Source organism: Luteibacter sp. RCC_6_2 (genome assembly GCF_041360655.1).
Classification (GTDB): Bacteria; Pseudomonadota; Gammaproteobacteria; order Xanthomonadales; family Rhodanobacteraceae; genus Luteibacter.
The window spans coordinates 1-114,455 of record NZ_JBFUPQ010000012.1 but is presented as its reverse complement, the minus strand read 5'-3'; the positions used below and the strand labels follow the sequence as shown (position 1 = coordinate 114,455).

Here is a 114,455-nt window from a genome sequence, read left to right as displayed (position 1 = left end):
CTACTCCGGCGACGGCGGCTGGTGGGATCTCGACCAGCGCCTCGGCGCCGTGTTCACCCAGCGCGGTATTCCCGTCGCGGGGGTGAGCACGTTCAAGTATTTCTGGCGCTACCGTTCACCGGAAGAGTCCGCGCACGACCTGGATGGCCTTCTGGATCGCTACACCCGTCAGTGGAACAAGCATCGCGTGCTGCTGATCGGATATTCGTTCGGCGCCGACGTGCTGCCGACGATCGTCGGCAAGCTGCGTCAGGACAACCGCGACAAGCTCAGCCAGCTCGTCCTGCTCTCGGCCAGCCGTGACGTGAACTTCGAGATCGAACTCGAGGGCTACATGCAGCAGGGCTGGTGGACCACGCACACGCACAACTTCCTGCAATGGCTGAATCCGGTGGTGCACACCGATGCCATTCCGCCCATCGCGGTCCTTGGCGGACGCCCGCCCATGGCCTGCTACTACGGCGCCGAGGACGCGGACGACAGCGGCTGCACCGATCGCCGTCTGCCGGCCTTCGTCACCGTGTACAAGAAGCCCGGCTCGCACCACTTCGACGAAGACTACGAAAAACTCGCCACCGAACTGATCCAGCGCATGCCCGGACATCGTCCGGACGTCTCGACGCAGCCTTAACGGAAATTCCGGCCCCGGCCGCGTGAAGGCGTGTCACGAAACATTCACGGCCGCGCCACCAGAAATTTCCTCTTTTCCGCTCAATCTGACGGTCCGGGCGGAAAGAAAAGCAGGAGACGGCCATGCATCGAGAGCCAGGAAAACGCGACTACGGATCCTCCGACTGTGCGGCCTTGCGGAGTCTCGCCAGCCGTGGCGTGAGCGTGCCCCAAAGCGCCCCCAAGCCGCCCCCGCGGTCATCCCGCACGGAACGGCCACGCCACGAACAACGGCGCGACGCCCGAGTCCCAGCCTGAACGTAAGGGTTCACTGAGACCTGCCGAGGCAAATAGGCACTAATTTTAAGAATCCTCCTATATCCGTCGTCGGTCGACCTACGTAACCATTAGGTCCGTGCCCAGCCCGGCTGTCGGGCAGGGCGAACGAATCGCCGATGACCGATCCGACGGCAGGATGCCGTCCGTCCCTAGCGCCAGGATCGATCCCCCCCTTCATCGGCGGTAACGCCGCGCCGGCTTTGCCGGGCCGCGTTCGGGTGGCCACGGCCACCAGACCAAGGGACGGTCGCCATGGCCCTCCGCGTGAGCGTGAGGGCCATGTTTTTTTCGCAGCGAAGAATGTCTTCTATGCCATCCAATCGTAGATCGACGATTTCTGTGACGTCGCTACAACGAGCTCTCCCGAGGGTGCCTTCCGATAGGTATCCGGCGATACGATGAGATCCACGACCTTGATGGCCGCCAGCTCGTAACGATTTGCACGGTAATAGTCACCCGTGTCTCCCAGGCCACAATCGGCGTCCCTCACCGTCCTGAGCAAGGACATGAACTTCACATCGCGGTCAACCGTCCCGGCAAGGCCGGGGATCGCATCTTTGAGAGGCAGCCCTTCTGTATACAGCGGGACGTATCCCAGGTGGTTACGATCACCGAAGGCTGCGACCACGGCATCGTTGAACTCGGCGGCAAGTTTGGGCAGCTGCCGGTGAGCATTCAGGCGCGATTCCAGCCATTCGATCTCGCCCGGTGTCAGGCTATCCGCGTCGACCACCCTCAGCCTTCCGTCATCGAGCCGCACGTCGAAGTCCCACGCCAAGATGGACGGCTGCTCCACGACGGAACTAGCGAGTAATGGAACCAGCGCTTCGGCAAAGGCCTTGAAGGTAAGCCCCACCATCATTTGCTCGGCGGCCGTTTGGCAAAGAAAATTCATTATCCGTTCCCCACCGTCAGGTACGATGGGTTCGCCTTCGGCCACTCCTTGGGTGAGCGTCGACGTCGTCGACTCATTAACGGCGGGTTCCTTCGAGTTATCGTTCCGGGAGAGTCGAAAAAGATCCGTTGCGTTTGAAGAAACGGCGAGCGGCGTCATGGGTGGTAGCCTCGGTAAACCTCTTTACATACATGTTGGAATGAACCCCACAAACGGCTGCTGCGCGTGTTAACACCCGGTATCGACGCGACAACCCTCGATTCAGGGTTGTAGGAAATATCCCAGTACTCAGGACGATTGGATGGCGTATGGACTCTTAACGGACCGCGAATGCCACCCCTGCATGGGCCGATGTTCAACGTGGCGCGCGCCACACTCTTCGCGTCCGTCACCGTCTCGATCGATGCCAGTAGCCATTTTCGAGGGACATCTACGTCGGATGCATCGAACGCCACACGTTGCCCCGGCCCGACAGGCGTCACACCATCACCTTCGAACACTGTCGCCTCGACCTCCAGTGTCCTTGCGGCATTCGCACCGCCGGGAGCTGTCGACACGAGACCCGGTGCGAGGCGGCTGATCGCTTCATTGCTGTGAACGCGCGATACGACGGCGATAGGTTCGGGATCGCGAGTGCGCAGGCTATAACGCGCGCCTGATGTGGCTTTGTCCGTACCGCGGACGCCAATGAAGATCGGGCGGGACGAATCGACGCGAATCGGCCTGCCTGGCTGCAAGGAGTGTTGCTGATTCGCGCCGTCGATGAGTTCGGCTACCACGCCTGGCGCGGCGTCCCACTCAACCAGGGCCTGCGTTTGGCCGGCACGAAGGGCGATGAGATAATGATCGACGTCCGCGCCGCTATCGAGGTTCGCCTCGATGTGTTGGTTGCCCCGCAGCACCGTGGTCTTGGCTATGGAGTCATTCGGCTCATGGCTGTCGCTCCCCCACGCCATGGTGGCCTGCACCTGGAACAGTGACGCCACGCCCGAACTGGGGCGGCCGACGAGGATCAGCCATCTCGTGGACTGCGCTCCAGTGGCCTGTACGATACGAGCCGCGTCGATCGAAATGTCCGATGCTGCCGCATGCATCGTCCCGTCGGCGCCCACTCGAACGAGGCTGATCTCGTGCGTTTCATTCGCGCTGAAGCCAGCAAGGTTGATGTCGAGCTTGGTCGGTCGCGCGCTGGACGGCGTGACGAGTTGGAAGCAAGCGAGCTTGCTGGATGCGTCCAGCGAGCCATCGTAGACCGGGCCGATGTCCATCGGGTCGCAGCCATCCACCGGTGGCGCGATGTTTTCCGCAGATGGGGTGTCGCTCTTCGCTGGCGGCGGAACGAGCGCCGTGGCGATGGCGAAAATGATAGCGATACGTTGCATGACCGGCTCCTGTTTGTCGTCGGACAAACGTAGAGCGGCTCGCTGGCATGTTCTGTCAGGGTAGGGCCTTCGGCGCCGTGGCGATAATCAGGTGCAACCGCACCGGGAGCACCGGGCTCCACGTCAGCCGCCGCCAAAGCGCCAGTCAGCGGCCGGCGGCGGCCTTTTCCCGCACTTCGGCGAACGACCATTCGCGTTTCAGTTCGCCGTTTTCCCACACCGTCTGCATGACTTCTTCCCAACCGGGCTCGATCGCGTCGACCGGAAGCGACACGGCATCGCCGGGTAGCGGCACGGTGCGGTAGCTGCCGTATTCGCGATGACGCAGCAGGGTCATCCGTCCCCGCTTGGACAGTTTGCCCTGGTCGGTGACCGGGTCCTTCCACACATCGCGCCATGTACCCTCGATGCGCGCCGCCGAGCATTTCAACGCGAACTTCTGTGTGTCGCGGGTGAGTTTCTGCAAGAGCGCGCCCCCCATGCCGAAGGCGAGATTGTCGGCGGCGTAGCCGGCGGCCGTGATGCGTTCGAGGATGGCGCGGATGCTCTCCGGATTCACTCCGTCGCCCTGGATGACGCGGACATGGTTGAGCACGCGATAGCCCTTGCCGTTCACGGTGCTGCCGAAGGCTTCGTTCAACAGGCTCACGCAACGATGCACGACTTCCACTGGATCGCCGGAGTCCGGCCGCACGACCACGGTGGCACCCGAGGCGATGACCTCATCGCGCAGGGTCTTGCCCCAATGCTCGATGATGGCGTGGTAGATGTCGTAGCTGTCCGAGACCACGGCCACCAGCGAGCCGGGGCGCGCGAAGCGGCGGAGCATGTTTCGATACGCGTCGACCTCGTGTTCGCGGCCCCAGCTGGTGATCGTGCTGTGCTCGGCGGCGGGAATCGAATAGCCGGCCATCGCCTCACCGTAATACGTGCGCGCGGCGAGCACGCCCGAGACGGTGTCGGTGCCGAGGAAGTTGACCAGATGGGCCATGCCGCCGAGGCCCGCCGATTCCGCGCTCGATACGCCACGCGCGCCGAAGTCGTGCAGCTTGAAGGGAATCTGGCCCGCCGGGTCGTCGGAGGTGCGTTCGAGGTAGTGCAGGATCGTCCGACGGGCCTGCCAGCTCGTCGTCGCGACCGTCACCGGGTACCAGAGGCGCAGCAGCAGCGTTTCCAGGTACGACGGCAGCCAGAAGGCCTTCGGGTCGGTGGATTCGATCGTGACCAGCACCTGGTGCGTCGGCACCACGCTGCCTTCGCAAACGGCGCGCACGCGCACCGGCAGGCGACCGCCGTGCGTGTCGACGATGTAGCGCCAGCCTTCGTCGTTGAAGGGTTCGCCGTGGGCGGCGAAGAAGTCGCGGGCCTCGTCGACGTCGGCATGCGTGACCGGCCGGCCGAGGCGCGCCTTCAGGACGGCCTGGAGGCCGAAGAACACCGTGCTTTCATAGGTTCCGCCGCGCGATTCCACGTAGAAGAACGTGGCGTCGGTGCCCGGCGGGTACTGCAGCCAATGACTGGCCTTGTAGCTGTCGGTGTCGAGGATGGGATTGTCGAGATAGGGTGTGCCGTGGGTCGTCATGACCCACAGCATACCCCTCGCTTCGTCAGGCGGCGGTGTCGACGAGCACCAGTTCCGCATCGCTGGTGGCGGTGATGCGCAGCGCCGTTTCATCGCGGATCGCGGCGCCATCGCCCTTGTCCAGCGTGATGCCGTTGATCTCGACCGAGCCGGCCGCCGGGACCATATAGGCGTAGCGGCCCGGAGCGAGCGCGTATTCCACGGTCTCGCCCGCTTTCACGCTGGCGCCCAGCACGCGGGCGTCGGTGCGGATCGGCAGCGCGTCTTCATCGCCCGCGATGCCGCTGGCCAGGGTCACGAAACGGCCCGAACGTTCGCCCTTCGGGAACGGACGCGTACCCCATGCCGGCGCCTCGCGCTTGCCGTCCGGAATGATCCAGATCTGGAAGATCCGCGTGGCGTCGGGCTCGGCGTTGTACTCGGCGTGGCGAATGCCGGTACCGGCGCTCATCACCTGCACGTCGCCCGCTTCGGTGCGGCCCTTGTTGCCCAGGCTGTCCTCATGAGTGATGGCGCCTTCGCGAACATAGGTGATGATTTCCATGTCCGAGTGCGGGTGCGCCGGGAAGCCCGTGCCGGCGGCGATGGTGTCGTCGTTCCAGACTCGCAGCGCGCCCCAGCCCATGCGCTTGGGGTCGTGGTACGAGGCGAACGAGAAGTGGTGCTTGGCTTCGAGCCAGCCGTGGTTGGCACCGCCAAGACTGGTGAAGCGGCGGACGTCGATCATGTCGTGCTCCCCCGGGAATACCGGACTGGATGAGTGGATGGGTGTATTTTCCTCCGACCCGTCCGCCGTGGAGCATCGCTTTCCGGAACGGATTGTTTCCCCGGAAGCGCCTTGCAGGGTTGCAAACGAAACCCCTGCGCCCATGTGGGACGGATCGGCGGTGCCACGCCGCCTCCCCCTTGCGAGGTATTCCCGAATGATCCCGTTCTCGGTGCTCGACCTTTCCCCCGTTCCCCGTGGATCGACGCCCGGCGAGTCGCTGCGCAACTCACGCGACCTTGCCCGCCATGCGGAGGCCCTGGGCTTCCACCGCTACTGGCTCGCCGAGCACCACAACATGACGGGCATCGCCAGCGCGGCGACGTCGGTGGTCATCGGGTACATCGCCGAGGGCACGAGCACGATTCGCGTCGGCTCCGGCGGCATCATGTTGCCCAACCACGCACCCCTGGTGATCGCCGAGCAGTTCGGCACCCTGGCTTCGCTGTATCCGGGCCGCATCGACCTGGGCCTGGGACGGGCGCCGGGCACCGACCAGGGCACGGCCCGCGCGCTGCGCCGTTCGCTCGGCCCCAGCGACGACCGCTTCCCGGACGACGTGCAGGAACTGCAATTCTTCCTCGGGCCGCAACAGCCGGGCCAGACGGTGCGCGCGGTGCCTGGCATGGATACCAACGTGCCGATCTGGTTGCTCGGCTCCAGTCTGTTCAGCGCGCGGCTGGCGGCGGAACTGGGCCTGCCGTTCGCCTTCGCCTCGCACTTCGCGCCGGACCTGATGATGAAGGCGCTGGAGGTGTATCGCACGATGTTCAAGCCGTCCGACGTGCTGGATAAGCCCTACGCCATGCTCGGCATCAACGTGGTCGCCGCCGACACCGACGAGGAAGCGCGCCGCCTGTTCACTTCGCAACAGCAGGCGTTCTGGAACCTGCGCCGTGGGGCACCGGGCCAGTTGCCGCCGCCGGTGAATTCGATGGAAGGCGTGTGGACGCCGATGGAGAAGGCGCAGGTGGACCATGCGTTGTCATGCGCGGTGGTCGGTTCGCCGGAAACGGTGCGCGAAGGCCTCGCAGCCTTCATCGAGCGCACCGGTGCCGACGAGTTGATCATCACGGCGCAGATCTTCGACCATGAGGCGCGCAAGCGTTCCTACGCGATCGTCGCGGAGCAGCACGCGGAGCTGGCCCGCCGTACGGCGGCGGCCTGAGCCAGCTTCCGTGAGGGTCGTCCTCGATACCAACGTGTGCCTGGACGCCTTCGTCTTCGATGATCCGCGCGCGGCGCGGCTTGTCGCGGCGTTGGCGGCCGGAGACGTCGAGGCCGTGACGCGAGCCGACTGCCGGGACGAGTGGCTCGCGGTGCTGCGTTACCCGGTGTTGAAACTGGACGAGGCGGGTATCGCGGCGGCTGTCGCCCGGTTCGACGCCTCGGTGACCCTGCTGGCACTCGAAGCGCCGGCCATGCCCTTGCCACGCTGCCGCGATCCCGACGACCAGAAATTTCTCGAACTGGCCGCCGCCGCGGGCGCGGCGGTGGTGTTCTCGCGCGATGCCGAGGTCTTGCGCCTCGGCCGTCGCACGAGGCGCGACGGCCTTTTCGAAATCGCGAAGCCCGAGGATTGGAGCTTCAGTCCATCGGCACCAGCGCGATGAAGTTGCGCAAGCTGTAGTAGCGCTCGTGCTGCGGCCAGTCCACCGATGCGATGGCCTTGTGGCCTGCCGCCCAGGGCTCGTTGTCGAGTAGCACCTCGACCTGGGTCTTGCCGTCGCCGACGTTGCCGTAGAACACGCGTATCCAATGCACGTCGGCCGTGAGCGGGGCCGTGGCGATAGCCGCTTCCAGCGCCGAAAGACCATCCTCCGGAATCTCCATCGGTGCGTCCTTCTCGCCGCGCAGCGTGAAGTTGCCGATGTAGAGGGTGAACCGGTGCACGCCGGCGACCAGTTCGCGGGTAGCGAGCTTCTCCGCGTTCACCCTGTGCCAGCAGGCCGCGAGCACGACGTGGAAATCGTTACGTGCGAAACCGTCCAGCGCGTCGCGGCATCCCGTCTTGCCACCGCCGATGCCGCCGAAGCTTTCCTCGATGGTGCGCTCCTCGTCGAGCACGACGTCGATGTCGAGGCGGCCCATCCCGTCGCCGGCACCCTCGTGCCAGATGCCGCGAATGGCGGGAAAATCCTCGCCTTCGGTGAGCAGCCAGTCTTCGTCGGCTTCGAGTTCGACGCCATGCTCGGCGAAAAGGTCGATCAGGTGGTTCTGGATGAGACGGTCCATGGTTCGTCCGGTCTGGGGATGGGGCGATTATGCGCTGTCGATCAGCTTATCGAGTGCGACCGCCGCCGCGGGGTTCCGTTCCTTCGCGGCCGAGATGAAGTAGACGAAGACATCCCGCGCGGCCGCCTGGGACGCGGCCGGTCCCACATGCGGCAGGTCGGCCGGATCTTCGCCCGCTGCCCAGGTCGCCGCGCGCCCAGCCCAGGCCGCGAGGTCCTTCGCCCGGTAGCCGTTCGTTTCGCTCGATACGCTGCGCATCAATCGTGCATAGACGAAGGGGCCGGTCAGGTCGGCGAAAGAGGGATATTTCGGAGAGTCGGTGAACACCGTCGCCACGCCACGTTCGCGCGCGAGCTCCAGCCAGCGCTCATCCATGAAGCTGTCGTGGCGCACTTCCACGGCGTGGCGAAGGGTCGCGCCGGCATGCTTTTCGGGCAGCAGGTCGAGGAAGCCGGCGATATCGTCGGCGTCGAACTTCCGCGTGGGCAGGAACTGCCAGAGCAAGGGTCCGAGCCGGTCACCCAAGGCCACCGCGCCGTCGAGGAACTGGCCGATACGCTCGCCGGTGGAGGACAGGGACCTCGCCTGCACGATGTGCCGCGGGGCCTTCACCGAGAAGATGAATCCGTCCGGCGTGTCGGCCGCCCACTTTTCATAAGTGGCGGCCTCCGGCGAGCGGTAATACGTGCCGTTGATCTCGATGGCGCGGACCTGGCGGCTGGCGTATTCGAGCTCGCGCTTCTGCACGAGTCCCTGCGGATAGAACACGCCGCGCCAGGGCGGAAAGGTCCAACCTCCCATGCCGGTACGGATGTCTCCCCGCGCGGGGGGTTTGCCTGGAGCGCGTTGGGTGGCCATGGGAACGATGCTCGCAAGGGTGAGGTGGAGGGTTCGTCTTTACATGCGGCGCGCCGCGGCATTGCGCGATACTCGCCGTTTCCGAGTTTCCCGCGAGCCGATCATGCCGTCCATCCGCATCATGACAGTCGACGACCATCCCCTCCTGCGCGAAGGCATCGCCGCCGTGATCGAGGGGCAGGAGGGGTTGGAGTTGGTGGCCGAGGCGAGTTCGGGCGAGGAAGCCATCGAGCGTTATCGCACGCACCGCCCGGACCTCACCCTGATGGACCTGCAGATGCCCGGCATGGGCGGGATCGCCGCCATCGAGGCGATCCGCGCCGAATTTCCCGAGGCCCGCATCCTCGTGCTCACGACCTACCGTGGCGACGTACAGGCGCTGCGCGCGTTCCGCGCCGGGGCTCAGGGCTACCTGCTGAAGAGCGAGCTGCGCAAGGACATGCTGGTCACCATCCGCCAGATCATGGAAGGCAAGCGCCGCGTCCCCGAGGAAATCGCCCAGGAAATGGCCGGCCATGCGGATGACGACGAACTCACGCCGCGCGAAACCCAGGTGCTCACCCATGTCGCCCGGGGCGAGGCAAACCGCGACGTCGCCACGGCCCTCGGTATCGCCGAGGAAACGGTGAAGGCGCACATGAAGAGCATCCTGGCCAAGTTGCAGGCGAACGACCGCACGCATGCGGTGGCCATCGCCCTGCGCCGGGGCATCATCGAGCTCTGAGTCAGGAAAGGGCCGTGGGTTGCTCGAAGGGCAGCGGCGTCGCACCCGTCGCCACGACAGCCCGGTCGGCCCGATCGCCGGCCTCTCCCTCGCCGTCGACCACCACGAGGATGCGGCCGGCCTCGATCTCGCCCTCGAACTTCTGCCGGACCGGGTCGGGCGAGGACGCGCCCATCAGCGCGTTGGTCCATGCGCCGACCAGGGCCCCGGCCGCGCCCACGGCCACGGCACCGGCCAGGGTCACGCCCAGGGGAGGGATCGCCATGCCGACCAGACCCGCCACCAGGCCGGTCGCCCCGCCTTCGGCAAGGCCGCGAACGGCGGCCGGCTTGAAGTCGGTGTGCTCGTCCTTGCGATTCTCCGGGATTTCCTCCAGTTCGATATCCGAGCGCGCGATCAACGAAAGGTCCTCGTCGGCGACACCCGATGCGCGCGCGGCTTGCATGGCCGAGCGGGCGTGGTCGAGGTCGGCGGTGCTGTAGACGCGGCGGGTTTTCATCGCGGGTCCTCGGCGGTGGGCTCGGGACATGGTTCCGCCGGGCGGGTCGAACCGGTGTGACGGAGGGGTCAAGCCCGTACGTGCGCGTGACGCTTGCGGTATTCGGCCGGGGTGACCCCGACCCGGCGCATGAAGGCGCGGCGCAAGCCGTTGACGTCGGCATAGCCACAGCGCGCGGCCACCCGCTTCGGGCTTTCATGACCATGCTCCAGCAGGCGGCGTGCCGCCTCCACCCGCATCGACTCGACGAAGGCGGCCGGCGTCATGCCCACTTCATGCTGGAAGATGCGCGCGAAATGCCGGGCGCTCATGCCGACGCGCGCCGCCATGGAGGCCACCGAATGGTCTTCGGCGGGGTGGGCCACCACGTAGCGTTGCAATTCCTGCAGGGCGCCGCGTCCCGCAGGCGCCGCGTCGCCATGTCGGCTGAATTGCATCTGCCCGCCGGGCCGCCGGTAGAACACGACCAGCTCGGCCGCCACCGCCATGGCGATGTCGCGCCCGAGGTCTTCCTCGACCAGGGCCACCGCGAGATCCATGCCGGCCGTTACACCGGCCGCCGTGCATACCGGGCCGTCGCGAACGACGAAGGCATCCGCTTCGACCTCCAGCGATGGATGCCGCTCGGCCAGCAAGGCCGCCACGCGCCAGTGCGTGGTCACGCGGCGGCCGTCGAGCAAGCCGGTACGGGCGAACAGCAACGCGCCGCTGCAGATCGAGCCATAGCGGCGCGCCCTTTCGCTGTGTCGCCGCATCCACGCCACCGCCGTCAGGTCCACGGCGGCGCGCGGCAGGTCGGGCGAGCCGGCGACCAGCAAGGTGTCGAGGTGAACGATGTCGTCGAGCACGCTGTGGTCGGGCAGGAAGTGCAGCCCGGACGAGGCGGCAACGGCCAGCGGCGCCATGCCGACGGTGATCACCCGGTATACCTCGCGGCCCGCCTGGCGGTTGGCTTCCGCGAAGACGTCCGCCGGGCCCGCGACGTCCAGCATCTGCACGCCGGCCGGAGCGAGGATGGCGATGGTCAGGGGCGGCGGCTGCATGGCGCGCAATATGGCTGTAATTGATATATCGAGTCAAATCATGACAGGGCCGGCGCGCGGTGCAATGGTCTCCCATCCCACGAGGCTTCCCCGCCATGACCACCATCGCCGGCATCGCCATTCCCGACAGCGCCCTGGCTCGCGAGATCACCGAACTGGTCCGCGACACCGAAACCGACCTGCTCTACCACCACTCGCGCCGCGTATTCCTGTTCGGGGCCTTGGCAGGCAAGGCCAAGGGTCTCGCCTACGACCCGGAACTGCTCTACGCCGCCGCGATGTTCCACGACATGGGCCTCATGCCCGGCCATGCGAGCAAGACCGAACGCTTCGAGGTGGATGGCGCCAACGCCGCGCGGGCGTTCCTGACCGGCAAGGGCATCGCGCGGGACCAGATCGACCTGGTCTGGGCTTCGATCGCCCTGCACACCACCCCGGGCATCCCGCAGCACATGAAGCCCGAGATCGCCCTGCTGACGGCCGGCGTGGAAATGGACGTGCTCGGGCTCGGTTTCGACAGCGTCCAGGGCGCCGATCGCGAGAAGGTCGTTGAAGTCCATCCCCGGGGGCCGTCCTTCAAGACGGGCATCGTGGATGCCTTCTACAACGGCATCCGCGCCAAGCCGGAGACCACCTTCGGCAACGTCAAGGCCGATGTCATGGCGTACAAGGAGCCCGGGTTCCAGCGCACCGATTTCGTCCAGTGCATCCTGCATAACCACTGGCCCAGCTGAGCGCGGATTGCTCTGATAATCATTCGCACTTACGATGGCGGCCTTTCGCTCATAGCAAGGCCGCCTCATGCGTTTCCGCCCCACCACCCTCGCCCTGGCGCTCGCGGGCGCCTTTGCCGCGCATCCGGCGGCAGGCCAGGATGTCCCGCCGCCCGCGCCGTCCACCGACCTGGAAGGCGTCAAGGTGGTCGGCAACTGGTTGGGGGAAGCGGCCAGCAACACGGTGGCGAACCATCCGGGCGCTCGCACGGTGGTGCGCCGCGAGGAACTGCGCGAAGCGGGTGCCGTGAACCTGCGTGACGCCCTGCGCCGCATTCCCGGCGTGCAGGTGCAGGAAAGCAACGGCACGGGCGGCAGCGATGTCTCGCTCAACGTGGGCGTGCGGGGACTCACCTCGCGCCTTTCACCCCGCTCCACCATCCTGCTCGACGGGGTGCCCATCGCCGTGGCGCCCTACGGCCAGCCCCAGGTGTCCATGGCGCCGGTCGGTCTCGGCAACCTGCAGGCGGTCGACGTGGTCCGCGGCGGCGGGTCGGTGCGTTATGGGCCGCAGAACGTGGGCGGCATCATCAACTTCGTGACGCGCGACATCCCGCAGGCCTTCGGCGGCAGCGCCGGCGTGCAGATGCAGGGCGGGGAGCACGGTGGCATCCGCACCAACACCAACGCCTTCGTGGGCGGCACGATGGACAACGGGCTCGGGCTCGCCCTGCTCTACAACGGCCTGCACGGCCCGGGCTTCCGCGAGCACGAGGACAACGAGAGCATCGACGACGTGATGCTCAAGGCGAAATACGCCTTCTCCCCCGAGGACACGCTCACCGGCAGCATCCATCACTACGACGGCCAGGCCGGCATGCCCGGCGGCCTGAACCAGGCCGACTACGACGCCGACCCGTTCCAGTCCCGCCGTCCGTTCGACGATTTCCACGGCCGCCGCACGGACTACGTGCTGAAGTACAGTCACGTCGACGACCGCCGCAGTTTCGAAGTGCAGACGTACTACTCGGACAGCTTCCGCGGCAGCCACATCGAGACGATCACGCAGAACGCGAACGGCAGCTACACGCACCAGCTCATCGCCTATCCGCGCAATTACCACGTGTTCTCCATCGAGCCGCGCTATTCGCAGCTGTTCGACTGGGGCCAGGTCACCCATGAGATCGGCGTCGGCTATCGCTATACCAGCGAGGCGATGCACGAGCGCACGCTGCGCAACAACCGCTACGTCTCCAACTTGCCCTATACCCCGTACGACAGCTTCCCCTACGGCGGACCTTATGTGCTGTCCGGCAACAACACCGGCAGCAACGAAGCGCATGCACTGTATGTCGACGACACCATCAACGCGGGAAACTGGACGATCACCCCGGGTATCCGCTATGAGCGCATCGACAGCGAATGGCAAGCGCATCCGAGTGCGACGGTGGTCGTCAGGGGTCCGACCGGGCGAACGAAGGACTACTCCAAGCCGCTGCCATCGCTCAACGTCATCTACCACTTGAGCGACGCGTTGAAACTCTACGCGAACGCGGAAACCTCGTTCGGTTCGCTGCAGTACTTCCAGATCGGGCAGAAGGATTCGAACAATCAGTTCGCGGCCGGGTTGAAACCCGAGACGGCGCGCACGTACGAGATCGGCACGCGCTACGACACGAAGGCGTGGGGCGGGGAGATTTCCTTGTTCCGCATCAACTTCGATCACGAGTTGCAACTGGTAGGCAAGTTGCCCAATGTGCCGGACTCGTACGAAGGATGGACCAGCCTCGGCGCCACGACGCACAAGGGTATCGAGTCCGCCGCGCATGTCGACCTGGGTGCTTTCAGCGATGCGCTGGACGGCCTCACGCTATGGGGTACGGCCACGTACACCCACGCGTTCTACAAACACGGCTCGTTCGAAGGCCGCGACTTGCCGTTCTACTCACGGCGCACGGCCAACCTCGGCTTGCGCTATGGCATCGCGCAGTGGACGTTCAACCTCGACGCGTTCGCGCAGTCGAAGCAGCATTCGCCGGGTTCGCCTAGCTTCGATCCCGCGAACCCCACGGAATACATCACCGAGCCCTCGCCCGAAGGTGACCTCGGTGACATCCCCGGCTGGACGACCTGGAACGCCCGCGCCGAATACGCGTTCGGTCCGTCGGCATCGAACCTTCGCCTCGGCGTCGGTGTGAAGAACCTCACGGACAAGCGTTACTTCACGCGCTCGACCGACAACAACGATGGTATCTACGTCGGGCTGCCGCGCACGTACTTCGTACAGGCGTCGGTGGACTTCTGACATGACGCCGTCGCCACGCCGCTTCCGCTCCGCGTTGAAGACCCTGCACCTCTGGCTGGGGCTCAGCCTGGGCCTGTTGCTGGCGCTGGTGACGCTGTCGGGCAGCGTGCTGTTGTTCGAGCAGCCGCTGTTCGCCGCGGGACATCCCGAACTGGCATCGCGTCCCTTGCCGGATCTTGCGACACAAGGCAGATCCTTGCAGGCGATCCTTTCATCGTCAGAGGGCAAGGGATTGCGCGGGCTGTCATTGCCCGATGCGGAACTGCCGGTATGGGAAGCGCAGGAACGCGGCGGCAACCGCAGTTACTTCGATGCGAGCACGGGCGAACTGCTGCTGCGCCGGAGCAAATCCGGCGACGGGCTGCTTATCCTGCTCGACTGGCATACGCATCTGTTGACCGGCGAAGTGGGCGAGACGGTGCTCGGCGTCGTCGCCTGCACGGGATTGTTCATGCTGTTTTCCGGCGTGTGGCTTTACTGGCCCGGACGCCGGCGCGCGCTGAAGCACCTGAAGCCCCATGCGAATCCGCCGGTGTTGCGCTGGGCGAGTTTCCATCGTTTCGTCGGCGTCTCCGGCTTGCCCCTGCTGATCGTGATGATCGGTACGGGAACGACGATGGCCTACCGTGGCGCCGTGCGTAGCGGCCTTACCGCGGCATTCGGCGAGCCCGCACCGGCGAAGCCACCCAGGCTGTTGCCCACTCGGACACCGATCGATTGGGCGGCCGTGCTCCAGGCTGCACAGGCCGCGGCGCCGGAAGCGCAACTCACGCGCCTGACCCTTCCTTCCAAGGACAATGGCGGCGTGGTGCTGCGTATCCGCCGTCCCGGCGAGTGGAACCTGGCCGGACGCAGCTCGTTGTGGATGGACCCTGGCACGGCAGCGGTGATCGGCGGCGTGGATGCGACGAAACTCGGGCCGGGCGGACGCCTCGCCGATGCGCTGTTTCCGATCCATTCGGCCGCCGTGGGCGGCATGGCCTGGCGCGTGGTCGCCTGCTTCACCGGGCTGCTTCCGACGTTCCTGCTGGTAACCGGATTCCTCTTCTGGCGCGCACGCAAACGCCGGAGACCCCCTTCCCCCTGAAACGCTCCACCCCATGGAAGCCCCTCAGTCCTGTGGGAGCCGCTTCAGCGGCGAAAGCTGCGCACACGCCCGCGGTTCGCCCCGATATCGACCCGCTGTCGCCCGGTGATCCCCTTTATCCTGCCTCCCGTCTTCCAAGGGGAACTCCACATGCGCCGCATTCCGCTCGCCCTCACCGCTCTCGCCGCCTGCACCGCCTTGCCCGCCATCGCGGCGGACAACGGAGACTGGACCACACCCGTGGCGCCGCACAAGATCTACGGCAACACCTATTACGTCGGCACGAAGGGCCTCTCGGCCATCCTGGTCACGTCGCCCCAGGGTCATGTGCTGATCGACGTGCCGATGTCCGACAACGTCCCGCTCATCGAGGCGAACATACGCAAGCTCGGTTTCCGCGTGGAGGACGTCAAGCTCGTGCTCAACTCACATGCTCACTTCGACCACGCCGGCGGTATCGCGCAGTTCGCGAAGGACAGTGGGGCGACGGTGCGCGCCACGGCCGCCGGTGCGAACGAGATGAAGCTCGGCGGTGACGACGCCACCGATCCTCAGCACGGCGAGGCACCGTTGTACGCGAAGGTGGATGCCGTCGGTGATGTCGCCGATGGCACCGTGGTCCGCATGGGCAAGCTCGCGTTGACCGCACACATCACACCCGGACACACGCCTGGTGGTACCGCATGGACATGGACATCGTGCGAGGGCACGGCCTGCAAGACGATCGCCTATGTCGACAGCCTGTTCGCCTTCTCCGCCGATGGCTATCGCTACAGCGACCATCCTTCTTACGTGGCGGAGTATCGCAAGACCTTCGATCGCGTCGCGGCGTTGCCCTGCGACATGCTGGTCACGCCGCATCCTTCGCAGGGCGAAGGGAAGACGTGCGCGGCGTACGCGGAGGCCGGTCGTAAACGACTGGACGAGAAAGTCGCCGGGGAAGCCAGGCGATAAGCCTGTAATCCCGCAGGATCACCTCCTGCAAAAGACCACCAAGCTGCAGAAGACTACCAAGCTGCAAAAGCTCTCAAGGTGGGAGCTTTCAAGATGGGAGCCGACCCTGTCGGCGATGGGTGCTAGCCTCAACCCGGCCCGCTGCCGCGGGATCGCCGACAAGGTCGGCTCCCACAGGGTCGATTCATAAGTGATCTGCTCAATGCTGTTGTGGGAGCCGCTTCAGCGGCGATGGGTGCTTGCCATAACCTGGCCCGCTGCCGCGGGATCGCCGACAAGGTCGGCTCCCACCAGCATTCGCTGCTACAGGGGCTTTACCAGCATGGCGGCGATGCGCGCGTCTTTCTCGGCCCAGAGCTGGTTCACCCAGGCCTGGAAGCGTTCGCGGAACGCGTCGTCGTTTTCGTAGTCGCCACGCAGCGAAGGGAGGATCGGCAGGCGGCGAACGTGGATGCGGATCTCGCGGATCCGGCCGGCGATCATGTCCATCATCGTGCTCGGGCCGCCGGGATACACGATGGTGACGTCGAGCACCTGGCGGATCGCGTCGCCCATGGCGTCGATCACGAAGGCCACGCCGCCGGCCTTCGGGCGCAGGAGGTGGGTGTACGGCGATTTCTGCGCGTCGTGCTTGGCCGGGGTGAACCGGGTGCCTTCGGTGAAGTTCATGATCGACACCGGCAGGTGCCGGAATTTCTCGCAGGCGCGGCGGGTGGCTTCGCGGTCCTTGCCACGCAACTCCGGCCGCGCTTCGAGCTGCTGCCGCGAATGGCGTTTCATGAACGGGAAATCGAGGGCCCACCACGCCGGTCCGAGCAAGGGCACCCAGATGAGTTCGCTCTTCAGGAAAAAGCGCATGAACGGAATCCGGCGGTTGAAGATCTTCTGCAACGCGGGAATGTCGACCCAGCTCTGGTGGTTGCACACCACCAGATAATTCTCACGCTGGCCGAGGTCCTCGATCCCCTCCACCTGCCACCGCGTGCGCGTGAATGCGCCGAATAGCCAGCCATTGAACCCCAGCCAGCTTTCCGCGATCCATACCAGTACGGCACCGATGGAGCGGCGCAGTGATGCGATGGGAACCACCAGGCGCAGTCCCGTCACGACGAGCAGCGGCAGCACGTGGCACACCGTGCTGACGAACAGCAGGATGCAGGCGAGGGGGACGCGCAGGAAGACAGGCAGGTTGGCGAACATGGAAGGGCAGATGGCGAAGGAATGCCGAGTCTACAGGGCGCGGCGGGTCAGGTACCCAGCTTCTCGTTCACCGAGGCCAGGTCCTGGCGAACCTTGTCTATCCCGTCCCACGGGTCTTTCTTCAATCGCGCAAGACGCTTCGGCACGCTGCGAAGGTCGAACGCGTTGCCGGATTTGACCTTGCCCAATTCCTCCCAGCGCAAGGGCACCGCCACCGGCGCCCCCGGGCGGGAGCGTAGGGAATACGAGGCCACCGCCGTGGCGCCTCGCCCGTTGCGCAGGTAGTCCACGTAGATCTTCCCGCGCCGGAAGCGCTTGGTGGCGGTCGCCACGAATTCCAACGGATGCAGCGCCGCCATCGCTTCCGCGAAGCCACGGGCGAATGTCTTCACGGTGTCCCAATCGGCACCGGGATTGAGCGGTACGACCACATGCAACCCCTTGCCGCCGGTGGTGCGCAAGAAGGAAACCAGTCCGAGTTCGTCGAGGAATCCCCGCACCATGCGAGCCGCCGCGACCACCCGCCGCCAGTCCACGTCTTCGCCGGGATCGAGGTCGAACACCACGCGGTCGGCCAGGTCCGGCGAGTCCACGTGGGAACCCCATGGATGGAATTCCACCGCACCGAACTGGACGAGTTCGATCATGCCCGCCTCGTCACGCGGATACAGGTACACCGCCTGCGCCCCCGTCTCTTCTTTCAGTTTCGCCGTGCCCACGTGCTCCAGTCCGGCCATCACGTGCTTCTGGAAGAAGCAGGGAGAACCGATGCCACCCGGGCACCGGATGGTCGAAGTCGGCCGGTCGGCGATCGCGGGAAGCATCCATGGCATGACGGCCCGGTAGTAATCCACCACGTCCTGTTTGGTGATTCCATCGTCGGGGAAGACCACGCGATCGGGGTGGGTGATGACGATCGTATCCTCGGTCTTTGTCTTCGTTGTTCCCTTCGTTCCCTTCGTTCCCTTCGTCGCGAGCGCCGGTGCGGCGCGGTCGGAATCACGCAGGTCCGCCGGCGACTTGTCGACGCGCAATGCCTTCAGGCTAGGCTGGCGCAGCAGGTTCTGGTTGCCTATGCCACGGTAGTAGACCTCCGCGACCGCCGTCGGCGGCACCCAGAGCGCGCCACGCAGGGCGGGATCGATCTGCGCGATCTTCACCGTCGGTTTTTTCGTTCCGCCCTTCGCCAGCGTCTTGCCGAGCATGCGCAGCATCTCGTCCGTGAAGCCCGTGCCGACGCGACCGACATAGGTCCAGCCGCCTTGGGCATCCGGACGGGCCAGCAGCAGCGATCCAAAGACCAGGCGGGAACCTTTCGCCGGCGTGTAGCCAACCACGGCGAACTCATCGCTTTCGAGTCGCTTGATCTTCTGCCAGTCGTCGCCGCGCCCGGCGTGATAACCGCCGTCCGCGCGCTTGGAGATGATGCCCTCCAGCTTCTGTTCCATCGCCATGGCGAATACGTCGTCGCCGTGGCCGACGTTGTGCCCGCTATAGGCGAGGTGCGCGGGTGCATGCGCGAGCAGGCGCTCCAGCAGTGCCTTGCGCTCGGATAGCGGCACGCGCGTGAGGTCGTAGCCCTCCAGGTAGGGCAGGTCGAACAGCATGTACACCAGCGGTGCCTGCGCTTCGCCCGACAAGGTGCGTTGCAGGGCGTTGAAATCGCTGCGCCCCTGCGCATCGAGCGCGATCAATTCGCCGTCCAGCCGCAGGCTGTCCAGCCCGAGGCCCTCGATGGCTCCGACGATTTCCGGAAGGCGGTCGTTCCAGGGCAGGGCGTTGCGCGACCAGAGCATCGCCTTGCCCTTGGCCATGCCCGCGAGGATGCGGTAACCGTCCCACTTCACCTCGTGCAACCAGCCGTCGCCCTGTGGCGGTGACTCGCGAAGACGGGCGAGCTGCGGCGCGAAGAAGTCGTTGCTAGCGCGTGCCTTGCGGGCTCCATCCAGCGCGGCCGCCGCCTTGGCAAGGGTGGCGGCTGACACCTTGCGCGTCTTTGGCGGCGCCTTTTTACGCGAGGTGGATTTCTTCGCCGCGGCGCGCAAGCCGGGTGTCGTCGCCGCGCGGCGCGTGCTCTCGCGCATCTTCTCATCCAGCAGGTCGTCCGCTTCCACGTCGCCTGCGTAGGCATCGTCCGCCTTGATCAGGAACCACGCGGGCTGCCGCTCCTTCTTCGCGCCGCGCACGAGATGCCATTCGCCCTTGAGGCGCTTTCCGAACAATTCGAAGGTGAGATGACCTTTGCGGATCTGCGCTTCGGCATCGCCTCGCGTGGCCCAGACGCCGCGATCGAACAGGTCGACGTGTCCCTTGCCGTAACCTTCCTCGATGTCGCCTTCGAAGTCGGCATAGGACACGGGATGGTCTTCCACTTCCACCGCCAGCCGCTTCACCTTGGGGTCGTAGCTGGGCCCCTTGGGCACCGCCCAGCTACGCAGCACGTCGCCCACCTGGAGGCGGAAATCGAAGTGCCGGCGCGAGGCGTGGTGCAGCTGCACGACGAAGATGGCCCGATCGCCCCCGGGCGCGGAATCGTCCGGCGCGGGTTCGCGGGTCTTCGCGAAGTTTCGCTTGCGGCGGTAGTCTTGCAGGCTCATGCGCCGATGGTTGGCGAGGCAGGGTGAACGCGCCGTGCAATGCGGCCGCGCGCTGTCATCGCACTTTCAGATTCGTCGTATGGGATGCGTGCCCGCCGGTGGGCAGACTTCCAAGACATATGTCCCCAGGGAAGCCGCTTCATGTCCTTGCCATCCACACACCGGTTCATTCTCGTTGCCACCGTCCTCCTGCTCGCGGCGGGCCAGTCACAGGCGGGATGCCTGGGCCATCCGTCGCAGGGTACGCCGCAACCGCTTTCCTTCGGCACCGTCGAGGCGGCGGTGGATGCGGCGCCGCGCACCGTGCTCGCGGAACGTGTCACCACTGGTTGGGATTCACCCGGTTTCAAATGCATCAAGCCGACGCGTACCGGCAGCCTGGGCGTTTTCACTACCCCCAGCGCGCTGGGGGACGGAATCTACGACACCAATGTGCCTGGCGTGGGTATCCGTATCCAGTTCCACCACAGCGGCCAGGGTGACTTCGTCGTGCCGTATAGCTCACCCAGCCGATGGAGTTTCGACGGCAAGCTGAGCAACGCGCGATTCACCGTGCAACTCATCAAGACGGGGCCGATCCTCGAAGGTGGTTCCCTGACGAGGGGCACCCTGGCCCGGGCCGGTTACGACGGCCAAGCCCAGGTATGGACCGACCTGCTCGATGCGCGCGTGGAACCGCAGCGGCCCACCTGTGCTTTCGCCTCGCGCCGACTGGTCTTCCCGATAGGCAACGTCGAAGGTGGCACGCTCGCCGTGGCCGGAAGCAGTCATTGGGCCACGCAGCAGCTGGTCGCCACGGGATGCACGAACGCCACCCAGATACTCCTGACCTTTGCCGGCGCGGCCGACGAGGCTGATGCCACCCTGTTCAAGCTCACCGGTAGCGGTGCCGCGACGGGCGTCGCCGTGGAAATCCGTAGCGACGATCCCGATACCCAGGCCATTCCCAACAGCGCCGCTCCGCTCATTCTGAGCGCGGTACAAGAAGGCCGGAATTACGGCTTCCGGGCCCGCTACCGCACGACCGGAAAGCCCCTCGCCCCTGGCTCCGCGAATGCGAGTGTCACGGTAAACGTCGCCTATCGTTGAAGGTCGCCATCGACGGAGGCGCTGACCGTCGCCTGCCTGCGACTCAGGCCGAGCGCCGCCACCAGGGCCGAGAGTACCGACAAGGCCGCCGAAAAGAGCATCACCGCGCGGAAGCCCGCGATGAAGGATTCTCCGATGGCGTGTCGCGCGTCGGCATTCGCCACTTGAATGCCGGCCAGCTTCGCGCGCTGCGCCACGATGCCATGCACGGTGTCGCCGTCAAGGTTCAACGTCGCCAACCGGGTATCCAGCGTGGCGTTGAACACCTCGGTCAGCACCACGCCGAACACCGCGATGGCGAGTAACCCGGCGGTGCGCGATATCGCATTGTTGATGCCCGAAGCGGTACCGGCCAACGAGGGATCGAGGGCATTCATCACCGTGGTGGTGAGAGGAGCGACGACGATGCTCATGCCCAACCCGAGCACGCAGCTGGCCGGAAAGAACGTCGTCCAATAGCTTCCGCCAACACCGGGCAATGCGTACAGGACGAAGCCGGCGGCGGTCACGAGCGGTCCCACCATCAACGGCAGCCGGGCGCCGACGTGGTCGACCAGCTGTCCCGTCCAACGAGACAGGGTGAACATGATCACGATCATGGGCAGCAAGGAGGCCCCCGCGCCGGTCGCGCCGTAGCCTTGCACCTGGATCATGTTCAGGGGGACGAAGAACAGGCTTCCACCCAGCGCGGCGTATAGCAGCAGGGTCAGTGCGTTGGCCGCCGAAAAGTCGCGGTTGCGGAACAGGTTCAGCGGCAACATCGGCGTGGTTGCGCGGCGTTCCACCAGGATGAAGGCGACGAGTGCCGCCACGCCTACGCAGGCGGCGCCGGCGACCGACGGGGCGGACCATCCGCGCAGCGGCCCTTCGATCAACGCGAAAACGACGCCCGCCAATCCCAAGGTCGCAAGGACGGCGCCACTGACGTCGAGCTGGCCACTGGCCAGGCCGCCACGGCTCTCGGGCACCCGCCACCAGCAGATCGCCACGAGTGCCACGCCGAGCGGCAGGTTGATCAGGAAGGCCCAGTGCCAGGACACATGCTCGACCAGGTATCCGCCAAGCACCGGCCCGGCCGCCGCCGTGATACCGCTGAAGGCGGACCAGGTGCCGATGGCGGCGCCTCGCCGCTCCTTGGGAAACGCACTGCTGATGAGCGCGAGGCTGCCGGGTACGAGGAGGGCGGCGCCAAGACCCTGGATGGCGCGCCCGCCGATAAGGGCGGCTATGTCCGGTGCCGCGGCACAAACCAGTGAGGCCAGTGTGAATATCGTCGTACCGATCATGAACACGCGACGGCGTCCGAAGCGGTCGCCCAGTACACCACCGACCAGCAGCAAGGCGGACAAGAGCAGGGCGTAGGCTTCCATCACCCATTGCGCGTCCGCCGTGGTGGCGTCCAGGGCTTTCTGGATGGCGGGCAAGGCGACATTGACGATCGTGCCGTCGACGAAGGCCATGCCGGAGCCGACGATGGCGGCGACGAGGGTCCAGCGGCGTGCGGCATCGCCGCAATCGACGGCATCGCCGCTGGCCGCGCGGTCGCCGGGGTAGGGGCCGGGAAGGGTCATGGCGGGCAGCCTAGCGCGTTGGCGGGGGTGATGCCTTGCATGGCACGACCCGCGCGTTGTCGATTTGGTGTATCCCCGTTCGACGAACGAGGGAAAGCCCACCGAACGCAGGAGAATCCCATGTCCCGTCGTTTCCAGCGCATCACGCCCTTCCTCTGGTTCGACACCGAGGCCGAGGAAGCCGCCAACTACTACGTCTCGATCTTCCCCAACTCGCGGATCGTCGGCACGACACGTTATTCCAAGGAAGCGTCGGCGGTGTCAGGCCGGCCGGAGGGCTCGGTGATGACGGTCGCCTTCGAACTGGACGGCCAATCCATCACCGCGCTCAACGGCGGGCCGACGTTCAAGTTCAACGAGGCGGTTTCCCTCGTCGTCCACTGTCACGACCAGGCCGAGATCGATCGTTTCTGGGAAAAGCTATCGGCGGGGGGCGACCCACGCGCCCAGGCCGGCGGCTGGCTGAAGGACAAGTACGGCTTGTCGTGGCAGGTTATCCCGGAAAATATCGAGGAGCTGGTGCAGAACCCCGGCTCCGTCGCTGCCCTGATGCACATGACCCGGCTCGACATCGCCGCGATGAAGGCGGCGGCGACCTGATCGTCGTGCATGCCCGGTGGTGTGACGCGGTCGCGTTGACATGAGCCGTCCACGCGGCGAGAGTCGAACGTCACGCCAGCCGGGGAGTGGGTCCATTGAATCGACGAGAGTTCGCGAAGGCATTGGCCGCCGCCGGCGCCTTCAGCAGTGGCCTCTGGCCCGCGGTAAGGACGATGGCGGCGACGCCTTCACCCGTGGCGAGGGATCACGTGGCAGTGGACCCGGACCGCCTCCTGGCGCTGCAACAGGCCTTCCTCGATCTCCGCTTCGGCATGTTCATCCACTTGAACCTCGCCACGTTCGAGGAACGGGAGTGGGGCGATCCCACGCTGTCTCCGAAGCTGTTCGATCCGAAGCACCTCGACACCGACCAATGGGCGCGCGCCGCGAAGTCCGCCCATATGGGCTACGCCTGCCTCACCACCAAGCATCATGACGGCTTCTGCCTGTGGCCGACCCGGACCGGCAGCGCCAACGTCATGCAGTCCTCGTACCCGCACGATGTCGTGCGCCGCTACGTCGATTCGTTTCGCAAGGCGGGACTCAAGGTCTGCCTGTATTTCTCCATCCTCGACCTGCGCCAGGACATCCGCGCGCGCACGGTCACGCCGGAGAAGATCGCGCTGATCAAGGCGCAGATCACCGAATTGCTGACGAACTACGGCCCGCTCACCGCGTTGATCCTCGATGGCTGGAACGCATCCTGGTCACGCATCTCGTACGCCGAGTTGCCGTATCGCGAGATCTACGACCTGGTGAAATCGCTGCAGCCGGATTGCCTTCTCACCGATCACAACGCGGGCAGCTATCCGGGCACGGCGCTCTACTACACCGACATCAAGCAGTACGAGCAACACGCGGGGCAGAAGATCCCGTCGGACAGTCCCGTGCCCTCGCAATCGGGTACGACCCTGCAGAGCGACTGGTTCTGGAAGAAGGCCTATCCCACCTCGGAACTCGCGTCGGCGAAGACCATCGTCGAGGAATGGCTGAAGCCGTTCAATAACAACCATTGCAACCTCATCCTCAACGTGGCGCCGAACCGTGACGGCCGCTTCGACGACAACGCCGTGGCGCGGCTGGCCGAGATCGGCGCGCTATGGAAGAACGGCGGCCCCGCACCGAAGATCGGGCGTTCGGTCACGATCACCACGCCGGATCTCGCCGCCGGAAAACCGGCATGGGCCAGTGCGAGCGACGAGGCCGTGGGCCCGGACCAGGCGTTCGACGACAATTTCCGCACCTACTGGCTCGCCGATCGCGGCAAGAACGAGGGCTGGATCGAAGTGCGTTTCGATGCGCCGGTGTCGTTCAACACCTTGTCCATCGTGGAACCGCTTCACGACGAGGACTATGGCGATACGAGCCGCATCGCGTCGTACAAGGTGGAAGTCGAGCGCGACGGCGCGTGGGTGGAAGTGGTTTCCGGTACCACGCCCGCGCACTACCAGTTCCACGAGGTGGCTCGTACGACGGCGAGGCGCGTCAGGCTCAGCGCCGCCGGAAGGCAGCCCGGCATCACGGAGTTTGGTTTGTACGATGAACCGAGAGCGGCCGGCTGATGCCGGATCGCGGTCGGAAGCCCGTGCTTCACGCCTTTAAAACCAAGGACTTGCCACCATATCGGTGCATCTGAGCCAACGCGCCTGGAGGTGACCCATGGCAACCGGATGGGCGGGCGATACCGCCGTGCAGGACCAGATCGACGCCACCGTTGACGACGCGGTGAAGCGCGCCCGCAGCCGCCTTGCGAAAGGGCCGAGCCTGGAGCGCTGCGAGGAGTGCGACAAGCCGATCCCCGAGGCGCGCCGCCTGGCCGTGCCGGGCGTGCGCCTGTGCGTGGTGTGCCAGGAAGCGGCCGACCGCGAAGACGCGGCGTTCACCGGCTACAACCGCCGTGGGAGCAAGGACAGCCAGCTTCGGTGAGCGCGCGGGTTCACGACGCCTGGCGCACCACTTTCAGCGTCTTGTACAAGGTCGCGCGAGACAGGCCCAGTAGCTGGGTGATGTAGGCCGCGGCGTTGCGCACGTCGAACAAGCCCCGGGATTCCAGCGTGGCGACGACCGCCTCCCGCTCGGCGAGGCTCATCGCCGCGAGCGTGGTGCCCCGATCGACGAGGAACTGGCCCACGACGTCGTTGATCTCTTCGCGCCAATCGCCGCGAAACAGCGCCGAAGGCCGCTCGCTGGTGTCGGCGAAGCGAAGGAAATCCCTCGAAACCGATTGCAGGGCCTCGAACATGCTCACGTCCAGATTGATGCAGAGCAGCCCCACGGGCTTGCGCCTGCCGTCGCGCAGGACGGCGGTCACCGATTTCAGCGACCGGCCGTCGCCGTTCGTCTTCGCATAGGGACCGATGACGGGCTGGTCCAGCGTTATCACGTCGTCGATATCCGTCAACGAGGCATCGCCTGGTTCGCGGCGGGACAGGCGATTGGCGATGTGACGGATGCGGCCGGACGCGAGGTCATGGATCACCACTTCCGCATGTGGGCGTAGCAGGGCGGCGATCGCATCGGCCACCGGGACGAAAGAGGAAAGGTGATCGGTCATGCGCGACATGATCCCCGCGCCGATACACCAAGTCCAGCCTGGACGTTTTGTGTTGTCAGCCGGGGTAATCGAGGCTCGGATACCACGTCGGCTTGCGTCCTTCCGGCGTGCAGTCGATCACCGTCCACAAGGGCATGAGGTCGGGCGCGCCGCGCGGGTCTTCGCCGGGGTCGGCTGTCTCGAAACCCATCTCGCCCGCCCAGAAATGACGGATCACGCCGTCGCGCTTGGTATAGACGTTGAAGGCGGGCTCGTCGCCACCTTCCTTGCCGATCGCGTGGTAGTCGCGGCTGAACTCGCCGTTGGCATCCGAATAGAGCTTCAGGTGCCGCCAGCCGCGTTCGCGCGCGAAGGCCTGCATGCGTTCGTACGGCGATCGCGCGATGACCGCCAGGGCGACGTTCTGCTCCATGTCGCGTGCCTCGCCGTCCCAGGCGCTGAGCAGGGAGGTGCACATCGGGCAAGGGCGCTCGCGTTGCGGCCCGAACATCCAGCTGTACGTCACCAGGGTCGACTTGTCGCCGAACAGCGCGGCGAAGTCGACCGGGCCGTGTTGTCCGATGAAGCGGTAGTTGCCGCGCACTTCGCCACCGGGGGGCAGGGCACGCCGTTGCACGGCCACCCGTTCGATATGCCGGCGCAGCTCGATTTCCTCGGCGAGCAGGGCATTGCGTGCCGCGCGGTATTCGGTGCTTTCATTGGGCATGCGGAACGTATTTCGCGCGGCCAGGTCGGCGGCGGGGGCGAGGGTTTGGTCGGTCATGTCGATCTCCTTCGGTCAATCGCGGTCGGGTGCGCCCAGCGGAAAGAACGGACGGTAGACGCGGGCCTCGTCGACGGCGCGGGCAAACGAGGGGCGGGCGAGCAGTCGTCGGCGGTACGCATGCACGTGCGCGAATCGCGGATCGATCGCGTGGGTCCAGTCGGCATAGAAAAGGAACGGGGCGGCCCCGCAGTCGGCCAGGCTGAAGCGTTCGCCGGCGGCCCATTCGCGGCCGGCCATGTGACGGTCGAGCCAGGCGTAGGCGGTGTCGAGCATCTCGCGCGCCTCGGCCACGCCGTGCGTATCGTGCTTGCCCTCCGGGCGCAGCGCGTCGAACACGATCCTCTGCTGCGGCGTCGACACGTAGTTGTCGAAAAAGCGATCCATGCCGCGGACCTCGAGCGCCGCCTTGCGATCCTCGGGAAGCATCGGCGCCGGGCCAGGGTGATGGAGGTCCAGGTATTCGATGATGGTGCTGGCTTCGGTGACGGTTCGCTGGCCATCGACCAGGACCGGGAACCGCTTCAGCGGCCAAAGATCGGCGAACTCCGCATAAATCTCGGGATGCTCCGGTGACAGGAGCTTCCACTCGAACGGCGTGCCGTTTTCGTAGAGGGCCACCAGGGCTTTCTGGCAGTAGGACGAGAACGGGTGGGCATAGAGCTTCAGGGTCATCGGTGCACCTGGGTCCGTGGGAGGCTTTCCCTTTCGTCGAACGACGGGGGGCGGTTTCGACATGACTTGGTATCCTGTCGCAAAGCCAAGGGAGCAGGGATGAGGATCGCCATCGCGGGCTACGGAACGGCGGGGCAGGCCAGCACCATGGCTCGCTCGTGGTCATCGGTGACGCCGCCCATGCGATGAGCCCACAGCTCGGCCAGGGCGTGAACATGGCGCTGCTCGACGCCGCCGCGCTTGCGGATGCGCTGGCTTCGCACAGCGACGACCTCGCGGTGGCGCTGGACGCCTATCGTCGTAAGCGCCACGCCCACGTTCGCGCATACCAGCGCATGAGCCGTTGGCTGACGCCGTTGTTCCAATCCGACCGCACCACCCTGGGTTGGTGCCGCGACGCGCTGTTCGGACCTGCCAGACGGTTCCCGGGAGCACGCGGGCCGATGCTTCGCATCCTCACCGGAGAACTGCGCCATCGGGTGCAGGACGGCGTCGGCCAAATCGCGAACGATCCGTACTCGCCCGGATATACCGGCACCGATTAACCTCGTGCCATCTGGATCAGGAGCCGCCCATGAAACGCTTGCTCGCCGGCCTCGCGCTGTCCCTCTCGCTCGCATCGTCGGCCATGGCCAGCGTACCCATCTGGGGCGCGAAGCAGTCGAGTCCGGCCGATACGCCACCCTCGGCCTTGAAGCCCGGTGAATGGATATGGGGTGGACGAGGCGCATCCCCCGGACCGATGGCGGTGATCGTGAGCCTGACCGAGCAGAAAGCCTATGCGTACCGCAACGGCATCCTCATCGGCGTGTCCACGGTGAGCACGGGCAAGAAGGGTCATGAAACCCCGACGGGCGTGTTCACGATCCTGCAGAAGGACAAGGACCACCACTCCAAGAAGTACGACAACGCACCCATGCCGTACCAGCAGCGCCTGACCTGGGATGGCGTGGCCTTGCACGCGGGCGGCCTTCCTGGTTACCCGGAATCGCATGGTTGCGTGCACTTGCCGACCGAGTTCGCGAAGCTGCTCTTCGATGCGACGAACATGGGCATGACCGTGGTGGTGGCCGAGGAAGGCACGGCACCGGTGACCGTGGTGCACCCCACCGCCGTCATTCCCATCGATCCCCGCAATGGCGCCGACCTGAACCTCGAGCCGCTGGCCAATGGGCAACTGTATCGATGGACACCGGAAGCCTCGCCGGCCGGGCCGATTTCCATGGTGTTGAGCGTGGCCGATGGCCGGGTCATCGTGTTCCGCAACGGCATCGAGATCGGCCGCAGCCAGGTACAGGTACGCGATCCCCTGGCCGGCACGCATGCCTTCATCGTCGCTTCCGGCTACATGCCCGACGCGCCGCAGCGATCGGGCCTGCGCATGCCGAACTGGATCACCATCGGCATTCCCGGCCATGGCGACGAAGCGGGCAAGGTGGTGGACGAGGCGCTCGTGGATCGCGTGGCCGTGCCACGTGAGTTCATGGAAAAAGTGCTGCCCCTGCTATCGCCGGGCTCGGTGCTTCTTGCGACCGATGAGAGCATCCAGCCCGCGGGCACGGGGCCGAAGGTGCAGGTGATCGACTCGAATCCGCCCGGCGTCTGACGCGGGTGCTCAGCGGTCGAACCCGTGATCCCCGATCGCCTCGGCGAGATAGGTGACGAACGAGGCGATGCGCGCGGAGATGGCCGTGTTGCGGTAATACACCGCGTTGATCGGCTGGCGAAGCTCGGCGATGTGCCTGGACAACACGGGCACCAAGGTGCCGGCTTCGCGATCGCCGCGCGTCATGAAGTCGGAAAGGCAGACGATACCGTTGCCTTCGAGCGCGAGCTGGCGCAGCGTTTCCCCACTGGACGAGCCGATGGTGGGCTTGATGCGCACGCGCTGCCCGCCCTCGTCCAGCAGGGGCCACTCGTTGAGCGACTCGGGCTCGGTGAAACCGAGCAACGCATGCTTGCGCAGGTCCGATACCTTGCGCGGCCGGCCGTGCTTCGCGAGGTAAGCCGGGCTGGCGAGACAACGCACCTGGCTCGTGCCGATCGGACGGGCGTGTAGAGTGGAATCCTTCAACCGTCCGATGCGCAGGGCCACGTCGGTACGACGTTCCAGCAAGTCGATATAACCCTCGCTGGTGTGCAGTTCCAGTTCCACGTCGGGAAAACGTTCGCGATAACCCGCTATCAGCGGCACCACCACATGCAGCATGAAGGGCGAGGCCGCATCGATGCGAAGGCGTCCGGCCGGGCGGCCTTGCCGCGCCGCCATCTGTTCTTCCGCGTTCTCCACCGCCGCGACGATGTCGCGGGCGCGTTCCAGGAAAGCCTCGCCTTCATCGGTAAGTTCGAGGCGCCGCGTGGTGCGACGGAGCAAGGTGGTCTTGAGCTTCTGTTCCAGTCTCGCCAGCGACCGGCTCGCGGCGGAAACGGTCTGCTCGAGCTGCTGCGCGGCGGCCGTGATGGAGCCGGTGTCGACCACCACGATGAAGTTCTGGATCTCGTCGAGGGTGATGTTCATCGTTGCGCCTGTCGCAAATACCTACGCTTATACACCGCTTTTCGAGAAAATAATAAAGCACGTCAACGTCGCACGGCGCCGCAAGGAAATGCGAATGAACGAACGCACTACGAACAGGAATTTTCCTGATGCAGGCGCTCTGATTTCCTGTGCTAGCGTCGATGTGGGGAGCGGTGCTTTGTCGTTGAAACGGAGTTCGCCCGGGGGGAAAAGAACGGAATGACAAGGGGCCGAGCTGCCAGCGTCCGGTGACGATGTCACCGGAACCATATATCCCAATCGGGATTCGGCTCAGCTTACGGGAGAGACGTTTCATGCAGATGAAGAAATCCTCGCTATGCGTGGCGATGAGTGCGGTGCTAGGTGCGTTCGTGTGTGTACCGGCGATGGCCGCGGGCGCGGCGACGACCTGGACGGCCACGGCCACGCGCGCGCACGAACTCGCGACGACAGCGACGGCCGCCGACCTGGCGGATGCCGCTACGCCGGTCCATATCGAAGTGGTGTTGAAGGTGCAGAACCGCGCGACACTCGATGACTTCATCGCATCGGCGCATAACCCGTCCAGCCCGATGTTCCACGCGACACTGCAACCGGCGGACGCGGTCGCCATGTTCTCGCCGAGCGACGACCAGGTGCAGGCCGTGGTCGCGCATCTCAGCAAGGCCGGCTTCACCAACATCAGCGTTTCCTCCAACAAGCTGGTCGTTTCGGCGGATGGCAACGCGGCTGCCGCGCAATCCGCTTTCGCCACGCGCCTGGTCAAGGCACATGACGCGGAAGGCCGCGCCGCCTACGCCAATATCGACGACGCCAAGGTACCCGCAGCGCTCGGTGACTCGGTGCTCGCCGTGGTCGGTTTGCAGACGGTCAACCACGCGCACACGATGATCAAGCCCGCCGACCGGATCGGTACCAAGGCCACTACCGGTGTCACCGGCCACAATCCCACCACGTTCCCGACCATCTACAACGTCGGCAGCACACCGACGGCGGCGACGGTCACCGTGGGCATCATCAGCGACGGCAACATGACCCAGCCGCTGAAGGACCTGACCAGCTTCACCACCGCCAATGGATTGCCCGCCGTGAACACCCAGGTGGTCGTGGTCGGGACGGCGGGCACCGACACCAGCGGTACGCCTGAATGGGATCTCGACAGCCAGGACATCGTGGGCATGTCGGGTGGCGTGGGCAAGCTCATCTTCTATGCGGCGAACTCGCTGAGTAACAGCGCATTGACGGCCGCGTATAACAAGGCGGTGAGCGACAACCAGGCCAGCGTCATCAACGTGTCGCTGGGCGAATGCGAAACCAGCGCTTACAACGACGGCTCGATGGCCGCGGACGACCAGATCTTCGCGCTGGGCGTCTCGCAGGGGCAGACTTTCTCCGTCTCCACGGGTGACTCCGGTTCCAACGAGTGCACCAAGTCGCCGCGTGGCACGACGCCGAGCTATCCCGCGAGCTCGCCCTACGTGGTGGCCGTCAGTGGCACGACGTTGAGCACCGGCACCGGAAGCAGCTGGGCGGGTGAGACCTTATGGGCCGATGCCGGTGGCAGTCCGAGCACCGTCGAGCCGAAGCCGAGCTGGCAGACGAAGGGCACCGGCACCACGCGTGACGTCGCCGACGTGGCGTTCGATGCGGACCCGAACTCCGGTTCGATCATCATCGTCAACGGCAGCAACGCACAGTACGGCGGTACCAGCCTCTCCGCACCGTTGTTCGCCGCCACCTGGGCACGCATGCTCGCGGGCCATTCCACGCTCGGCTTCGCCGGTCCGCACCTGTACCAGGTGCCCACCAGCGTCTACCACGACATCACCTCCGGCAGTAACGGTGGCGAGACGGCCGCCGCGGGTTGGGATTACGCGAGCGGCTTCGGCAGCACGATCGTGAGCAACCTCTACAGCAACCTGTAACCCCAGCGATAAGAAGAAAGCTTGGTGGGAGCCGACCCTGTCGGCGATAGGCGCTTGCCTCAACCTGGCCCGCTACCGCGGGATCGCCGACAAGGTCGGCTCCCACAAGGGCTCGAGGCAAGGATCTATCGCCGACAGGGTCGGCTCCCACCAGAACTTTCCCCCCCTGCGCGACTTTATGCGCAGGAATTTACGCTGAATTTACGCGGGCCTCTCCGCGCCTTACACCGAAGATATCCGCACGTTTCGATAATTCCGCAGCTCTCCTCACCTGGGTGAACCTGTGGAAATCCTCTACGTCCTCCTGATCGTCGTACTGACCGCGGCGACCATCGGCTTCCTCATGATCTGCGACCGGCTCGGTCGCCGCTGAGGGTGCCGACATGAATGCTTCCTACCTCATCGCCGGCGTGATAGCCGTCGCCCTCGCGGGCTACCTGGTCGTGGCGCTGCTCAAGCCGGAGTGGTTCGAATGAGCGCGAACGACTGGATCCAGATCGCCGTCTATCTCGCCGTGTTGCTTCTCCTGGTCAAGCCGATCGGCTCGTACATGGCCCTCGTCTTCGCGGACGGACCCAACAAGGTGACGCGTTTCGGTGCACGTATCGAACGGCTCGTCTATCGCGTGGCCGGCGTGGAGCCGGGCGAGGAGATGGGCTGGAAGAAGTACGCGCTCGCCATGTTGCTGTTCAACGTGCTGGGCATGGTCGCGGTCTATGTTCTCCAGCGGGTGCAGCAGTGGTTGCCGCTGAACCCCGAGCATTTCGCGGCGGTTTCACCGGACTCCGCGATGAACACGGCCGTCAGCTTTGCCAGCAACACGAACTGGCAGGGGTATGGCGGCGAATCGACCATGAGTTACCTCACCCAGGCGGTGGGCCTGGCGGTGCAGAACTTCCTTTCGGCCGCGACCGGCATCGCCGTGCTCGTTGCCGTCATCCGGGGGTTCTCGCGCCGGGGCGTGAAGGTGCTCGGTAACTTCTGGGTCGACCTGACCCGGACCACCCTCTACATCCTGCTTCCCCTGTCGCTGGTCATCAGCCTGCTACTCGTTTCGCAGGGCGTCGTCCAGAACGTGCACCCGTACGAACATGCGACGACGGTGCAGGCCACCGCGTATGACGAACCGGTGAAGGATACCGACGGCAACCCCGTGATCGATGCGGCCGGCAAGCCGGTGGTCAGGCATGTTTCCACGCAGGAGCAGGTGCTTCCGATGGGACCGGCCGCCTCGCAGGTCGCCATCAAGATGCTGGGCACCAACGGCGGCGGCTTCTTCAACGCCAACTCGGCACATCCCTACGAGAATCCGACGCCGTTCTCCAACTTCATCGAGATGCTGGCGATCTTCCTGATTCCCGCCGGGCTCTGTTACACCTTCGGCGTGATGGTCGGCGACCGCCGCCAGGGCTGGGCCATCCTCGCGACGATGCTGGTGATCTTCGTGCCCTTGACCTTCGGCCTGGTGGCGGCCGAGCAGGCGGGTAACCCGGCGCTGCACGGGCTGGCTATCGATGCGCATGCCTCGGCGACGCAAAGTGGCGGCAACATGGAGGGCAAGGAGACCCGCTTCGGTATCGTCTCGTCCGGATTGTTCGCCGCGATCACCACGGCCGCATCGTGCGGTGCGGTCAATGCCATGCACGACTCGCTGACCCCGCTGGGCGGCCTCGTGCCGATGTGGCTGATGCAATTGGGCGAGGTCATTTTCGGCGGCGTGGGTTCCGGCTTGTACGGCATGCTGGCCTTCGCCGTCGTCGCGGTCTTCATCGCGGGCCTGATGGTCGGCCGCACACCGGAATACCTGGGCAAGAAGATCGAGGCGCACGAGATGAAGATGGCCAGCCTGGCCGTGCTTCTGCCTTGCGCGCTGGTGGTGATCTGTACCGCCATCGCCGTGATGACGCCTGCCGGTGTCGCCGGCGTCGCCAACCCGGGTGCGCATGGATTCAGCGAGATCCTCTACGCGGTGAGTTCCGCCTCGAACAACAACGGCAGCGCCTTCGGCGGCCTCTCGGCGAACACGCCGTTCTGGAACGTGCTGCTGGCCATCTGCATGTACTTCGCACGTTACCCGTTGGCGATCGCCATGCTGGCGATGGCCGGATCGCTGGCGGCGAAGCGTCACGTGCCTGAATCCGCCGGCACCTTGCCGACGCATACGCCGTTGTTCGTGGTGCTGCTCGCGAGCGTCGTCATCGTCGTCGGCGCACTCACCTTCCTTCCGGCGCTCGCCCTCGGGCCGATCGCCGAGCAATTGATGTCCGCCACGGGGCACTGATCCATGAATCATCCAACCACGACACGGCGCGGTCTCGATCGCGCCCTGGTGACGCGCGCCTTGGGCGACGCCTTCATCAAGCTCTCGCCGCGCCTGCAGTTCCGCAACCCGGTGATGTTCGTCGTCTTCGTCTGCAGTGTCCTGACCACGCTCCTGTGGGTGCAGGCTCTGGCGGGGCATGGCGAAGCACCTACCGGATTCATCTTCTGGGTGAGCCTGTGGCTCTGGTTCACGCTGCTCTTCGCGAACTTCGCCGAAGCATTGGCCGAAGGTCGCGGCAAGGCCCAGGCCGATGCACTGCGCGGATCGCGCCGTGACGTGGCCGCGAAGAAGCTGGCCAGGGCCGAACGTGACGCGCCGATCGTCTTCACGCCGTCGAGCGAACTGCGCACCGGTCATTTCGTCCTCGTGGAAGCGGGCGACATCGTGCCCGGCGACGGCGAGATCGTGGTGGGCGCGGCGAGCGTCGACGAAAGCGCGATCACCGGAGAGTCCGCGCCGGTGATCCGTGAATCGGGTGGCGACCGCAGCGCCGTGACCGGTGGCACCCGGGTGCTGTCCGACTGGGTCGTCATGCGGATCACCAGCAATCCGGGCGAGAGCTTTCTCGATCGCATGATCTCGATGGTGGAAGGCGCCTCGCGGCGCAAGACACCGAACGAGATCGCGCTGACGATCCTGCTGGCCAAGTTCACCCTGATCTTCCTGCTCGCCTGCGCCACCCTGCTGCCGTACTCCATCTACAGCGTGCAGGCGGCGGGCATCGGCCACCCCATCACGCTGACCGTGCTGATCGCCCTGCTGGTGTGCCTGATCCCGACCACCATCGGTGCGTTGCTCTCGGCGATCGGCATCGCCGGCATGGACCGGATGATCCGTGCCAACGTCATCGCGACCTCCGGGCGCGCCGTGGAAGCGGCAGGCGACGTGGATGTGCTCCTGCTCGACAAGACCGGCACGATCACGCTCGGCAATCGCCAGGCGGTGGCTTTCCACGCCGCGCCTGGCATCGAGGAGCGCGAGTTGGCGGAAGCCGCCGAACTGGCCTCACATGCCGACGAGACCCCGGAAGGGCGCAGCATCGTGACGCTGGCCGCGAAGCGCATCGGTGGACGGGAGCGCCGCGCCGTCGATGCACGCGCCGAGTTCGTGCCCTTCACGGCGCAAACCAGGATGAGCGGCGTCGACGTCGGCACCCGGCATATCCGCAAGGGCGCGATGGATGCCGTCGAGCGCTACCTGGAATCGCAGGACAGCCACCTGCCGCCGCTGGTCAAGCGCATGGCCGAGGACGTCGCCCGTCGCGGCGCGACCCCGCTCATCGTCGTCGATGGGTCGCTCACTCTCGGTGTCGTGGAACTCAAGGACATCGTCAAGGACGGCATCAAGGAGCGCTTCGCCGAAATGCGCAAGATGGGTATCCGCACGGTGATGATCACCGGCGACAACCCTCTCACCGCCGCGGCGATCGCGGCCGAAGCAGGCGTCGACGACTTCCTGGCCGAAGCCACGCCCGAGGCGAAGTTGAAGTACATCCGCGACATGCAGGCAGAGAACCGCCTGGTGGCGATGTGCGGCGACGGCACCAACGATGCGCCTGCGCTGGCCCAGGCCGACGTCGCCGTGGCGATGAACAGCGGCACGCAAGCGGCGAAGGAAGCCGGCAACATGGTCGACCTGGATTCGAACCCGACCAAGTTGATCGAGATCGTGGGCATCGGCAAGCAGATGCTGATCACGCGTGGCTCGTTGACGACGTTCTCCATCGCGAACGATATCGCCAAGTATTTCGCGATCATCCCGGCGGCTTTCGCCACGACCTATCCGGCGTTGAACGCGCTCAACGTGATGCACCTGGCCACGCCGCAGAGCGCGATCCTGTCGGCGGTCATCTTCAATGCGCTGATCATCATCTTCCTCATTCCGCTTGCCTTGAAAGGTGTCGCTTACCGCGCGCTGGGTGCCGGCGCGCTTCTGCGCCGCAACCTGCTGGTCTACGGGCTGGGCGGCATCGTGGTTCCGTTCATCGGCATCAAGTTGATCGACATGTTGCTGGTCCTGTTCGGACTGGCCTGAACCGAGGTCACCCATGCATTCCGTAAAGCTCACCGTTCTCATCGAAGACACCGACGACATCGACATGGAAGTCCGTGTCGTGGTGCCCCACGCCGAGCACGTCGCAAGCAACGTCACGCCGCTACCGCCGCGCGCGGTGGCTGCCGCACATCCTCCCATCGAAGACGACTACGCCCTTGGCGGCTACGCCGGCATCTGATTCGTTACGTCATATCTAGAGCATTCCAATGAAGATCGTTTCCTCGGCCGCTTCGGCGGTTCTCTCCTTCCTCAGCCTGGGTTCGGTCGCACAGGCCCAGGACGCCTCGCCGGTGACCGGCAACGTGGCGATGGTTTCTGATTACATGTTCCGTGGTTTGACCCAGACCTGGGGCCACCCCGCCATCCAGGGCGGCGCCGATTACACGAACCCGAACGGATTCGCCGCCGGTACGTGGGCGTCCAGCATCAGCGACAAGAGCTATCCGGGCGGTTCCATGGAACTGGATCTGTACGCCAGCTTCGGTCGCCCCATCGACGCCGACTGGTCTTGGCGGGTCGGCGTGTACGGCTATATGTATCCAGGTGCGGACCTCGACGAGGCCGGCCTGCGCTCGCGGTCCTTCAACACGCTCGAAGCCAACGCCGCGCTGACGTGGCGCCAGTTCACCCTGAAATACAACCGGTCGCTGACGGACTATTTCGCCGCCGACAAGGAGCAGGGCTACGACGGCGATACGCGGGGGACGGGGTACCTCCAACTGGACGGCACGTTTCCGCTGTCCGACGCGTGGTCGTTGGCGCTGCACGCGGGACATACCCACTACACCGCGAAGCTGGCCACGCCACTCTCCAATGGAGCGCGTGATGCGAGTTATAGCGATTACTCGGCGACGATCAAATACCAGTTCGCCGCACACTGGTCGGTGAGCGGTGGCGTGACCCACGCCACGGACGACGCGTTCTATCACCGTGTGTCCAACTTCGTGAACGCCAGCGACACACGCAACGTCGGCGGGACACGTGGCTTCGTCATGTTCCAGGGCACGTTCTAAGAGGGCAGGGTCATGAAAAAACTCATCAGGCAGTGCGTCGTACTCTTCATCGCCATGACGGTACTTACCGGCATCCTGTATCCGCTGGCGGCCACCGGCCTGGCCCAAGCGATGTTCCACGCGAAGGCCAATGGAAGCCTGGTCGAGAAGGATGGCAAGACGATCGGCTCCACGTTGATCGGCCAGGCGTTCTCCGAGCCCAGGTATTTCTGGGGTCGCCCCTCGGCCACGACGCCCAATCCGAACAACGGCGCCTCGTCGTCCGGCTCCAACCAGGGCCCGACCAACCCCGCCCTCACCGATGCGGTGAAGCAGCGAATCGACGCGCTGAAGCAGGTCGACCCATCGAACGACGCCTCCGTTCCCGTCGACCTGGTCACCGCATCAGGCAGCGGCCTCGACCCCGAGATCAGCCCCGCCGCCGCCGAATACCAGGTCGCCCGTGTGGCCCGCATGCGGAATGTGGACCCAGCGAAGGTCCGCGAACTGGTGGCCGCCAACACGCAAGGCCGCCAGTTCGGCGTACTCGGCGAACCGCGCGTCAACGTGCTGGCATTGAACCTGGCCGTGGATCGCATAGCACCCGCCAAGTGATCGCCCAAGGATCGGATTATGGATAATCTGCACGAACACACCGGGTCCAGCCATCATGACGGTCGCCGCTCTCATCATCGACATGCAGGTGGATTTCTTCGCCCATCCGCGGCTGGCCAGCCGCAGGGCTGAACTGGTAAGCCGGACAAACTCATTAGTGGCTATCACGCGTGCGGCAGGTTGTCCCGTTATTTGGATTCGACAGGAGTTCTCGCCAGATCTGAGTGATGCTTCGCTGGAAGTACGAAGGAACCAGACGAAGGTAGTCATTCGTGGAACGCCGGGCGCTGCGATTTTGCCGGAACTAGACCAGAGGGATATCGATTACCTCATCTTGAAGAATCGATATAGCGCCTTTTTCCGGACGCCTCTTGACGAACTTCTCGAACGTCTCGAGTGCGACCAACTGGTCATCGCTGGCGTGAACACACACGCCTGTATCCGAACGACGGTGGTCGACGCATATCAACGCGACCTTGATGTCATCCTTGCCAAGGATTGCATCGATTCACTTGACGCCGAGCATCATGAGAACGCGTGGCGATATATGGATGGGAAACTCGGAAGAGGAATGGATAACCAACAGCTGCAATCGTGGCTGGAGGGTCCGCGCCACAGGTTCTAGGCCGTCGCAGAAGCTCATTCCATGCTTTCCAACAAGCCCCCGTCACGAGCCGGAAGGGAGTCGTTGGGCGTCACCCTGGGAGCGATTCCGCAGGGAGGCGTAGGCCGGACGAGGACTTAGCGACCAGGGTGGCGACCAACGACTCCCATGCCTCGAGCCCAAGCCACCACGATGGCGAAGCCGAGCCGTAACCCTACGTCATCACCAACTGACGCGGGCAAATTCCGACTGTTGCCACCACGCCTGAAAGCCCACCCCGCCAATATGCGCATCGCCATGCGGCACCAGGGTCAGCTCATCGAGGGTGGCGCCGAAGTAAGGCGCCTGCACGTTGGCGACCACATCGCACGGCGCCTCGATATCGACGACGAACCGCTGGATGAGTTGCGACATGCGATCGCGCTCGGGACCCGCCACCTCGATCGAACCATTGAGCGGCGCGCCAACCGCGAGGTCAGCCATCAACGCCGCGACCTCGTCGGACGCGACAGGCTGGATATAAGCGGGCGGCAGGTGGACCGTCTGGTCGCGCACGGCCGACGTGACGATAGCGACCAGGAATTCATAGAACTGGGTCGCGTGCACGATCGTGAAGGGAATGCCGGATTCCCTGATCAGGCGATCCTGCAACGCCTTGCCGCGCAGGTAGTCGCTGCCGAGGGCCGCCAACCGGTGCGTGCCGACAATCGATAGCGAAAGATGGTGTTTTACCCCGGCCCGGGCTTCGGCTTCGAGCAGATGGATGGCGGCCGCCTCGAAGAACTCGAACGCGGCCACGTCGTCGAAGGTGGGCGAGTTACTGACATCGATCACGACCTCGGCACCGGCGAGGCACTGATCGAGGCCGGTACCTGTGATCACGTCCACGCCGGTGGCACGCGACGCGGCCGTCACGTCATGGCCCTGCGCTCGCAGACGATCCACGATGTTCCGGCCGACGAGACCCCGCCCACCGATGACGACGATATTCATACGAGCCTCTCATCGGCGCCACCAAGCCAGAAGGCGACGTTCCGGACGTACTGGTGGGTGGAGCGTAAGGCTTCCGGGAAACGGATCATTCCGTCACCGGGTGCTTCCGATACGAACGAAGGGCTACCGGCGGAGGTATCCCAGTTGTAGTCCGCGAAATGATGGAACGTCGACTGCGCGATGGCCCGGCCACCCTGGTCGGAACGCTCGAACGCTACCGCCAGGTTGAATTCCCTTTCCGTGGCCTGGCTGCGCCCTCGCAGGATCACCCGGCTGGTCTCGTCCCCTGCAGGAGCACCGACCGCACCCTCGTGAGGGTGTGAGGGCAGGTAGCGGATGAAACCTTCCTCCGACTGCGGATCGCGCAGGACGGGATGCACGTCGCCGACGGGCTGCACATGCTGGTAATCGCCGTTCGCCCCGGAGTGATAGTTCGGCCACGAGATATAGGTGGTGGCGCGGTCGTCGACGCAGCACCGGCTCGGGTCCGGGTCGGGGTTACGTGTATGGAAGTGGTGCGCCGCACCTACCCCGCCGAGCGTGCATATCGAACTGCCGAGGTCCATGTGGTCCCGGGTCACCATCATGCCGCCACCGCGCCGGCGGAACTGGCTTATCCCGTCGCAATCCTCGTCGGTAAGACCATCACCGGTATCGACGGCGAAGAGCCATAACTGATGGACGTCCGACTCGTGGAGTCGCGAAAGGACGGAGTCGGCCTTTCCGAGTGGGTCGCGGTTGCGGGCGGTGACGCGGAAGGCCGGCCGCCCGTCGTCGTCACGAAGGTTCTCCAGGAACGCCTTCAGGTGACTGAAACGCGAGATGTTCCAGTCGTCGGGGTCCCCTTCGATGGTGGTCTGCAACAGTAGGTTCTGCATGGCGGTTTTCTCTGGTAAAGGCTGCCTGCCTGCTCGATCCGTGGCCTGGGCGGCGTTTGACTGCCCGATCCTAGCGTGCTTTCGGTCGACGTATTGGTGTTTCGAGTGAAACACCGTGACGTGGGCAACGCGCGGCGGGGCAATGCATTTGTATCCATTTGTATCCGCGCGCCTTGAGATACACATCGTTTCAAATCGTCCATTCCTGGACACCATCGGAACGGAACGGCCTTCATAGACTGCCCACACGTCGAGGCAAGCAAGCCGGGCGTCCGCAATCCAGAAAAGCCCACAGGAGAACGACGATGTCAGCCGCACACGCACACATGTTCCGGAAACCTTCCTTCACCCAGCGCGCGCTCGCTGTCGCCCTGGGCTTCGCCATGCTTGCGCCGACACTCTACGCGCAGCCTGCCGCCGCTTTCGATCAAGCGGCGGATGCCACGGCCAAGACAACCAAGGTCGACGAGAGCATCCGCCCGTTCCACGTCCATGTTCCGCAGGAGCAACTCGACGACCTGCGCCGCCGCATCGCGGAAACGCGCTGGCCGGACAAGGAGCTGGTGAAGGACGATTCCCAGGGCATCCAACTGGCTCGCGTCCAGGAACTGGTCCGCTATTGGGGCACGGGTTACGACTGGCGCAAGGCCGAGGCCCAGCTCAACGCCCTACCGCAGTTCGTCACCACGATCGATGGCGTCGACATCCAGTTCATCCACGTCCGCTCCCGCCACCCCAACGCGCTTCCCGTCATCCTGACCCACGGTTGGCCGGGCTCGCCCTTCGAGTTCATCAAGACCATCGGCCCATTGACCGACCCCACGGCCTACGGTGGCCGCGCGGAGGACGCTTTCGACGTGGTCATCCCAGCCATCCCCGGCTACGGCTTCTCCGGCAAGCCGACGGCCCTGGGCTGGGGCCCCGACCGCACGGCACGCGCCTGGGACGTGCTGATGAAGCGGCTGGGCTACACGCATTACGTGTCGCAGGGTGGTGACCATGGTTCGGTGATCTCGGACGCGCTGGCCCGCCAGGCGCCGAAAGGATTGCTCGCCATTCACCTGAACATGCCCGCGACCGTACCGGGAGACCTCGCCAAGGCCATCAACAGCGGCGACCCGGCACCGGCGGGCCTGGCCCCCGACGAGAAAGAGGCCTACCAGTCGCTGAGCACGTTCTTTGGCCGCAACGCTGCCTACGGCGCGATGATGGTCACGCGTCCGCAGACCATCGGCTATTCGCTCTCCGATTCGCCGGCCGGATTGGCCGCATGGATGTACGAAAAGTTCGCGCAGTGGAGCGATAGCGACGGCGTGCCCGAACGTGTGCTGAGCAGGGACGAGATGCTCAACGACATCACGCTGTACTGGCTCACGAACACCGGTGCGTCGTCGTCGCGCTTCTACTGGGAAAACAACAACAACAACTTCAGTTCCGTTACGCAGCGGACTACCGAAATCAAGGTACCCGTCGCCATCACGGTCTTCCCGCATGAAATCTACCGCGCGCCGAAGAGCTGGAGCGAGAAGGCCTATCCGAGCCTGTATTACTACAACCAGGTGAGCAAGGGCGGGCACTTTGCGGCATGGGAACAACCGCAGATCTTCGCCGAAGAACTGCGTGCCGCGTTCAAATCGGTTCGCTGAGAAACGATCGTCCGTGTGAACCGGCGGGAGCGACCGTGCTCCCGCCTTTCGCCGTGCTGCCTTTCATGACAGGGCGACGTCGCCCACGAGCGCATAGTTGTGCATGGGCCGCGTCGTTCCATCGCTGGCCACGTAGGTATCGATATCGCCGGCGCTGTCGCGGATATTGCTCCGCGGACCACCGAGCCGGCCCGCTATCGGCGCAGGTTCGGCAGGATCGCCCCAGCCCAGGCTGATCATGCTTGCGGTTGGCGGAAGGTCGGCCTTGAGACGCAGCTGCAAGGTATTCCCGGCGATCACGCGCACTGACTCGATCAGGTTGTCGTCGCTTCCGCTGGCCGGCACGATGGCCCCACCGGCATCGCGCACGTCCAGGCCGTCGTTGCGTGTCGCCGTGACCCAGCTCGTATCCAGCGTCAGTATCCCAGCAGGAACGTTGAACACCACGAAGATCGTGCGCGCGTTCACGACGATGGCCTGGACCATGTCCAGCGATGGATTGCGCAGCGCAACGCCTGCCGTTCGATCCTGTATCAGCTGGTAAAGGGCGCGCGCGAAGTACCGGCCTTGCCAACGGTGGCTTTCATTGGTCAGGTGCAGCATCGGCTGGCCGAGCGCCGATTCATCCGCATAGTCGAAGAGGTATTGCGGATTGGTCATTCGCAGATAGGGGCTGGCAAGGCATGCATCGCGCTGTGCGAGCGCGATGAATGGATTGCAGAAGGCCATGCTGGCAGTGCCGTAGCTGTTATGGCTGGATACCTGCGCCACCAGCCATAACGGACGCCAGCCTTGCTCGGGCAAGTCGACCTGGCAAAGCTTCAACCAGTGGCAGCGTTCCAGCGCGATGAGCTTGCTCCTGTAACTCTCGCGTGTCTCGGTAAGCCCGGTGGAATCGGCTTCACCCTGTTGCCATGTCGTGGCCAACCAACCAATGCTTCCGCCTTCGACCTGCGCTTCGGCGCGCATCAACGACAACATCGCCTTGAGGCGTAGCTGGCTGTCGTTCCATCCTTGGTAGCCACCGAGGTTCGCGTCATCGAGGAAGCTCGCGAAGTAGCCGATGGGCCGGCCTCCCTCGCCGCTGGTAAAGGCGCTGTAGCGGCTGTATTGCGCGGCGAACGGAATAGCGCCCAGGCTGGCGGTGTATTCCACCAATCCGTCGGCGCACGCATTGGTGCCGACCTCACCGCCGGTTCCGTGACCACCGTCGTATTCCACAAGGGGGATCAGGCTGGTCATCGCAGCCGGATCGATGCCGGGACGCACGCCGCCGTTGAAACCGACGTTCGCATACGCCTGTTGCAGGGTGAGCGCGGGATTTCCGCCGGTGCCCATGGCGTTCGACTGGCCGTGGAACATGATCAATTCGCGGCGTGCGCGCACGATCGTTTCGACGGGTGGCACGCTCTGCGCGGCGGCGGGCTCGGCGAACAGACTGGACAAGCCCAGCGTGCCGCCGACGCTGGCGAGACCGAGCCCTCCGGCGGCGGCGATACCACGACGGAGGAATTCGCGTCGCTGCCAGTCAGGTTCGGATCGTGCACACCCATTTGACCAGGAGTGTTTCATCGCGGCGGCCCGCCACGGGCGGGGATGATGAGTTGGCTACGAATGATGCGAGCGTCGGCGTGATGGCTTCGCCAGTTCAGGATGAGCGGCAATGCACAAATGTTTGTGAGCTATGCTCCCACTTGATGCCCTGGGGAGGGCACGGAGCTTGCAAAAGTCATGAACGCGACGACCGGTTCGAGGGCCTCTGTCCAGCTTGGGGTATTGTTGCTGGGTGTTTTGGCGGCGGCACCGGCATTTGCCGAACCGCCGCCTTGGCTGTCACCGATGGATGCTCTTTCAGCCAGTTCCGCCGTGGCCCGTCAGGTGCCCGGCGTAAGAGACGTGATCGTCAGTCCGCAAGGCTACGATGCGAGCATCGGGCAATGGATCACACTGGTCAGGCCCGGCGATGGTGAAGGTTTCATCGTGACCATCGATGAAAACACAGGCGAGGTGTGCGCGCGTTACGAGCACCGTGATGGATGTGCCGCGACCGGTAACGTGAGCGAGGAGGTGCTCAAGGCCAAGACGATCGCCAAGGCTCGTGAAGAGGCGGGGCGACACCCGCCGACCGATCTGCCATCGCTATGGATCGCCGTCCTCAGCGACCTGGTGCCGAAGGTTCCAGGCCCTTCTACGCCGAAAAGCCGATGGTATGTCACGGTCAATGCGGGTGACGGAAAGACGGTCGACCCGCCCGCGGCCGTCTTGTCGCGTTTCCACCCCGATGGGATCGATGTGCTTCCCGGAAGCAAGGCACCGAAACCCGCTGGTGCGGCGGACACACCCAACGGTCCCATGCATTACCACATCGATGTTCCACTGCGGCGGCCGGATGGAAATTACGATGTGACCTATGTGTACTACTGCGGAAGGCTTTGCGCCGGATCAACCACATTGGTGATGTCTCGCGACGCGGCTGGCTGGCATATCGTTTCGCGATTGACTAATTGGGTGTCCTGATAATCGATCGAGCGACGATAATGGCGGGAGGCGAAGTTAGCCTTCAGCCTGCGGAATGACGCAAGAGCTTCTTCAAGCCGCCGTCGACGATGTCCGCGAACACCTTCGGGTCGCCGTACGCACGCGCGGTAAGCATCGCGCCATAAACCATCGACATGAACGATTCCGCTTCCAGGCGGGCCGAGCCGCGCAGTTCGAAAAGGCCGAGTTGCGCTCCCTTGGTCAATACGGTTTCCAGCCAATTCGACAAGTCGCGGAAATGCGCGCGCACGTTATCGGCCAGGTCGGGGGGGAGGGTCGGCAGTTCGCTGGCGAGCATGCCGGCGACGCAGAACGGAGCGGACGCGTCGGCGATACACCGCTCCCAATACCCGGTGTAGAAGCGGAGTTGTTCTTCGGGGTCGAAGACGCCGTCATCGAGCGTCCGTGTCTGCGCGACGATCAAGGCGCGGGATTCCTCCACCACCGCCCGGGCGAGATCGGCCTTGGCCGGAAAGTGGTGGTGGATGCTCGCCTTTCGTACCTGCACCTGCTGGGCGACATCGGCGTAGCTGAAGCCGTTATAGCCGCGCGTCTGGATGAGGTAACGTGCTGAATCGATGAGTTTTTGTTGGGTGCTCATGACGTTATTCTACCATGTGGTAGGTAGCTGCCGGGGCATCCTCGAGGGGGAAAGCTAATAAACAAAGATTCATCTGGATGAAGTTGACGCCTTGCCTACCTACTAGTAGGGTGTGTCGACTTTCCAAGGACTTATCCCATGAATTCCCTCCGATCCTTCTACTACCTGCGCGCGGGCGTCGCCTTCGCCTGGGTGGCCGCGGTACTCCTGTCAGCGCCTGCACCCATAGCTCTCGCAGCGGTGTTGCTGGTCGTCTATCCCGCCTGGGACGCACTCGCCAACATCCTCGATGCCCGCCGAAGCGGTGGCTTGCAGGCCAATCCCGGCCAGAAATTCAACGCTCTCGTCAGCGTGATCACGGCCGTGGTCATGGCCGTCGCGTTCGTCTTGCGGGGAAACGCGGGCGGTGTGCTGGTATTCGGCGCATGGGCACTGCTGGCCGGGCTCTTCCAGCTGGCCGTCGGCATCCACCGCCGCAAACTCGGCGGCCAGGTGTTCATGATGATCAGCGGCGGTCAGTCCGCGCTCGCCGGTGTCATCTTCATCATCCAGTCGTTCGGCGCGGCGCCGGGTCTCGCGCAGCTCGCGCCGTACGCAGGCTTCGGCGGCCTTTATTTCCTTCTTTCCGCCTTGTGGTTGACCTTCCGGAAACCCCGTCCGTCACCTTCCATGTCCTAAGGTCCGACAGAAGGAACGATGCCGATCGTGCTCATCCATCGTTCCGCCAGCGACGGCCATCCGGTGATGGGGTCGGCCGTCTTTCGCAAACCGAAAGCGTGGCCTCCCTTCGCATATAGATGCATCTCTACCGGGACGTTCGCCTGCTGGAGTGCGAGGTAGTAGGTAAGCGACTCGCGGATATCGTCGGTGGGATCGTTCTCCGCCTGGATGATGAGCGTGGGCGGGGCATGCGGGTCGATCTTTACGCCAGGATCGAGTGTCAATCCCGGGTTCTTCCAGAGATGGCCGGGATAAAGCGCGATGGCGAAATCGGGTCTCGCGCTTTGAAGGTCGGCCGCATCGACAGGTCGATAGCTGCGCCGTGCATGATTGCTGACGTCGGCGACTATGCGACCGCCGGCGGAGAAGCCGATGACGCCGATCTTGTGTGGATCGATGCCGAGGGCGCTGGCTTGTTGGCGCAGCAGGCTGATCGCCCGTTGCGCATCCTGCAAGGCCATCGGTTCCGCGGGGTCGCGCCTGCAATTGCATTCGTCGTTCCAGTAGGGGCCCGAGCCGGGAACCCGATACTTGAGGACGACACAGGTGATGCCCTTGGGCGTGAGCCAGTCGCAGACTTCGGTGCCTTCGAGATCGATCGCCAATATCCGATAGCCGCCCCCGGGAAACACGACCACGGCGGCTCCCGTGTTCTTGCCGCTCGGACGATAGATCGTCATGGTTGGAACCGATACATGCTGGACCACCGTGACCGGAAGACCAGCGATCTTCCCTCGTCCTGTTCCGAACACTTCCTTGCCGGGCAAGGCGGGTGCGGCGATGGAAAGTCCCTTTGGCCAGAGCGGCGTCTGCACCGCCGGAGCCGCGGGTTGCCAGGGCCGGTCCTGCCGGTTGAGCAGCGGCTCGCTCCCCGTCGTCGCCATCGCGGCGCCGACAGTGAGCGATAGCGCGATGACAAAGCCGATCCATGCCGTCGTCTTCATGAGTGGGTCCCCCCGGTGCGAGATGCGAGCCAGAGCCGCTACCTTCACCGCGCCGTCTGTCTTTCTTGTGGCGGAGCGAAAGCCGAAACGGGGCACGCGAAGATCCGCCCATGCCCATCGGCGATGCGGGGCCCCAGCATCGAGACCGGTTTAACCGGCCGTATCGAACGCGGAAAACCGCGCTGGCAAGTCCTGCTCCCGAAAGCAGTCCACGATGTGATCGATGAACAGTCTCGTCTTCTGCGGCAGCAGGCGTTGCGCCGGGTAGTAAAGCGACAGGTGACCACCTTCGACCCACCAGTCTGGCAACACGCGCACGATCCGTCCTCGCTCCATCCAGGGCAGGGCGGATTGCACGGCAAGCAGTGCGACGCCCATGCCGAGTGCGGCAGCGTGACCGGCGGCGTCGGGATCGTCGAAAAGGATGCGGCGATCCAGCTCCACGGCCGCTTCCTCTCCATGCCGGTTGGAAAGCACCCAATCCCTCACGCGGCCGGTTTGCGGTGAACGAATGAGGATGCCTTCGCGGCCGGCGAGATCCGCAGGCGTGGCGATCGCGGGACCGTTCGCAAGGAACTCCGGCGACGCCACCAGGATGCGATGAGCCGGTGCGAGCGCACGGGCGACGACGCCCGGCCGCATGTCGAAGCCTCCACCGATGGCGACGTCGAATCCTTCGGCGATGAGGTCGACCGGACGGTTGTCGAAACGCCAGTCGGGCCTCACGGCGGGAAAGGCTTTCAGGAACGAGGCGAGCATCGGGACGATGTATTCCCTGCCGAAGGCATAGGGAAGCGCGACCCTCAGCGATCCGGCGGGGCCGGTCGTGCGTGCCTGTGCGTTGGCCATGGCGCCCTGGAGTTGATCCAGGCTGCCCTGGACTTCCAGCCGGAAGGCCTCGCCCGCTTCCGTGAGCGAGAGTCGTCGGGTGGTTCGCTGAAACAGGCGGACCCCCAATTCCACCTCCAGGCGTGCCACATTCTTGCCCACCGCGGCGGGCGTGAGTCCGAGCACGCGCGCGGCGGCGGCGAAATTGCCCAGTTCGGCGCTGCGTATGAAGCAAGCGATGCCATTGAGGGTATCCATGGCGCGACTCTAAACCAGATGGATCGAATGAAACTACCACTAGGTCGCTAGTGGTTTAGGCTTCGAGAGCCTAGATTTGCTCGGGAATCGAACACCACCTACCGGAGCCACATCATGAACGACCTTAATTCCATCCAGGGCAAGAGCGCCCTCGTGCTCGGCGGTTCGCGTGGCATCGGTGCCGCGATAGCCCGTCGGCTGGCCGCCGGCGGCGCCTCCGTCGCCATCACCTATGTGCAGGGTGCTTCTGCCGCCAACGCCGTCGTCGACGAGATCGCCAAGGCTGGCGGCCGTGCCGTAGCGATCCAGGCGGATAGCGCCAACGACGCCGCGATCGAGGAAGCGGTGAACAAGACGAAGGCGTCTTTCGGCGGATTCGACATCCTCGTCAACAGCGCCGGCGTACTCGCCATCGCGCCGATCGAGGAGTTCACGACAGAAGACCTCGATCGCACGATCGCAGTGAACATCCGTGCAGCCGTGATCGCGAGCCGTGCCGCAGCCCGCGTCATGGGCAAGGGTGGCCGCATCATCCACATCGGCAGCACCAACGCGCAGCGCATGCCGTTCGCTGGTGGTGCCGTGTACGCGATGAGCAAATCGGCGCTGCAAGGCCTGACGCAGGGCCTGGCGCGCGATCTCGGTCCGAAGGGGATCACCGTGAATGTCGTGGAACCGGGTCCCATCGATACCGATATGAATCCGGCGGACGGTCCGATGGCGGCTGGACTTATCCCGATGCTCGCGGTCGGGCGCTATGGCCATCCCGATGAGGTCGCCAGTCTTGTCGCGTACCTTGCTGGACCCGAGGCGGCCAACATCACGGGTGCGCGCATGTTGATCGACGGTGGTTTCGCTGCGTAAGCGCGCCACAGGACGCATTCGCCGTGTGCGGCGAGGAGAGCTGACGGGTGGGAAGCGGGCTGGCCCGCGAGTCCTCAATCTTTTTGCTGGCGATGGAGGCTTTGCAGTGATCGGGCGAGGCTTTCCAGCGCTCGCTTAGAGGCGACGCAGCGCCTCGTTCGCTCGTCCCAGGATGACGGATCGCGGGCCAGCCCGCTTCCCACCCGGGTGAGGAAGGCTGGGTGTAACAACTCTGCTAGCGCGCTTCCAGTACTTCCGTGAGGAACCAAAAGAAGGGCCGCGCCCTGCGCGCGGCCCTTCTTTTTGCTTACTTACTCTCGGGAACGATATTGGCCAGTTTGCCCTTCTTGTCGAACTGGCAGGTGAAGTTCTTCTTGCCATCCATGCCCGCGTCGGCGGTACCGGCGATCGTGTAGCCGGCGTCGGCGGCCTGGATCGGCTGCAGTTGGATGTAATCGTTCTTCACGTCGAACTTGTCCGCGGCGGCATCCAGGCAGCGGGTGGTCAACTTGCCCGGATCGGGACGATCGGAAGCCACGGCGTGCGAGGCAAGGGCGAGGCCAAGGGAAGCGGCCAGCAGCAGGGTGGAATGGCGCATGGGTCTATCTCCGTACGAGGCACGAGGCCGGGATACTGCCAGCGCGAGTCTGCCTTGGATTTCCTTGCGGCAGGATGAACTGGGGTACGCCGCCGTAGGTGCGAGCGTTCAGCTTCGGGTGGGAGCTTCGGGTGGGAGCGGACCCTGTCCGCGAACCCTCAAACTGTCATGGCGCGAAAGAAGCCGTGCACCACATCAGTTACCACGAGTCATCGTCGGAAGACCCACTATCGCCCGATGAACTGTCATCCCACGAACTATCGTCATTGCCCATGTCGACAGGATCACTACGAAGATCGTCATACGCCTGTGCCGAAGGATCGCGGTCGTCGCGAACGGCGGAGCCTGCGTCCGGCGATACCTGGCCGCCGCTGTGCGAGCGAAGCGCTTCGTCGAGCAACATGCCCGCTGCCACGCCGCCGAGTCCAGCCGCTACCGCCGTTCCCACGCCTGGATGTCCTTGCGGAGGTGGGGCCGGGGGTGGGGCGTAGGCTCCGTTACCTGGATAGCCGCCGCCATACGGTGGCGCTCCACCCGGCGGCTGCGCGGAGGGATAGCCAATGGACGGGCCATCCTCTGCGCGCTTCCGGCGCATCCAGAGAGACGCGATAAGCGCGATACCGGCCCCGATGGCCAGGATCTTGAGCAGGTTAGATGAACCGCCTTCGTCGCGGGACGGCTGTCCGGCCCCGCTGTCGCGAACCGGAGCCGCCGCGGTCCGAACGTTGGCCGCAGGGGCCAGCGCCTCGTTCAGTTTCCGCTGAAAAGCCTGGAACTTCGCGGGATCGGTGAAGTGCGTACCCGGATCGAGCGTTGCCGCCTTGGATGCCTCGGTCTTCGCCTCGCCGATGTTGCCTTCGTGAGCGAGCACCTCGGCCAGCACGTAATGGGCTTTCGCACTTTGCGGATGTTCCGCGATGGCGTTGCGCAGCAGCGCTTCCGCTCCCGGATAGTCGCCGCGAGCAATAAGGGCCTGCACGTCCTTGGGTGAATCGGCGGCGGCCGCCAATGGCGCGAGGATCAGCAACGCTAGAAGGAGAATCAGCTTTTGCATGAGGGTCTTCAGTGCCCGGGATGGTTACCTCGGGCAGCCTACTCTCTCTCGATTTTCAGGAAGCTTTCTTTGAGGAAAGGACCGGGTGTTTCATTAAGGCTAAAACTACGATCAAAACCACGTTCGCGCGCCTGCTAGCTTGCCTGCTTCAGCCACGTGGTCGCCAGGGCCATCATTTCGATGAACGGGAGCGACTCACGATCCAGGCCTGCCCGATCGCACATAGCCGGAAGGGCATTTCGGAAGCTCCTGAACTCGCGATCAATGATGGCCTGGCCAGGTAGGGCGCTCCGGCGGCCTTCAGTCCGCAGCCAATTTCTGACGATCGAGATCACATTTCGTGACTCGCCTTGGTGCGCCTGGGCATCTTGACCGGAAATGTCGGAAAGGCATTTCTGGGAAGTGTATCGAGCGTGCTCCAGGAACGAATGGCGCAGCGGCGGCGATGCGCCCTTCTTCAATCCAATGGCAAGCCCCAGTTCGAACGGCATGTTGAATCGGGGGAGCTGATTCAGACAGTCGAGTTCGACAGCTGAAAGGTCGTGGATGCTGTACGCCGATTCCCTTATGAGACGGACAATCTTGTCCAATCGGACGTCACCGCTATCGCCTGCTTCTAAAGCGGAACGCGGTCGAAACCCAGAAGCAAGGACAGTGAACACGATTGCTTCCATCAATTCCCGATAGTCGCTCGAGAAGGGACAGTTGATAAAAACGTCAGTCCTCCGAGCCATTTCCGCTTTATCGGCTCTTGACCGGAGGCTTCGGTGATTCAGTATTCTTCGCCGTCCTGTCCGCGGCGGCGTCCCTCATGGCACTCCGTACGAGTGCATTTCGCTGCGTCTGTTTTAGGATCCCGCCTCGAATGAGGAAGTGTTGGACAGGAAATCTTGGCTTTAGGATGCTCATGTCCCAAGTATAGAGGGAACGATGGATGGGACCCTGTAGGACTAGCGGCAGGGTTGCCGTCGGTAGTGTCCATCTCACGCCTACGCGTCGCTGCTAACGTCCGGCCATTCACGAAAGTCACGGCTAGCTCGTCAACACGCGTCGCCCTCGGCGTTGGACGACAAGACTTCCTGCGCACGCCACTTCGTGACGAGTTGGCGATGGTTGCAAGGATACCCTCGGCGAGGACGTCCACGCCGGCGATCGTCGATGCCAATCACTTCGAAGCGGCCATCCGACGTGCGTCGGGCGGTGATGAATCGTTTTGCGTCGAAGGCTTCCTCTGCTGGATGACCGAACTAGCCGTCGTCGATCCTGCGGGCCCAGGCGCGCAGATCGGCGACGAATGCCTCCGGCGCCTCGGTGGGCGGAAAGTGTCCACCACGCGGCTGTTGACTCCAATGGACGAGGTTGCAAGCGCGTTCGACGAGAGAGCGTGGGACAGCGGGATGTCGCGGATCGGGCCAGGACGCATAGCCGGTGGGTACCTCGATCCGGCGACCCTTCGGAAGCACCTTGCTTTTTTCCCGGTCAGACGCGGTATAGATCCACGTCGATGTCGCGAACGTATCGGTCATGACATAAAGCATGATGCTGGTGATCAATCGATCGCGACCGAATACGTCGATGAGCGATCGTTCGCGAAGGTCGGCCCAATCGTGAAAACGTTCGAGAATCCAGGCGGCCTGGGCTACCGGGTTATCCTGCATCGCATAGGCGAGCGACTGCACGCGTGTGGATTGCAGGTGTGAATAGGCGCCGAGCCGCTTTTCATGATCGGTTGAGTCGTGCATCCAGCGCCGCTCCACTTCGTCCAGTGGCACGTCTTCGGGGATTATGCCGAGATAATCGGTGTGCAGGCCGCGCACGGAACGGGCATGGTCGAGCGCCATCCATGGGCCGATAACCGCACCCCAATCGGTTCCATGGACGAGATAGCGGTCGTATCCCAGGACCTCGTGCATCAGCGTGTCGAACAATCCACCGATACGCCGCGGATCGATGGGCTGTTTGGGCTTAGCGGAGAAGCCGTAACCCGGAAGCGACGGAATGACGAGGTCAAAAGCATCTTCAGCACGGCCACCGGTACGGGATGGGAAAGCCAAGGCCTCCACTGCCGGCCAGAATTCGTAAGTCGAACCAGGCCAGCCGTGAACGAGCATCAATGGACGCTTGCCCTCGGACTCACCCCGGACGTGGGCGAGATGGAGCATCAGCCCATCGACGTTCGCCGTGAACTGCGGAAAGCGGTTCAGGTCTTCGGCCATCGCATCGACGTCGAAATGATCGGTCCAATAAACGCAGAGTTCACGCAGAACCTGCGGATCGCAGCCGTAGGACCAGCCGGAATCATCCGGCAGATTCGACAGGCGGTACGAGCGCACCTGCGCGAGTAATGCGTCGACCGATTCCGAAGGCCATCCGGCTTTGAAATGTGTCGTCATCTCGTTCCTCCATCTACACCGCGTTGCGCGTCGGATCACTTGGAGATGACTCCTTGCGTCCCATCCTCCGCGAAAACGTGGTAATCAGCATCTCTCCCGGCTCGTTAGCTCATGATGAAATACATCGAAACGCGCTCGATCTACATCACGTTTTTCGTGGTCGGTTAAGACTGGGGTGCTCGAGCAGGCATTCGCCCAGCTATCGTCGAAATAATTTTCGGCCAGGCTGTCGAATTCCCGACCCTCCGTTCGACGTACCAGTAAGGCGGACGACAGGTCCGGCTGAAACCACTCAAGGAGAAGACAATGCCGCAGTACCTGGTTGCTGGTTACCTCCCGGACGATTTCGACCCGTCCCAGATCGATGAATCCGTCGGCCGTGACATCCACGCGCTGAACAAGGAAATGATCGACGCCGGCGTCAGGAAGTTCGCCTGTGGCCTTGGTGGTGCAAAGTCGCTGCGGACGCAAGCCGACGGCGAAGTCTTCATCACCGACGGACCGTACCTTGAAGCCAAGGAACATATCGGCGGCTTCTGGATACTGGAGTGCGCCGATATGGACGAGGCGCTGGCGTGGGCGTGCAAGGGAGCCTCGGCCACTCGGGGGCAGGTCGAGGTGCGGGAGATTTTCTTCAGTCCGGCTCCGGAATAGCGACGGAGTGGACCATCCTGCGCATGTCGCCGGCGCCGCGCGGTCCATCGGTGGTTCCTGGAGGGTTCGCCAACCCGGGGGGCGCTGGTTGCGGTCGCCATATGAGGCACCGTGCCGGCGAGTTGTCAGTCCCGTTCGGCCAACGGAAGGCTCATCCGCGCCACTACCCCCCGCGAATCGTCGCGGGCGTGCAGCTCCAATGTACCGTCCTGAGCCTCCACGATCTGCCTCGATAGCGCCAGACCGATACCCGCGCCATACGCCTTGGTGGTGAAGAATGGCACGAAGAGGTTTCCGCTCGGTGGAAGACCTGGGCCCAGGTCGCTCACCTCGACGACGACGCGGGATTCGAGACGCCGCCATCCCAGCAACACGTCGTTGTCTCCACCCGCCTCGACCGCATTGCGTAGCAGGTTGATGAGCACTTGCTCCAGTTGATCACGATCGCCATACAGGCTCAGGGCTTCGCCCGGTTCGACACGAATTCGTGGATCGTCGAACAGCCGAACCACGCTCTCACACAACGAGCCGGCCTCGATACTCGCCGGTTGCGGCGGCGGCAGACGCGCGAGCCGGGCGTAGTGGCTGATGAATCGCTGCAGCGCGGCATTGCGTTGGCCGATCACCTCGAGCCCGTGGCGAAGGTCCGCATCGATGTCCGCATCGATCGCCTTCCCTGCACCAGGCAGGAGCCCCTGCAGGGTCTCCACCATCGAGCCGATGGGTGCCATTGAATTGGTGATCTCGTGACTGAGCACGCGCAGCAGGCGGCGGAAGGCATGGGCCTCCTCTTCACGTAACGCTCTCTCCATGGGCTGCACGACCAGAAGACGCCCCTCTTGGCTGCGGCTCCGCAGCATGGCGTGCGCCACCTGCCAACGGCCGGCCTGGCCTGTGAATTGATAAGGAACGATGCCGCCCGAAGGCACCTCGAACAAGGGGGAGAGACCGAGTTCCGTCACATCGGAACCCAACAGTTCGGGGGCTGCACGAGCCATCAGTCGCTCGCCCGCGGGGTTGACGAGCCGCAAGCGGCCATCCCGCTCGAATGCGAACACGGCGCCGTCGAGGGCGGCCAATGTCTTGCTGAGTAACTGGAGGGATTCCTGAAGGTCCCGCTGCTCATCCTGGAGCCTCACGGCCAGCTCGTTGAAACGGCGCGCTATATCGGAATAGTCATCGTCGCTGCCCGCGCCCGACGCGCGCACGCCGTAATCGCCTTCACGCAAGGCTTCCAGCAGGTTGGCCACCGTCTGCATGCGGCTCATGCGTCCGCTGGAGAGACGCCATGCGGTCAGGGTGAGCAGCGACACGATGACCAACAACGCCACAGACTCGGCGAACGGCGGTACACCCACCACGAGCACGCCGGACAACGCCACCAGTGCCGGCAAGACGATGAGGAGGTTGCCGCCAGAAGCCTTACTCCTCATCACGCTGAAGCCCGTGCTTTTCCAGCCGGCGGTACAGTCTCTGGCGAGTGATGCCGAGATGCTCCGCTGTACGCAGGAGATTCCCATCGTGGCGGTCGAGCGCGACGCGCAGCAACATCGCTTCCGCATCGTCCAGGGTCATGTCCTCCATACTGCGCGGCTTCGTCGACCTGCGCAGGCGGAGGTCATCGGCGCTGACACGCTCCGCGCCCAATAACGCCGCCCTTTCCATGGCGTGGGCCAGCTCGCGCACGTTTCCGGGCCAGGGATGATCGAGCAAGGCGCGTTCGACGGAGCTATCGAGAATCGGCGAGTCGCGGCGGTACCGGCGGCTGGCAGCGGCCAGGTAATGACGAGCTAGCGGCACGATGTCGTCACGGCGTTCGCGCAGTGGCGGCAGGCGGAGTGGAAACACGCTGAGGCGGTAGAGGAGGTCTTCCCGAAAGCGTCCCGCATTCACCTCGGTGTCGAGATCGGCATTGGTGGCTGCGACCACGCGCACATCTACGCGTTGCGTGCGCGAGGCACCGAGGCGCTCGAACTCGCCATCTTCCAGCACGCGCAGCAGTTTGGGTTGTTGCTCCAGCGGCAGGTTGCCGATCTCGTCGAGGAACAAGGTGCCGCCATCGGCGGTCTCGAATCGCCCGGCGCGGTCTTGTCGTGCGTCGGTGTAAGCGCCCTTCACGTGACCGAAGAGTTCGGCCTCGAACAGGGTCGGCGCAAGGCCGCCGATATCCACCTTGACGAAGGGGCGTTCGCGACGGGGAGACAATCGATGGATGCGCTTCGCGAGCACGCTCTTCCCGGTGCCGTTTTCGCCGAGCAACAGGACGGCGGCGTCGCTCTTCGCGATGCGCGACACGTCATCCATAAGCCGACGCATGGCCTGCGATTCGGCGACGAAGACATCGCCTTCGTCGAGCAGCAAGGCCTGCGCCTTGCTCAGGCGGCGCACGTCGTTCTCACTGCGCCGCAAGGCGATACGCGACTCGAGCACGCTCAGCAGGCGCGCGTTCTTCCAGGGTTTCTCGACGAAGTCGACGGCACCTTCCCGGATCGCTTCCACCGCCAACTCGATGCTGGCCCATGCCGTCATGGCGATCACGGGAAGATCGGGCTTGCGTGAAGCGAGTTCGCGGATGAGCGCAAGTCCTTCTTCTCCCGAGGTCGTGTCCTGGCTGTAGTTCATGTCGACGAGTACAGCGGCGTACTCGGCACTCTGGATATTCGCCAATGCATCGGCAGGCGTTGCCGCTTCACTGGTGTGATAGCCCGAATGTTTCAACAACAGGCGCAACGCATCGCGCACGGCGTCCTGGTCGTCGACCACGAGGACGTGCGGATGCGTTTCGCTGGGGTGGGGTTTATCGGCCATGCGCCAGTCTAGTCAGGTAGATACGAGGACGGCTAGTCGAGCCGTAACGCCTGCATCGGCCGAACCCGGGCCGCACGCCATGCCGGCGGCACGCTCGCCAACAGGCCCGACAGGCCGAGGACGAGCAAGACCGAGCCTATCGCCAACGGATCGAGCATGTGGATACCGAAAAGGAAGCTGGTCAGAAGACGCGAAAGGACCATCGACAACGCGAGCCCGATAGCCAATCCGAGCCCCACCTGCATCGCCGCCGAGCGGACCACCATGTACAGGAGACGCTCGCGCGTGGCGCCGAGCGCGGCGCGTACCCCGTAGTCGTGCCGGTGAGCGGTCACCGCGACGGACATCACCGCGTACAGGCCCACCGACGCCAGCAGCAAGGCCAATCCGGCGAAGATGCCGACGAGCAGCAGGTTGAGGCGCTGGGCGGTGGTCGTCGATGCGACCACGGTTTCCAGTGTGCGGACGTTGGAAATCGGCTGGCCTGGCGCGACTTCATTGACGGCGTCGCGCAAGGTCCCATCATCCAGTCCAGTCCCTGGATGCAAGCGGACGGCGAAGCTCAAGGGGCCGAATTGCCTCAGCACGGACCACAGCTCGTCAGGCACCTGGGCGAGGGGGGTGTAGAAGATGGGTGGGGCCTGTTTGGCCGGGCCCCTCTGACGCACGTCGCCAACCACACCCACGATGCGCAACGCGACCTGCCGGGTGTCGTCGATCCTCAGCATGACGTTCTTTCCGAGCGGGCTATCTTCGCCGAAATGCATGCGTGCGAATGACACGCTCACCACGCAGACCGGATCGGCGCCCGCCACGTCCCCGTCTGAAATGCCGCGACCCGTCAGCAAGGGAACTCCCACGGCTTCCAGAAAGCCGGGGGTGGTCATGCGGTACTGTGCGGTGGCCAACGCGCCATTGGGCAAGATGATCGGCCAGTTGAGCTGCGACCCCGTCGGCAGGTTACTGGACGCACCCACGCCGTCGGCTTCCGGAAGCCGGCGCAAGCGCTCCAGAACCTTGCGCGAGAGATCCGATACCTGGTCTATCGTGACGTAGCGCTGCTTGACCGGCGAAAGTGTAAACGTGGTGACATTGCGGCTGATGAATCCCATCGGCACCGACTCAAGTTCGTGCAGCGTGCGCGTGAACAGGGCCGCCCCCACCAGCAGCACGACGGCGACGGCCACCTGGGCCACGACGAGCACCCGCCCGGCCCGTCCGTCCTCACGGCTGATGCCGCTGCGCCCGCCGCCGACCAGTTCGCTTCGCCAGTCACGTCGGCGGCTCCGTACCACCGCGAGCATCGTGGCACCCGCCGCGGCGGCGAGACCCGCGACCAACGCGAAGATGACGCTCGTGCCAGTCAACATGACATGCTCGCCGCGCAACCATTCCGGTGGCACGATTCCGCCGATCAGTTGCAGGCCCATCCAGGCGAGGGCCAGGCCGACCGCAGCCCCGAACAGTCCGATAAGCAATCCTTCGCCGAATGCCGGCATGCTGAGGCGTCCGGTGGAGGCGCCGAGGGCGGCACGAACGGCGCTTGCATGGGTCCGGGTAAGCGAACGCAACAGGATGAGGCTGGCGAGGTTGATGACGGCGATAAGCAAGACGCAAGCCGCCGCGCCCAGGAAAAGCCACAGGGTCTTGCCCGTACTGCTCGCGAAGACGCTGGCCAGTAGCGGCGCCGCCGCCGGAGGTTGCTGTCGCATCGCCTCGCGCGTCCTCGCCATGTTGTCGGACGATGCGAGAAGCAGCGGAACGAGCGTGCCGGCCGTCTCCGCCGACGTGCCTGCAAGCGTCGCACCGGGCTTCATGCGGCCGACGATCAATTGATTGTTTGACATGTTGCTGGATGTCGGGTCCGGTTGCATCGATAGCACCAGGTCGACAGCCCATGGCCACTGGAACTCCCGGGGCAAGACGCCGACGATCTGCATGCCTTGCCCTTCGACCTGGAGCGTTCGGCCCACGACCGATGGATCCGCGCCGAACCGCGCACGCCAGAACGCGTTCGTGAGGATCACGGCACCGGGTCCGTTTGGACGATCCTCCGCCTGGTCGAAATTGCGGCCGACCGCCATTGGCAATCCCAAGGTCTCGAAGAAACCGCGGTCCGCGTGCATCGCCACCGCCACCTGGGGCCGGCCGTCGGGGGCGATGTTCACGTCGACCGCACCGCCATCGACCATGCCGGCCGATTCCAGCGATGGTATCGCCCGAATCGGTGCGTAGTACCCGGGTGCCGCCGTGTACATGTCCGCGTCCATGTACGCTCCGAGCGTAACGAGCCGGTCGGCCTGGGGAAATGGCAAGGGTTTCAGCAGCGCCTGGTCGAGCAGCGCGAACATGGCGGTGATCGTCGCCACTCCCATCGCAAGCGTGAACGTGGTCAAAAGCAGGAACGCCGGCCGTCGCAGGAGGCCGCGCCAGGACTGCCGGAGTTCAGCGATGATCACGGACGCGGGCATCACGGCGTCACCTCGCGTAGGAGTGGCATCGCCTTGTCCTCTTCGCCGCGTAACCGTTCGAAGGTGTCTTCGTCGACGATGCGCCCGTCGAGCATGTGCACCACGCGGTGGGCGCGCCGTGCGAACGCCGGATCGTGAGTGACCATGCAAAGGGTCGCTCCGCTCCGGTTGAGCTCTTCGAGCAATTGCATCACCGCCTCGCCATTGCGTGAATCGAGGTTGCCGGACGGTTCGTCCGCCAGCAGGATGCGCGGTTCGCCCACGAGGGCGCGTGCCACGGCGACACGCTGCTGCTGTCCTCCTGAGAGCTGCCCGGGATAGTGGCGATGGCGATGACTCATTCCCACCCGGTCGAGCACCTCGCGCACGCGGCGTTGGGCCACGTCGCGGCGATATCCGTCACGGAAAGTCAGCGGCAGCGCGACGTTCTCTTCCACCGTGAGGTCGGCGATCAGGTTGAAGGCCTGGAAGATGAAACCGATCTTCGCGTTGCGCACCCGCGCCTTGCTGCGCAGGTCGAGGCCGGCCACGTCGGTACCGTCGAGCAGAAAGCGTCCCGCGCTGGGCGAATCGAGCAGGCCGAGCATCGACAACAGCGTGGACTTGCCACAGCCGGATGGCCCGGTGATGGCCACAAAGTCCCCTGAGGAAACATCGAGCGACACCCCCGAGAGTGCGTGGGTCTCCACTTCGTCGGTGTGGAACACCTTGCCCAGGCCTTCCAGGCGGATCAGGGGAACACGTTCGTTCGCGGGTTCGACGGGTGTCATGAGGTCGCTCTCCATATCAGCGTAACCGTAGGGTGTCATAGCCGTTCCACTGGCTGGTATCCGAAAGAATGGCCTGCTCGCCAGCACGCAGGCCCTCGAGCACCACGGCGCGGTCGGTCGACATCGCGCCATAGCGGACGGGTACGCGGTACGCCTTGTCGTCGCCGGCGCGGATCACGAACAGCGATCCCGCCGTGTTGGACGCCGCCCCGTAAGGACGGCCGACATTCACCACATGGGCCAGCGTGCCGAGCACTACCCGGCCTTCCACCGAAAGTTCGGGACGCGCGCCCGCGGGTAGCGGTTTGTCGAAGGCGATGTCGACGGTGACGCTGCCATTGCGTACGGACGGGTCGACCCGGATCAGGCGCCCGGTGGCCTTGCCGTTCCGCGTATCGATATCGACCGGGAGGTCCAGGGCCAGGTCGCTCGCAAGGGCCTCGGGGACCTGCAGACGGGCGATGAGGTCATCGGGGCGTGCGACCCGCGCCAGCTTCGCGCCCGATGCGATCTGCTGCCCGGGTTCCACGTCGACCTGTTGCAGGATGCCGTCGATGCCGGCGCGGACGCTCAATGAATCCACCTGCTGCCGGGCGATTTCGAGCGCGCTGGCCGCCTCGTCGCGCTTGGCTTCCTCGGCGCGCACCTGCGCCTCGACATTGGCGCGGATGGCGGAAACCCGTTGGCTCTGGATGTCGAGACGCTTCCGGTCCTGTTCGACGGTGATCCTGCTCTGCTTCACCTCGATCTCCGCGGCGGCGCCTTTCGCGAATGCCCGTTCGTTGGCCACACGCTTGATATCGGCCGTTAGCAGGTCGGACTCCGCCTGGGCCTGAACGGCCTGGGCGTCGAGCAACTGCGACCGGAGGAGGGCCTTCTGGGCAGCGACCGCCGCTTCGGCACCGGCGAGGGCCGCTTTCTGCTTCTCGAAATTGGCCCCCAGTTCGGGATTGGCCAGTTGCAGGATCAAGGTACCGGCCTTCACCCGCGCGCCCGCTTCGACGACCACTTGCTGGACGGTCGCGGCCGCTCCCGCCGTGATCCACCGGATCTGTCTCGGTACGAGCGTGCCGTTGGCGCGGATCTCGCGCTTCATGTCGCCGAGTTGCGCGGTCCCGATCCAGACGTCCGAACGCGTAACGGTGGGAGCGGCTCTGCCGATCGCCATCGAAGCGGCCAGCAGGACCGCCAGGGCAGCGGCGGCGCCGGCAAGCCACAACGTGCGTGGCCGGCGAAGTAAAGGGGCTGAGGGTTTGGCGATGTCCATGCGGGCGCTACAGCACGGGCCGTGCCAACGCCCGAACCCGCATTCCAGCTTGGGCGCGGGTCTCTCAAGCGTACGAAGCCGGACAGGGGCTGTCCGGCTTCGTACTTACCACGCTCAGTAGTCGTAACTCACGCCAAGCCGCACATAACGCGGCACCTGGCGCACCACCGCCTGCCCGTACTGCGGGTCCGGCACGCCGGGATCGGTCTGCGAGTACGGGTACCGGTTCAGCGGCCGCTGCTCGTTGAACACGTTGAAGACGCTGGCGGTGAAGGACAACTTGCCATCGGCGAAGGCCGGCCGGTACGTCGTGCCCAGGTCGAGCTGGCGGATCCAGGGCAGCCGGCCCTGCTTGCCCGGCGGTGACGCCACGCCGTCGCAGTAATGGTACGAGCCGCCGTACTTGCCGGGATCGGAGAAATCGGGGCCGTAATAGCCAAGGCAGATCTTCGGCGAGCCGGACGTCAGGCTGAGGTTGGCCGAGACCAGCCATTCCGGCGTCAGCTGGTAGTAGCCGAACAGCTTCAGCTGATGGGTGTGGTCGTTATTGGTCGGACCATTGGTGTTCTCCATGATGTAGCTGTTGTCCCAATCCTCGCTGGTCGAGGCGGCGGTCTGCTGGAGATCCGAGCGGAGCTGGCCTTCGGTGTTGCCATAGCTGCGCGAGAACACGTAGTCGACCTTGCCGTACCAGCGGCCGTCGAAGGGGTGTTCGAGGAATCCTTCCAGCGAGTAGTAGCGACGCTTGAGGCTCTGAAAGCCCAGTTCGCTGTTGCTCAACGGCACGGCGACCAGGTTGCCGGAGGTGTCGATCACGTTGAACGTGTTCGCCCGGCCCGGGTTGAACAGATAGCAGCTGTTGGTCGTGGTCACGTCGTATCCGAGTGCGGCCGCCTTGGCGATGATCCGGTCGGTATCGCAGTAGTCGTCGATCGCGCTGCGCAGGATGCGCTGGGTGGCCTTCGCGCCATAAACCCAGTCTTGACCCAGTGTCTTGGTGAAGCCGAGGATGAACTCGTCCTGGTACTCCGACTTGAGGTTGCTTGCCGTGACCGTGCGCGGATCGGGCAGGACGCCGTAATAGTTGTTCGATGAGACCGGCTGCGAAAAGGCGGTGAGGCCCGTGGGCAGGCCCTGCGCGTCGATGCCGCCATAGGTGAAGTACTGCGACGTGCTGAGCGACGCACCGGCGGCGTTGAGGCCGGGGTTGAGCGGCAAGCCGAGATAGTAGCGACCAGCGTTACCGTAGACCTTGAAGCTGGCGTCGCCATTCACGTCCCAGCTGAAGCCGAGGCGCGGCGCCCACTGCGGCCGGTGCTGCGTGACATAGGCATCGCCGTCGCGGTTGTAGTTCTCGAACTGGTCGTTGCGCAGGCCCAGCGAGAGCAGCCATCGATCATTGACCTGCCATTTGTCCTCGATGTACTGGGCTTTCTGGCTTGCGCGCACGCTCGCCAGCGAACTGACCACATGCCGGACCACGTAATAGCCTTGCTGGCCGTTGACGATGCCACCGGTGGCGGGGACGCCCAGCCCCGTGGAGATCGGCGTATTCGGGTCGGCCTTGCCGTAGGTCCAGTAATAGCCGTCGCCCGAGGCCTGCGAGCCCTGGTCGATGGCGCGGGTGACCTGGTTGTCGATGCCCGCGCTGATCGTGTGATCGCCGAGCACATAGGTCACATCGAAGCGTGTGTTGGTGCTGCGAGTGCTGCGGCCAGGATTGGTCAGCGTCTGTACGGTCTGGTTGTTACCGAATGGCGAGCCACCGTTGAGTGCGGGATTCTGGTTGGTCAGCCCGTTCACGTAGGTCAGGTCGCCGTCATACGAGCCCGGCTGGTCGTACTGGTCCAGCTTCATCTTGCCGTACAGCGCCGACACGGTGAGGTTGTCCGTGATGTAACCGGTGTACTTGGCCGACCAGACGTCGCCGCCCGTCTTGGTGTCGTCAGCCGAGCCGATCCGTTCGCCGCGACGTAGCGTGCTGTAGTCGTAATCGTAGATCGTGCCTTGCGTCTCGCGCTTGCTGGAGGCGCTGGTGACCTCGAGGATGTGGCTGTCCGTGATGTTCCAGTCCAGCTTGCCGTACCAGCGCGGCGAGCCATACCGGTATTGCACGTCCGGACTCGTGTCGTCCACGTCGTTGTGCGTCGAGCCTTCCTGCCGCTCGAACTCGCCGGCCAGGAAGAAGAACAGTTTGTCCTTGATCAGCGGGCCGCCGACGTAACTGCTCACCGTGGTTACCCAACTGCGATCCTCGCGATTGGGCTGGTAGAGGTCACCCGCGACGGGCGAGGCGGGCAGACCGTTGGTGTAATACGTGTTGGCCGACCCGGCGCGCGCGAAGGCCGGCTCCCAGAGCACTTGTCCGCCGAAGTGCCACTCGTTGCTGCCGCGTTTACCGACCTGGTTGATGACGCCGCCATCGGAGCGTCCGTACTGAGCGCTGTAACCACCCGTATAGACTTCCTGCTGGTCGACGGCACCGTAGGGCAGGGAGATGCCACCCATGCCGCGCTGTGGGTCGGTCACGTTGTAGCCGTTGATGTAATAGGCGTTCTCGCTGGCCGCCGAGCCGCCGAAGCTGTTCAGCGACGACCCGGTCGGGCCCTTGAATCCGCCACTGTTGGAGACGACGCCGGGGGCGAGCCGGGCGATTTCGTCCGCGTTGCGGGTGAGGGGCAGCTTGGCCAGCTGGTCGGCGGTGATCACCGAGCGGGAGTCTACGGAGGTCACGTCGATGTCGGGCAGTCGCGAGGCACTGACACTGACGCCTTCGAGATTGGCCGCGCTGGCAACGAAGGAAACATCGGTCGACGCGCCCACCCTGAGTCCCACGTCCTTGCGGGTGTCGACGTCGACGCCGTTGCGCCGCAGGGTGACGGTATAGGTGCCGAGCGGAAGCTGGCTTGCGCTGTAGCGCCCCTTGGCATCGACCGTGACCTCACGGGTCAGGCCATTGCCACCTTGTACGACGACGGTGGCGCCTTGCGCATCGCTGACCTGGCCCGAGATGGCGCCGGTGGTCGATTGGGCGAAGGCGGCTTGGGCGCCGAGCGCGGAGAGGAGTGTCGCAGCCAGCAGACGGCGGCGGATCGGTAGCCTGGAATGCACGTTGTAGCCCCTGGATGGTCGTGGGAAAAGCGCGGTCACCAGCGATAGGCGACGCGGGTGTACAGGTAGCGTCCGCTGTAGCCGAACGGCGAGTAATCGGGATAGGGCCAGGTGCCACCCACGGCACCGTCGCTTCCGGCCTTGTACTTCTGCGGATAGACGTTGGTGAGGTTGTCGACGCCTGCCGTGAAGGTCCAGCCGTGGACCGCGTAGCTGGTGGAGAGATCGAGCAACCAGCGCGCAGGAAAGACCTGGTCGAAGCCCGGATTGCTGACGGGGTCCTGGTTGACCGTGAACTGCCCATAGCGCGTCAGCGACGCATGCACGCTCCAGTCGCGAATGCCGTAGTCGGCGCCGAAGGCGATCTTGTCGCGTGGCGCGCCGTTGGTGATGTAGCCCTGCGCGATATGTCCGACGCGCACCAGTTCCAGTCCGCTCTCGGCAAGCGAGGCGGGGTTGGGTGCCACCGAGAGAATCGACGTGTGGTTGCGGTTGTAGGCGGCTGTGAGCTGGAGTTTGCCCGCGTTCCCGAGGTCGAGGCGGTAGCCGCCGCTGAGATCGACGCCGCGCGTGCGTGTCTTCAAGGCATTGGTGAAGTAGCTGCCACCTTGGATATTGGCGAAGCCCTGGCTATCCAGGTAAGCCAGCACGTCGTCGCCGACGAGGTTCTCGGAAGGGACGATGCGATTGCCGATGGTGATCTGGTACAGGTCGAGTGACAGCGTCCACGCGCCGGGCGCATACACGGCGCCGAGGGTGTAGTTATGTGACTTCTCGGGCTTGAGCGGTTCCGCGCCGAGCGCGCGGGCGACCGGATCGCTCACCGCGAAGTTACGGATCTGCGTGGGCACGCCACCGATGACGTTCGTCGATGTGGTCGTGTAGTACTGCTGCGGCAGCGATGGCGCGCGGAAACCCGTCGCCGCCGTGCCACGCAGCGCGAAGCTATCCGTGAAGTCGTAGCGTGCCGACAACGTGCCCGAGGTGGTGTTGCCGAAGTCGCTGTAATCCTCGTGACGGACCGCCAGCGAGCCGCTCAGTTTGTCGGTGATCTGGTTTTCCAGGCTGATGTACTCGGCGACGTCGTGACGACTGTGCCGCCCCGCATCACCTGGCGTGAATCCGGGAAAGCCCTGGGACCCCGTGCCGACGTACGACGCCGGGTCGCCAGCTTCGATCGCGTACTGCTGGTGCAGATACTCGATGCCGAAAGCGAGGGTCACCGGATTGGTCAGCCAACCCACGTCGAGATCGCGGGCCACATCGACATCGAACGCCTTCTGCGTGGCGATGAGGCGCCCGGCGTTGAAGCGGGTGGGGCTCGCCGCGCCGAGATCGACGTTGAGCGTATGCGTCGGATCGATGCTGACCCGATCGCGCCCGTAGTTGCCGCTGATATCCCAGCGCCACCCGTTCGCGGTGGTGCCACGCACGCCGGCGACAACGGCGCTGTCGATGGAACGCACATCGTTGAGCGGCAGGTAGCCGTTGGGATAGATCGACGGTACGTTGCGTGCGCTGTCGTAGGTGCGGAACAGGGCGGGCGACGTGCCCTCGCGGCTGCTGGTGCTGGCGAAGGCGTAGAAGTCAACGTTCGAGGCCAAGGCGTACTGGACGTTGAGCAGGGCCTGGTGATTGCTGATGTCCGGCTCGCCGATGCGCTGCGTCCGCTGGCCGTAAATGGGCGAGGACGGATCGCGGTAGTCGCGGCCACCACGGTTGGTCGCGTCCGCATGGCCCTGGACCAGGCTCAGGCGTGCCCAGCCCTTGTCTCCCCCGAGCGGAACACCAAGGCTGGCTTCGCCCTGCCACTGCTTGCCGTCCCCCGCGCTATAGCGTCCCGCGGTGATGCTCGCTTCATTGGTCCCGGCACCGGCGGCACCCTTGAGCACGATGTTGATCACGCCCGCGATCGCATCCGAGCCGTACTGGGCCGAGGCGCCGTCGCGCAGCACTTCGATGTGGTCGATGGCGGAGATCGGGATCGAGTTGAGGTCGGCGGGCGCGGAGCCGCGACCGAGCGCACCCTGCAAGTTGAGCAGCGCACTGGTGTGCCAGCGCTTGCCGTTGACCAGGACCAGCGTCTCGTCGGGGGACAGGCCGCGTAGCGCGGCCGGGCGCACGATGCCTGAGCCGTCATTACCCGGTGCGCGAGGGAAGTTGAGCGAAGGAGTGAGGCGCGAGAGCACGGCGCCTAGCTGGGTGTCGCCGAACGACTGCAAGTCTTGCGACGTGACCACGTCGATCGGTGACAACGAGCTGCTTTGGCTGCGATTGACGGAACGGGTGCCGGTGACGACCACCGTCTGCAGTTTGGTGGCGTCCTCGGTCTTGTCGGTGTCTTCGGCGCGGGTGACGGGGCCATACACGCTGGCGGCGAAAAGTACGGACAGCGACAAGCGTGCGGGTAGAGCATGCCTCATGAACGGATTCCTGGATGGTGCGGGCAGCGGTACGACACGCGGCTGCGAGCCGCGCGTGGCGCAGGGGGGCTTGGGGATAGGTGTTTTATCCGCCCGTCAGGCGGAGGGGCGCAGGCGCAATGCCGCGATCAGGCAGGACAACAGCAACACGCACCGATCGTGGAGACGATCGGATGGCGCGTGTCGGTCGTAAGCTGCGTGATCATGGGTTCTACTCCGGAGGACGACCAGATGTCTGGGCGTTTAGAAGTCCGAATGGGAAATCCATGCTGGTGCAGGAAGATGCGGTTGTCAACTACCTGTGGAGAGGTGTTGCAGGACGTTCTGGGTGGAGTCCGCTCGCGGGACGCTCACGCGAGCGGGTGCCCTGTGCCTGGATCAGCGGGAAATTCGCTTCCAACCCGTCAGTGGAGTATCGCCATTAGGCCGCGGCGGCACCTTATAACTCAGCGTATCGCCGCTCATTTCGTACCCACGCACCTGGGTCGTTCCCTCCCAATTCGGGTACGTCGCTCCCTCGATATGGAAAGTGAGCGTTCGCTTCACGGGATCGGCCTCGACCGTTCCAAAGTGAGAACTCGTTCCCAATGTGGCCGATCGGAATTCATCCGGCGTGCCCGCGTTCTTGTCGTTGGCGGCGAACCTGGGGCGGGAGCTGTTGAAGATAAACAACGAGTAGTGGCCGGCGTGATCGATTTGCAGCACGCCCTTCGGGGCATCGCCGTAGTCATGCGTCCGCGTCCCATCCGGGTGTTGAACGTCGGCGAAGGCGAGTGTCCAGGTGCCTTCGATGGCGGCGGCCGTATTCACCTTGCCGGGTTCCGAGGCAGTGACCGCGGGGATCGGGAGAAGGGCCAGAAGGGCGAATAGGAGCGTCTTCGAGGATTTCATGACGGGTTTCCTGCCGATGTGGGGCGCAGTTTAGTGCGCTACCATTCATTTCGAACATATATGAATATGTGTTTCAGCCATTTAATAATGAAATGGATAAGCCATGAAAGCCCTCGACCTCGATGCCGTCAAAGCCTTTGTCCTGACCGCTGAGTTACAGAGCTTCACCCGCGCCGCGGATGCGTTGAACAGCACGCAGTCGGCGATCAGCCTGAAATTGCGCCGATTGGAAGACCAGCTTGGCCGCCGACTGCTGGAGCGGACGCCGCGCCAAGTGAGGCTATCCGCCGAGGGAGCCGCCTTCATGGACGCTGCTCGCGAGTTGGTCGGGGCGCATGAGCGCGCCATCGCGTCATTTGAAGTGAAACAGCGTCGGCTTGTTATCGGCGTCAGCCATCAGTTGGTGGGTAGCGAATTGCCGGGCTTGTTGCTCTGGATGAACGAGCACGATCCTCATCTGGTGATCGAGCTACGCGTGGCCGGTTCGAACGAGGTGATCAAGGCCTACGATGATGGCGTGCTGGATGCCGCCCTGGTGCTGCAGCCGGAAGATCGCCGTCGCAACGGTGAGGTGCTGTTTGCCGAATCGTTCGCATGGATCGCCGCTCCGCACTGGCAACCGCGCGCGGGTCAACCGCTGCCGCTGTCGACCCAGGGCGAAACATGCAGTATTCGCGCGGCTGCGGTACGTGCGCTGGATAGTGCCGGCATCGCCTGGACGGAGGTGTTCATCGGCAAGGGTGCTGCCGTGGTGGGAGCCGCGGCGGCGATCGGTTTGGCAGTCGCGGTGTTGCCGAGGCGGGTGGCGCCGTCTGGCACCGTCGACGTCGGCCAGGCGCTTTCACTTCCTCCGCTACCTACGCATGAGGTGGTGCTGTATTCGGCACTTCATGACAGTCGCTCGCGCAGTGCGCTGCATACCTTGGGGATGGCGTTCAAGAACTTATCCAGGGTTGCTTAGCCACATGGGCGAACCCTTGCGCCTTTGTTGACGGATGATGGCTTACGGTCATGCCATGACCGTGTCCATGTACGTGTGGCTGTGCCGGATAAGCCTTCTTAGCGGAATGGTTTGTGCCGCCGGGCTAGCAGTGCATGTCGCGCGGCATCCCCAAAAGATGGCGATCATGAATGCGGTCTGGCCCTTGTGCGCGCTGTTCGGCGGGTTCGTCATGGTGTGGATGTACTGGCGGTACGGCCGAAGTGGGCCAGGAAAAGCGCCGGAGTGGGTGACCGTCGCCAAGGGCACCCTGCATTGCGGTAGCGGCTGTACCCTGGGCGATCTCGCGGCGGAATGGATCGTTTTCGCCATTCCACCGGTCGCGGTTGGATTCGGTTGGCATTGGCTTTTCGCTGAAAAGCTATTTGCCACCTGGATATTCGACAGCATGCTCGCCTTCGCCTTCGGCATCCTTTTTCAGTATTTCGCCATAGCCCCGATGCGCGGTATTTCTGGGAAAGCTGGCATCAAGGCGGCCATCAAGGCAGATGCCGCATCCTTGGCTGCGTGGCAGATCGGCATGTTTGCGGTGATGGCCTTGTTCCAGTTCGTGTTGTACCCGCGCTTCCTTGGCCAGCGGCCGGATGCCGCGAGCAGTACCTTCTGGTTCGCCATGCAATGGGCGATGATCGGAGGATTCGTTACGTCGTTTCCTGTCAATCGACTCTTGATTGCCAAGGGGCTCAAGGAGGCGATGTGAGGATGGCGTCCCTCGCTTTCATCAGTCGAACTTGGTCAAGTCCTTGAAGATCAGTTGACCCCAACTATTCCCACGCGCCTGCACTAGCATTCCGCCTTCCGAAAGGCCGCCAAGCTTGATCGGCGAGAAACCGAGGTGCTCCGCAAGCACGGCAATTTCCGCCGCGGCGCTGTCATCGTCGCTCGCCAGGAATACGACTCTCCTCCCGCCATGTACGGCCGGATCTTGTCCAAGGACGGCAGCGCCCAAATGGTTGAAGCCCTTGACCAACCTTCCACCCGTGAAGGCCTGCGCTACGAACCTGGACGAAGGCTGTCCCCCTAGTTCTTCAGGAGGCACGCCGTAAGCATTGGTCACGTCGACGATAGTCTTTCCTTGCCAGCTGGGAAGCGTTTTCGCCACTTCCTGGTGCGCCTCGAAACGAACGGCCAAAAAGACTATATCCGCCTTTGCCGCTTCCGCCAGCATCTTGGGAATGACCGTGGGCCCGATCGCGGCTGCATCGGCTGCGAAGCTTTCTGGATCGCGCGTGGTGGCAACGGATACTTCGATGCCGTTACGGGCAAACGCCTTGGCAAGAGCCTGGCCGATCTTGCCAAAGCCGATAATTGCGTAGCTCATAGGGTTTCCTTTGGCTTGGCACGCCCGGCAGTTTCCGCATGTCGAGCGGAGTGACCGGCCGGGCGTGGCGCGTCAGAGTTGTGCCAGGCCGCCGTCGACGGCGACTTCGCTGGCGGTCATGAAGCTGCTGTCCGACGACGCGAGGAAGGCAGCCACCGCTCCGATCTCCGCTGGGTCGGCCATGCGCTGGAGCGGAGTCATCGAGGCGAAGACCTTCTGACCTTCTTCGCCCAGCGCTTCCTTCGCGAGTTCGGTCGCCGTTGCACCGGGCGACAGCACGTTGACCCGGATGCCGGTGCCTTTCAGGTCTTCCGCCCAGGTCCGGGCGAGGTTGCGTACGGCTGCCTTGCTCGCACTATAGGCGCTCATGCCCGGTGCGCCTGTGGTGCCGGCGCTCGATCCGGTCAGGATGATCGAACCGCCATTGCCCATCAGCGGCAGCGCCTTCTGGACCGTGAAGATCGTGCCCTTCACATTGGTGTCGAAGGTTTCGTCGATGTGCTCGGCGGTGATCTTGCCCAGCGGAAGCAGGCTTCCCGCGCCGGCATTGGCGAGGACGATGTCGAGTGTTCCGCGCTCGGCTTTCACTGCCGCATAGAGGCGGTCGAGGTCGGCCGGATCGGAGACCGAGCCCTTCACCGCACGGGCATTGGGTCCGAGGTCGGCCACGGCGGCGTCCAGCGCTTCCTGCCGGCGGCCGAAGATGAAGACGAAGGCACCCTCTTCGATGAAGCGCTTCGCCGCGGCGCGGCCGATGCCGGTAGCGCCGCCGGTGATCACGGCGGTCTTTCCATTCAGTCTGGTCATGATGTTGATCCTTGGTTGGAGTTGTTCGGAAGCAGCGAACTGCTCACTTGAGACCAAGGATGTGGCGCTGATAACCTAAGGACAAGTATGCACTTTTTGGTAAGTACCCAAATGACGACGCCTCGTGAAACATGCGATCCCGGCTGCGGGCTCAACGCCACGCTCCGCATCATCTCGGGCAAGTGGAAACCACTGGTCCTGTTTTTCCTGCGCGACGGACCGAAGCGCTACGGCGAACTCAAGCGCTTGATCCCGGGCGTCAGCGACAAGGTGCTGATCCAGCAATTGAAGGATCTTGAGATGGATCACGTGCTGGCGCGGACCGACTACAAAGAGGTGCCGCCGCGCGTGGACTACTCATTGACGCCTCTCGGTCGAAGCCTGGCTGAGGCGATAGTTCCGCTGTGTACGTGGGGAACGGAGAACATGGTGGAGATGGCTGGCATCTTTGCTAAGCGTGATGCCTTGGCATAACCGGGTGGTGAAGAACTAGCGCCTTATCCGCCGCTTGCAACAGCGTGACTCGGCAAGGTGAGATGACTAGCGGCACATGGATCGGGCCAGGGCGGTTGATACGGTCTTGCCTCTTCAAGGGAGTGACGTGATGCGCAAGCTGCTTGGCATGGCCGTGATCGGCTTTCTGGTTGCCTCAACGGCGCTTGCCGCGCCGTCTTCTTCTTCGCAAAAACTTGCGCTTGAGGCCCTGCTGAAACGCAGTGAGGCGACGCATAGCGACGCGATGGTCATCTGGCAGGACGGACGCGAGATCGGGCACTACTACAAGGGTGGCAAGGCACCGGGCCCGATCGACCTTATGTCGGTGACCAAGTCGGTCGTGGCGCTAGGTGTCGCACAGCTGGTGGCCGAAGGAAAGATCAAGTCGTTCGACCAGCCGGTAGCGGATTTCTATCCGGAATGGCGTCAGGGCCGGAAGAAGATCATCACCATTCGCATGCTGATGAACCATACGTCCGGCATGCAAAACGTAATGAACACCACCGTTGAAATCTATCCCGCGCCCGACGCCATCCAGCTCGCGCTTGCGGCGGAGATCGTCGGCACTCCGGGCACGGACCCCAACTACAACAACAAGGCCGTGAACCTGCTCGCCGGCATCATCGAGAAAGCATCGGGTAAGCCGATGGACGTTTTCTTCCGCGACGGCTTATTCAAATCCATGGATATCAAGCCTGGTCCGTGGGAGAAAGACAAGGCGGGACATCCTTATGGCATGGCCGGACTGCCGCTCACCGCGGCCGATCTCGGCAAGGTCGGCCAGCTGATGCTCGACAAGGGCCAGTGGCGCGGGAAGCAGCTATTGCCCGTGAACGTGGTGGACGCCTTGAGTCAACCGCAGGCCGAAGCCAGCATGGGGCTTCTCTGGTGGATCGATCCTGCCTACCGTCACTTCGATTACGACCCGGCGGTGTTCGATGTGCTGCGCAAGCGTGGCGTGCCTGAGGCCACCACCCTTGCGTTGCAGGAAGGCTTGCGGGGCGTGCACTTCGACGATGTCGAAACGATGCAAGCAGGAATCGCGAAAGCGCTCGGTCCCGATCACAAGGATGCACTGCGCGATGAACTCATCAGTCGCGGTATCGGCCCCTATCGGCTGTTCAAGATGACGGCAGGGCCAACGGCTTGCATCTCAGGAAACGGTGACGGTGGGCAATACGTCGTCGTGCTGCCTTCGGCGAAGATCGTCGCCGTGCGACAGATCGATGCCGAGGGTTCGCAGGAGCAGGAGGGAGAGGACTTCGAGGATTTCGTGCAGCGGGTGCTCGACGTCGCGGGGCATTCGGCCAAGGCGGCGCACTGATAGCGTCGCGCCATAGGCATCATCTAGCGTCGAGCAACGCGGACAATCGGTCAGGCGTATTCTTGATGCGCTCGAGGTGGGGATAGCGCAGACCCCCTCGATAATCGATATCAACGACGCGTTTGTTGCCGCCAATGTCGACACGGAGGCTTGGTGGTTTCGATGCGGCCAATTTGACCGCCGTCAACAGGAGGCGAGGCGAAAAAGGTTGCCCGCCTACCTCGAGCACTTTGGCGCCTGGGGATAGTCCCGCATTAAATGCCGGACCGTCCCATTGAACCGACTGAACCGTTCCATCCGGCTCGATCCGTAGACCGATCGAGTAATCGAAACTGATGGCGCCGGATTCTTCCTCGTCCTGACGGAACGTTTCGGTGGGCGTATCGTTATAAACAAGTTTCCAGCCCGCACGGGCCAGGCCGGCAATCGCTTCGTCCGCGCTGCGGGTATGAAGATGCCGATCGAGAAAGGCCGCCCAATCGTCCGGCGCTATCTTGTCCAGCGCATCGCGGACGTCCTGATAGGTGTAGGTTCGCGTCAATGGCGTGCTGTCCTTGACGAAGAAGATCCGTGCGAAGTCGTCGATGCCTCGTTGTTCATGGCTCAGCTGGCGCAAGCGTGCATCCACGTCCAACCATAGCAACACACCTTCGGCGTAATAATCCTCGCGGCGTTGCCAGTCAGGCAGCGCGACATGGTGCTTTGCCATGAAGACCGCGTCATTCGTGCTGTCCTGCAGGTCTTTCCAACGTCGGCCGCTGCGGTTGGCAACGGTGGCTGCATCCATTGCGAGCTTGTCCAGTGTCTGCTGCCGATCGCGCAGGCCGGCGCGCGCGGCCAGCACGCGTCCCCAGAATTCGCTTTGCCCTTCATACACCCACAGCAGCGACCCTCCGACCGGTTGATTGAAGATAGGCGACCATAAGTCGGCCGGCTGGCGCCACCGTCCGTTCCACGCATGGACGAATTCGTGCGCGATCAGGTCGAGGTTGTTGAGTTGTTCCGCCGGGTGGGTGAAGTACGCAGCGGGGAGATTGTTTTCTCCTTCTTCGAGATGTTCGACGCCACCACCGCCGCCGTCGGGCGATAAGACCTCGCTCAGGGTGACGATGGCGTCGTAGTGGCGATAGGGCGCCGAGCCGAAGGTCTTGAGGCCCTGACCGATGAGCGCCCTGACACGGTCTACTTCGGGTCGAGTGATCGCGAGGTCTTTCTCCGCGTCCGCCAGGAGGTCGAGCGTCACCGGGTGAACCGTGCCCTCGTTCAACATGATCCGGCGTGTATATCGCCCGGCGTAGACGGGAGCGTCGACCAACTGCTCCAGCGATACCGGTTGGAATCCCAGCGTTCCGTCGTCAATGGTCTGGAAAGCCAACGCCGTGAAAGCCGTCAGCCCAGGAGGCAGTGTGAGCTTCGCGGCCACGGGGATATTTCGCACGTACCAACCGGCGGGATAAAGCAACACGCGCTGCCAGGGAACGATCACCATGTCCGGCCGCAACAGGTGGGCTTGTGCCGGCGCAAGAAATTGGAAATCCAGTGTGATCGAGCTCGCCTCCTTGGGCACGTCGACGTGGAAGGCGTGCATATTCACAGGATCGCGCCTCCACTCTATCGCCTTGCCATCGATGGATATTGCCAATCCCGTCAGTTCCGCAACGGTGGCGGTGGGCGCATGACTGGCCGTTTCCCATTCGGGGTAGAGCAGCACGGTATCGCCCGGTGCCTGGACGGGAATCGTCTCGTGAATGGAGAACACCTGGTGATCGGTATCGGTGGCCTTGACGGCTAGTTCAATCGTGCCATGGAACGGCCTGTCCAACGGGGCGGGGAGCGCAGGCGGGATCGGTGCGGCGATCGGCTCCGACCCGGCCTGCGCGGTCGCGGCTCCTGCTGTCGAGGCTGACAGTGCCAGGACTACCAGAACAACACACAAGAAAAGCCGCCTGGCATCTGCTTTCAATGTTCACCTCGAGCGTTTTCGCTCACGACAAGACCATCCGTCCACATGTTCTTTGCTCTACTGATTGATCCGAGGTGGATCAAGGATCTTGATCCATGGGATTCGCAGTCCGCATGCGCCAGCTTGTCCAGCCAACCACAAGTGACAATGTCGCCACGACGAGTGGTGGCACGGCGTGCCCATAGTCCCCGTGGACAATAACGGTCGCGAGGGCGCCAAGCATGACGGCGCAGCCGAGAGCCGAACCCAAAAGGCGACTCGGCACCCGGACGAGCAGGATGGCAGCACCGAGTTCCAGCGATCCAGTCACGAAATGGAGCCAGCGTGGGTAGCCCCATTTCAGGTATTCCTCGTAGATGGGCGCAGGAGCCAGGAGATTGCTGACTGAGCCCACGACGAAGAATGCGGCGAGAACGAAGGGCAAGATTCGGCGCCAGGAGATTTTCGACATGTGTCTGGCCTTGCGGTTAGATCGGAGCTTACCCGCGACTCTATGCTGAAGTAGCTTTCCGGGCCGCCGAAAAAACATCGCGGGCAGACGTCGCGCCCGCAACGTGCTCCGTACCCTCGACCCCGAGATCCGTCCCCCCGGCGTTGACGAAGTCATACATGGTTTCGGCCAGGCCAGACTGGCCCTTCGGAACGCCAAATTGCTCGAACGTGTCTGGCCAAGCGGCCCGCGGGACAGAGACGGCCGTGACGTCGAGTTTCATAACATCGCCCAATTGCGCCGCGACTTCATCCGCACTAACCATCGAACCGAGTTCGATGATCCGATGCCCCGGCCAGGCCGGTCCGCTCAGAAGCGTGGCGATCTCGGCGCCGACATCGTTGGTCGCGACCATGGCCGACTTCCTGCTCGGCGGGTTGTGGAAGACGGGCAGCGTGCCGCCCTGGGCGACATGCAGGCCATAAAGGAAATTTTCGAGGAACTCACCGGCCCGGACATAGGCGGTCGGCAGTTTCAGGTCACGAAAGCCCTGCTCCAGAAGCGATAGAGCCGTGATCAGCCCCGTCCCGCTGGCTCTGTTAGCGCCCATCGACGAAAGCGCGACGACTCGCGGCACCGGTACCTTGGTGAGCGCCTCGACGTAGTTCGCGATGACGGCTTTTGCTTCCTTGAAGTCCGGTGAGGGTGCCCAGATGGGAGGCAACATGACAAACGCGCCATCGACATCCTCGAGCGCCCGCTCGATCGAGGCCGCATCGTTCCAGTCGCCGCTGGCCAGTTCGACACCTCGTTCAACCCACTTTGCCGCCTTTGCGCGGTCGCGGACCAGTGCACGCACTTTCTTGCCTTGCGCCAGCAAATGAGTTGTCGTGGCGCCGCCAACTTTTCCCGTAATTCCCATCACCAAAAACATGTGCGTACTCCAGAAGTCAGTTCAATGATTCACGGTACCTCGCGCGCTATCATTCGGATATGAGGCACATTCGGAACGGGCCGTGTAGATGAACTTAACAATCGCTCGAACCCACCTGGACGGACTGGTCATGTTTTTGACCGTGGCGGAATGCCGGGGCTTTCGTGCCGCGGCACGGCAGCTTGGAGTCACGCCGTCTGCGGTCAGTCAGGCGATACGGAGTCTGGAGGAGCGGGTTGGCGCGCCGCTCTTCTCCCGTACGACGCGAAGCGTCGGGCTGACCGAAGCGGGTGAACGCCTGCTCGCCCATGCGCGCCCCGCAGTCGACATGCTTACGGCCGGATTGGACGCCGCGAGTGGCCTGGGTGGCGAGATTACGGGCCGGCTGCGCATCAATATGCCCAGGCCGATCTTGCCGCTCCTCGTGAATCGCTTGCTGCCCGACTTTCTCGACGCCCATCCCAATGTCGAACTCGAACTGGTGGGCGAGGATCGTCCGATAGATATCGTCGAGGAGGGTTTCGACGCGGGGATACGTCTCGGAAACTTCGTCCAGGTCGATATGGTCGCGGTGTGGCTGACGCCGCCGGAACGCTTTGTTGTCGTCGGAGCTCCGGAGTTATTTCGGAAGCACGGTCGGCCGGCGTCGCCATACGATCTGCAAGGCTTCCGTTGCATATTGCTCCGTCAGTCCGTGCGAGCCCTCGATCACTGGCAATTCGTCGTGGACGGTGAACGCATCACGGTGGGCGTCGAGGGGCCGCTCGTGAGCAATGACATCGAAGCCTGCATTCGCTCGGCATTGAGAGGTGTCGGGCTCTTCCAGGTGCCGCAATCGCTCGTGATGTCGCATCTAGAAAGCGGGAATCTGCAGACCGTGCTCGAACCCTATTGTGAAGAGGTTCCTGGGTTTTCCCTTTACTACCCGAGCCGACATCAGTCACTGCCGAAACTTCGCGCCTTCGTGGATTTCGCCATCCCGCGGATGCGCAGGGAGTTCAGGCCGGGTGATTACTTGCCGAATCCCGTGTCCTAGAAGCGACGTGGTGGGAGCCGACCCTGTCGGCGATGGGTGTTTGCCTCAACCTGGCCCGCAGCCGCGGGATCGCCGACAGGGTCGGCTCCCACCAAGGCGAGAGGGCCTGTAGCTACTATAGATTTAGTTGACAAACGTATCCCGCGGGCATATATCAACTAAACCTATAGTAGATAACTGTGCGAGGACCCGGTATGAAAATCTCTCTCACCGACCGTGAGGCGGACATCATGCAGGTACTGTGGGAACACGGCCCTTCCCTGGTGACGGACGTTCGCGAGCGCTTGAGCGATAAGCTCGCGTACACCACGGTGCTCACCGTCTTGCGTACGCTGCAAGCGAAGGGTTACGTCGGCTACGAAGAGGAGGGGCGTGGGCATCGCTATTTCGCCAGCGTGAAGCAGCAGGCCGCGCGCAAGAACGCACTACAGCACCTGACGGACAAACTTTTCAAAGGTTCCACGGAACTGCTTTTCTCGCACCTGGTTTCCGAGCAGAAGCTAAGTCCCGAGCAGATCAGCCGCTTGCGCAAGTTGTTGTCCGAACGGGCCGGCAAGGAGAAGCCGTGATGCTTGCATGGATGATCTATGCCGTTCTCGTCGCCGTCGCCCTGAGTGGGGCAGCGCTGCTGGCCGAGAAGGCGGCCAGATATCGGCGGATTTCCACGCGTTGGCCATGGATGGTCGCCATCGCGGCATCGTCGCTTCTGCCGATCGCCATGGCGACGATCTCCATACCGCGGTTCGAAACCTTCAGTTCCGCGGCACCCGCGGCGGCTTCCGCATCCGGGCCATTTATCCTGCGCGACACTACATCGATCCCGTTGGCATCGACGGTCATCGACTGGAGTGGGACAAGGACGTACACCTCGTCAGTGCGCATCAACAGGTTTCTGGCGGATATATGGCTGGCCAGTTCGTTCACCCTGATGTTGTTTCTCGGTTCAAGCACGGCTCTGTTCCATCGGCGTAAACGTGGCTGGACGCCCGGCACCGTGTGTGGTGCACCCGTGCTCGTTTCCGAAAGCGTCGGGCCTGCGGTCGTCGGCTTGATCCGCTCGCGCATCGTCGTGCCGGCCTGGATGCTGAAGGAATCGTCCGAACGGCAGCGATACGTCATGGCCCATGAGCAATCGCACTTGAACGCGCGCGACCCGTTGCTTGTCGCCGTGGCAATGGTCCTCCTGGTGTCGATGCCGTGGAATCCGTTGCTCTGGTGGCAGTTTCATCGCCTTCGATGCGCGATCGAAGTCGATTGTGACGCCCGTGTCTTGGGCGGTGGCGGAGATGTCGGTGAGTATTGCGAAACATTGATCCAGGTAGGACAAGGCCAGTCCGGGTACGTCGGTGCGGTAACGGCGATGTCTGAATCGAAATCGTTTCTCGAACGGAGAATAAGGATCATGCTGTCGAAGCCAGGAAAATGGGCAGGTGCATTGGCATTTGCCTTGATCAGCGTCGCCCTCGGCATGGCTGTGTTTGCGGCTCAGGTGACGCCGCCTGAAGCCCCCGGGCCCTCCGTGAACCACGCGGCTACGATAGACCCGGCACTTCTCGATGCTTACACGGGCTCCTATGCACTCAGTGATTACTCGCTGGTCACCGTGGCGCGTAAAGGGAGCGGGCTGACCATCGAACCCATCGGCCAGTTTGTGGCACAGGGCACCATCGATGTTTCCGCCCTAAGCGATGCCGAGTTTTCCGTGCCGAGCATCGACGTCACGCTCGAGTTCATTAAGAGCGCCGACGGCCAGGTCAGGTCCGTGACTGTGCGCGAGCATGGACGTGTTGTCATGAAGGCTCCTCGTGTCGATCCGCCGACCGCGGAACAGATCCGCGCAGGGCTGGCGGCCAGGGTTAAGGATCAGAAGCCCTTTCCCGACAGTGAAAAAGTTCTCCACCAGATATTGAGCCATGCCGACACGGGAGGAGTCGCCAGACTTGGACCCGTCGAGTCTTATCGGTTCGAAGGTGTCACGGACTACGGCTGGGATATCTACGACGTTCAATACCAGCATGGCGCGCAGCAAGTATTCATCCAGCTCGGCAAGGATGGCTCGCTCACTAATTCCGTCATCCGTCGTCAATAAGGGGTCGACATGCGGTCGATTCGAAAGCTCGTTCTTCATGGATCGGTGGCTATTGCAGGAATGGTTTCCACCCCAGTCCTCGCCCAGTCGGCCCGCTGTCCTATCCCCGATGAGGCCGCGGGTGGGCCAAGCAATGTACATACCCGCCATGTCGAGACGGAACTGCAGCCGACAGTCGTCAAGCACGGGGATAAACCGTTCACTCTGGCCGAACGCATGCGCCAGTATGGCGTGCCTGGTCTCAGTGTCGCCGTGTTTCACGACGGCAAGATCGACTGGGCGCGTGGCTGGGGCGTTCGCGATACCGCGAGCTGTGCGCCCGTTACACCGGATACCGCGTTCCAGGCGGCATCGATAAGCAAGGTCGCGACGGCCGTGCTGGCTCTGCGATTGGCCGGGAAAGGGAGGATCGGACTGAACCGCGATATCAACGATGCGCTTCACTCCTGGAAGCTGCCTGAGGACCCGAAGCTCGCACCCCATGGCGTTACCCTTGCCCAGTTGCTGAGCCACACCTCCGGCCTCGGCGTGCACGGCTTCACCGGTTATGCACCGGATACGCCACTACCTACGCTCGTCCAGATCCTGGACGGCGCACCGCCCGCCAATAATCCTGCCGTGCGTAGCGAGCTACCAGCGGGTGCACAATTCGAGTACTCCGGCGGGGGCTACTTGGTGGCGCAACTCGCTCTCTCCGACGTGAGCGGAATGCCCTTCGCGGAGCTTGCGCAACGCGAGTTGTTGGGCCCACTCCATATGACGCGAAGTGCCTTCGCGCCGCTGCCGCCGCCGGCGATCCGCGCCGACATGGCGTCCGGTCACGAGAATGGCGTCCCGATTCCGGGTAACTACCTCACCTACCCGGAACTGGCTCCGGCAGGCTTATGGACGAGCGCAGGGGATCTCGCCCGGCTACTGATGGACATCCAGGCCTCCGCGGCGGGCATACAAAATCACCGGCTCTCTCCAGCCATGGCCCGGAGGATGCTGACACCGGTCAAGGACAACTGGGGACTTGGGGTCGCCCTGTATACGGATAAACCCGAACGCTTCGGGCACGATGGCGTGAACAGGGGGTTCCAATCCTTCATGATCGCCTACGTCGGCAAGGGCGATGGCATCGTCGTCCTGACGAATGGAGGCCAAGGGCGGCGACTCATGGACGAGGTCGTGCGCGCCGTCGCAGCGGACTATGGATGGCCCGACATCGCGGCACCGGCGACCGAAGAGAAGACGTTATCGCTCGCCGAGCTTTCCAGGGCGGCCGGACGCTTCAAGGGTGGCGGCCTCGACGTGGTCTTTGAAGCTCGCCCGGACGGCTTGTATGCGAACGCCGGTGCGCCCGTTCCCGAACGTCTGCTCGCACTTTCTCCCACGCGCTTTCGATCCGAATCCATGGGCGTCACGGCTGAGTTCGCTTCTGATTTCTCGAGTCTGACTATTATCGAAGGTGGGCCGCCGATGAAGTTGGTGCGCTTTCAATAGATAGCCAAACCCCGAATTAGTCCCATTGCCCCCGCCCCCCTAACTCCCTACATTGGTGCAATGCATGCACCCAACCAGGCGGAACTGCTGACCCTGCTGTCCACCGGCCTAGCCATCGTAGGCCCGGACGGCCGCGTCCAATGGCTCAACCCCGCCCTCGGCGAGGTCCTGGACGTCGGCCCAAGAACCGCCGTCGGCCAGGAACTGACCACCCTGATGCGCGAGCCCAGCCTGGCCTCGCAACTCTCCCGCACCCTCTCCGAACGCCGCGCCTTCAACCTCCGCGGAGTCACCTTCGGCGTGGCGCGGGGCCGTGAAGTCACCGCCGACCTGACCATGCAGCCGATCGACGAGAACAGAATCCTCGTCGAAGTTCATGCGCTCGCCCCGGATCTGACCCCAGGCGGCACTCCTCTCTCGGCAACCCTGCGCGGCTTCGCCCATGAGGTGAAGAACCCCCTCGCCGGCTTGCGAGGCGCGGCCCAACTGCTCGAACGCCGGGTGATGGAAGACGACCTGCGCCAGCTCGCCAGCATGGTGATCGGGGAAGCCGACCGGCTGGCGGCACTGGCCGATGGCCTGCTTCGCCATCGCGGCGCGGCGCGGATCGGCCCGGTGAACGTGCACGAGCTACTCGAACGCCTCGAAGGCCTCGTCGGCGCCGAAGCGGATGCCCCACGTCTTCGCCACGATTACGACCCCAGCTTGCCGGACAGTCTCGGCGATACCGATCGCCTGCTCCAGGTCTTGCTCAACCTGACCCGCAACGCCGGGGAAGCCGGGGCGGGGACGATCACCCTGCGCACACGCGTGGAACATGGCGCGCGCCTGGGCGACCGGACGGTGCGCGCGGCCTTGCGTGTCGACGTGGTCGACGACGGCCGTGGCGTGCCGGACGAGCTGCGCGATTCACTGTTCCAGCCCCTCGTCTCGGGACGGCCGGACGGCACGGGCCTTGGCCTCGCGCTCTCGCGCGAAATCGCACTCGAACACGGTGGCGACCTGCGCTACACCAGCCGTCCCGGCGAGACGGTCTTCTCGCTGTACCTTCCGATGGAGCGGCCGCATGACTGAGATCTGGATCGCCGACGACGACCGCGGCGTGCGCTTCGTGCTTGCCGAAGCCTTGCGCGATGCTGGGCATACGGTGCGCGAATTCAGCGCCGGCGACGCGGTACGCGCGGCGCTGGCGGAGGGGAAGCCGGGCCTGCTCGTGACCGACGTGCGCATGCCGGGCGAAGACGGCCTGCGCCTGCTCGAAGATCTCACCCGGCGCAACATCGGCCCGGTGATCGTGATGAGCGCCTATACCGACGTGGCGACGACGGCCGCGGCGTACCGTGCGGGCGCGGCCGATTATCTCGCCAAACCTTTCGACCTCGACCGCGCGGTCGAGGCGGTGGAACGCACGCTCGCCATCGCGCACGAGGAAGTGGTCGTGCCGACGCCGAGCGGGAATGCGCATGCCTTGATGGGCGAAAGCCCGGCGATGCGCGAGGTGTTTCGCCTGATCGGTCGCGTGGCGGCGAGCGATCTCAACGTACTGATCACCGGCGAGACGGGTACGGGCAAGGAACTGGTGGCGCGTGCATTGCACGAAGAAAGCGCGCGGCGTGGCAAGCCCTACGTGGCCTTGAACACGGCGGCCATTCCCGCCGAACTCCTGGAGAGTGAGCTGTTCGGTCATGAGGCCGGTGCCTTCACGGGCGCGACGCGCCGTCACGCTGGCCGCTTCGAGCAGGCCGATGGCGGCACCTTGTTCCTCGACGAGATCGGCGACATGCCGTTGGCGTTGCAGACGCGCTTGTTGCGCGTCCTCGCGGGCGGCGAGTTCTACCGCGTCGGTGGACGCGAATTGATGCACGGTAACGTGCGCATCATCGCGGCCACGCACCAGGACCTGGAGGCGCGCGTCGCCGCCGGGCTCTTCCGTGCGGACCTGAAGCATCGTCTCGACGTGGTGCGCATCGCCTTGCCATCGTTGCGCCAGCGGCGCGGCGACATCCCCCTGCTGGCGCGGCATTTCCTCGCGCAGGCCTCGGCGGAGTTGAAGCTGCCGCCGAAGCGCTTCTCGCGCGGCGCGATGAAGCTGATCGAGCAGCGCGATTACCCGGGCAACGTGCGCGAACTGGAGAACCTGTGCCGACGGCTCGCGGTGATCGCCCCGGGTCCGGAAATCCAGGCGGGCGATCTCGGCGGCCTGCCCGCGCGCGAAACGCGTAGCGCCGAGTGGACGGATGCCCTGCGCATCTGGGCACAGGATGCGTTGGCGCAGGGCGAGGTGGACGTGCATGCGCGTGCACGCGATGCGCTGGACAAGACCTTGCTGCAAGTGGCCCTGATCGCCAACGACGGCCACCGGCAACACGCGGCGGCGGCGCTTGGCGTCGGCCGCAATACCCTCACACGCAAACTCGGTGCTTCGCGCAAGCGCCGTCCTTCGAACGGATAACCCATGACCCTAGAGATTCGCCGCGCCGCACCGGACGACGCCGACGCCATCGCCCGTTGGAACATCGCCATGGCCTGGGAGACGGAGGAGAAGCGCCTCGATCCCGAGATCATCGGTCGCGGAGTGCGGGCGGTGTTCGACGAGCCTCGGCGAGGGTTCTACCTGATCGCCGAACTGGACGGTGTCGCCGTGGGGTGCCTGCTCGTCACTTACGAGTGGAGCGATTGGCGGTGCGGCGATTTCTGGTGGGTGCAGAGTGTTTACGTGGCGCCCGAGGCGCGGCGTGCGGGGGTGTTCCGCGGGATGTACGCGCATGTGAAGGCGATGGCCGAAGGTGCGGGTGCGGTGGGTCTTCGGTTGTACGTGGAACTGGAGAACGCGCGGGCGCAGGCGACATATGCGGGCTTGGGGATGGAGCGGTGTCACTACTTCATGTATGAGGCCGCGCTAGGCGCCTGAATCGCCGACAGGGTCGGCTCCCACCCAGGGCTGTTGTGGGAGCCGACCCTGTCGGCGATTCAAGCTAATGGCAGCCCTGAGGCTAAAGGCAGACTGTGGGAGCCGCTTCAGCGGCGATGCTCTTCACTCCACGGCTACACGCGGATCGCCCGTATCCACCGCAGAAATACGCTCCTCGAAATCGCGCACCGTCATCGCCTTGCCGAACAAAAAGCCCTGCATCTGCGAACAGCCGACCGAGTCGAGGAAGCTCGCCTGCTCCATACTCTCCACGCCTTCGGCGAGCACATGCTTGTTCATGCCCTTGCCCATGGTGACGATGGCGCTCACGATGGCGGCGCTGTCGTTGTCCCAGGCGACGTCGCGAATGAAGGCGCGGTCGATCTTCAGCGTGTCGATCGGGAAATGCTTCAGGTAGGACAGGCTGCAATAGCCCGTGCCGAAGTCGTCCAGGCTCAGCGAGACACCGAGCGACTTGATCTTGCGCAGCAGGTCGGCGATGTGGTCGCCGCCTTCCATCACCGTGCGCTCCGTCAGTTCCAACTCGAGCAGCGTGGGATGCAGGCCCGTTTCCGCGAGGATGCCGCGCAGGGATTCGAAGAAGCGTGTGTGCTGGAACTGCAAGGCGGATACGTTGACCGATACCGACAGCGGTCGATACAGACGTGCCCATGCCTCGGCCTGTCCACACGCCTCGCGCAGCGCCCACTCGCCGATGGGAACGATCAGGCCGCAGTCTTCCGCCACCGGGATGAACTGTTCCGGCGTATAGATATCCTCGCCATCCACCTGCCAACGCAGCAGCGCCTCCGCGCCGACGATCGTGCCGAGGCCGACATCGACCTTGGGTTGGTAGTACAAGCTGAGTTCGTTTCGCGCCAGCGCCTTGCGCAGTTCCACCTCGATGCGCACGCGCGCGCTGTTGCGCTCGTTCATGCGGGGATTGAAGAAGCGGTAGCCATTGCGGCCTTGCATCTTCGCCTCGTACATCGCGGTGTCGGCGTTGCGCAGCAGCGACTCGGCGTCGATCGCGTCGTCCGGGTACACGCTGATGCCGATGCTGAAACTGATCGTCAACGCGGAGGTATCCACGCCGACGGCCTGGCTGCAGGCGGCGAGCACTTTCTCCGCCACGGCGCTCGCGTCGGAGGGTCCTTCGATCTGCGGCAGCAGCACCACGAACTCGTCGCCGCCCAGCCGGCTCACGGTGTCGTCGGCGCGCACGGAGGCGCGGATGCGGCGGGCGACCTCCTGGAGCAGGACGTCGCCCGCGGCGTGCCCCAGGGTGTCGTTGATCTGCTTGAAGTGGTCGACGTCGACGAAGAGCAGCGCGGCGCGCTGGTGGCGCCGTGCCGCCACGGTCACCGCGAACTCCATGCGCGAGGTGAGCAGGGCGCGGTTGGGCAGGCCGGTGAGGGTGTCGTGGTGGGCGAGGTGGGCCATCTTCAACGCGAGCGCGCGGGTCTCGCTCACGTCATGGAACACCACCACGCCACCGATCACGTTGCCGGCGTGGTCGTGGATCGGGGCGGCGGAATCCTCGATGGGGCTGTCGAAGCCGTTGCGGTGGATCAGGATCGCATCGGTGGTGAGCCCGACGATGCTGTTCTTGTCCACCGCCATGATCAGCGGGTTGGGTATCGGCTGGCGGGTGAGGGGGTCGCGCAGCTGGAAGATGTCGTCCATCGGCCGGCCCACGGCCTCGTGGCTCGGCCATCCGGTCATCGCCTCGGCGATGGGATTGAGCGAGGTGACGATCAGGTTCGGATCGGTGGTGATGACGGCGTCGCCGATCGACTTCAGCGTGACCTCGGCCAGTTCGCGTTCGCGGAACAAGGCTTCCTCGAAGGCCTTGCGCTCGCTGATGTCCTGCACCTGCGAAATGAAATACAGCGGCTCGCCGTGCTCGTCGCGCACGAGGGACACGCTGAGCTGCGCATGCACGACGTGTCCATCACGGTGCAGGTAGCGCTTCTCCATGTGGTACGACAGGCTCTCGCCCGCGAGCAGCTTCCCGACCAGCGCGAGGTCGGCGGCGAGGTCGTCAGGATGGGTGAGCTCCTGGAACGCCCGCGTCATCAGCTCCTCTTCGTCGTACCCGAGCATCGCGCACAGCGCGTCGTTCACCTGCAACCAGCGCCCGTCGGGAAGTACCAGCGCCATGCCGATCGCCGCGTAGCGGAAGGCCTGGAAAAATCGCTTCTCGCTTTCCTTCAGCCGCGCCTCGAGTTCGCGCCGGCTGGAGATGTCGGCAAGCAGGATGGCCACGCCACGGACCTTGCCCAGCGCGTCGATGTCGGGCGAGAACGTGGCCTGGGCATGGCGGCTGCCATCCTCATGGGCGATGGCGCGATCGGCCACGATCGGCGCGCCGGCGAGGGCCGCGCACAGGTCCGGTTCGATGCGTGCGTGGAGATCGGGCGAGATCAGCTCGTCGATGCGCCGGCCGACCACGTCGTCTTCCTGGATGTTCATCCAGGCGAGGTAGGCGGGGCTGGCATAGCGGTAGCACCGGGACGTATCGACGTAGGCGATCATCGCCGGCGCGCGTTCCAGCAGGTACGCGGACCAGTCCGAGGGTGAAGCGTTCGCGGGAAGGGCGGAAGCAGGCATGCGGTCGCCGTCAGGACGTCGACCCACTCTAATCCGTCACCCCAGCCCGCGTATATCGAACGATTCGGGAAAACGCGGGTTTCAGTGCAGGCTTGGCGCGGGTGCCGACAGTGCGCCATCCGTGTCGAGGAGCACGCGGCCGAGGGCATGGACCTCGTGTTCCGTGGCATAGCGACCGGCCAGGGTGTCCAGCAGTGGCGCCAGCGCGTCGGGCGCCAGCGGGTAGCCGTGGGCCAGGATGCGTGCCTTGCCTGCCGACGGCTGGGCCACCGTGAGCGCGGCCATGCCCAGGCCGGGTGCCTCGTGCGCGTAGATCGCGGGTGCCGGCAGGGCGGGGTCGGCCTCGGCGACCGGCTCGACAAGGTAACCGGCGGTCTGCGCGGGCTGGCCCTGGAGGTGCAGGGGCACGTGGTGGGCGGCGAGCAGCGCGGCGTACTGGCGAAGCTCGAACAGGGTGCCGGCGAACTCGTGGGCGGGGTTTTCCCGCTGGGCCCCGGCGCGGGCGAACCAGGCGGCCGGGCCGGGAATGCCGACCCGGCCCTCGGCGTAATGCAGCGGAAGGCCGCGCGAACCCAGCGCGGTCTCTTCCTTATAAGGGGTGAGCAGGGCGGCTTCGAGCATCGTCCACAGGGGCGCGAGGTTCACGTGTTCGTACTGCACGCAGGTGAGCGCCAGCAGGTCGTCGCGGCTGAGGTAGCGCGCGTGCTCCAGGCGCATGCCCAGGGTGCGCATGAGAAAGTCGGCGGTGGCCGCGCCGGCTTCGCCACGCCCGACCAGTTCCACTTCCATCCGCGAGGTGAGTTCCGCGGCCAGGTCTTCCGGGGCCAGCAGCATCCATGGCACCAGGCGCATCGGGCCGCCAGCGTAACGGGTATCGGGCACCAGCGGCTGGGCCGGCATGTGGCCCTCGTGGGTGCCGAAGGCCACCACGCCGCCCGCGGTGGTCACGCGCGGAATGCGCCGTGCCAGTTCTTCCAGCGTGGCGAACACGGGAAAACCGGGCCTGAGCAGTTCGACGCCGTCGAACAGGGCGCCGGCCAGGGCGAAGCGCGAGGCCTCCACGCCGGGCAGCAGGGTGCGCAGGTCGTCGGCCACCAGGGTCGCCAGGGCCTGCGCCTCGTCCCGGGTCAGTTCCAGCCGGGCGGGTACTTCGCCCGCGGCCAGTTCCAGCGCCAGGACGGCGGGGCAGGCGATCAGCGACTCGTTCACGGCAGGTTTTTCCGAACGGCAAAGGAACGTAATTCTATCATCGGGGCACGTCGGGCTTTCGCCGGGCGGGGATGCGGGTTAGCCTTGCCGATACGCGTTCGTCGGCGATCGTCGGCGTCCGCGATCCCTTCGTCTTCGCATTTCGGCTTGCCCTCGGGCATCCCCATCGGTCTGGATCGTTTCTCAAAGCATGGATAAGACGCAAAAGCGTGTGGGTGTGGTCGGCGGCGTCCGCATTCCCTTCTGCCGCAACAACACCGCCTATGCCGACGTCGGCAACTTCGGGATGTCGGTCAAGGTGCTCGGGTCACTGGTGGAGAAGTTCGGCCTGCACGGCGTGGAACTGGGCGAGGTCGCGATGGGTGCGGTCATCCGCCACTCCTCGGACTGGAACCTGGCCCGTGAAGCCGTCCTGTCGTCCGGATTGGCGCCCACCACGCCCGGCATCACCACGGCACGCGCCTGCGGCACCTCGCTCGACAACGCCATCCTCGTCGCCAACAAGATCGCCACGGGCCAGATCGACGCGGGCATCGCCGGCGGCTCGGACACCACCAGCGACGTGCCGATCGTCTACGGCCAGAAGCTGCGCAAGCGATTGCTGGCGCTGAACCGGGCGAAGACGCTGAAGGAGAAGTTCCAGGTCGCCACGCGCGGATTCTCCCTGAAGGAACTCAAGCCGTCGTTCCCGGGCGTGGCCGAACCGCGCACGGGCAAGTCGATGGGCGACCACTGCGAATCGATGGCCAAGGAGTGGAAGATCGGCCGCGTCGAGCAGGACGAACTGGCTCTCGCCAGCCATAAGAAGCTGGGTGCCGCGTACGAGTCGGGATTCTTCGACGACCTGGTGGTGCCGTTCCGGGGCCTGAAACGCGACGGCTTCCTGCGAGCCGATTCCACGCTCGAGAAGCTCGCGTCGCTCAAGCCGGCCTTCGACAGGACCAGTGGCCAGGGCACGCTCACCGCGGGCAACTCCACGGGCTTGTCCGACGGCGCGGCAGCCGTGCTGCTGGCCAGCGACGAATGGGCCGCCGCGCGTGGCTTGCCGATCCAGGCCTACCTCACGCATGCCCAGGTGTCCGCCGTGGATTTCGTCCATGGCGAAGGCCTGCTCATGGCGCCGACCGTGGCCGTGCCGCGCATGCTCAAGCAGGCGGGTCTCACCTTGCAGGATTTCGACTTCTACGAAATCCACGAAGCCTTCGCCGCGCAGGTGCTCTGCACGCTGCGCGCATGGGAAGACGAGGACTATTGCCGTAACCGGCTGGGCCTCGACGCCCCGCTGGGATCGATCGACCCGGCGAAGCTCAACGTCAACGGTTCCAGTCTCGCCGCCGGCCACCCCTTCGCGGCGACCGGTGCGCGCATCGTCGCGACGCTTGCGAAGATGCTGGAGCAGAAGGGCTCGGGCCGCGGCCTGATCTCCATCTGCACGGCCGGTGGCATGGGCGTCACCGCGATCCTCGAACGTCCCTGATCCGCTTCGCGCAAGACTCATGCTCGCATTACGCACCAGTACCTCACTCAGTGCCATGGCCCTCGTCATGGGCATCGCCGGCACCAGCTGGCTCACGGCGCTGACCTACGAACGCGCACCCATGACGCGCCGGCTGGCCGAGGTGACCCTGCCGACGGCCGCGCCCGCCCTGGTCTCGAAGACGGTGTCCCGTGTCGCACCATCGCCCGCGGTGGCGGATGCGCCGTCGCGTTCGCGCAATGCCGTCGCGCGGGTTGCCGCGCCACGCGTCGTCCCGGTGCAGACGGCGCCGCCGGTTCCCGCGACCGAGCCCCTCGTCCCCGTCTACATGCCGTCGCCGCGCTACCCGATGTCCGCCCTGCGCGCACAGCGGGAGGGCAAGGTGATCCTGAGTGTCACGGTCACGCCGGAAGGCGACGTCACCAGTGTCACCGTCGGACGTTCCAGCGGGGATATCGAGCTGGACCGCGCGGCCGAAGACGCCGTGCGCGGCTGGCGCTTCGCCGCCGCCGACCGTCCGCCGCGCTACACGGCCGACCTGCCGGTCAACTTCGAGCTGACCCGCACGTATTGAACGAGAGTGGGCGGCGGTTCGCCGTTCAGAGAATGCCGGCCGCGGACGAACCGAAGGCCGTGATCATCCGCGTGTAGATCAATTTCAGTGAAACATCCACTTCCGGGAAGTCGCCCACCGGTTCGTAGCATTCGAAGAATCGCGGGTCGCTCCAGCGCATCGGGATGCAGCCGGGCTTGAGTTCGTAGCTGGTGGCGTAGCGAAACGGCCAGAGGTCGAAGAACGGCAGCCGTTCGGAGACGTCGCCGATGAATTCATTGACCGACGACAACACCGGGATCGACTTCTGCCGCGGCGCGATCACCCAGGCGTTGCCCGGACGGGTGTCCTGCATGATCGAGTCGCGCAGGCGGTCGGCGAAGCGCTTGTCGTAGACGATGACGCCCGACTCGGTGTTGTAGTGGTCCGAGCGCGGGTCGAAGTTGTGCGTGCCGACCATGGCGAAGGTGTCGTCGACCACGATCGACTTCGCGTGCAGGCCGAAACGGACACCGGCCGTCAGCAGCGGCGCCGGGCGGCTGCGCGCGCCGCGCCCCGAACGGCTGCCGATGCCGAGAAAGCCCGCCGCTTCCGACGGCGGTCCCGGCCGTCCGGACGAGGCGCCTTGCGACGAACCGCGCCCACGCCCGCCCTTGCCGGTGCCCTGTGCGGCCAGCGGCGGCGTGGCTATCTCGGTCGAGCGGCCTTCGAGTTCGTCGATATCGCTGTCCGCCGGGTGCGGCTTGAGTTCATAGATCTCGAAGCCGTAGTCGGTGAGGTAGCGCTTGCGATGCTTGTAGGACATCGCATACACGGCGAAGGCATCCGTGGAGGCCAGCGAGTTCGTGGAGACCACGACGCGCGGCGGGTCCTCCTGCTGGCGCAGTCCACTGAAGAGTTTCTGCGCGGGCTTGCTCATCACCAGGTAAGGCGTCTGCAGCACGATCTCGTTCTTCGCATTGCGCAGCAGGCCCATGATGTGACGCGTGAGCGCACGTACCTCGCGGCGCTTCGGTTCGTCGGTCTTGCCGGGCAGGTCGGAGAGATACTCCACGCGGTTCATGCGCAGGGAAGCCCGGCTGAGGTGTTCCTCGATCCAGGCGGGGTCCCCGGCATCGGCGACGATCTGCGCGACGCGGTCGGGGCGTTCATAGGTGGGAACGTTCCAGTGACGGGGATCGTCGGTATCGGCAAGGAGTTCGCGGTTCACGTCGCGCAGGTGGGTCAGCTGGGCGGAACGCTTGTGCGTCCAGAATTGTTCGAAGCTGGCGCCCATCGCCTTCGCGGCGGGGCCACCGACCATGACGTCGCGGTCGATGTAGTCGAAGGTCTCGTCCCAGTCGAAGTAGCGGTCCTCGTAGTTCCGGCCACCGGTGATACCGATGAGGTCGTCGACCACCAGCAGCTTGTTGTGCATGCGCTGGTTGAACTTGTAGAAGCAGCAGAGGATGCCCGCGGCGAACTCCAGCGGCGGGGTTCGGGCGCTGTGGAAGGTCGGGTTGTAGAGGCGGATCTCCATGCGGTCGCTGGCGCGGGCCAGCGCCGCGAGCAGGCCCGGGTCGCGGAACGAGAACAGCTGGTCGGCGAGGATGCGTACGTGCACGCCCCGGCGCGCCGCCTTGACCAGTTCGTCGAGGACCAGCTTGCCCGCGTCGTCCTGTTCCCAGATATAGGTCTGCACGTCGATCGACTTCCGCGCCGAGCGAATCAGGTTGATGCGTGCCGCCATGGCGCTTTCGCCATCTTCGAGAAGCGTCGCCACGTTCACCGGGAGCGTGGGTGTCGAGGCGGCGTTCGCCTCGATGGCGGCATCGATGAGTGGAGAGGGCGTGGCGCAATGGCTGGTGTCCGCCGGGTCGCAGCTGTCTTGCCGGTCGACGGTGAGGGTCACCACCGCGTCGGCCTTCTGGATGCGCGCGCGCGACAGGGAGCAGCCGCTCGTGGCGAGGACGGCGGCAAGGAGCAGGGTCGTGGGAAGGCGGCGCATGGCGCAGATCATAGGCGAGCCTCGACAACGCCACGTGAGCCGGCCGGCCCGGCCCTCTTGCCTAAGGGGGCGTCAATACGATGGCCATGCCCAGGTTCACGCGATCCGATAGCGCGCCGCGCCGCCCACGCATCTCGAAATCGGTGCGGTCGATCATGCCCTGGAGTTGCAGCACGCACCCGGCCAGTGCCTCCGGTGGGCAGCGATTGGCCTGCAGGCGGAAGGTCACCGGCTGGGTCACGCCGCGCATGGTGAGCTTGCCTTGCACGTCGCCGCCCTCGCTCAGCAGTTGCAGGGCTGTTGGTTCCGACTCGAAATGGATACGCGGATGGTGCTTCGCGTCGAAGAACTCCGGCGCAAGGACCCAGCGCCGCAAGCGGGCCGAGTCCATGCGGATGCTTTCGGTGTCGATGTCGGCGTTGACCACGGCGGTCCGCGCCGCGCGATCGATGACCAGATCGCCACGGATGCCGTCGAAGCTACCCGATACGGTGCTCACCCAGAGCAGGCGGACGCTGAACTCGGCGCGCGAACGCAAGGGATCGATGCGCAGGTCGGCGGCGGACAATGGCGCCGCCGACAGGAGCATGGCGATCGCCGGCAACAGGTGGCGCATTCGACGGACTCAGTTCGGAGGTGACCAGAATGTCTCGAGCTTGGCCTTGCCCGGTTCCAGGGAACCATCGAAGCGAAGACGAGCCATGCCGGCGGGCGGCATGCCGCGGTAGTCCTCGGAACGCCCTTCGACGAGGAAGGCGACGAGTTGTTCGATGCCGGGGTTGTGGCCTACCAGGACCACCCGCTCCGCATCCTTGTGCTGGTCGAGAAGATCGAACAGGTCGCCGGGGGTGGCGTCGTAGATGGCCGGTTCGTAGGAGGGCTCGACTTGGCCGAGGGCCAGCGCCGCGGTTTCCTTGGTTCGCTCGGAGGGGGAACAGAGGATGCGGTCGTAGGTGACGTGATGCGATGACAGCCATTCGCCCGCCGCGCGGGCCTCGTGTTTGCCGTGTTCGGTGAGTCGTCGCTCGCGATCGTCCTTGCCTTCGCCGGGTTCCGCTTCCGCGTGACGCAACAGGATGAGTTCTCGCATGGGTACCGTCCTCCGCTGTGCCACCGCAAGGTGGCGTGATCGATGACGCGGCCCCGGTCGGCTCAGGTGCTGCGCTTTATCCAGCGTAGCAGTTTCGCCCAGTCTTCCTGATGCCCGCGTACATTTTCCGAGTGGTAATCGAAGATGCCCTTACCGAGCGCCGTGAGCAATACGTACGCTTGGGAGTCGCGAAGTTCCGCAACGACAGGAAAGGGGGCGCGTTCGCCCAGTTCGGCGATGGCGGCCTGGCTGGCGTTGGTCCACGGCTTCAGCCGGTTGCCTACGAGGCCGACGGGCAATTTCCCACGCTTCACCCGGCTGATGCCTCGCAACATCGTAAGGAAGTCGAGGGTCGCATCCAGGTCGAAATGGGAGGGCAGGACGGGCACGATGATGACATCGGCGCGTTCAAGATAGGGTTCGAGATCTTTTTCGCCGACGCCGGCGGGAGTGTCCACGATGACCCGCTGCACGTCGCCCGGCAGGCGGTCGAAAGCTCTGCGACTGCCTTCGATAGCGGTAATGCCCGGTGCGTTCTCGGGACGGCGACCGACCCAGCGCAAGCTCGAATGCTGACGGTCCGCGTCGATGACGGCCGTCTGTTTTCCGGTCTGCGCCCAGTGTGTCGCGAGCTGGGTAACCAGCGTCGTCTTGCCGCAACCACCCTTGCTGCTTGCCACGAGCGTCGTAAGCATCCGCGAGCACCTGCCTTGGGAGGGCTCCTAGCCTACACATCCCGGGCCGCCGGTGGTAGGAGCGCGCGGCCGCACGCCTCAGAACATCTTGGCGCGTACCTTCGGCAGGATCACGAGGATCAGCGTGGCCAAGGGGCCGAGGAACAGGGAAAGCACCCACCAGAGCAAGCCGCCGCGGTTCTTGCCCTGGGCAAGACCGGCGTTGATCAGCGACAGGGTGCCCCAGCCGACGAAGAAGCCAGCGCGCTCGCTGGCGAATAGGGCGAATTGATCCATTCTAAACTCCTGTTCTGTCGCAGGATTGGGTCGTGCGGTCATGCGGACCAAGGGCCAGCGTTCCCCCCGCGCGGTTTCCGATAGTAACAACCTTGCCGCGAATGGCATCGTCCAGGCGCAGCTTCCGTTCATGGTGGAGCCGTATGCTTGTCGTTTTATTTCACGGAGATGGGCCCATGCGGGGATGCCGCGTCCTGACCCTGGCCCTGGCGGGCCTGCTTTCCCTGCCCGTCATGGCGGCCACGCCGTGGCCTGGCGCCACGAAGGGTCCCGCCAAGGGACCGGTCGTGCAGAAGGACCAGACCAAGGCCTTGTTGCAGTTCCAGAAGGACCTCGCCAGCGTGCTTGCGCTGCGCACCGAGGCCGAACCCTTGTTGGGCGCCGCCCTGTTGGCCCGTCCGCTGGCGGATCCCCCCGAGGTATTGACCTACCACGCCCTGCTCGAGCGCGCCTCGCGCAACGCCGACGCCGGCCCGCAGGTGGCCTGGGCCCGTCTGGCCGACTGCGATGCGAAGGCCGGCACCTGCCCGAATACCGATGCGCTGGGCGTGCTGGAGAAACAGGCGCCGGACAACGCGGCCGTGTGGCTGCTGAAACTGGGCGTGGACCAACATGCCGGCGCCGGCGACGCCGTGCGCGCCGACCTCACCCGTGCCGCCAACGCCAAGCTCTACGACGATTACCTCGGCGCCAGCCTCAAGGCGCTGGCCAATTCGGTGAGCCAGCTCCCGCCGCCGGCCGACACCTATAACCCGCTGCAAGGTGCAGGGGCCGCCGGCGTGCAGATGGTGATCGTCTTCGGTCTCGCCAGTGCGCAACCCTTGCCCGGATTCCAGGCGACGGCCAAGTACTGCGAGGACAACAAGTCCGACGCGGGCGTGGTCGGCGACTGCCTGAAGTTGGCCAAGGTGCTGGAATGGGGCAGCAGCCCGCTCGGCCGTTCGCTCGGCCTGCACCTGCGCGAGACGCTGTCGCCGGATGCGGCCGACCAGCAGGCGGCGAAGAACGCCCGGCTCAACCTGGTCTGGCAGATGCAGCGTTTCGCCCAACTCAACATGCAGGCCCAGGGTGACAAGGCCACCGCGCAGAAGCTGCTGGCGCTGGCCCGCAGCGGCGGCACGGAAATGAGCGTGATCCTGGCTTCGCTGCGTGCCTACGGCATGCCGCCCGAAGCGCCCGCCGGCTGGGAACCGGCCAAGGTCGAGAAATAGTACGGAGCGCGAACCCGCCCTAACCGGTTGGAGCCGCCCCTGATGGTGGGAGCCGATGCTGTTGTGCTGTTGTGGGAGCCGCTTCAGCGGCGATGAGGTGCTTGCCTCACCCTGGCCCGCTGCCGCGGGATCGCCGGCAAAGCCGGCTCCCACCATCGGCTCCCACGGGCCGGCAACATGAGCCGGCTTTGCCGGCTCCCACCGCCCGGTGGCTTTACTCGCCCAGCGCCTCGCGCATGAACTCCGGTTGGGCCAGGGCGCCCTTGTGGATGTCGGCGTTGTAGTACTTCGTGGCGAAGTTCTTGCTGATGGCGCCGCGCTCGCGGAAGCCCGAGAGATCGCCGTCCTTGCGGGCCATGGTGCAGCTCCACCAGCCGGTGGGGTAGCACGGCTGCGGGAACGGCAGGGTACGCACGGCCTTGAAGCCCGACGTACGCATGGCCGAACGCATGGCCTTGATCAACTCGATGTGCGCCAGCGGCGATTCCGACTGCTGCACCAGGATGCCGCCGTGACGCAGCGCCTTGTAGCAGCTGGCGTAGAAGGCGGCGTTGAACAGGCCTTCCGCCGGGCCGACCGGGTCGGTGGAGTCGACGATGATGAGGTCGATCGATTCCGGATCGGCCTCGGCCATGTACTTGATGCCGTCGATGAACAGGAGTTCGGCGCGCGGGTCGTTGTTGGCGTCGCACAGTTCCGGGAAGTACTCCTCGGCGAGGCGGGTGACGCGCTCGTCGATCTCGACCTGGGTGGCCGTCTCGACTTCCTCGTGCTTGAGCACTTCGCGCAGCGTGCCGCAGTCGCCGCCACCGATGATCACCACGCGCTTGGCGCGGGCGTGGGTGAACAGCGCCGGGTGGGTCATCATCTCGTGGTAGAGGAAATTGTCGCGGCCGGTGAGCATCACGCAGCCGTCGATCACCATGAGGTTGCCCCAGTCGGTGGTCTGGTAGATCTCGATCGTCTGGAACGGGGTCTTCTCGGCGTGCAACAGGCGCTCGACGCGGAAACCGATGGAGGATCCCGAAGCCTGGTGGGCTTCGGTAAACCAGCTGAGCTGCTGCTGCGACATGACGCTTTCCTGGAAACGGGTAAGGGGGCCAAACCCCAGATTGTACCGGCTCCGGGCCGGAATGCGGCCAAGTCCTTGCCCTGCCTGATGCGTGAGCGGAGCCTTACAAGGGGGTCGGCCGATACCCGGATGTCACGAGGCGCCGCTACAATAGGCGGCCTGCCGTGCCCGCACCGGGCCGCGTGCAGCAAGAAAGTCTGGTCGGCCCCGCGGCGTGCGAGGCTCCCGGCCGCCAGGCTCGCTTCAGGTCAAGGTTCGCCGCTGCGACTGTTCCGCGCCCCCTTCCGGGGACACGACACAATCACTTGGAGATCGTCACACCCATGACGAACTGGACCACCGATCGCGCGAAGCTGACCTATGCGATCCCTCACTGGAGCAACGGCTACGTCGACGTAGGCGACGACGGCCACCTGCTGATGCGCCCCCGCGGCGACGAGGGTCCGGCCCTCGACCTGCCGGCCATCGTCGCCGAGGCGACCGCCGAAGGCCTGCGCCTGCCCTTGCTCGTGCGCTTCCCCGACATCCTCGCCGACCGCCTGGCCCGCTTGCAGCAGGCCTTCGCCAAGGCGATCGACGACGCGAGCTACGGCGGCTCCTACACGGCCATCTACCCGATCAAGGTGAACCAGCAGCGCGGCGTGGTCAGTGAACTGGTCGCCGCCGGCGAGCAGGGCTTCGGCCTGGAAGCCGGCTCGAAGCCGGAGTTGATGGCGGTGCTCGCCCACGCGCGGCCGGGCAGCATGGTGGTCTGCAACGGCTACAAGGACCGCGAATACGTCCGCCTCGCGCTCATCGGCCTGAAGCTCGGCCTGCGCGTCCACATCGTCATCGAGAAGCTGTCCGAACTGGACCACGTCTTCGCCGAGGCCAAGGCGCTGGATGTCGAGCCACTGCTCGGCGTCCGCGTGCGCCTGTCCTCGATCGGCGCCGGCAAGTGGCAGAACACGGGCGGCGACAAGGGCAAGTTCGGTCTCAGCCCCGGCCAGGTGCTGGAGCTGATCCAGCGCCTGGAGGCCGCGGGGCTCAAGCACACCTTGAAGCTGCAGCACTTCCACATGGGCTCGCAGATCTCCAACGTCCGCGACATCGCCGCGGGCATGCGCGAGGCCGTCCGCTATTTCGTCGAGTTGCATCGCCTGGGCGTGCCGCTCGAGATCGTCGACGTCGGCGGTGGCCTGGGCGTGGACTACGAAGGCACCCGCTCGCGCAGCTACAACTCGATCAACTACAGCCTCGAACAGTACGCGGCCAGCATCATCCAGCCGCTGGCCGAGGCCGTGGCGGAGCACGGCATGAAGGCGCCCGTGATCTTCACCGAGTCGGGTCGCGCCATGACGGCGCACCACGCGGTGATGGTGGTGAACGTCAGCGAAGTGGAGTCGCTTCCGCAGGGAGCCATCCCCGCGGCGCGCGAGGGTGAGCCCATGGTGCTTCGCCACCTGCGCGAGACCCATGCCGAACTCGACCACCGGCCTCCGCTGGAACTCTTCCACGAGGCGCAACACCATTTCGCCGAGGGCCAGACCCTTTACGCGCTGGGCCAGCTCGACTTGCGCGACCGGGCGAAGCTCGATGAACTGTTCTATGCCATCGCCAACGCGGTACGGCCGCGCCTGCTTCCGGCGGAGCGTGCCCACCGGCAGGCCCTGGACGACCTGGACGAGAAGCTTGTGGACAAGTACTTCGTGAACTTCTCCGTCTTCGAATCGGTGCCGGACATCTGGGCGATCGACCAGATCTTCCCGATCGTGCCGATCTCGCGGCTGGACGAAGAGCCGACGCGCCGTGGCGTCATCGCCGACCTCACCTGTGACTCCGACGGACGCATCGACCACTACGTGGACGCGGAAGGCGTGGACGTGAGCCTGCCGCTGCATTCGCTGAAGGACGACGAGTCGTATCGCCTCGGCATCTTCATGGTGGGCGCCTACCAGGAGACCCTCGGCGACATCCACAACCTGTTCGGCGATACCGATGCGGTGAACGTCCGCGCCACGAAGGACGGCTACGAGTTCGCGCACATCCGCCACGGCGATACGACCGACCTCATGCTCGACTACGTCGGCTACGACCTCAAGGTGCTGCGCCAGACCTATGCCGAGCGTATCGCGGCGGCGGGTATTGCCGGCGTGGAGGCGGAGACGCTGGCCGCGTCGCTGGACAAGGGCCTTACCGGCTACACCTATCTTGCGGAAACCACGGGGGCAGGCGCATGAGCCTCAAGGCGGCTTTCATCGGACTGGGTGCGATGGGCGCGCCCATGGCCGGCCATCTCCACACGAAGGGCCTGCTCGCGGCCGTCGGCAACCGCAGCCAGGCGAAGGCCGATGCGCTGGCGAAGGAACTGGGTGTCGCCGCGCCCGCCCTGGCGGATATCGCGGCCTCGTGCGATGTGATCGCGCTCTGCGTCAGCGCCGATGCCGACGTCATCGGCGTGGTGGAAGCGCTGGCGCCTTCGTTGAAGAAGGGCGCCATCGTCATCGATCATTCGACGGTCGCGCCAGCCACCGCCATCAGGGCGGCGCGCATCCTCGCCGAGGCAGGCGCGGACTTCCTCGATGCCCCGGTCTCGGGTGGCGTCGAAGGCGCGAAGAACGGCAAATTGTCGGTGATGGTCGGCGGCGACGCAGACGTTCTGGAGCGCGCCCGGCCCGTGCTGGAAGCCTACGGCTTACGCATCACGCACATGGGCCAGGTCGGCAGCGGACAGGCCACCAAGGCGGTGAACCAGGTGCTGGTGGCGGGTATCGCCCAGGCCGTGACGGAAGGGCTGGCGCTGGGCGAAGCACTCGGCCTCGAAGCGGAACGCCTGATTCCCACGCTCGCTGCTGGCGCCGCCGGAAACTGGTTCCTCGACAAGCGCGGCGCGACGATGTTGCGCAACGAGTTCTCGGTGGGCTTCAAGCTGGCCTTGCTGCACAAGGATCTCGGTATCGTCCGTGGCATCGCCAGCGAGGCCGGGACGGACCGCACGATCATCGAGCAGTCGTTGGCCGATTTCGGCGAACTGATGGCCCAGGGCTACGGCGACGACGATATCTCGGCGTTGATCCGGCTGAAGCGTCCGGCATAGCCGGACGCTTCGACTCAGCCACCTTCCTTCAAGGCGATGGCACTGATGCCCGCCGATTGCAGGCGCTGCTTGGTGCCTTCCAGTTCGGTCGCCGACTTGAACGGCCCGAGGCGCACGCGGTTGTAGGTTTGCGCGCCGACCTTCACCGACTGCACGTTGGCGACGAAGCCTTGCAGTGCGAGCTTCGCCTTCAAGGCCTCGGCGTCGGCGGCGCTCGGGAACGCGCCGACCTGCAGGAGGTAACCGGCACTGCCGGATGCGGCTGCCGGCGCTTGTTGCGCAGGCGCGGCGGTGACCGTCTGCGTCGTCGCCTTCGGCAGGTTCGCCGCCGCCGCGCTGGCCTGTGCCTGCTGAGCCGCGACCGCCTGCTGCTGTGCCGCGGCCTGTTGCTGCGCAGCCTGCTGTTGCTGCTTCTGCTGCGCCTCGGCGCTGGCCTGCGCGCGGATTTCCGCATCGGGAATCCGCACTTCCTTCTCGGACAACACCGAGTAGAAGTCGTACGACGGCTTCTTCGGTTTCTCCGGCTCGGCCTGATCCACCACGCCCGGGTCGCTACCCTTCTGCGCGGTGGCCTGCGGGTTCGGCGCGGGACCATCCTGCGGGTGCATCATCGGCATCCAGGTGCCGCGCATCGCGAAAGCCATGAGCAGGGCGCCGGCGAGAATGCCGATCAGTGCCCAGCTCCAGCCCGGCATGCCGCTCGAGCCATTGCGGACGGCCTGACGGCCTTTGCCCTTCTTGCGTGTTGCCATTACATGCTCTCCGGGGCGGAAATGCCCAGCAGATCCAGACCGTTCCTGAGCACCTGCTGCGTGGCGGCCACCAGGGCGAGGCGGGCGTCGCGCAGGTCGGCGTCGTCGACGATCCACTTATGCTCGTGATAGTAGCTGTGAAGCTCGCCGGCGAGTTCACGCAGGTACTGCGCGATCAGGTGCGGTTCCAGATTGGCCGCCGCGGCCTCGACCATTTCCGGATACCGCGACAGCTGCACCATCAGCGCCGACTCGTGCTCCGTCGCGAGCAGGTCGAGCTTCGCCAGGCCGTTGCCACGGTCGGTGGACAAGCCACGATCGGCCAGTTCGCGGAACACGCGGCAGGCGCGCGCGTGGGCGTACTGGATGTAGTACACGGGGTTGTCGTTGCTTTGCGAACGGGCCAGGTCGATGTCGAACACCAGCTGCGAATCGGCCTTGCGTGCGATGAGGAAGTAGCGCGTGGCGTCACGTCCGGCTTCGTCGATCAGGTCGCGCAGCGTGACGTATGAACCCGCGCGCTTGGAGATCTTCACTTCCTCGCCACCACGCATGACGGTGACCATCTGGTGCAGCACGTACTCGGGCCAGTTCTTCGGAATGCCCGTGTCCAGCGCCTGCAAGCCGGCCTTCACGCGCGCCAGGGAGCCGTGGTGATCGGAGCCGAGTTCGGTGATCGCGCGCTCGTAGCCACGCTGCCACTTGGTGCGGTGGTAGGCCACGTCAGGCAGGAAATAGGTGTAGGTGCCGTCGGACTTGCGCATGACGCGGTCCTTGTCGTCACCGAAATCCGTGGAGCGCAGCCAGAGCGCGCCGCCTTCCTCGTAGGTGTGGCCGTGGGCGACCAGCTCCCGCACGGTTTCCTCGACCTTGCCCTCGGTATAGAGCGACGACTCCAGGTAATAGACGTCGAAGCCGACGCCGAAGGCCTTGAGGTCGAGGTCCTGCTCGTGGCGCAGGTAGGCCACGGCGAAGTGGCGCACGTCGTCCAGGTTGTCGGGGTCACCGGTGGCGGTGACGGTCTCGCCATCGGCCTCGACGGATTCGCCGGCCAGGAAGGCCCGGGCCACCTCGGCGATATAGTCGCCACGGTAACCGGACTCCGGCCAGCCGGGCTCGTCCGGGGCGATGCCCTTGGCCCGTGCCTGCGTCGAGAGGGCAAGGTTCGCGATCTGGACGCCGGCGTCGTTGTAATAGAACTCGCGGAATACCTTCCAACCCGCCGCGTCCAGCAAGCGGGCGAGGCTGTCGCCGATGGCGGCCGCGCGGCCGTGGCCGACATGCAGGGGGCCGGTGGGGTTGGCCGAGACGAACTCGACGCCCGCCGTGCGGCCGGCGCCATCCCGGTTGCGGCCGTAACGATCGCCTTCGCCTAGCGCGCGGTCGATCTCCGCGTGAAAAGCGGCCGGGGCGAGGAAGAAATTGATGAAACCGGGTCCGGCGATCTCGACCTTGCCCACCCACGGGGACGCCGGCATCGCCTCGACGAGGTCGGCGGCGATATCCCGCGGCTTACGCCCGGCGGTCTTGGCCATCATCATCGCGGCATTGGTCGCGAAGTCGCCGTGCTCGCGGCTACGGGTACGTTCGATGACGAAGACGGGGGCGACGAAGTCGGACGGCAGCTTGCCGGACTCCCGCAGCGCACCGATGGCCTGCAGGACGAGTTGTTTCAGCTCTTGTTTCACGGAATACGCGGCGCGGATATGGAACCGGCAATCCTATCAGAAGGGGCGCGCCGGCCGGTCGTGACGGGTCTCGCATCATCCACAGCCTGTGGATAACTCTGTGGGCAATAAGACCGTTTTTCGAAGCTCGAGGTGGCGCTGGGTCGGTGACACCGGTTCGTAATATATAAAGATCTAATAATTCAATTAGTTGGGTCATTGATCTGTGTTCTGACAACAGCTGTGACGGCCAAGTGAGGAATTCGCCCAATGTGCATAAGTCGAAATTTGCAAGGCCGTCACCGGCGTCACCGGCGTTGAAGCGACGCGTCACGGACTTGTCATCGCCCGCCGTCACAATTCGTTTCGTGCCCGGTGTCTCCCCGGCCCAAGGCACGGCGGGTTACCCACCCCTCCCTCGAAAGGTGACCCAGAACGGCGCGAGCGGCACTCGCGCCGTTTTTTTTGTTCGTGTTCACAGCATGCCGCGTTCGGCCATGGAGACGGGTTCGCCCTGGCCGATGATCATGTGGTCCAGCACGCGGATTTCCATCAGGCCGAGGGCATCCACCAGGGTCCGGGTGATGTCGCGGTCGGCCCGGCTGGGCTCGGCGACGCCGGAAGGATGGTTATGGGCGAGGATGACGGCGCTGGCGTGGTGCCGGAGGCATGCGCGGACGACCTCGCGGGGGTAGACGCTGGCGCCGTCGATGGTGCCGCGGAACAACTGCTCGTAGGCGAGGACGCGGTGCCGGGTATCGAGGAACAGGCAGGCGAATACCTCATACGGCAGGTGGCACAGCTTCGCCCGGAGGTACTGGGCGCTGTCGCGCGGGCTTTCCAGGCGGGGCAGGTCGACGAGCCCTTCGCCCAAGGCACGCCGCGCCAGTTCCAGCGTCGCCATCAGGCGCGCCCGCTTCACCGGACCCACGCCGGCCACCGGCGCCACGTGGCCGGGATCGGCAAGCAGCTTGCCAAGGCTGCCCGCCGAGGAAAGGAGGGCGCGGCTGGTCGCCACGGCGTCGCAGCCCGCGCTTCCGTTACCAAGCAGGACGGCGAGCAGTTCGGCGTCGGACAGCGCGGCGGCGCCGTGGGTGAGCAGGCGCTCCCGGGGGCGATCGTGGGACGCCCACTGGCGAATGGGCTGGGGACGGAAGGCAACGGGCGCCATCGGCGCATCGCGGACGGCGGAGGGACGATCGGGCCCGTGCTTCATCGGTTCACCTTGGTGTCTTGCCGACGGAATCGCGGCGCGACCTACAACATAGAGTTGCGACGGAGGCATGACGATAGAACGATTCTGAAAAATCGTGCGCCGGTCGTATGGCGGAAATCCGTTAAGCTAACGTGTCTTCCGAACAGCGTCGTTTCGTCATGACTCTTCGCCAGCGTCGCATCCTGATTGGCGTCACCGGGGGCATCGCCGCCTACAAGGTCTGCGAGCTCGTGCGCCGGCTGCGCGACCTCGAGGCGGAGGTACGCGTGGTGATGACCGAAGGCGCCACGCATTTCGTCACGCCCACCACCTTCCAGGCGCTGTCGGGGCAACCCGTGCGGGTGAGCCTGTGGGACGAGCAGGGCGAAGCCGCCATGGGCCATATCGAACTGGCCCGCTGGGCCGAACGCGTGCTGATCGCGCCGGCCAGCGCCAACACCCTGGCACGGCTTGCGCACGGTTTCGCCGACGACCTCCTTTCCACCGTGGTCCTCGCCACGGCGGCGCCGGTCTATGTCGCCCCGGCGATGAACCAGCAGATGTGGGCCAACCTGGCCGTGCAGGCGAACGTGGGCACGCTGCGCGTGCGTGGCGTGGGCGTGCTCGGGCCGGCGGACGGTGACCAGGCCTGCGGCGATATCGGCTCCGGGCGGATGCTGGAACCGCACGAGTTGCGCGACATCCTGGTGGCCTCGTTCGGCGAGCAGCCGCTGCGCGGGCGCACGGTGGTGGTCAGCGCGGGTCCGACCTACGAGGACATCGATCCGGTGCGCTTTATCGGCAATCGCAGTTCCGGTCGCATGGGTTTTGCCGTCGCCGCCGCCGCGCGCGACGCCGGCGCGGAGGTCGTCCTCGTGGCGGGCCCCGTCTCCCTGCCCACGCCGCACGGCGTACGCCGTATCGATGTGCGCAGCGCCCGGCAGATGCACGAGGCGGTGCTCACGGCGGCGTCCGGCGCGGACATCTACATCGGTGCCGCCGCGGTCGGCGACTACCGCCCGCTCGAAGCGGCGGCCCACAAATTGAAGAAAGCCGACGGCGCGCCGTTGCGGCTCGAACTCACCGAAAACCCCGACATCATCGCGGCGCTGGCGGCCCAGGCGAAGCGACCCTTCCTGGTCGGCTTCGCGGCGGAAACCAGCGCGCTCGCCGCGTATGCCCAGGAAAAACTCCGGCGCAAGGGCATCGACATGATCGCGGCCAACGAAGTGGGCGGCGGCAAGGGTTTCGAAGTGGCCGACAACGCCCTGCATGTCTACTGGCGCGATGGCGACGACACCTTGCCCCAGATGCCCAAGACCGAGCTGGCCCGCCGCCTGGTCGCGCGTATCGCGGAACGATTCCTCTCCGGCTCCGGAACCACGCCTTGATCGACATCGAACTGAAGATCCTCGACGCCCGCCTGGGCGACTCCATTCCCCTGCCCGAACCCGCCACCCTGGGTAGCGCCGGCATGGACCTGCGTGCGGCGGTGGAGGCACCGGTGACGCTGGCGCCGGGCGAAAGCCTGCTGGTGCCCACCGGCATGGCCATTCACATCGGCGATCCGGCGTGGTGTGCTCTGATCGTTCCGCGTTCGGGGCTCGGACACAAGCAAGGCCTGGTGATGGGCAACCTGGTGGGTGTGATCGACGCGGACTACCAGGGGCCGCTGATGATTTCCTGCTGGAACCGCGGGATCGCGACCCTTACCATCGCGCCAGGCGACCGGATTGCGCAATTGTTGCTGGTGCCGGTGGGACGGGCGCGCTTGCGCGTCGTCGACGGATTCACCCCCTCGCAGCGGGGCGAGGGAGGATTCGGTTCCACCGGCATCGGCTGATCGGCCGAGACGACACAAGGGGCACCATGGCTCGGAAAGAGGGAGGGGCGGGGCATGCGCTCCGGATCGATCTGCGACGTCTGCTGCCCCTGGTGGGCGCGACGATATTGCTGGTCGCCGGCGCGTTCTCCGCGTGGCAGGCCTGGTTGATCGCCGACGAAGGCGATGCGGCCGAACGGACGCGGACGGCACAACGGCAAACGGTCAAGGCGCTCGACGACCTGATCGCCGGCAAGCGCCAGCAGGTACAACGCGCGCTCGCCGAGAGCGGTCTCGCGGCGGCGACCGACGATCGCGCGGCGGTGGCCGAGCGGTTGCGCGCGCAGCTGAAGGGCGTGCACGCGGTCGAGGTGTACAGCGGCGGCCTGGATGAGGTCGTGCGCGCCAATTACCGCGAATTCGGCTATGCCAAGGCCGCCCAGCTGATGGCCGCGCTGGGGGCCAGCGAGACGCCGCCCGCCTCCACGTCGCTGCACGGCAACGAGCGCCGCTTGACCATGGTGGAACCCGTGGCCGCCGACGGCGGCGTGCGTGCCTGGATCTGGCTCGAGTATCCCTTCGACGACGTGGCGGCGCGGTTCGAGGCGGCCTCGCCGGGAGCGGGGCGTATCGAACTGCGTCAGGGCGATGGGCATGACAGCTTGTCGCTGCTCTCGCACGGCTCGCGTTCCGCCGAATTGGAGGCCGAAGGGCAACGCGTGGCGGGTACTTCCCTCTATGTATTCGCGGCGATGCCGCGTGCCTTCATCGTCATTCCGCACTCCGTGGCGCTCGCTGCTCTGCTGGCCCTGGTCGGATTTGGCGGTGGCGCGGTCCTCCTCTGGGCCCTGCGCCGGCAGCCGGTCGCCGCCGAGGAACCCGAGCCGGAAGAACCCGTGCTCGTGGCCGACGTGGTGCGCAAGCCGCGCCTGCCACCGGCGCCGTCGACCGCGACGGCGCTGCCACGTCCCACGGTGAGTGCCCCGGAGGAAGTGGATGCCTCCATCTTCCGTGCCTATGACATCCGTGGCGTCGCCGGTGGCGCGTTGAATCCCGGCGTGGCCCATCGCATCGGCCAGGCCATCGGCGCGTTGATGGCCGAACGCGACCTGCGTGAGATCGTGATCGGCCGCGACGGCAGGTTGTCGGGGCCGGAACTCGCGGGCGCCTTGTCGGACGGACTGCGCGCGGCGGGGATCGACGTGATCGACCTGGGCATGGTGCCGACGCCCCTGGTCTATTTCGCCGCCTACCATTTCGGCACGGGCTGCGGCGTGTCCGTCACTGGCAGCCACAACCCTCCCGACCACAACGGATTCAAGATCGTGATCGGCGGCGAGACGCTCGCCGAGGACGCCATCGCCGACCTGCACCGGCGCATCATGGAAAACCGCCTGCCGTCGGACGGCGTCGGAACCTGGCGCGAGCAACCGGTGGTGGAGGCCTACGTTTCGCGTATCGCCGGCGATGTGTCCGCCGAGCGCCGGCTCAAGGTCGTGGTCGATGCCGGAAATGGCGTGGCCGGACTGGTGGCGCCCCGGGTCCTGGAGGACATCGGCTGCGAGGTGATCCCTCTGTACTGCGATGTCGACGGCCGCTTCCCGAATCACCATCCCGATCCATCCGATCCCCGCAATCTCGGCGACCTGATCGCGGCCGTGCACACCGTGGGCGCCGATCTCGGTGTCGCCTTCGATGGCGACGGCGACCGGCTCGGCGTGGTCACCCAGGCAGGGGAGATCATCTACCCCGACCGGTTGCTCATGTTGTTCGCCCAGGATGTGCTGGCGCGCAACCCCGGCGCCACGGTGATCTACGACGTGAAATGCACCGGGCATCTTCGCCCGGTGATCCAGGAGGCCGCGGGCGTACCGCTGATGTGGCGCACCGGTCATTCGTTGATCAAGGCGAAGATGCGCGAGACCGGCGCGGCACTGGCCGGTGAGATGAGTGGCCACTTCTTCTTCGCCGACAACAACCGCTGGTATGGCTTCGACGACGGTATCTATGCGGCGGCACGCCTGCTAGAGATCGTCGCGGGCGACCTGGAGGAACGCAGCACCGCCGAGATTTTCGACGGCCTGCCCAAGAGCGTGTCCACGCCGGAACTGAAGCTGTCGATGGAGGAGGGCGCGCCGTTCCGCTTCATGGAGGCGTTCCGCGCCTCCGCGACCTTCGACGATGCCCGGGTGACGACGATCGACGGCATCCGTGTCGATTGGCCGGATGGCTGGGGGCTCGTGCGGGCATCCAACACGACACCCTCGCTGGTCTTCCGCTTCGATGCCGACAACGGCAAGGCGCTGGAGCGCATCAAGCAGGTTTTCCGCCTGCGTCTGCTGGCGGTGGATCGGAGTTTGGCCCTGCCGTTCTGAGGTGGGGCCGCTGTCAGCGGCCGCCCTTCGCGGCGTCCGCCGCCTTCAGTTCGCGATAGTGGCGAAGCTGCGCTTCCATGTTCGTCTTGGCGGTGTCCTTGGCCGCCTGCTGGCGCTGTAGCGTCGCCCGGAGGGAGGCGACCGTGTTGCGTTGTTCGGTGATGCGATCGCTGAGGTACTTCGGCACCGGCTGCTTGGCCCGCTCCAGGTCGCCGGCGCGAGTGAGCAGGTCGGCCAAGGCCTTCTCCTGGCCCTGCAGGTTCAGTCGCGTGGTGCGCGCGGCCTGTTCGAAGTTGTCGACCTCGGCGCTCTTCGCGGCGGCGAAGGCGGCTTCGTCCGGGTAAGCGTTCAGCATCTGCGCGTCTTCACGCTGCCGCTGCTGCTGCGCCTGCTGGGCCGCCGCCTGCGCGTCGGCGACCTTGCGGGCCGCCGCGCGTTCGTCCGCCGTGAGCTGGCGGTCGACGTGGCGCACGACCATGCCCTGGCTGTTCACCACGTCGTAACCGGCCTTCATCGCGTCGGACGTGAGGCTGTCGCTGAAGTACGACTGCCCCGAGGTGTCCTTCCAGCGATAGCGGTAGGCGTTGTTGTTGGCGGTGTTCTTCTGGGCGAAAGCGGCCGTGCCGATGCACAATGCCGCCCCCGCCAGGATGTAACGCGCAGCTCGCATGGTTTCCCCTCCTGTGCGCGGAGTATAGCCAGCGGGCGGCCACAGGTTGTGCGGGGCCGGCACGTCGCGTGGATCGCGTGACGCAGTCGCCGTTTCAGGTCACGCTTTCACGCCGTAGAGTTCCCGATAAGCGAGCAGGCGCCCGTGTTCCGCGGCCAGTTCCGGCCGCTCGCCGGCGTAGGTGAGGACATCGGCCAGCGTGGCGATGGCGATGACGGGGATGCCGAACTGCGCCGCGACTTCCTGGGCCGCCGAGCGCTCGCCCTGGCCGCGCTCCTGCCGGTCGAGCGCGATGAGCACGCCGGCCGGTTCGGCGCCTTGGGACCGGATCAGCTCCAGCGACTCGCGCACGGCGGTGCCGGCGGTCATCACGTCGTCGACGATCAACACGCGTCCGCGCAAGGGCGCGCCGACCAGCGTGCCGCCTTCGCCGTGGTCCTTGGCCTCCTTGCGGTTGTAAGCCCAGGGCAGGTCGCGGTCCTGCGTATCGGCCAGGGCGATCGCCGTGGCGGCGGCCAGGGCGATGCCCTTGTAGGCCGGGCCGAAGAGCATGTCGAACGGCACGCCCGAGCGCATGGCGGCCGCGGCATAAGCCCGGCCGAGCCGGGCGAGCGCGGCGCCGCTGTCGATCCGGCCCATGTTGAAGAAGTAGGGGCTGCTGCGGCCGGATTTCAGCGTGAAATCGCCGAAGCGAAGCACATCGCGGGCGAGGGTGAGCTCAATGAATTCGCGCTGGTAGTCGTGCACGGGAATCTCTCAGTCGATCGAAGGGCCAAGCGGATACCACAACACGTACTGCGGTCCCGCGCTGCCGCCATGGTACAACTCGCCGCTGTCGCGATAGCCGGCGCGTTGGTAGGCGCGCAGCGCCGCTTCGTTGCGCACGTTCACGGTGAGGAGGATGCGTTCGCGATCCGGATGGCGGCCGGCGACGTACGCGTGGATCGCGTCCAGGGCAGCGCGGCCCAGGCCCTGGCCTTGCCACGGGGCATCGATGAGGAAGCTGCGCAGTGCGACCGCTCCGGAGGCCAGCGGATGATCCGCCAGCGCGGAAGCCCGACGGTCGATGCGCACGTAGCCGACCACCTCGTCGCCGTGGAGCAAGGCGAGCGCCTCGCTGCCGGGGCACACCGCCACGTCGGCGAGCGAGTCGCGGGTATGGCCGACGAACGGCCGTTGATCGGGATGGACGTCGAGCGCGAGCACGGCGGCACGCAAGGTTTCGTCGACGGAAAGGACGCGAATGGACGGATTCATAGGAGGTTATGATGCACGCATTGCCGAACACCCGATCAAGGTCCCATGCGCATTATTTCGCTGAACGCCAACGGTATCCGCTCCGCCGCCACCAAGGGCGTGTTCGAGTGGTTACGTAAACAGGATGCCGATGTCGTCTGCCTGCAGGAGACCAAGGCGCAGGAATCGCAGCTCACCGACCCGATGTTCCGCCCGGACGGCCACCACTGCTTCTATCACGATGCCCGCAGCAAGAAAGGGTACAGCGGCGTGGCGATCTACTCCAAGCGTGAGCCGGACGAGGTGCGCGTCTCGCTGGGCAGGGAGGATTTCGATTGCGAGGGGCGCTACATCGAGGCCCGCTACGGGAACCTCAGCGTGGTCTCCTTCTACATCCCCTCCGGGTCCTCCGGCGACGAACGCCAGCAGTACAAGTTCCGGATCATGGAGTGGCTGACGCCGATCCTGCGCGAGTGGGCCGCGAGCGGGCGCGATTACGTGCTGTGCGGCGACTGGAACATCGTGCACACGAAGAACGACATCAAGAACTGGACGTCCAACCAGAAGAACTCCGGCTGCCTGCCCGAGGAGCGCGCCTGGCTCGACCTGCTGTTCAAGGACATCGGCTGGGTGGACAGTTTCCGCGCCATCAAGCCCGACGCGGTGGAATACACCTGGTGGTCCAACCGCGGACAAGCCCGCGCGAACAACGTGGGTTGGCGTATCGACTACCAGATCGTCACGCCGGGCCTGCGCGAGCGCTTGCGCGATTGCTCGATCTATCGTGACGAGCGCTTCTCCGACCATGCGCCATTTATCGTGGACTACGCCGAGTGAGCGAAGCGGCCGGGACCGGAGCGGTTCGCTACAAGGGACTGCGTGGCATAGCCGCCGCGTTCGCCCAGCCGGGCGCGGTGACCATGTTGTTCTTCGGTCTCGCGTCCGGGCTGCCGTTCTTGCTGGTCGGTAACACGTTGTCGGCCTGGCTGAAGGAATCGGGCGTGGATTACGGCGCCATCGGCATCGCCAGCTACGTCACCTTCGCCTATAACTTCAAGTTCCTGTGGGCGCCGCTGGTGGACAAGTTCCGCTTGCCGCTGTTCGGCCGGCTCGGCCTGCGCCGCGGCTGGCTGATGTTCGCCCTGCTGCTGCTGGCGGCCGGCCTGCTCGGGATGGCGGCGATGCCGCCGGATGTGTCGCTTCCCCGCTTCATGGTCGTGACCGGCGTCGCCGCGCTGGCTGGGGCCACGATCGACATCGTCGTGGATGCCTATCGCGTCGAGATCGCGCCACAGGAGGCGCAGGGTGCCCTCGCGGCCACGTATACCCTCGGCTATCGCTTCGGCCTGATCGCAGGCGGCGCCGGCATCTTGTTGGTGGCGGACGCCTTCGGCTGGCAAGGCGGCTATGTCGCCATCTGTGGCCTGCTGGTCATCCCTTTCATCACCGTCCTGGTCGCGCGCGAGCCGGAGCACCGCGTGCGCGAGCGCGTGCCGTTGCGTGTGGCCGTGCAGGAAGGTTTCGTCGGACCGTTCCGCGATTTCCTTTCCCGCTATGGCCTGGGCCTGGCGCTCGGGTTGCTGCTTTTCGTCGCGCTGTTCCGGCTTCCCGACCAGATGCTCGGGGTGATGGCGTATCCGTTCTACCTCGATGCGGGTTTCACCAAGACGCAGATTGCGGAAGTGTCGAAAGTCTACGGGGTGATCGTGGGCATCGTCGGCGCCTTGTTGGGTGGCTGGGCCGTGACGCGCTTCGAGATGCGCCGGTTGTTGGTCGTCTCCGCGATCGGCGTGGCGCTCTCGAACATGCTCTACCTGATCATGGCGGCCAACCCGGGCCAGACATGGGCCTTCGTGGCGACCCTTTCGGGAGACAACTTCGCGCAAGGTTTTGCGGGTCCGGTGCTGGTCGCCTTCATGTCGGGCCTGGTCAATCGCAGCTTCACCGCCACGCAGTACGCCTTGCTGAGCGCGCTGGCCAATCTCCCGGGCAAGCTGATCGGAGGTCTGTCGGGCTTCCTGGTGAAGGACTCCGGCTATGCGTCCCTGTTCGTGGTCAGCACCGTTTCCATCGTCCCGACCTTGATCGTGCTCGCCCTGTTGTGGCGCCGCATGCCGCGTCCCGCCGAGGCGGGATAAGCCGGACGACCTATCTTCGCAAATGGCCAAAACTGTGTAATATCGCCGCCACAGGGGGCATGCGCGAGGAGGTGACGCACGTGCCGGATATCGTTGTGAGACACATCGACGAGCAGATGGCCGAGCGTATCAAAACGCTCGCGCGTGAACGACGCTGGTCGATCAATGAGGTGATCCTGCACGCGTTGCGCTATGGGCTCGGCTTGAGTCCCGGCGACGTGTTCAACGAGCTATTGCTCGAGCCCGGCGACATCGCGCACCTGACCGGTGCGTGGGACGCGGAAGAGCAGGCGGCCTTCCAGGAAGCCCTTTCCGCACTGGCCCAGGCCTCGCCGTCGACCCTGGCCGACGCCGCCACGCGCCCGGTCAAGGCATCCACCGAATCGTTCTAGCGAGACCTTCCTTGGTGGGGAGTCACCCGCTTGTCGGAAGCCGCTCGTGTCGGAGCCGCCCTTGTGGAAGACACCCTTGTGGGAGCCGCCCTTGTGGGAGCCGCTTCAGCGGCGATCCCGCGGCAGCGGGCCAAGTCGAGGCAAGCACCCATCGCCGCTGAAGCGGCTCCCACAGAAGCAGTCCCAATCAGGGGGCGGCGGACCAATCAGGGCGCGGCGTACAACGCACCCAATAAACGCGACCCCCGCGCACCGGTCACGGCCGGCAGGTTGCCCGGCTCGCCACGCAGGCGTCGATACGCCAGCCACGCGAACGCCATGGCTTCCATGACATCGGGATCGATGCCGAACGCCGAACTCGGCTGCAAGGACCGGCCCCCCAATCGCGCACCGATGGCGTGCATCAGCGCGGTGTTATGCACGCCGCCCCCGCAGGCGACCACGTCCACCGCGTCGGCGGCGTGGCGTTCGATCGCCTCCGCCACCGATTCCGCGCTCAGCGCGAGCAAGGTGGCCTGCACGTCTTCCGGCGGCAGCTCCGCGACGCGCGGGTGCGCATCGAGCCAGGCGAGGTGGAAGTGTTCGCGCCCCGTGCTCTTGGGCGGCGGTAGGGCGAAATAGGCGTCGTCGAGAAGTTCGGCGAGCAGCGATTCGTCGACACCGCCCGACGCGGCGAACGAACCGTCACGGTCGAAGGGTTCGCCGCGATGTCGCAGGCACCACGCATCCATGAGGCCGTTGGCGGGACCCGTATCGAACCCCGTGACGTCACCCGCCGCGCTCAGGCGGGTGACGTTGGCGATGCCGCCGAGATTGAGTACCACGCGTGCGCCGCGCTCGGGGCGCAACACCGTGGCATGGAAGGCGGGAACCAGGGGTGCACCCTGTCCTCCGGCGGCCACGTCGGCGCGGCGGAAGTCGGCCACGGTGTCGATGCCCGTGCGTTCGGCGATCACCGAGGGATCGCCGATCTGCAAGGTAAAGGGGAAGTCGCCACCGGGGCGGTGACGGATCGTCTGGCCATGCGAGCCGATGGCACGCACTTCATCGGCGACGACGCCTGCCGCGCCGATGACGGCCTGCGCCGCGTCCGCGAAGGCATGGCCCACGGCGACGTCGAGTTGCCCGTAGGCATCGAGGTCGAGGCGGAGTTCATCCTGCGCCACGGCGAGGATGCGCGTGCGCAGGGCATCGTTCCAGGGATGGGTCAATCCGGCGAGAAGGCTGGGGCGGCCATCGGTGAAGCGAACCAGCGTGGCGTCGATGCCGTCGGCGCTGGTTCCCGAGATGAGCCCGAGGTAGAGGCCATCCATGGTGGGTGCCATGGATCAGTCCGCGCTGTGCTGGCCGGCGTCGTTACGCGCGAGCTTGACGTTGCTGTCCACCTGGTTGAGACGGGCGAGCTGCGGACCGACCACTTCCTTCTTGAACTTCGCCAGCTGCGCCGCCGGCAGCGGCTCCGGCTTCGGCAGCGTGACCGTCTGCGGATCGCGCTGCATGTTGTTGACGCGGAATTCGTAATGCAGGTGCGGACCGGTGGCCAGGCCGGTCATGCCGACGTAGCCGATGGTGCTGCCCTGGCTAACACGCTGGCCGACACGCAGGTTGGCGAAGCGCGACATGTGGCCGTAAGCGGTGCTGATCGTGGCGTTGTGCTGGATCACCACGAAGTTGCCGTAGCCATTCATCCAGCCGCGGAACTTCACGACGCCGTCGCCCGCCGCGTGGATGGGCGTGCCCGAGGGCGCCGCGTAATCCACGCCCTTGTGCGCGCGCATCTTGCCGAGGATCGGGTGCATGCGCCCGGCGCTGAACTGCGAGGAGATGCGGGTGAAGTCGACCGGAATGCGCAGGAACGAGCCGGTGAGCGGGCGGCCTTCCTCGCTGAAGTAGCTGACCTTGCCGTCGCTGTTCTTGAAGCGGTAGGCGGTATAGCGCTTGCCCTGGTTCACGAACTCCGCGGCGACGATGTCACCTTCGCGAAGGAAGGCGCCATCGCTGTAGACATCGTCGTAGATGACGGTGAAGTTGTCGCCCACGCGCAGGTCCTGCACGAAGTCGATGTCGAACTTGAACACCTCGGCGAGCTTGAGCACCATCGCGTTGCTCATGCCGGCCTTCGACGCCGCACCGAACAGTGAGCTGTCGATCAGTCCGTGGGCGATGTGTTCGCGACGCTGCACGTCACGCTGCTGCGTGGTGAGCTGGGGAGCGGTGCCATCGAGGCGCAGCGTGGCGATGGTCGCCTCGTCCTGGTCGAAGCGCACGCCCTTGAGGACGTGATCGCCGCCGACGAGGAACTGGAATTCCTGGCCTGGCTTGATCTGGTGGAAGACCTTGGTGCCGCCCGCGCCGTCGATGACGTGCTGCAGGTCGGTCATCGAGAGGCCCTGGGCGAGGAAGATGTCGGCGAGCGTCTGGCCAGGCTGCACCTGCACGGTCTGCCAGGTTTCCTCGGGAACGACCGGCTTGATCGAGGCGGGATCGATCTTCGGCACCGCGAGGGGGACTACCGCATGCACGGCCGGGATGGCGGTGGTGAGCGTCTGCTTCTTCATGGCGCCTGCCCAGGCAGGGATCACCAGGGCCGACAGGATGACGAGGAGGAAGGCGGTTCCGGCGAGGATCCAGCGCTCGCGTGTCCAGCTGAGGGGTTCGGCGGACGCGTTGCGACTGAAAGACCAGTGGGCACGGCTATCGTAGAAGTGCGAATGACGGCGCTGTGCCTTGCGCCGGATGGCCTGCTTGCGTGCGCTTTGCGCTCCGCGGTTCACATCACCCATTGTCTTTCTTGTACCCGCTCGCCCCGACTTGTCGCGTACCATAGCGGCCGTGTGCAAAGGCCGTCAACGCCTTTCCCATCAAGGCTTTGCATCGCATCTTGCGGTTAACGCACAATTAACCCCCACGCCCTCTTCACATACAAATGTGAAGGTAAAAAATTCCGTTTCGATAGAGAGTACGCATGAACGACATGGAGCAGGCCCTGGCGCTGATCGCCCGCGGTGCCGACGAGATCATCAAGAAGGAAGACCTCGAGGCGCGCCTCAAGACGGGCCGGCCGTTGCGTATCAAGGCGGGTTTCGATCCCACCGCCCCCGATCTGCACCTGGGCCATACGGTGCTGCTCAACAAGATGCGCCAGTTCCAGGATCTCGGTCACCAGGTCATTTTCCTGATCGGCGACTTCACCGGCATGATCGGCGATCCCACCGGCAAGAACGTCACCCGCAAGCCGCTCACCCGCGAAGACGTGCTGGCCAACGCGGAAACCTACGCCGAGCAGGTCTACAAGGTGCTCGACAAGGACAAGACGGAGTTGCGCTTCAATTCCGAATGGTTCGGCAAGATGGGTGCGGCCGACATGATCCGGCTCGCGGCGCAGCACACGGTGGCGCGCATGCTCGAGCGCGACGACTTCGCCAAGCGCTACAAGGCCGAACAGCCGATCGCCATCCACGAGTTCCTCTATCCGCTGGTGCAGGGCTACGACTCCGTGGCCCTGGAGTGCGATGTGGAACTCGGCGGCACGGACCAGAAGTTCAACCTGCTGATGGGGCGGGCCCTCCAGGAGCACCACGGCCAGCCACCGCAGATCGTGCTGACCATGCCCCTGCTCGAGGGCCTGGACGGCGTCAACAAGATGTCCAAGTCCCTGGGCAACTACATCGGCATCAACGAGCCGGCGATCGACATCGTCACCAAGACCATGAAGATCGGCGACGAGTTGATGTGGCGCTGGTTCGAGCTGCTGAGCTTTGAGGTGTCCATGGAGGAGCTGCTGCGCATGAAGGTGGAAATCGCCTCCGGAGCACTCAACCCCCGCGACGCCAAGCTGCGCCTGGCGCGGGAACTGGCCACGCGTTTCCACGATGCCGCTGCGGCTGAGCAAGCGATCGCAGGGTGGCATGCGGTGGTCCGTGGCGAGGGCGACACCTCATTGCTGCCGTTGACCGATATTCCCGCTCCCGCCGAGGGCTTTCGCCTGGCGGCATTGTTGACGGCGGCAGGGGTCACGCCAAGCAATTCGGAAGCGAATCGCAAGCTCAAGGAGCGCGCGGTGCGTATCGATGGCGAAGTGGTGGAGGATGCGTCGCGCGTCTTCACGGCCGGATTCGAGGGCGTGCTCCAGGTGGGCAAGCGAAACTTCGCTCGCATCCGCCTGATTTAACGCGGCTTTCAAAAAAGATTCACAAAAGGGCTTGCGGCGTTCTCAGGAATCCGTATTATTCGCCTCCCCGCAGCGGCCCACGTCGAAAGACGAACGCTACGGCAGCTGTATCGCCTCGTCGGTGACCTCGAAAAAAAGCATCACGAGGGTGTTGACGGAAAGGAAAAACGATATAGAATGGGCGGCTCACCTCGGGACGAA

General features: G+C 64.9%; 103 protein-coding genes and 1 pseudogene (1 of these 104 running past the window's edge). 50 read left to right on the top strand and 54 right to left on the bottom strand.

The genetic code is table 11. The annotated features are described in order from the left end of the window. Positions 1–631: the 3' portion of an AcvB/VirJ family lysyl-phosphatidylglycerol hydrolase gene (locus AB6730_RS14270; RefSeq protein WP_371024271.1), read on the top strand. Its footprint begins 176 nt before the window's first position; only the last 631 of its 807 coding nucleotides appear in the window; the start codon falls outside the window, past its left edge; the stop codon is at positions 629–631. A 624-nt stretch (positions 632–1,255) separates the two neighbouring features. Here AB6730_RS14270 and AB6730_RS14265 read toward each other — a convergent pair. The 4 genes from AB6730_RS14265 to AB6730_RS14250 form a co-directional block, all read right to left on the bottom strand. Continuing rightward, entirely contained in the window at positions 1,256–2,002 is a 747-nt protein-coding gene (locus tag AB6730_RS14265; protein ID WP_371024270.1) for a hypothetical protein, read from the bottom strand. Next, a complete protein-coding gene (locus tag AB6730_RS14260) occupies positions 1,999–3,225 on the bottom strand; it encodes a hypothetical protein (RefSeq protein WP_371024269.1) in 1,227 nt (408 codons plus the stop codon). Before AB6730_RS14260 ends, AB6730_RS14265 begins: the two co-directional genes overlap by 4 nt. A 145-nt stretch (positions 3,226–3,370) precedes the next feature. After that, a complete protein-coding gene (locus AB6730_RS14255) occupies positions 3,371–4,807 on the bottom strand; it encodes a nicotinate phosphoribosyltransferase (RefSeq protein ID WP_371024268.1) in 1,437 nt (478 codons plus the stop codon). 25 nt (positions 4,808–4,832) lie between these two features. Next, positions 4,833–5,534 (bottom strand): pirin family protein, encoded by a 702-nt coding sequence (locus AB6730_RS14250; protein WP_371024267.1) that lies wholly within the window; start codon positions 5,532–5,534, stop codon positions 4,833–4,835. 196 nt (positions 5,535–5,730) lie between these two features. Between AB6730_RS14250 and AB6730_RS14245 the strand changes: the two genes are divergently transcribed. Next, a complete protein-coding gene (locus AB6730_RS14245; protein ID WP_371024266.1) occupies positions 5,731–6,741 on the top strand; it encodes an LLM class flavin-dependent oxidoreductase in 1,011 nt (336 codons plus the stop codon). A gap of 10 nt (positions 6,742–6,751) precedes the next feature. Further along, entirely contained in the window at positions 6,752–7,186 is a 435-nt protein-coding gene (locus tag AB6730_RS14240; protein WP_371024265.1) for a putative toxin-antitoxin system toxin component, PIN family, read from the top strand. On the opposite strand, the gene AB6730_RS14235 is transcribed toward AB6730_RS14240, so the two are convergent. Next, a complete protein-coding gene (locus tag AB6730_RS14235) occupies positions 7,161–7,808 on the bottom strand; it encodes a DUF6348 family protein (RefSeq protein ID WP_371024264.1) in 648 nt (215 codons plus the stop codon). The two genes, AB6730_RS14240 and AB6730_RS14235, sit on opposite strands and share 26 nt — an antisense overlap. A gap of 27 nt (positions 7,809–7,835) precedes the next feature. Then, positions 7,836–8,666, bottom strand: coding sequence for a DUF72 domain-containing protein (locus tag AB6730_RS14230; RefSeq protein ID WP_371024263.1), 831 nt, complete (start codon positions 8,664–8,666; stop codon positions 7,836–7,838). Between the two features lie 103 nt (positions 8,667–8,769). Here AB6730_RS14230 and AB6730_RS14225 point away from each other — a divergent pair, with 103 nt between their 5' ends. Continuing rightward, a complete protein-coding gene (locus AB6730_RS14225) occupies positions 8,770–9,390 on the top strand; it encodes a response regulator (RefSeq protein ID WP_371024262.1) in 621 nt (206 codons plus the stop codon). Position 9,391: 1 nt separating this feature from the next. Here the strand turns inward: AB6730_RS14225 and AB6730_RS14220 are convergent, their stop codons facing one another. Then, the gene (locus AB6730_RS14220; protein WP_371024261.1) at positions 9,392–9,889 is read right to left on the bottom strand and encodes a hypothetical protein; all 498 of its coding nucleotides are present in this window, start codon (positions 9,887–9,889) and stop codon (positions 9,392–9,394) included. Positions 9,890–9,957: 68 nt separating this feature from the next. Beyond that, a complete protein-coding gene (locus tag AB6730_RS14215; protein WP_371024260.1) occupies positions 9,958–10,932 on the bottom strand; it encodes a GlxA family transcriptional regulator in 975 nt (324 codons plus the stop codon). Positions 10,933–11,027: 95 nt separating this feature from the next. On the opposite strand from AB6730_RS14215, the gene AB6730_RS14210 reads away from it, so the two are divergent. The 4 genes from AB6730_RS14210 to bla all read left to right on the top strand — a co-directional run bounded on the left by AB6730_RS14210 (position 11,028) and on the right by bla (position 15,991). Next, on the top strand, positions 11,028–11,666 hold the full coding sequence (locus AB6730_RS14210) for an HD domain-containing protein (protein ID WP_371024259.1): 639 nt from the start codon (positions 11,028–11,030) through the stop codon (positions 11,664–11,666). Between the two features lie 67 nt (positions 11,667–11,733). Then, a complete protein-coding gene (locus tag AB6730_RS14205; protein ID WP_371024258.1) occupies positions 11,734–13,950 on the top strand; it encodes a TonB-dependent receptor family protein in 2,217 nt (738 codons plus the stop codon). Position 13,951: 1 nt separating this feature from the next. Further along, entirely contained in the window at positions 13,952–15,037 is a 1,086-nt protein-coding gene (locus AB6730_RS14200) for a PepSY-associated TM helix domain-containing protein (protein ID WP_371024257.1), read from the top strand. A 150-nt stretch (positions 15,038–15,187) separates the two neighbouring features. After that, on the top strand, positions 15,188–15,991 hold the full coding sequence (gene bla / locus AB6730_RS14195; RefSeq protein ID WP_371024256.1) for a subclass B3 metallo-beta-lactamase: 804 nt from the start codon (positions 15,188–15,190) through the stop codon (positions 15,989–15,991). 303 nt (positions 15,992–16,294) lie between these two features. On the opposite strand, the gene AB6730_RS14190 is transcribed toward bla, so the two are convergent. Beyond that, positions 16,295–17,191, bottom strand: a complete 897-nt coding sequence (locus AB6730_RS14190; RefSeq protein WP_371024255.1) for an acyltransferase — start codon at positions 17,189–17,191, stop codon at positions 16,295–16,297. 47 nt (positions 17,192–17,238) lie between these two features. Continuing rightward, on the bottom strand, positions 17,239–19,788 hold the full coding sequence (ligD, locus tag AB6730_RS14185) for a DNA ligase D (protein ID WP_371024254.1): 2,550 nt from the start codon (positions 19,786–19,788) through the stop codon (positions 17,239–17,241). Positions 19,789–19,929: 141 nt separating this feature from the next. Between ligD and AB6730_RS14180 the strand changes: the two genes are divergently transcribed. Beyond that, a complete protein-coding gene (locus tag AB6730_RS14180) occupies positions 19,930–20,877 on the top strand; it encodes a fimbrial protein (RefSeq protein ID WP_371024253.1) in 948 nt (315 codons plus the stop codon). Here the strand turns inward: AB6730_RS14180 and AB6730_RS14175 are convergent. Continuing rightward, positions 20,868–22,448 (bottom strand): MFS transporter, encoded by a 1,581-nt coding sequence (locus tag AB6730_RS14175; RefSeq protein ID WP_371024252.1) that lies wholly within the window; start codon positions 22,446–22,448, stop codon positions 20,868–20,870. The two genes, AB6730_RS14180 and AB6730_RS14175, sit on opposite strands and share 10 nt — an antisense overlap. 120 nt (positions 22,449–22,568) lie before the next feature. On the opposite strand from AB6730_RS14175, the gene AB6730_RS14170 reads away from it, so the two are divergent. The 3 genes from AB6730_RS14170 to AB6730_RS14160 all read left to right on the top strand — a co-directional run bounded on the left by AB6730_RS14170 (position 22,569) and on the right by AB6730_RS14160 (position 24,974). Next, positions 22,569–23,048: a VOC family protein gene (locus AB6730_RS14170; RefSeq protein WP_371024251.1), complete on the top strand. Its 480-nt coding sequence runs from the start codon at positions 22,569–22,571 to the stop codon at positions 23,046–23,048. A gap of 95 nt (positions 23,049–23,143) precedes the next feature. Further along, positions 23,144–24,610, top strand: coding sequence for an alpha-L-fucosidase (locus AB6730_RS14165; RefSeq protein ID WP_371024250.1), 1,467 nt, complete (start codon positions 23,144–23,146; stop codon positions 24,608–24,610). A gap of 97 nt (positions 24,611–24,707) precedes the next feature. Continuing rightward, positions 24,708–24,974 (top strand): DksA/TraR family C4-type zinc finger protein, encoded by a 267-nt coding sequence (locus tag AB6730_RS14160; protein WP_371024249.1) that lies wholly within the window; start codon positions 24,708–24,710, stop codon positions 24,972–24,974. 10 nt (positions 24,975–24,984) lie between these two features. Here the strand turns inward: AB6730_RS14160 and AB6730_RS14155 are convergent, their stop codons facing one another. The 3 genes from AB6730_RS14155 to AB6730_RS14145 are packed head-to-tail and all read right to left on the bottom strand — an operon-like array spanning position 24,985 to position 27,040. Continuing rightward, entirely contained in the window at positions 24,985–25,602 is a 618-nt protein-coding gene (locus tag AB6730_RS14155; RefSeq protein ID WP_371024248.1) for a transcriptional regulator, read from the bottom strand. A 55-nt stretch (positions 25,603–25,657) separates the two neighbouring features. After that, positions 25,658–26,365, bottom strand: a complete 708-nt coding sequence (locus AB6730_RS14150) for a DUF899 family protein (RefSeq protein ID WP_371024247.1) — start codon at positions 26,363–26,365, stop codon at positions 25,658–25,660. 15 nt (positions 26,366–26,380) lie between these two features. After that, entirely contained in the window at positions 26,381–27,040 is a 660-nt protein-coding gene (locus tag AB6730_RS14145; RefSeq protein ID WP_371024246.1) for a glutathione S-transferase family protein, read from the bottom strand. A 143-nt stretch (positions 27,041–27,183) separates the two neighbouring features. On the opposite strand from AB6730_RS14145, the pseudogene AB6730_RS14140 reads away from it, so the two are divergent. Next, a pseudogene (locus AB6730_RS14140) lies at positions 27,184–27,585 on the top strand (FAD-dependent oxidoreductase); the annotation flags it as partial. Positions 27,586–27,614: 29 nt separating this feature from the next. Next, positions 27,615–28,646 carry a L,D-transpeptidase gene (locus tag AB6730_RS14135; protein WP_371024245.1) on the top strand — a complete coding sequence of 344 codons (1,032 nt, stop codon included), beginning with the start codon at positions 27,615–27,617 and terminating at the stop codon, positions 28,644–28,646. Positions 28,647–28,655: 9 nt separating this feature from the next. Here the strand turns inward: AB6730_RS14135 and AB6730_RS14130 are convergent, their stop codons facing one another. Beyond that, entirely contained in the window at positions 28,656–29,558 is a 903-nt protein-coding gene (locus tag AB6730_RS14130; RefSeq protein WP_371024244.1) for a LysR substrate-binding domain-containing protein, read from the bottom strand. Positions 29,559–29,872: 314 nt separating this feature from the next. Here AB6730_RS14130 and AB6730_RS14125 point away from each other — a divergent pair, with 314 nt between their 5' ends. From AB6730_RS14125 to AB6730_RS14090, 8 genes are all read left to right on the top strand, one after another. Beyond that, positions 29,873–31,483 (top strand): protease pro-enzyme activation domain-containing protein, encoded by a 1,611-nt coding sequence (locus AB6730_RS14125; RefSeq protein WP_371024243.1) that lies wholly within the window; start codon positions 29,873–29,875, stop codon positions 31,481–31,483. A gap of 383 nt (positions 31,484–31,866) precedes the next feature. Continuing rightward, entirely contained in the window at positions 31,867–31,959 is a 93-nt protein-coding gene (kdpF, locus tag AB6730_RS14120) for a K(+)-transporting ATPase subunit F (RefSeq protein ID WP_371024242.1), read from the top strand. Further along, positions 31,956–33,764, top strand: a complete 1,809-nt coding sequence (gene kdpA / locus AB6730_RS14115) for a potassium-transporting ATPase subunit KdpA (RefSeq protein WP_371024241.1) — start codon at positions 31,956–31,958, stop codon at positions 33,762–33,764. Before kdpF ends, kdpA begins: the two co-directional genes overlap by 4 nt. 3 nt (positions 33,765–33,767) lie before the next feature. Further along, positions 33,768–35,840 (top strand): potassium-transporting ATPase subunit KdpB, encoded by a 2,073-nt coding sequence (gene kdpB, locus AB6730_RS14110; protein WP_371024240.1) that lies wholly within the window; start codon positions 33,768–33,770, stop codon positions 35,838–35,840. Between the two features lie 13 nt (positions 35,841–35,853). Beyond that, on the top strand, positions 35,854–36,039 hold the full coding sequence (locus AB6730_RS14105; RefSeq protein WP_371024239.1) for a hypothetical protein: 186 nt from the start codon (positions 35,854–35,856) through the stop codon (positions 36,037–36,039). Positions 36,040–36,067: 28 nt separating this feature from the next. Beyond that, positions 36,068–36,874, top strand: coding sequence for a TorF family putative porin (locus AB6730_RS14100; RefSeq protein WP_371024238.1), 807 nt, complete (start codon positions 36,068–36,070; stop codon positions 36,872–36,874). A gap of 12 nt (positions 36,875–36,886) precedes the next feature. After that, a complete protein-coding gene (gene kdpC / locus AB6730_RS14095) occupies positions 36,887–37,468 on the top strand; it encodes a potassium-transporting ATPase subunit KdpC (protein ID WP_371024237.1) in 582 nt (193 codons plus the stop codon). 55 nt (positions 37,469–37,523) lie between these two features. After that, on the top strand, positions 37,524–38,093 hold the full coding sequence (locus tag AB6730_RS14090; protein WP_371024236.1) for a cysteine hydrolase family protein: 570 nt from the start codon (positions 37,524–37,526) through the stop codon (positions 38,091–38,093). Between the two features lie 201 nt (positions 38,094–38,294). Here the strand turns inward: AB6730_RS14090 and AB6730_RS14085 are convergent, their stop codons facing one another. Then, a complete protein-coding gene (locus tag AB6730_RS14085; protein ID WP_371024235.1) occupies positions 38,295–39,065 on the bottom strand; it encodes an SDR family oxidoreductase in 771 nt (256 codons plus the stop codon). Further along, a complete protein-coding gene (locus AB6730_RS14080) occupies positions 39,062–39,943 on the bottom strand; it encodes a hypothetical protein (RefSeq protein WP_371024234.1) in 882 nt (293 codons plus the stop codon). Before AB6730_RS14080 ends, AB6730_RS14085 begins: the two co-directional genes overlap by 4 nt. Positions 39,944–40,248: 305 nt before the next feature. On the opposite strand from AB6730_RS14080, the gene AB6730_RS14075 reads away from it, so the two are divergent. After that, positions 40,249–41,589 carry an epoxide hydrolase family protein gene (locus AB6730_RS14075; protein WP_371024233.1) on the top strand — a complete coding sequence of 447 codons (1,341 nt, stop codon included), beginning with the start codon at positions 40,249–40,251 and terminating at the stop codon, positions 41,587–41,589. A 63-nt stretch (positions 41,590–41,652) separates the two neighbouring features. On the opposite strand, the gene AB6730_RS14070 is transcribed toward AB6730_RS14075, so the two are convergent. Next, positions 41,653–43,161 carry a hypothetical protein gene (locus AB6730_RS14070; protein ID WP_371024232.1) on the bottom strand — a complete coding sequence of 503 codons (1,509 nt, stop codon included), beginning with the start codon at positions 43,159–43,161 and terminating at the stop codon, positions 41,653–41,655. Between the two features lie 159 nt (positions 43,162–43,320). On the opposite strand from AB6730_RS14070, the gene AB6730_RS14065 reads away from it, so the two are divergent. Then, positions 43,321–44,106, top strand: a complete 786-nt coding sequence (locus AB6730_RS14065; RefSeq protein WP_371024231.1) for a hypothetical protein — start codon at positions 43,321–43,323, stop codon at positions 44,104–44,106. Positions 44,107–44,149: 43 nt separating this feature from the next. Here AB6730_RS14065 and AB6730_RS14060 read toward each other — a convergent pair whose 3' ends face one another. Continuing rightward, positions 44,150–44,728 carry a TetR/AcrR family transcriptional regulator gene (locus tag AB6730_RS14060; protein ID WP_371024230.1) on the bottom strand — a complete coding sequence of 193 codons (579 nt, stop codon included), beginning with the start codon at positions 44,726–44,728 and terminating at the stop codon, positions 44,150–44,152. A gap of 138 nt (positions 44,729–44,866) precedes the next feature. On the opposite strand from AB6730_RS14060, the gene AB6730_RS14055 reads away from it, so the two are divergent. Continuing rightward, a complete protein-coding gene (locus tag AB6730_RS14055) occupies positions 44,867–45,406 on the top strand; it encodes a hypothetical protein (RefSeq protein WP_371024229.1) in 540 nt (179 codons plus the stop codon). On the opposite strand, the gene AB6730_RS14050 is transcribed toward AB6730_RS14055, so the two are convergent. Together AB6730_RS14050 and AB6730_RS14045 are read right to left on the bottom strand one after the other, a co-directional pair. Next, on the bottom strand, positions 45,403–46,392 hold the full coding sequence (locus tag AB6730_RS14050; RefSeq protein WP_371024228.1) for an alpha/beta hydrolase: 990 nt from the start codon (positions 46,390–46,392) through the stop codon (positions 45,403–45,405). The genes AB6730_RS14055 and AB6730_RS14050 overlap by 4 nt on opposite strands. Positions 46,393–46,542: 150 nt before the next feature. Next, complete coding sequence (locus tag AB6730_RS14045; protein WP_371024227.1) at positions 46,543–47,478, bottom strand: LysR family transcriptional regulator; 936 nt, start codon at positions 47,476–47,478, stop codon at positions 46,543–46,545. A gap of 114 nt (positions 47,479–47,592) precedes the next feature. Here AB6730_RS14045 and AB6730_RS14040 point away from each other — a divergent pair, with 114 nt between their 5' ends. Then, positions 47,593–48,342: a 3-oxoacyl-ACP reductase family protein gene (locus AB6730_RS14040; RefSeq protein ID WP_371024226.1), complete on the top strand. Its 750-nt coding sequence runs from the start codon at positions 47,593–47,595 to the stop codon at positions 48,340–48,342. 307 nt (positions 48,343–48,649) lie between these two features. Here AB6730_RS14040 and AB6730_RS14035 read toward each other — a convergent pair whose 3' ends face one another. From AB6730_RS14035 to AB6730_RS14020, 4 genes are all read right to left on the bottom strand, one after another. Further along, on the bottom strand, positions 48,650–48,940 hold the full coding sequence (locus AB6730_RS14035; protein ID WP_371024225.1) for a hypothetical protein: 291 nt from the start codon (positions 48,938–48,940) through the stop codon (positions 48,650–48,652). A gap of 199 nt (positions 48,941–49,139) precedes the next feature. Continuing rightward, positions 49,140–49,994 carry a tetratricopeptide repeat protein gene (locus AB6730_RS14030; RefSeq protein ID WP_371024224.1) on the bottom strand — a complete coding sequence of 285 codons (855 nt, stop codon included), beginning with the start codon at positions 49,992–49,994 and terminating at the stop codon, positions 49,140–49,142. Positions 49,995–50,128: 134 nt separating this feature from the next. After that, positions 50,129–50,668, bottom strand: a complete 540-nt coding sequence (locus tag AB6730_RS14025) for a hypothetical protein (protein WP_371024223.1) — start codon at positions 50,666–50,668, stop codon at positions 50,129–50,131. Positions 50,669–51,241: 573 nt separating this feature from the next. Next, positions 51,242–52,387: an epoxide hydrolase family protein gene (locus AB6730_RS14020; protein ID WP_371024222.1), complete on the bottom strand. Its 1,146-nt coding sequence runs from the start codon at positions 52,385–52,387 to the stop codon at positions 51,242–51,244. Between the two features lie 306 nt (positions 52,388–52,693). Between AB6730_RS14020 and AB6730_RS14015 the strand changes: the two genes are divergently transcribed. Continuing rightward, the gene (locus AB6730_RS14015) at positions 52,694–53,041 is read left to right on the top strand and encodes a YciI family protein (RefSeq protein WP_371024221.1); all 348 of its coding nucleotides are present in this window, start codon (positions 52,694–52,696) and stop codon (positions 53,039–53,041) included. A 125-nt stretch (positions 53,042–53,166) separates the two neighbouring features. On the opposite strand, the gene AB6730_RS14010 is transcribed toward AB6730_RS14015, so the two are convergent. From AB6730_RS14010 to AB6730_RS13975, 8 genes are all read right to left on the bottom strand, one after another. Then, positions 53,167–54,474 (bottom strand): PAS domain-containing sensor histidine kinase, encoded by a 1,308-nt coding sequence (locus AB6730_RS14010; protein WP_371024316.1) that lies wholly within the window; start codon positions 54,472–54,474, stop codon positions 53,167–53,169. After that, complete coding sequence (locus tag AB6730_RS14005; RefSeq protein WP_371024220.1) at positions 54,464–55,849, bottom strand: sigma-54-dependent transcriptional regulator; 1,386 nt, start codon at positions 55,847–55,849, stop codon at positions 54,464–54,466. Before AB6730_RS14005 ends, AB6730_RS14010 begins: the two co-directional genes overlap by 11 nt. A 32-nt stretch (positions 55,850–55,881) precedes the next feature. Further along, a complete protein-coding gene (locus tag AB6730_RS14000) occupies positions 55,882–58,320 on the bottom strand; it encodes an ADOP family duplicated permease (RefSeq protein WP_371024219.1) in 2,439 nt (812 codons plus the stop codon). Further along, positions 58,320–59,090, bottom strand: coding sequence for an ABC transporter ATP-binding protein (locus AB6730_RS13995; RefSeq protein WP_371024218.1), 771 nt, complete (start codon positions 59,088–59,090; stop codon positions 58,320–58,322). Before AB6730_RS13995 ends, AB6730_RS14000 begins: the two co-directional genes overlap by 1 nt. 16 nt (positions 59,091–59,106) lie before the next feature. Continuing rightward, positions 59,107–60,258 (bottom strand): efflux RND transporter periplasmic adaptor subunit, encoded by a 1,152-nt coding sequence (locus AB6730_RS13990; RefSeq protein WP_371024217.1) that lies wholly within the window; start codon positions 60,256–60,258, stop codon positions 59,107–59,109. 213 nt (positions 60,259–60,471) lie between these two features. Then, entirely contained in the window at positions 60,472–63,468 is a 2,997-nt protein-coding gene (locus tag AB6730_RS13985) for a TonB-dependent receptor plug domain-containing protein (RefSeq protein WP_371024216.1), read from the bottom strand. A gap of 35 nt (positions 63,469–63,503) precedes the next feature. After that, a complete protein-coding gene (locus tag AB6730_RS13980) occupies positions 63,504–65,891 on the bottom strand; it encodes a TonB-dependent receptor (protein WP_371024215.1) in 2,388 nt (795 codons plus the stop codon). A gap of 378 nt (positions 65,892–66,269) precedes the next feature. After that, positions 66,270–66,782, bottom strand: a complete 513-nt coding sequence (locus tag AB6730_RS13975; protein ID WP_371024214.1) for a lipocalin-like domain-containing protein — start codon at positions 66,780–66,782, stop codon at positions 66,270–66,272. 103 nt (positions 66,783–66,885) lie between these two features. On the opposite strand from AB6730_RS13975, the gene AB6730_RS13970 reads away from it, so the two are divergent. Together AB6730_RS13970 and AB6730_RS13965 are read left to right on the top strand one after the other, a co-directional pair. Next, on the top strand, positions 66,886–67,743 hold the full coding sequence (locus AB6730_RS13970) for a LysR family transcriptional regulator (protein WP_371024213.1): 858 nt from the start codon (positions 66,886–66,888) through the stop codon (positions 67,741–67,743). A 55-nt stretch (positions 67,744–67,798) separates the two neighbouring features. After that, a complete protein-coding gene (locus tag AB6730_RS13965) occupies positions 67,799–68,482 on the top strand; it encodes a DUF4396 domain-containing protein (protein WP_371024212.1) in 684 nt (227 codons plus the stop codon). Between the two features lie 21 nt (positions 68,483–68,503). Here AB6730_RS13965 and AB6730_RS13960 read toward each other — a convergent pair whose 3' ends face one another. Together AB6730_RS13960 and AB6730_RS13955 are read right to left on the bottom strand one after the other, a co-directional pair. Beyond that, positions 68,504–69,103, bottom strand: a complete 600-nt coding sequence (locus tag AB6730_RS13960; RefSeq protein WP_371024211.1) for an NADPH-dependent F420 reductase — start codon at positions 69,101–69,103, stop codon at positions 68,504–68,506. A gap of 72 nt (positions 69,104–69,175) precedes the next feature. After that, the gene (locus AB6730_RS13955) at positions 69,176–69,910 is read right to left on the bottom strand and encodes an SDR family NAD(P)-dependent oxidoreductase (protein WP_371024210.1); all 735 of its coding nucleotides are present in this window, start codon (positions 69,908–69,910) and stop codon (positions 69,176–69,178) included. A 111-nt stretch (positions 69,911–70,021) separates the two neighbouring features. Here AB6730_RS13955 and AB6730_RS13950 point away from each other — a divergent pair, with 111 nt between their 5' ends. Then, positions 70,022–70,384: a winged helix-turn-helix transcriptional regulator gene (locus tag AB6730_RS13950; RefSeq protein WP_371024209.1), complete on the top strand. Its 363-nt coding sequence runs from the start codon at positions 70,022–70,024 to the stop codon at positions 70,382–70,384. Positions 70,385–70,514: 130 nt separating this feature from the next. After that, positions 70,515–71,729, top strand: coding sequence for a serine hydrolase domain-containing protein (locus AB6730_RS13945; protein ID WP_371024315.1), 1,215 nt, complete (start codon positions 70,515–70,517; stop codon positions 71,727–71,729). 19 nt (positions 71,730–71,748) lie between these two features. Here AB6730_RS13945 and AB6730_RS13940 read toward each other — a convergent pair whose 3' ends face one another. From AB6730_RS13940 to AB6730_RS13930, 3 genes are all read right to left on the bottom strand, one after another. Then, positions 71,749–73,692 (bottom strand): M61 family peptidase, encoded by a 1,944-nt coding sequence (locus AB6730_RS13940; protein ID WP_371024208.1) that lies wholly within the window; start codon positions 73,690–73,692, stop codon positions 71,749–71,751. Between the two features lie 79 nt (positions 73,693–73,771). Further along, positions 73,772–74,143: a DoxX family protein gene (locus AB6730_RS13935; protein ID WP_371024207.1), complete on the bottom strand. Its 372-nt coding sequence runs from the start codon at positions 74,141–74,143 to the stop codon at positions 73,772–73,774. 40 nt (positions 74,144–74,183) lie between these two features. Beyond that, complete coding sequence (locus AB6730_RS13930) at positions 74,184–75,056, bottom strand: NmrA family NAD(P)-binding protein (protein WP_371024206.1); 873 nt, start codon at positions 75,054–75,056, stop codon at positions 74,184–74,186. 130 nt (positions 75,057–75,186) lie between these two features. Here AB6730_RS13930 and AB6730_RS13925 point away from each other — a divergent pair, with 130 nt between their 5' ends. The 7 genes from AB6730_RS13925 (at position 75,187) to AB6730_RS13895 (ending at position 82,577) form a co-directional block, all read left to right on the top strand. After that, entirely contained in the window at positions 75,187–76,092 is a 906-nt protein-coding gene (locus tag AB6730_RS13925; RefSeq protein WP_371024205.1) for a LysR family transcriptional regulator, read from the top strand. A 194-nt stretch (positions 76,093–76,286) separates the two neighbouring features. Next, positions 76,287–76,661, top strand: a complete 375-nt coding sequence (locus AB6730_RS13920) for a BlaI/MecI/CopY family transcriptional regulator (protein WP_371024204.1) — start codon at positions 76,287–76,289, stop codon at positions 76,659–76,661. After that, a complete protein-coding gene (locus AB6730_RS13915) occupies positions 76,661–78,181 on the top strand; it encodes a M56 family metallopeptidase (RefSeq protein WP_371024203.1) in 1,521 nt (506 codons plus the stop codon). The genes AB6730_RS13920 and AB6730_RS13915 overlap by 1 nt, the downstream gene beginning before the upstream one ends. A 9-nt stretch (positions 78,182–78,190) precedes the next feature. Beyond that, the gene (locus AB6730_RS13910; RefSeq protein WP_371024202.1) at positions 78,191–79,666 is read left to right on the top strand and encodes a serine hydrolase domain-containing protein; all 1,476 of its coding nucleotides are present in this window, start codon (positions 78,191–78,193) and stop codon (positions 79,664–79,666) included. Positions 79,667–79,726: 60 nt separating this feature from the next. Then, the gene (locus tag AB6730_RS13905; protein WP_371024201.1) at positions 79,727–80,740 is read left to right on the top strand and encodes a nitrogen regulation protein NR(II); all 1,014 of its coding nucleotides are present in this window, start codon (positions 79,727–79,729) and stop codon (positions 80,738–80,740) included. Beyond that, positions 80,733–82,118: a nitrogen regulation protein NR(I) gene (gene ntrC, locus AB6730_RS13900; RefSeq protein WP_371024200.1), complete on the top strand. Its 1,386-nt coding sequence runs from the start codon at positions 80,733–80,735 to the stop codon at positions 82,116–82,118. Before AB6730_RS13905 ends, ntrC begins: the two co-directional genes overlap by 8 nt. A gap of 3 nt (positions 82,119–82,121) precedes the next feature. Next, positions 82,122–82,577: an N-acetyltransferase family protein gene (locus AB6730_RS13895; RefSeq protein ID WP_371024199.1), complete on the top strand. Its 456-nt coding sequence runs from the start codon at positions 82,122–82,124 to the stop codon at positions 82,575–82,577. Between the two features lie 123 nt (positions 82,578–82,700). Here the strand turns inward: AB6730_RS13895 and AB6730_RS13890 are convergent, their stop codons facing one another. Continuing rightward, complete coding sequence (locus AB6730_RS13890; protein ID WP_371024198.1) at positions 82,701–85,190, bottom strand: EAL domain-containing protein; 2,490 nt, start codon at positions 85,188–85,190, stop codon at positions 82,701–82,703. 81 nt (positions 85,191–85,271) lie between these two features. Further along, entirely contained in the window at positions 85,272–86,399 is a 1,128-nt protein-coding gene (locus AB6730_RS13885; protein WP_371024197.1) for a hypothetical protein, read from the bottom strand. Positions 86,400–86,589: 190 nt separating this feature from the next. Here AB6730_RS13885 and AB6730_RS13880 point away from each other — a divergent pair, with 190 nt between their 5' ends. Further along, positions 86,590–87,876 (top strand): acetyl-CoA C-acetyltransferase, encoded by a 1,287-nt coding sequence (locus AB6730_RS13880; protein ID WP_371024196.1) that lies wholly within the window; start codon positions 86,590–86,592, stop codon positions 87,874–87,876. Positions 87,877–87,895: 19 nt separating this feature from the next. Further along, positions 87,896–88,450: an energy transducer TonB gene (locus AB6730_RS13875; RefSeq protein ID WP_371024195.1), complete on the top strand. Its 555-nt coding sequence runs from the start codon at positions 87,896–87,898 to the stop codon at positions 88,448–88,450. Positions 88,451–88,475: 25 nt separating this feature from the next. Here AB6730_RS13875 and AB6730_RS13870 read toward each other — a convergent pair whose 3' ends face one another. The 5 genes from AB6730_RS13870 to AB6730_RS13850 form a co-directional block, all read right to left on the bottom strand. Then, positions 88,476–90,416 (bottom strand): phospholipase D-like domain-containing protein, encoded by a 1,941-nt coding sequence (locus tag AB6730_RS13870; protein ID WP_371024194.1) that lies wholly within the window; start codon positions 90,414–90,416, stop codon positions 88,476–88,478. Positions 90,417–90,477: 61 nt separating this feature from the next. Beyond that, positions 90,478–91,032 (bottom strand): YceI family protein, encoded by a 555-nt coding sequence (locus AB6730_RS13865; RefSeq protein ID WP_371024193.1) that lies wholly within the window; start codon positions 91,030–91,032, stop codon positions 90,478–90,480. A 9-nt stretch (positions 91,033–91,041) separates the two neighbouring features. Continuing rightward, positions 91,042–91,506, bottom strand: a complete 465-nt coding sequence (locus AB6730_RS13860; RefSeq protein WP_371024192.1) for a histidine phosphatase family protein — start codon at positions 91,504–91,506, stop codon at positions 91,042–91,044. A gap of 62 nt (positions 91,507–91,568) precedes the next feature. Next, positions 91,569–92,201 (bottom strand): AAA family ATPase, encoded by a 633-nt coding sequence (locus tag AB6730_RS13855; RefSeq protein ID WP_371024191.1) that lies wholly within the window; start codon positions 92,199–92,201, stop codon positions 91,569–91,571. Between the two features lie 78 nt (positions 92,202–92,279). Beyond that, on the bottom strand, positions 92,280–92,477 hold the full coding sequence (locus AB6730_RS13850) for an antitermination protein NusB (RefSeq protein WP_371024190.1): 198 nt from the start codon (positions 92,475–92,477) through the stop codon (positions 92,280–92,282). Between the two features lie 176 nt (positions 92,478–92,653). On the opposite strand from AB6730_RS13850, the gene AB6730_RS13845 reads away from it, so the two are divergent. Continuing rightward, positions 92,654–93,688 carry a hypothetical protein gene (locus tag AB6730_RS13845; protein WP_371024189.1) on the top strand — a complete coding sequence of 345 codons (1,035 nt, stop codon included), beginning with the start codon at positions 92,654–92,656 and terminating at the stop codon, positions 93,686–93,688. Between the two features lie 214 nt (positions 93,689–93,902). On the opposite strand, the gene speE is transcribed toward AB6730_RS13845, so the two are convergent. Continuing rightward, positions 93,903–94,760 carry a polyamine aminopropyltransferase gene (gene speE, locus AB6730_RS13840; RefSeq protein ID WP_371024188.1) on the bottom strand — a complete coding sequence of 286 codons (858 nt, stop codon included), beginning with the start codon at positions 94,758–94,760 and terminating at the stop codon, positions 93,903–93,905. Between the two features lie 323 nt (positions 94,761–95,083). Between speE and speA the strand changes: the two genes are divergently transcribed. Both speA and AB6730_RS13830 read left to right on the top strand, forming a co-directional pair. Beyond that, on the top strand, positions 95,084–96,979 hold the full coding sequence (gene speA / locus AB6730_RS13835; protein ID WP_371024187.1) for an arginine decarboxylase: 1,896 nt from the start codon (positions 95,084–95,086) through the stop codon (positions 96,977–96,979). Next, positions 96,976–97,836 (top strand): NAD(P)-dependent oxidoreductase, encoded by an 861-nt coding sequence (locus tag AB6730_RS13830; RefSeq protein WP_371024186.1) that lies wholly within the window; start codon positions 96,976–96,978, stop codon positions 97,834–97,836. Before speA ends, AB6730_RS13830 begins: the two co-directional genes overlap by 4 nt. A gap of 14 nt (positions 97,837–97,850) precedes the next feature. Here the strand turns inward: AB6730_RS13830 and AB6730_RS13825 are convergent, their stop codons facing one another. The 3 genes from AB6730_RS13825 to radC form a co-directional block, all read right to left on the bottom strand. After that, the gene (locus tag AB6730_RS13825; RefSeq protein ID WP_371024185.1) at positions 97,851–98,588 is read right to left on the bottom strand and encodes an SPOR domain-containing protein; all 738 of its coding nucleotides are present in this window, start codon (positions 98,586–98,588) and stop codon (positions 97,851–97,853) included. After that, on the bottom strand, positions 98,588–100,276 hold the full coding sequence (gene argS, locus AB6730_RS13820; protein ID WP_371024184.1) for an arginine--tRNA ligase: 1,689 nt from the start codon (positions 100,274–100,276) through the stop codon (positions 98,588–98,590). Before argS ends, AB6730_RS13825 begins: the two co-directional genes overlap by 1 nt. A 454-nt stretch (positions 100,277–100,730) precedes the next feature. Then, on the bottom strand, positions 100,731–101,426 hold the full coding sequence (gene radC / locus AB6730_RS13815; protein ID WP_371024314.1) for a DNA repair protein RadC: 696 nt from the start codon (positions 101,424–101,426) through the stop codon (positions 100,731–100,733). A 203-nt stretch (positions 101,427–101,629) separates the two neighbouring features. On the opposite strand from radC, the gene coaBC reads away from it, so the two are divergent. From coaBC to AB6730_RS13800, 3 genes are read left to right on the top strand one after another with little or no spacing between them, the layout of a single operon-like run. Beyond that, the gene (gene coaBC, locus AB6730_RS13810) at positions 101,630–102,841 is read left to right on the top strand and encodes a bifunctional phosphopantothenoylcysteine decarboxylase/phosphopantothenate--cysteine ligase CoaBC (protein WP_371024183.1); all 1,212 of its coding nucleotides are present in this window, start codon (positions 101,630–101,632) and stop codon (positions 102,839–102,841) included. Then, positions 102,838–103,293 (top strand): dUTP diphosphatase, encoded by a 456-nt coding sequence (dut, locus tag AB6730_RS13805; RefSeq protein WP_306848862.1) that lies wholly within the window; start codon positions 102,838–102,840, stop codon positions 103,291–103,293. Before coaBC ends, dut begins: the two co-directional genes overlap by 4 nt. A gap of 26 nt (positions 103,294–103,319) precedes the next feature. After that, entirely contained in the window at positions 103,320–105,647 is a 2,328-nt protein-coding gene (locus AB6730_RS13800) for a phosphomannomutase/phosphoglucomutase (protein ID WP_371024182.1), read from the top strand. A 13-nt stretch (positions 105,648–105,660) separates the two neighbouring features. On the opposite strand, the gene AB6730_RS13795 is transcribed toward AB6730_RS13800, so the two are convergent. The 3 genes from AB6730_RS13795 to AB6730_RS13785 all read right to left on the bottom strand — a co-directional run bounded on the left by AB6730_RS13795 (position 105,661) and on the right by AB6730_RS13785 (position 107,574). Next, positions 105,661–106,317: a DUF4124 domain-containing protein gene (locus AB6730_RS13795; protein ID WP_371024181.1), complete on the bottom strand. Its 657-nt coding sequence runs from the start codon at positions 106,315–106,317 to the stop codon at positions 105,661–105,663. Between the two features lie 99 nt (positions 106,318–106,416). Further along, positions 106,417–107,064 (bottom strand): orotate phosphoribosyltransferase, encoded by a 648-nt coding sequence (gene pyrE / locus AB6730_RS13790; RefSeq protein ID WP_371024180.1) that lies wholly within the window; start codon positions 107,062–107,064, stop codon positions 106,417–106,419. Positions 107,065–107,073: 9 nt separating this feature from the next. Continuing rightward, positions 107,074–107,574 (bottom strand): GNAT family N-acetyltransferase, encoded by a 501-nt coding sequence (locus tag AB6730_RS13785; protein WP_371024179.1) that lies wholly within the window; start codon positions 107,572–107,574, stop codon positions 107,074–107,076. Between the two features lie 45 nt (positions 107,575–107,619). Here AB6730_RS13785 and AB6730_RS13780 point away from each other — a divergent pair, with 45 nt between their 5' ends. The 3 genes from AB6730_RS13780 (at position 107,620) to AB6730_RS13770 (ending at position 110,083) form a co-directional block, all read left to right on the top strand. Beyond that, a complete protein-coding gene (locus AB6730_RS13780) occupies positions 107,620–108,390 on the top strand; it encodes an exodeoxyribonuclease III (protein ID WP_371024178.1) in 771 nt (256 codons plus the stop codon). Further along, positions 108,387–109,691 (top strand): MFS transporter, encoded by a 1,305-nt coding sequence (locus tag AB6730_RS13775; protein WP_371024177.1) that lies wholly within the window; start codon positions 108,387–108,389, stop codon positions 109,689–109,691. The genes AB6730_RS13780 and AB6730_RS13775 overlap by 4 nt, the downstream gene beginning before the upstream one ends. An 80-nt stretch (positions 109,692–109,771) precedes the next feature. Next, positions 109,772–110,083 carry a hypothetical protein gene (locus AB6730_RS13770; protein ID WP_371024176.1) on the top strand — a complete coding sequence of 104 codons (312 nt, stop codon included), beginning with the start codon at positions 109,772–109,774 and terminating at the stop codon, positions 110,081–110,083. Between the two features lie 206 nt (positions 110,084–110,289). Here AB6730_RS13770 and AB6730_RS13765 read toward each other — a convergent pair whose 3' ends face one another. Together AB6730_RS13765 and AB6730_RS13760 are read right to left on the bottom strand one after the other, a co-directional pair. Then, complete coding sequence (locus tag AB6730_RS13765; protein WP_371024175.1) at positions 110,290–111,408, bottom strand: anhydro-N-acetylmuramic acid kinase; 1,119 nt, start codon at positions 111,406–111,408, stop codon at positions 110,290–110,292. Between the two features lie 3 nt (positions 111,409–111,411). After that, complete coding sequence (locus AB6730_RS13760) at positions 111,412–112,866, bottom strand: OapA family protein (protein ID WP_371024174.1); 1,455 nt, start codon at positions 112,864–112,866, stop codon at positions 111,412–111,414. Positions 112,867–113,048: 182 nt separating this feature from the next. Between AB6730_RS13760 and tyrS the strand changes: the two genes are divergently transcribed. After that, complete coding sequence (tyrS, locus tag AB6730_RS13755) at positions 113,049–114,254, top strand: tyrosine--tRNA ligase (protein ID WP_371024173.1); 1,206 nt, start codon at positions 113,049–113,051, stop codon at positions 114,252–114,254. Positions 114,255–114,455: the final 201 nt, after the last annotated feature.

Coding starts and splice junctions, on each gene's coding strand:
- AB6730_RS14265 (WP_371024270.1), bottom strand. CDS start 2,002: ATGACGCCGCTCGCCGTTTCTTCAAACGCAACGGATCTTTTTCGACTC.
- AB6730_RS14260 (WP_371024269.1), bottom strand. CDS start 3,225: ATGCAACGTATCGCTATCATTTTCGCCATCGCCACGGCGCTCGTTCCG.
- AB6730_RS14255 (WP_371024268.1), bottom strand. CDS start 4,807: ATGACGACCCACGGCACACCCTATCTCGACAATCCCATCCTCGACACC.
- AB6730_RS14250 (WP_371024267.1), bottom strand. CDS start 5,534: ATGATCGACGTCCGCCGCTTCACCAGTCTTGGCGGTGCCAACCACGGC.
- AB6730_RS14245 (WP_371024266.1), top strand. CDS start 5,731: ATGATCCCGTTCTCGGTGCTCGACCTTTCCCCCGTTCCCCGTGGATCG.
- AB6730_RS14235 (WP_371024264.1), bottom strand. CDS start 7,808: ATGGACCGTCTCATCCAGAACCACCTGATCGACCTTTTCGCCGAGCAT.
- AB6730_RS14230 (WP_371024263.1), bottom strand. CDS start 8,666: ATGGCCACCCAACGCGCTCCAGGCAAACCCCCCGCGCGGGGAGACATC.
- AB6730_RS14225 (WP_371024262.1), top strand. CDS start 8,770: ATGCCGTCCATCCGCATCATGACAGTCGACGACCATCCCCTCCTGCGC.
- AB6730_RS14220 (WP_371024261.1), bottom strand. CDS start 9,889: ATGAAAACCCGCCGCGTCTACAGCACCGCCGACCTCGACCACGCCCGC.
- AB6730_RS14215 (WP_371024260.1), bottom strand. CDS start 10,932: ATGCAGCCGCCGCCCCTGACCATCGCCATCCTCGCTCCGGCCGGCGTG.
- AB6730_RS14210 (WP_371024259.1), top strand. CDS start 11,028: ATGACCACCATCGCCGGCATCGCCATTCCCGACAGCGCCCTGGCTCGC.
- AB6730_RS14205 (WP_371024258.1), top strand. CDS start 11,734: ATGCGTTTCCGCCCCACCACCCTCGCCCTGGCGCTCGCGGGCGCCTTT.
- AB6730_RS14200 (WP_371024257.1), top strand. CDS start 13,952: ATGACGCCGTCGCCACGCCGCTTCCGCTCCGCGTTGAAGACCCTGCAC.
- bla (WP_371024256.1), top strand. CDS start 15,188: ATGCGCCGCATTCCGCTCGCCCTCACCGCTCTCGCCGCCTGCACCGCC.
- AB6730_RS14190 (WP_371024255.1), bottom strand. CDS start 17,191: ATGTTCGCCAACCTGCCTGTCTTCCTGCGCGTCCCCCTCGCCTGCATC.
- ligD (WP_371024254.1), bottom strand. CDS start 19,788: ATGAGCCTGCAAGACTACCGCCGCAAGCGAAACTTCGCGAAGACCCGC.
- AB6730_RS14180 (WP_371024253.1), top strand. CDS start 19,930: ATGTCCTTGCCATCCACACACCGGTTCATTCTCGTTGCCACCGTCCTC.
- AB6730_RS14175 (WP_371024252.1), bottom strand. CDS start 22,448: ATGACCCTTCCCGGCCCCTACCCCGGCGACCGCGCGGCCAGCGGCGAT.
- AB6730_RS14170 (WP_371024251.1), top strand. CDS start 22,569: ATGTCCCGTCGTTTCCAGCGCATCACGCCCTTCCTCTGGTTCGACACC.
- AB6730_RS14160 (WP_371024249.1), top strand. CDS start 24,708: ATGGCAACCGGATGGGCGGGCGATACCGCCGTGCAGGACCAGATCGAC.
- AB6730_RS14155 (WP_371024248.1), bottom strand. CDS start 25,602: ATGACCGATCACCTTTCCTCTTTCGTCCCGGTGGCCGATGCGATCGCC.
- AB6730_RS14150 (WP_371024247.1), bottom strand. CDS start 26,365: ATGACCGACCAAACCCTCGCCCCCGCCGCCGACCTGGCCGCGCGAAAT.
- AB6730_RS14145 (WP_371024246.1), bottom strand. CDS start 27,040: ATGACCCTGAAGCTCTATGCCCACCCGTTCTCGTCCTACTGCCAGAAA.
- AB6730_RS14135 (WP_371024245.1), top strand. CDS start 27,615: ATGAAACGCTTGCTCGCCGGCCTCGCGCTGTCCCTCTCGCTCGCATCG.
- AB6730_RS14130 (WP_371024244.1), bottom strand. CDS start 29,558: ATGAACATCACCCTCGACGAGATCCAGAACTTCATCGTGGTGGTCGAC.
- AB6730_RS14125 (WP_371024243.1), top strand. CDS start 29,873: ATGCAGATGAAGAAATCCTCGCTATGCGTGGCGATGAGTGCGGTGCTA.
- kdpF (WP_371024242.1), top strand. CDS start 31,867: ATGAATGCTTCCTACCTCATCGCCGGCGTGATAGCCGTCGCCCTCGCG.
- kdpA (WP_371024241.1), top strand. CDS start 31,956: ATGAGCGCGAACGACTGGATCCAGATCGCCGTCTATCTCGCCGTGTTG.
- kdpB (WP_371024240.1), top strand. CDS start 33,768: ATGAATCATCCAACCACGACACGGCGCGGTCTCGATCGCGCCCTGGTG.
- AB6730_RS14105 (WP_371024239.1), top strand. CDS start 35,854: ATGCATTCCGTAAAGCTCACCGTTCTCATCGAAGACACCGACGACATC.
- AB6730_RS14100 (WP_371024238.1), top strand. CDS start 36,068: ATGAAGATCGTTTCCTCGGCCGCTTCGGCGGTTCTCTCCTTCCTCAGC.
- kdpC (WP_371024237.1), top strand. CDS start 36,887: ATGAAAAAACTCATCAGGCAGTGCGTCGTACTCTTCATCGCCATGACG.
- AB6730_RS14090 (WP_371024236.1), top strand. CDS start 37,524: ATGACGGTCGCCGCTCTCATCATCGACATGCAGGTGGATTTCTTCGCC.
- AB6730_RS14085 (WP_371024235.1), bottom strand. CDS start 39,065: ATGAATATCGTCGTCATCGGTGGGCGGGGTCTCGTCGGCCGGAACATC.
- AB6730_RS14080 (WP_371024234.1), bottom strand. CDS start 39,943: ATGCAGAACCTACTGTTGCAGACCACCATCGAAGGGGACCCCGACGAC.
- AB6730_RS14075 (WP_371024233.1), top strand. CDS start 40,249: ATGTCAGCCGCACACGCACACATGTTCCGGAAACCTTCCTTCACCCAG.
- AB6730_RS14070 (WP_371024232.1), bottom strand. CDS start 43,161: ATGAAACACTCCTGGTCAAATGGGTGTGCACGATCCGAACCTGACTGG.
- AB6730_RS14065 (WP_371024231.1), top strand. CDS start 43,321: ATGAACGCGACGACCGGTTCGAGGGCCTCTGTCCAGCTTGGGGTATTG.
- AB6730_RS14060 (WP_371024230.1), bottom strand. CDS start 44,728: ATGAGCACCCAACAAAAACTCATCGATTCAGCACGTTACCTCATCCAG.
- AB6730_RS14055 (WP_371024229.1), top strand. CDS start 44,867: ATGAATTCCCTCCGATCCTTCTACTACCTGCGCGCGGGCGTCGCCTTC.
- AB6730_RS14050 (WP_371024228.1), bottom strand. CDS start 46,392: ATGAAGACGACGGCATGGATCGGCTTTGTCATCGCGCTATCGCTCACT.
- AB6730_RS14045 (WP_371024227.1), bottom strand. CDS start 47,478: ATGGATACCCTCAATGGCATCGCTTGCTTCATACGCAGCGCCGAACTG.
- AB6730_RS14040 (WP_371024226.1), top strand. CDS start 47,593: ATGAACGACCTTAATTCCATCCAGGGCAAGAGCGCCCTCGTGCTCGGC.
- AB6730_RS14035 (WP_371024225.1), bottom strand. CDS start 48,940: ATGCGCCATTCCACCCTGCTGCTGGCCGCTTCCCTTGGCCTCGCCCTT.
- AB6730_RS14030 (WP_371024224.1), bottom strand. CDS start 49,994: ATGCAAAAGCTGATTCTCCTTCTAGCGTTGCTGATCCTCGCGCCATTG.
- AB6730_RS14025 (WP_371024223.1), bottom strand. CDS start 50,668: ATGGAAGCAATCGTGTTCACTGTCCTTGCTTCTGGGTTTCGACCGCGT.
- AB6730_RS14020 (WP_371024222.1), bottom strand. CDS start 52,387: ATGACGACACATTTCAAAGCCGGATGGCCTTCGGAATCGGTCGACGCA.
- AB6730_RS14015 (WP_371024221.1), top strand. CDS start 52,694: ATGCCGCAGTACCTGGTTGCTGGTTACCTCCCGGACGATTTCGACCCG.
- AB6730_RS14010 (WP_371024316.1), bottom strand. CDS start 54,474: ATGAGGAGTAAGGCTTCTGGCGGCAACCTCCTCATCGTCTTGCCGGCA.
- AB6730_RS14005 (WP_371024220.1), bottom strand. CDS start 55,849: ATGGCCGATAAACCCCACCCCAGCGAAACGCATCCGCACGTCCTCGTG.
- AB6730_RS14000 (WP_371024219.1), bottom strand. CDS start 58,320: ATGCCCGCGTCCGTGATCATCGCTGAACTCCGGCAGTCCTGGCGCGGC.
- AB6730_RS13995 (WP_371024218.1), bottom strand. CDS start 59,090: ATGACACCCGTCGAACCCGCGAACGAACGTGTTCCCCTGATCCGCCTG.
- AB6730_RS13990 (WP_371024217.1), bottom strand. CDS start 60,258: ATGGCGATCGGCAGAGCCGCTCCCACCGTTACGCGTTCGGACGTCTGG.
- AB6730_RS13980 (WP_371024215.1), bottom strand. CDS start 65,891: ATGAGGCATGCTCTACCCGCACGCTTGTCGCTGTCCGTACTTTTCGCC.
- AB6730_RS13975 (WP_371024214.1), bottom strand. CDS start 66,782: ATGAAATCCTCGAAGACGCTCCTATTCGCCCTTCTGGCCCTTCTCCCG.
- AB6730_RS13970 (WP_371024213.1), top strand. CDS start 66,886: ATGAAAGCCCTCGACCTCGATGCCGTCAAAGCCTTTGTCCTGACCGCT.
- AB6730_RS13965 (WP_371024212.1), top strand. CDS start 67,799: ATGACCGTGTCCATGTACGTGTGGCTGTGCCGGATAAGCCTTCTTAGC.
- AB6730_RS13960 (WP_371024211.1), bottom strand. CDS start 69,103: ATGAGCTACGCAATTATCGGCTTTGGCAAGATCGGCCAGGCTCTTGCC.
- AB6730_RS13955 (WP_371024210.1), bottom strand. CDS start 69,910: ATGACCAGACTGAATGGAAAGACCGCCGTGATCACCGGCGGCGCTACC.
- AB6730_RS13950 (WP_371024209.1), top strand. CDS start 70,022: ATGACGACGCCTCGTGAAACATGCGATCCCGGCTGCGGGCTCAACGCC.
- AB6730_RS13945 (WP_371024315.1), top strand. CDS start 70,515: ATGCGCAAGCTGCTTGGCATGGCCGTGATCGGCTTTCTGGTTGCCTCA.
- AB6730_RS13935 (WP_371024207.1), bottom strand. CDS start 74,143: ATGTCGAAAATCTCCTGGCGCCGAATCTTGCCCTTCGTTCTCGCCGCA.
- AB6730_RS13930 (WP_371024206.1), bottom strand. CDS start 75,056: ATGTTTTTGGTGATGGGAATTACGGGAAAAGTTGGCGGCGCCACGACA.
- AB6730_RS13925 (WP_371024205.1), top strand. CDS start 75,187: ATGTTTTTGACCGTGGCGGAATGCCGGGGCTTTCGTGCCGCGGCACGG.
- AB6730_RS13920 (WP_371024204.1), top strand. CDS start 76,287: ATGAAAATCTCTCTCACCGACCGTGAGGCGGACATCATGCAGGTACTG.
- AB6730_RS13915 (WP_371024203.1), top strand. CDS start 76,661: ATGCTTGCATGGATGATCTATGCCGTTCTCGTCGCCGTCGCCCTGAGT.
- AB6730_RS13910 (WP_371024202.1), top strand. CDS start 78,191: ATGCGGTCGATTCGAAAGCTCGTTCTTCATGGATCGGTGGCTATTGCA.
- AB6730_RS13905 (WP_371024201.1), top strand. CDS start 79,727: ATGCATGCACCCAACCAGGCGGAACTGCTGACCCTGCTGTCCACCGGC.
- ntrC (WP_371024200.1), top strand. CDS start 80,733: ATGACTGAGATCTGGATCGCCGACGACGACCGCGGCGTGCGCTTCGTG.
- AB6730_RS13895 (WP_371024199.1), top strand. CDS start 82,122: ATGACCCTAGAGATTCGCCGCGCCGCACCGGACGACGCCGACGCCATC.
- AB6730_RS13890 (WP_371024198.1), bottom strand. CDS start 85,190: ATGCCTGCTTCCGCCCTTCCCGCGAACGCTTCACCCTCGGACTGGTCC.
- AB6730_RS13880 (WP_371024196.1), top strand. CDS start 86,590: ATGGATAAGACGCAAAAGCGTGTGGGTGTGGTCGGCGGCGTCCGCATT.
- AB6730_RS13875 (WP_371024195.1), top strand. CDS start 87,896: ATGCTCGCATTACGCACCAGTACCTCACTCAGTGCCATGGCCCTCGTC.
- AB6730_RS13870 (WP_371024194.1), bottom strand. CDS start 90,416: ATGCGCCGCCTTCCCACGACCCTGCTCCTTGCCGCCGTCCTCGCCACG.
- AB6730_RS13865 (WP_371024193.1), bottom strand. CDS start 91,032: ATGCGCCACCTGTTGCCGGCGATCGCCATGCTCCTGTCGGCGGCGCCA.
- AB6730_RS13860 (WP_371024192.1), bottom strand. CDS start 91,506: ATGCGAGAACTCATCCTGTTGCGTCACGCGGAAGCGGAACCCGGCGAA.
- AB6730_RS13855 (WP_371024191.1), bottom strand. CDS start 92,201: ATGCTTACGACGCTCGTGGCAAGCAGCAAGGGTGGTTGCGGCAAGACG.
- AB6730_RS13850 (WP_371024190.1), bottom strand. CDS start 92,477: ATGGATCAATTCGCCCTATTCGCCAGCGAGCGCGCTGGCTTCTTCGTC.
- AB6730_RS13845 (WP_371024189.1), top strand. CDS start 92,654: ATGCGGGGATGCCGCGTCCTGACCCTGGCCCTGGCGGGCCTGCTTTCC.
- speE (WP_371024188.1), bottom strand. CDS start 94,760: ATGTCGCAGCAGCAGCTCAGCTGGTTTACCGAAGCCCACCAGGCTTCG.
- speA (WP_371024187.1), top strand. CDS start 95,084: ATGACGAACTGGACCACCGATCGCGCGAAGCTGACCTATGCGATCCCT.
- AB6730_RS13830 (WP_371024186.1), top strand. CDS start 96,976: ATGAGCCTCAAGGCGGCTTTCATCGGACTGGGTGCGATGGGCGCGCCC.
- AB6730_RS13825 (WP_371024185.1), bottom strand. CDS start 98,588: ATGGCAACACGCAAGAAGGGCAAAGGCCGTCAGGCCGTCCGCAATGGC.
- radC (WP_371024314.1), bottom strand. CDS start 101,426: ATGGCGCCCGTTGCCTTCCGTCCCCAGCCCATTCGCCAGTGGGCGTCC.
- coaBC (WP_371024183.1), top strand. CDS start 101,630: ATGACTCTTCGCCAGCGTCGCATCCTGATTGGCGTCACCGGGGGCATC.
- AB6730_RS13800 (WP_371024182.1), top strand. CDS start 103,320: ATGGCTCGGAAAGAGGGAGGGGCGGGGCATGCGCTCCGGATCGATCTG.
- AB6730_RS13795 (WP_371024181.1), bottom strand. CDS start 106,317: ATGCGAGCTGCGCGTTACATCCTGGCGGGGGCGGCATTGTGCATCGGC.
- AB6730_RS13785 (WP_371024179.1), bottom strand. CDS start 107,574: ATGAATCCGTCCATTCGCGTCCTTTCCGTCGACGAAACCTTGCGTGCC.
- AB6730_RS13780 (WP_371024178.1), top strand. CDS start 107,620: ATGCGCATTATTTCGCTGAACGCCAACGGTATCCGCTCCGCCGCCACC.
- AB6730_RS13765 (WP_371024175.1), bottom strand. CDS start 111,408: ATGGCACCCACCATGGATGGCCTCTACCTCGGGCTCATCTCGGGAACC.
- AB6730_RS13760 (WP_371024174.1), bottom strand. CDS start 112,866: ATGGGTGATGTGAACCGCGGAGCGCAAAGCGCACGCAAGCAGGCCATC.
- tyrS (WP_371024173.1), top strand. CDS start 113,049: ATGAACGACATGGAGCAGGCCCTGGCGCTGATCGCCCGCGGTGCCGAC.